Source organism: Acidisarcina polymorpha (assembly GCF_003330725.1).
Classification (GTDB): domain Bacteria; phylum Acidobacteriota; class Terriglobia; order Terriglobales; family Acidobacteriaceae; genus Acidisarcina; species Acidisarcina polymorpha.
On record NZ_CP030840.1, the window covers coordinates 4,950,231 to 5,065,573 of the forward strand.

Genomic DNA, 115,343 nt, shown 5'->3' on the forward strand with positions numbered 1-115,343 from the left:
CATCGGTCACCTACTCACATCTAACTCGCCAGAGGCCCAGCTTCCGCACGGCATGATGGTGGTTACGCCGTGGTTCGCTCGCGACGTGACCGATGTCTATCTCGCGACTCGAATGTACGGATTCACCGTTGGTGCCTCCGTCATCATGCCCGTAAGCGGAAAGATCACGGCTGCTCCGGACAGGATATTTTCTGAGTGGGACCCGGACAACGATGTTGTCACACCTTATTCTTCTCGCTATCTGCTCGAAGACTTCGAAACCGTCGTCGAGTATGCCGTAAGCGAGCGCGGGGCTCATTTCCGCTTTCATTTCCCGGACGGTAAACCCGCCAATATCTTCTTGAGGCCCCAGGAAACCGCGCAATACAAATTAAGCGGAAGCAAAACGATTCTGGGGACGGAGCAAAAACAGGGCGTGAACACCTATCTTTGTGTCGAGTTCTCGCGCTCTCCCGTTTCGCAGCGGAAAGTGACAGTGCCGGCCGGAGGCGCGGTGCTAGGCGACACAGATGCGCTCGTCCTTGACTTCGGCCAGGGAGTTGGAGTGGTCGAGGTCCGCGCCGCCATCTCCTACATCTCGAGGTCACAGGGGGCGCAGACATTGCGTGAACAATTAGCCGCGAAGAGCTTTGACGAGACGCGCTCCGCCGGGCGCGCAGCCTGGGAAAAAGCGCTGGAGGCGATTCATGTCGAAGGCGGCAGCGACGAGCAGCGCGCGATATTTTACACAGCGCTCTATCGTTTTTTTCAATATCCGAAAGATGTCACCGAAGATGGTCATTATTTCGGCCCGTACGACAGAAAGATTCGCGATGCGTCAGGCAATGACTTCTACATCGAGGACAATCTCTGGGATACGTACCGAACGCGCCACCCTCTTTCGGCGCTGATTGAGCCTAGGCGGCATCAGGACATGCTGCGTTCGTACGTCAGGCTCTTTGAAGAATCGGGATGGATGCCGCAGTTTCCTTTTATGGCCGGCGACCTGCCATTCATGGACGGCAACAATGCGGCATCGATGTTCCTGGACGCATACGGGAAGGGTCAGCGGGATTTCGACCTAGAGTTGGCATATCAAGGCATCCGCAAAGACGCGATGCAGGCAACGATGCTCCCATACCGCCGGGGGGCCCTCACTGATCTCGACCAGTTCTATCAGAAGCACGGCTATTTTCCTGCGCTACGCAAAGGTGAGAAGGAGACTGAACCCCGTGTCGATCCCGATATGCGGCGGCAGGCCGTTTCTGTCACACTTGATTCCGCGTACGACGATTGGTGCGTCGCCGAGGTTGCCAAGATACTGGGAAAGGCCGACGACACGGAGTATTTCGGTCGCAGGGCGCTGAATTATCGTAATCTCTATAATCCCGCGACCGGGTTTATGTCACCCAAAGGTGCGAACGGCGAATTTATCCCAGACTTCGATTCAAAATGGTCGGGCGGTCAGGCCGGCAGGGACTACTTCACCGAATGCAATGGTTGGGTCTACAGCTTCGACGTCCCGCATGACATTGGTGGCCTGATCGCGCTGATGGGCGGTCGTGATCGCTTCGTCGGCAGGCTAGATCAGCTCTTTGCAGAGGGGTACAACGGCAGGCTGAAATTCGAATTCCTTGCGCAATTTCCTGACTCCACCGCCCTGATCGGGCAATATCCGCAAGGCAATGAGCCCGCCCATCACATCGCTTATCTCTACAACTACGCCGGCGCTCCCTGGAAAACTCAGAAGCGTGTGCGCCAGATTATGCGCAACTGGTACGCGTCAAGACCGCTTGGGCTCCCGGGTGACGACGACAACGGCGCGATGTCGAGCTGGTATGTCTTCAGCGCGATGGGATTTTATCCGATATGTCCGGGGCGACCGATTTACACGATAGGCAGCCCACTCTTTAATAAGAGTTTGATTCAAGTCAGTGACGGCAAGATCTTCACCATCGTGGCGAACCGGACCTCTGTTGTAAACAAGTACATCCAATCGGCCCGATTGAACGGTTCTGACTTCAACCGGACATGGTTTGAGCACGCCGATGTGGTAAATGGCGGCACATTGGTTCTTGAGATGGGACCTGAGCCAAACAAATCGTGGGCCGCTGGGCTGGACGCGGCGCCCCCGTCTCTTTCACCGCAATTGAATTCATGAGGCTGAAGCGTGCCCGGACCAACTAAGTCTACGAATCCCTCCCGTCGCACCTTCCTAGGAAGCGAGCTGCCGGAACAATAGGCCTGGCCGCGTTTGACCAGGCGCTGCCTTCGCCTTCGCACGTGTGTAGCACGCCATGGAGGAGATGCCTTTGAGGTCTGGGGTAGGCGATGTCCTGTTTTCTTATTGAGATTTCGAGCGCCCTCTCGACGTCGACGTAGTGGGGTTGGTGCAGACACAGGAAAGAGATCGCGGCAAGACAACTCACTGATGGCGAAGCTACTAGCATTTACCTGCTGCTTCCGGCGAAGACCAAATGATGGCTTCACCCCTATTCGACACAAAATATGACTCGCGTTGAATTGACCGTCAAGAGCTGACGCAGAGGCCGGCGCGACGATGTTTTTGACAGAGATTATTCCGAGTTTCTTACAGAACAGATCGTCATACGGCACGTAGTCTTCGTGTCCAGTGGAAAGAGCGCCGTGCGATCTGCGCGAAAACTGCGCACTAGCCGGAGTTGTAGGCCACATGACGCTTTGGCTTTGAGTACCTGAATGGACTTTCCTGGAGGCAATATGTGTAAGCGGTTATTAGTAGCCTTAGTGATTTTCGTTGTGCTGGTCGTCGCCCCTGTACTTCTGGCTCAATCGGGCACCGGCAACATCACGGGGCGAGTGACCGATCCAACCGGAGCGGTTATTCCAGGAGCGAAGATCCTGGCTACTAATCTAGATACCGGCGTCGTCAAGGAAGCAACCACGAATAGCGCCGGTGTATATCTGCTTCAAGAGCTAAAGCCGGGCCACTACAGCCTGCAAGCCTCGGCTCCTAACTTCAAAACCCTGCTGCGTTCCGGTGTCACCTTGGACGTCGAGGATCAGCTGGGCGTGGATCTGGCGCTCGAAGTGGGCGCCGTTTCGGATACAGTCACAGTGAAGCAGGATACCTCTGGGCTGCGAACCGAGGATGCACAGACAGGCGAGGTGGTTACCAATGCATTGGTCGAGAACATACCAAACATCTCGACGGGCTCTATTCGCGACCCGTTTGCATTGATATCGATTGCCGGCAACGTTCAAGGGACCGGCGGTCGAGCGGGCTATGGGATTGGTCTCAACGGTATTAACTCTCCCTCTACGACACGCATCAACGGCGGACGCACCGAAGCCACAGAATACCTTGTCGACGGTATTCCCGTGACGTTTGGTTTTGTGCACAACGTCTCAAATGCCACACCTGCGACTGAAGACGTTGCTGAGTTTAAGGTCATCACGAACGGCTTGTCGGCCGAATATGGACGTCTCTCCGGCGGAGCTCTTAGTATTGCAACCCAGGCCGGGACGAACAATCTTCATGGTCAACTCTTCGAATATAACCAGAACGCCTTCCTGAACGCGAACAACTATCAAAACACCGCACAAACGCCAGTCGCGTCCAAGTCGAACTTCCGTCAAAATGATTTTGGGATCGCAATGGGTGGCCCCGTTATTTTGCCCCACTACAACGGCCACAATAAGACGTTCTGGTTTGCGAACTACGAGGGTCTGCGAAGCAGTCAATCGGGCAATGTGCAGCTCGCGCAGACGATCACCGATCAGGAGCGCACGGGAGATATGAGGGACATCGGAACTCCCGAAGGAGAAGCTTCAGGAAATGATCCTTATCCACAGGTTTGGAACCCTTACCAATACAATCCAAACCAGGTCGTTGACCCGAATACCGGAAATCTGACTTATGAAAAATACCTATCTCAGGATCCACGGTGCCCTGGTCAGAACGGCGAGTGTATTCCTCAGGGCGAGCTCAATCCGATCACCCAGGCATACATCGCCCTATTGCCCCATCCCAACCACGCGGTGATCGCGGGTTCTGGAACAGCCGGTAATTTCTCTATTCGTCAACCAGGTACGATCACTCAAAACAATTGGTCGGTTCGCATCGACCAAAATCTGAGCGAAAAAAGCAATATGTATGCCCGCTTTTCCTACAGCTCGGGTTCGACCTACACGGGTCCGCTCAACCCGGTTCTGGGCACTGCTTCCTATAACAATATTGATGGCGGTTACAGCGCGACCCTTCATTACAACCACGCGTTTTCTCCGACAACCCTTTTGGACGTTTACGTGGGTGGAAACTACAACCCTTTCAGCGGTGGCAACACTCTTCCTTCCAGCTACGACAACTCGAACCTTGGACTTAGTTCAAACGTTCTTGCACTGATCGGAACGAAGAACAATATCTTCAACGTGCATAACGGACCCTTTAGCGAAGCCATGAATTTTGGCGGAAATCTCCCCGGTGGCGGACAACTATGGCCCATGCTACAGGCCGCAGTCTACAACAAAATAGCCTCTACTTCGTACTCCTACGGGGGTTCGATGACGAAGATTCTCGGACGTCACTCGCTCAAGTTCGGTTATGAGGGTCGGCGCTACTTCGACAATCCGCTAACGTCTTCGCAGGCTGCCTCAAACAACGACGGCGACGGTCTGGCATTCACAGCTGACGCGGTCGTGAATCAATACCTGGATACGGGTTCCAACACGTGGGGCTCCCAAGCCAACTCAAGCGGCTTGGGACAATTTCTATTGGGTGTTGATACCTGGGCCCAGATCACCGCCCAGGTGGGCCGCTCGCTCGCCCAAAACTACTATGCGTCTTACGTGCAGGACGACTTCAAAGCCACTCCAAAACTCACGCTCAATCTCGGCCTTCGCTGGGAGATGGAAAGTCCGGTTACGGAGCGCCATAACAACCTGAGCCTTTGGGACCCGAATGCGGCGCCCCCATTTAGTATAGTTCCTGGATACAGCTTTAGTGCGGCGGTCGCAGCCGCCGGCCTCAATCCGGCCGACGTGCAAACGCCTCCCTGGATAAACGGCTATTTGCCAGGAAATCTAGTATTAGCCGGTACGCCGGAGCACCCTGCACGCACCGCGACCGGCTATTATCCTTGGAATTTTTCTCCACGACTTGGTTTCGCTTACCAAATCGATTCTAAGACAGTCGTACGCGGATCGTTCGCGTTCATGTACCTTCCGACCAGCGGTAACATCACGAGCTATGGGGACGCCCCGGGCGTTACATACAGCACCCAAGCCAGCAACAATCCCACGCAGATCGCGAATTATTCAGCCCTTCCCGGACAAGGCCTTAGCTCCGTGTCTGATCTATTTACACCCGCGCAAATCACCACTTTCGAGCACAACACTCACGCGGCTAACATCCAGACAACACAGACCATCGTGGGCACTGGCGGAGTCAACATTCATTCCCACATGCCGAGAGAATCCGACTGGGGTCTCAGTGTCCAGCGCCAGTTGCCCGGCGGCTGGCTAATGGAACTCATTTATTCGGCGAATTACAGTGACTCGCTGTTAGCGGAGGCGACGCCAAGCCGTTTCCCGGCCAATCTACATACGGGCGGTCCCAACGGCTCCAATGCCAGCATTTACACAACCCCGGTTGCGGCGCCGTTCGGTTCACAAATCCCGTGCATCAATCCCAACAGCTGCGGCATCATCGGGTCGACCATGAGCCTCGGAATACTCGAGTATCCGTATCCCTACTATGGTCCGACGCTTGTCGAGGACTCAAATATTGGGAAGTCGAACTATGAGAGTGGCAGTGTAAGAGTTGAGCACCGATACAATAGCGGGCTCTACCTCTTGTTCAATTACACCTACAGCAAATCCCTAGACGACGCTGGCGGCGCGGACAATAATCTGGGGGGGCCCGGCACGGGGACCGGCACCGGCGGCAAGCCATACCAAACCGTCTACACTATCGCCAGCTCGTACGGTCTGAGCTCGCTCGATGTGGCTAACAAGGCAAGCCTGACGTATATATATGATCTTCCATTCGGGCAAGGGCGCAAATGGGTGAACCAGACCCAAGGTGTAGGACACGCGATCCTGAACGGCGTCGCTGGCGGCTGGAGCTTTGCTGGGCTTTCGCAGTGGTACTCAGGCACGCCAATCTCCATAGCGCCTCAAGGGACACAGCAGGATTCGGTCACTGTCTACAACTTTTACACGGGTCTATCACTTCTTCCGGGGTACACCCTTTCAGACCTCTTCGCCAAGAATTTCAGGGGGAACGGTTCTGTGAAGGTTCCGTACGGTGGAACTCCCAAGAGCGGGGCCGTGGGGCGATTCAATTGCGCGGCAGCGGAAAGCTATGGGGGTACCCCGCAGTCGAATTGTTGGACGGTGACGCCGTTCACCAACGGGAACATCCCTTCCGTAGTTGGTGAAGCCCGCAACCCGGGGAACTGGATAACGAATCTTTCCTTCATGAAGAATTTTCCCGTCGGTTCTGACGGGTCGCGCTACTTCCAACTCCGGCTCGAGGCGACTAACGCATTTAACCATCCGGGGTATGGCAACTACGACAACAACCCGCAGGACAGTACGTTCGGATATGTTATCAACCCCGCAAATGCGGAGAGGCACATGCAGGTGGGTGGGCGATTTGTCTTCTGATCTACTCCGTTGGCGCCGTTTTTTTCTGGGGAGAGGCGCAGGCCTCTCCCCAGCTATACTCTTGTGGTGAAGGCCACGCCGCTGTGAGAACCCTTTTGCCGCATCATTTCCACTTCGCGCTACTTTTCGCAACTGGGGCCGCGTTCGTGGGTCTGGTTCTTGTTCCCTGCATTGCCGCTGAACAAGGCCCTCCGACCGCGAGAAAGGCGACCTCCAATAGCTCTGACGTCCATCTCTTGGTCGGCAAACAATTTGGCGCTCAAGGGAAATGGAAGGAAGCCGAGGTCGAGTTGCGGACATTCAAGAATGAATATCCGGACTCAGTCGAAGCGGTGGTTCTCCACGGCGAGGCTCTTGTAGAAATCAACCAGCCGTTCGACGCGGCCCTGGAACTTCAAGAGTTTCTGCAGCAAAACCCCGATTCTCTGCGCGCACATGAGCTCTATGCGGTGCTGGCTGCCGGTCCACTCCGCGATGTAAACCTTGCGATTCGCGAACTCGAGATCTGCGTAAAGCTTGCACCAAAAGACTTTCAGGCATGGGAATCGCTCGGGGACGCGTACCTGGATCAAGCGAAAACGGAACAGGCCGTACACGCCTACGGTGAAGCGGTTCGATTCCGACCCGATGATCCGATATCGTCGGCATCTCTGGCCCACGCCTACGCCGAGGGCGGCGACGTGACCAAGGCCGCCGAGGAATTCAGACGGGCCAATGCTCTCACCAACCATCCTGGCCGGCCGGCGAAGAGTATCGCTACCGTCGAGTACCTATGGGGAAAATATCTGGCGGAGCAGGGTGAGGGAGCTGAAGGCGTCGCCGAACTGACGAAGGCCCTAGAGTTTAACCCTAAATCGGCCGATGCTTACTATTGGCGTGCTCGCGCTTACGAGAAGATGAACGACCGCGACCATGCTATTGGTGATGCGCTAAAGGCGATTGAGCTGTCGCCGGGGAGCAAAGAGGCCGCGCTGTTCCTAATCACGCAGTATCGCAAAGCCGGCGATATGCAAAACGCTCAGAAATACGCAGACCTGGCTCAGAGAATCACCGACACCGAGCAGGCTCAACAGACCTTCGGACGAGGTTTACGAGACACGCTGGACAAGGCGGAGCCGTTGCTACGGCAGGGGGAGTTTGCCGAGGCTATTCCGCTGTACGAGTCAATCGCGCAGCACCTGCCGACGTTTTACGAGGCGTACTTCGACCTCGGCACTTGCTACGCACAAACAGGGCGACTGAACGATGCCGAGATTGCGCTTCGGAAATACCTATCGTTCCAGCCTGTTTCTGCCGACGGCCACGCGGCTCTGGGCTTAGTCCTGGCAGAGCAAATTAAGAATGAAGGGGCGATTGCGGAATTTTCTCAGGCGATCCAGATAGATCCGACGCTGGTGGAGGCTCGCAAGGCGCTTGCCAATGAATATTTGCAACAAGGCGATCCCAAGGCAGCGGTCGGAGTGTTGCTTGCCGTCAAGAACGTACCGGACGCCGAAGTCGAAACAATGCTCGCGATTGCGTTAGGGAAGACGGGAGACTACTCCTCCGCGCTGGTGGCAGTAAATCGTGCCTTAGCGATCGACCCTGCAAGCGCGCAGGTTCAGCAGTTGAAGCAAGAGTTGCTAAGCGAGAGTACCGGCGCGCGGCAGCACTAGACAGCAATGCGTTCTCTCAAGCGAATGCACCTCACTGAAGCGCGGACCGCGGCGAGTTGGTTACCCAGCGGCTTCCCTATGCTTCGAGGAGGAGTCATATTGGCCGGACTGCTGCTGGTGGCTGCGACAACACGATCGCAAGAGAAGAGAGCCGGCAAGGCGCAGTTCCTCAACGTGACGAAATCAGCCGGCATCACGTTTGTCCATACGAAAGGGAAGCCCGGTGCGCCGATGATTCTTGCGGAGATGGCTCCAGGGGTGTGTGTAGGCGACTTCGACGGGGACGGCTGGCCGGATTTTTACATCGTCAACGGCGGAGACCTGGGTGTTCGCGGATCGCGCGATAGCAACGCTCTCTACCATAACAACGGTGATGGGACTTTTACCGACCTGACTACCAAAGCCGGTGTCCCCGGAACCTCATACGGTCTGGGGTGCGTTTGGGGAGACTACGATAATGACGGTCATCCGGACCTTTATGTATCACAGTACGGTGAAGACATTCTTTACCACAATAACGGCAACGGTACCTTCACCGACGTCACGGTCAAAGCGGGAGTGGGAGCAACGGAACTGGGCACCTCGTTTCACTCGGGAGCGACTTTCTTCGACTACGACCGAGACGGCTTACTTGATCTTTACGTGGGTGGATATGTGACCTTCGGCACTGATAGCCCACAGTCGTGCATTATCTATGGAATTACCACCAGCTGTGCACCCAGTGCCTACAATGGGAGCGCGAACGCACTCTATCACAACAATGGCGACGGGACCTTCACCAACGTGACTAAAGAGTCTGGCCTATTTACCAGCAATGGGAAGAATCTTTCGGTTGGCGCAGCCGACTACGACAATGATGGCTGGCCCGATTTGTTTGTAGCCAATGACGGGCAGTCCGCCAACCTCTATCACAACGAACGCAACGGCAGCTTCAAGGACATCGGACTGCTCGCGGGGATGGCGGTCGGCGGCCAGGGCGGGATCATGGCCGGAATGTGTATTTCGCTGGGCGACTACGACAACGATGGGTGGCTCGATCTTTACATCTCCGACTGGCAGGGAAGTTCGGACCACCTCTGGAAAAATGACGGCAAGGGCGGCTTCGACGAAATGAGCCACGAAGCGGGAATCACTCGCGCTACTTTGGACCACCTGAGCTTCGGCGGAGGCTTCCTTGACTATGACAACGACGGCCTTCTCGATTTGTTCATTGCCAATGGTCATGTATTTCCCGGAATTGAGCGCTCCTTCCCAAGAATCCACTATAAGCAGACCAATACTTTGCTTCACAACGAGGGCAAGATGGGCTTCATCGACATGAGCAGTTCTCAGGGACAGGACTGGCAGATACCAAACTCTGGCCGAGGTGCGGCGTTCGCGGACTTCGATAACAGCGGGAACCTCAACATTCTTGTGGGCAACGGAGGCGCCGCGCCTTCCCTCTGGCGTAACCAGGGTCGAAATGGAAATCATTTCATCAACATCAAGCTGATCGGCACCAAGAGCAATCGCGATGCGATCGGCGCACGTGTGCGGATTGAGGTTGGCGGCGTATCGCTCATCCAGGAGGTAGAGGGAGGCGGAAGCTATCTATCTCAAAGCGATCTCCGTCTTCACTTTGGTCTGGGAGCCGCGCGTGAAGTCCAGGCGGTCCAGGTGATGTGGCCGAGTGGCGCGCACCAAGAGTTTAATCACATGACAGCGGACAAGTTCTATTTGATCGAGGAAGGCCAGGAAGAAGTTAAATTACAGTACTTCGCAGGTCACCACGACGGGACTGGATTCGAATCTTCGATTAGTCGTGACACGAAGTTTAAGAAGGTTCCATAGATGAAGTGTGAAAGGGAACCAGACAGGTCGCATTGGCAAAGACTCGAGGGGCTTGGTTGGCACTCGAGCCTGCTGATCAAAGTCTCCATATGCTGTTGGCTGTGCTGGAGGACAGCAGCTACCATGAGTGGCCAGCAATCTGTCGGGGGTGGATGGTTTCTTGACGTGGCCCCGCGTTCCACCTTCTCCTACAAAACCAACAATGACTACACAGGGCGGAAGTATTTCCCGCAGCCTATGTGCGGGGGGGTGGCGATTTTCGATTACGATAACGACGGTCGAATGGACATCTTTCTCACGAATGGGGCCAAGCTTCCCGAACTTCAAAAGGTTGGGACTACCTACGACAACGCTCTATTGCGCAACAACGGCGACGGGACCTTTGAGGATGTGACCGTCAAAGCGGGACTGAAAGGCGCGGAAACGGGCTATAGTTTCGGCGTAGCGGCCGGGGACTACGATAATGACGGCAGGGAGGATCTGTTTGTCGCCAGTGCGGGCCGCAATACGCTTTACCACAACAACGGCGACGGGACGTTTTCGGATGTGACCGCGAACTCAGGGCTGGATGATAAGAAGGCAGGGCTCCTCAGTGTAGGCGCGGCCTGGTTCGACTTTGATAATGATGGCCTGCTAGACCTGATCGTTTCCAATTACACGCTTTGGGACCCTCATTTGGACAAACCTTGCTTCCGTGTAGCTTCGGGGGACACCGCCGAGGCCAAAGCGGGCAGCAAGATCGTCGAGTCCTACTGCAGCCCTCGGGACGTGGTCAGTGTTTCGCCCAGTCTGTATCGCAATCTTGGCAACGGCCATTTTGAGAATGTCACGGAGACGTCTGGAATAGGGAGCGTGCTCGGAAAAGGTATGGGGATATCTATCGCCGATTTCAACGGAGACGGCCTGATGGATATCTTCATGGCAAACGATACGGAGAGGAATTTCCTCTTTATCAATCAAGGTGGAGGCAAATTTAGAGAACAAGCCCTTCTTTATGGCGTGGCATACAACGAGGGGGGGTCTTCCGTCTCCGGAATGGGAAGCGACGCAAAGGATTATGACAATGACGGGCTGCCGGACGTTGCATACAACGATCTCGCTGGCCAAATCTTCGGCCTCTTCAAAAACAACCAGGGTCACTATTTCGACGATTCGGCGCGAAAGTCCAATATTGAGAATTTGAGCCGACCCATCGCTGGATGGAGCATGGGTTTCATCGACTATGACAACGACGGCTGGAAGGACATTTATTCGGCGAATGGAGATGTGGACAATCTCGGACCCAACGCAAAGCAGCACGATTCAATGTTCAGGAACCTGAATGGCAAATACTTTGTAGATGCGACCACCGAGATGGGCCAGGATTTTCTTTTCACGGGCTTCCAGCGCGGTGCGGCCTTCGGTGATCTCAACAATGACGGGTACCCGGACATCGTGGTCACTTCGCTTGGACAAAAGCCGCGCATCCTGATCAACCGCGCTTTGAGCGGAAACCACTGGCTGCTCTTCGATTTGCGCGGGACCATTAGCAATCGTGACGCGATCGGTGCCCAGGTCAAAGTGACCACCGCAGCAGGGCAAAAGCTCTTCAACCATGTCGCGACCAGCGTAGGCTTTATGTCTTCGAGCGACCGCCGGGTGCCCTTTGGGCTGGGCAAAGAAACATCTGCCTCGTCGGTCGAAATACGCTGGCCGAGCGGTCTTGTTCAAAAGCTTGGGCCGACGGCGGCAGACCAGATCGTGAAGGTCATCGAGCCGATGCCAGAAGGGAAGCCGCATCCTTAGCATGGGGAAGATCGAGTTCGGGTTTTTTCAGGATAGGCTTTTCTCCAGACGGGACTTTCTTGCCCTGACCTCTGCGGCGATTGCCGATATCTCCTACTCGTATGCAGGGTCCGGTCTAAAGCCATCAGTTCTTGCCGCTCAAACCGTCGTGCCAATTGAATTCGAGAATGCCATCGCAACCTCGGGAATCAATTTCAAGGAAGACAATTCGTCGTCGCCCCATAAGTTTCAGATTGAGACGATGACTGGGGGCGTGGGGCTCTTCGACTACAACGGCGACGGACTGCTCGATATCTACTTCGCGAACGGAGCGCGTCTGCCCGATCTCGACAAGTCCGACCCCAGGTTCTTCAACCGCCTCTATCGCAATAATGGCGACGGCACCTTTACCGATGTCACCGAAACCGCGGGCGTACGGGGCGATTATTACGCGATGGGCGTTGCCGCTGCCGACTACGACAACGACGGCCATCAGGACCTTTTTGTCACCGGGGCTAACGGCTTCCAACTCTTCCACAACAACGGCGACGGCACCTTTACCGATGTGACGGCGAAAGCTGGTTTGCTCAAGGCGCACCCCGATCTAGTGCGAGGATTTTCCGTCGCAGCGGGATGGTTTGATTATGACAACGATGGCCATTTAGACCTGATCGTCATCAACTACCTCAAGTGGTCCATCGCCAAAGATGTGACATGCACTACCAAGGGCATTCGCGCTTATTGTTCGCCGAACAGTTATGCGGGGACGTCTAATCTGCTTTTTCACAACAATGGCGATGGCACCTTCACCGATGTCTCCGAGCCCTCCGGAATTCTGGGTTACACAGGGAAGGGAATGGGGGTGGCATTTGCCGATTACGATGGCGACGGCTTCGTGGATATCTTTGTCACCAATGACACCTTCCGCAATTTCCTCTTTCACAACAACGGCAATGGCACCTTCACCGAAGTCGGCATTCTTGACGGAGTTGCCTACAACGAAGACGGCAAGAGCATCGCGAGTATGGGTGTCGACTTCCGCGATATCGACAATGATGGCCGACCCGACGCCTTTATCACCGCGATGCGAGGCGACACCTTCCCTTTGTTTCGTAGTTCCAGCAAAGACTTCTTTGAGGACCGCACCATGGCGTCGAAGCTTGGCGCGTTGACGCGTAAGCTGACGGCCTGGGGAACCGGCGTCTTCGATTTCGATAATGACGGATGGAAGGATATCTTCATTGCGAACGCGGCAATTCTCGATAACTCCGAGATCATCGACAATCTTCCCTACAAGCTACCGAACACAATATTGCGGAACAATGGAGACGGGACATTCGCCGACGTTTCCGCTACAGCAGGCAAGGCATTTCAAATTGCGGCGGCGCATCGCGGCGCGGCCTTTGGCGATCTCAACAACGACGGCTTAGTCGACGCGGTGACGAACTGCCTCAATTCCCCCCCGGAGATTTGGATCAACCGCACCCGATCTGGCAATCATTGGCTGCTAATTGAACTGGTCGGCAGCAAGAGCAACCGCGATGGCCTCGGAGCGAAGATCAAAGTGATCTCGGCCGGCGGAACGCACTACAACCATGCCACCACCAGCGTCGGCTACGGCTCGGCCAGCGACAGGCGTGTGCACTTTGGGCTGGGTCCCGACAAGACCGTTCAACAAATTGAGATCGTGTGGCCTAGTGGGATCAGGCAAATTTTGACGGACGTGGCCGCCGACCAGGTGCTTACCATTCATGAAGCGGTCGGACACTGAGTCGAGCGTCCCGTCTTCGTAGGATAGTTTCATAAGATTGTTGTAGCCGATTCTCACATCCCAGACCGCGCTCACGCCTGTACCCTTTGGCCAACGATGCTGCGCCGAGTCTGGGCTTTTTCCTTAATCACGATTTTTTCTGTTTGTCTGGACTGTCAGGGGCAGATGGTGACTGGCTCTTCGATGCCGGGATTCGCCGAGGCTTTCAACCTCAGCAAGCAGGATCAAACCACGGATTATTCGGTCGAAGAGATTGCGGTCACGACCGTTGGCGCGTCCGGTACCAACATGGTCAACGTCCTTTGGCCCGGCGAAGAGGCCGACGTAACATTGCACTTCATCAACAAAACCTCTGTGAGGCTTTCGGCGACAGGTATCGCCGCAGTAGTGCGTTACGGCACCAGCGTTCCGGAGGGCGATGTATGGACGCCCCACATTTTCAAAATTTCAGATGAGCCTCCGTCGGCTATCAAAGTCGACGTTCCTGCGGGGGGCTCGCAGGATGTCATCGTTCATCCCGCGATCGGTATTCCTTTTGGCGGATACGCGCTGATTGTCCACCTTCCGCAGCATGGAGCGGTATTTGCCGGAACCTTCGTCCGGACGGTAAAGCCGGATATGGGTCGCGTCCAGTTCCCCACCTACGCCCTCGACACCACCTGGGATGAATTCATGAATGAGGGCGTCTTTACGCTCTTTGAGAAGCTGGGCATTAAAGGCATGCGGATGGGCGGTCCCTATCAATTGAAGACCGCTCCACATTACGCGCAGGACATGGATCGTCTCGATCGCTACATGCAATGGGCCAAACAACACGATGTGACCGTGATGTTAACCATTGGCGCTGGAGATGATATGCGCGACCAGCCTCTGAATCGCCCGCGGACGTGGCTCTCGCCCGAAAGCAAGATGCTCGACACTAAGGACGACCGCGCCTGGTCGCCCGAGTACGACGATGAGTTCCAGCAATGGACCCAAACCATCGCGGAAAAATATGGCTGGCCTGGCGGCAATCTCAACGCGGTCGAACTCTGGAACGAGCCATGGGAAGCAGTGTCCATTTCCGGCTGGGGCGCTGACATTCCGCGGTACCGCGACATCTTCACACACATGGCGCTTGGTGTCGAAGCCGCCCGTAAATCTTCCGGAGTCAAGGTTCTCATCGGAGGAACCTGTTCGTCGTCGAACACCCTTGACAAGCTATTTCCTGACGGTTCCGATCGTTTCCTGAAGTGGCTGGACTTTGCCAGCATCCACTATCAGGCCCTGGCTGCGCCGTCGCTCATCCGCGAGTGGACCACGCGGGAAGGCTCCTATGGCCCGGTCCGGATCTGGGACACGGAGAGCTGGATGGCCAACTCTGAGGACCGCGTCGCTGGCGTCATCGCCTCGATGCGCGCACAGGGACAGAGCCGAACCGCCGGCATCTTCGACGGGAATGTCTACGACAGTAAGAATGTGAAGATCGGAAGTAGCGTATATCCGATCGTGCAGGCGTGGTCTCCGGCTGCGGCGGTGGCCGCGACGCAGAAGTTTATTGGTCAGCGCGAGTTCCATCAACTCCTCTTTCAGAACGGATTGCCGTGGGTTTTTGTTTTTGACGGACTCCCGAAAGTCGACTCCGAAAAAAGCGATCGTGACGACGGGACCGTAGTGGTGATGGGCGACTTGACCAAGCTTTATGAGCCGGCCCGTACTCTCTTCCGTTCGGTCGCCTTACGGCCAGATGCCAAGCTCACGATTCAAAATCCCGGTAACGAGTTTGTGCTTTATGACTTTTACGGAAATCCCGTGCCGTTTACCGGAGGCGCAATCACTGTGCCGCTGAACGGTCTGGGATATTTCCTTCGTACCAATGGTGCGCCGGGTTCGTTTGATAATCTGCTGCGCGAACTGCGCACCGCGAAAGCCTCCGGGTACGATCCAGTGGAGATAGTCGCCCGCGACCTGACTCAGCCTGTCTCTCAGCACCCGGCCCTGCGGTTGTCGCTGACGAATGTCTTGAATCGCTCAGTGAAAGGACGTCTCACTGCGACTCTCGGAAGCTTGACTCTCAACCCCGCTTCAACGGCCGTCGAGTTGAAACCCAACGAGACCCGCGAAATCAGCCTTAATGTACTAGACGGTCAGCCGGATCCAACCAACCTTTATGCTCTCAAGGCGACTTTTGACGCCGGGGTCGATGGCAGCGTCACGCACTCCGAAACGATGCATGTAAACACGATCGTCCACCGCACGATCACCGTTGATGGTGATCTCTCCGATTGGGCCGGAGTATTGCCGGAGCAACTCCCCGCCCGCGATGTCGATGTGAGCCTGACGGAAAAGGCGTGGCTTCCTTTCAAAGACCGGGCTAATAAGTCTTCGAGCACTACAGCGGCCTCAGTTGCATACGTCGCCTATGATGAACGGTACTTTTATTTCGCTGCGGAGATTCCCGACACCACTCCCGACCCAGGCATGCTTCGATTTGCCACACGCGACGATGATTCCTATTTTTATCCTGACCGTGTGACCTCGCTCGATGGCAAGGAGTTCGAATGGCCTAAGAGCGTTCGTCACTACTCTTACCGTAAGAACTTCGATGTCCCCTCCGGTTCGAGCGAACACGACAACGTGCAGATCGCGTTCAACGTTCTCGACCGCAAGCCTTGGCTTTCGCATCCGCCAGGGGTAATGCCGCGCTTTATCACTTACTGGGATACCGACTATGAATATGCACTCAATCCCGTGGCTTCGGCCTATGGTGGCGGAACGGAAATTTGGCGTCTGCAAGCGCCGGGCATTCCCAGAAAGCATTTTTTTCCGCGTCAGCCGAAATCGCCGATCGATGGCGGCCCGGTGAAAAGCGGCAAACTAGTGGTGCGCCAAACCGCTGACGAACGCCAAGTGGAGGCTGCGATTCCTTGGAGCGAGATGCCGGATGTCAAGCGCCGATTCGATGCCGGTGAGACCGTAAAGTTCACGTGCCGGGTCAATGACAACAAGGCTCCGGCGCACGAACTGGCCGCCGGCCGTAGCGTCTCAAAGTACAACGGGATGACCTTTCACAATGATTGGGAAACGCACTGGGCCAATGAATTGGAGTTCGGAGTGGAGCGATAGTCGAAATACGCTGGGCAACCTTTCTGGCCGTTCACTACACGATCTGACCAAGAGAATTGGATGGAGGTGGACTCTATGTGGACTGAATACAAAGAGCAGGCAACTACGGAGTGCGTCGAAGAGGCGGCTGGCAAAACAGACCACAGACACCCGCTTGAACCCTTGTCGGCGGCTGAACTTAAGATCGCTGTGTCCGTGCTCCAGGCCGGCGGCGAATTCCTCGCAACCACTCGCATTATCAGTATCACCCTCAAAGAGCCGGGGAAGGCGCTCGTCTACCGGTGGCCCGACAACCCGCGAATTGATCGCCAAGCAACCGCAGTCACACTCGACAATGCCACGCGAGAAGTCAAGACCGTGGACCTCAATCTGACTCGGCAGGAAATCGTGCAGATCATCATTGCGCCTGAGGGCTCGCAGCCGACACTGACGGTCGACGAACAAGTCGAGTGCGAGCAGGCCGTGTTGAATAGCCCACTTTTCAAGGACGCACTGAAGCGCCAGTATGGGTTAAACGACACCTCTTTGGTCATGGTAGATATCTGGAGCGCGGGTAATTATGGGGCTGAGGAGGAGTCTACGCAACGTCTCACGAGGCCGCTGTGCTTCCTCCGCGCCGAGGCAAACGACAATGGCTATGCGCGTCCAATCGAAGGCCTTCGTCCAGTTGTGGATATCAACAAGATGGAGGTCATCCGAGTTGAGGAGTACGGCAAATGGGAGCTGCCTCCCAACGGGTGCAATTATGCTGCGGGGCAGATCCTCTTTCGCAATGAGCACTTGCGTCCTTTGCACATTTCCCAGCCTGAAGGCCCTGGATTCAGCCTCGTCAATCACTGTATTCGTTGGCAAGACTGGGAACTGGTGATCGGCTTCAGCGCACGCGAGGGCCTGACACTGCATAACATCTGTTATCAGGATGGTGCCAGGAAGCGCTCAATTCTTTATCGCGCCTCCATGGACGAAATGGTTGTGCCCTATGGTGACCCGGCTCCGACACAGGCGCGCAAGAATGCGTTCGACGTTGGAGAGTACGGCATGGGTGCTTGCGCCAACAGTCTGCGGCTCGGCTGTGACTGCCTCGGCCATATCGAATATCTCGACGCTCATCTTGCGAGTAGCCGCGGCGAGGTTTACACAATCCCCAATGCGATCTGTATCCACGAAGAGGACTTTGGAATTTTATGGAAGCACACGGACCGGCGTTTGGCCGACCGTCCAGAGGTGCGCCGCTCCCGCAGGCTTGTGATCTCTTCGATCTCGACAGTTGAGAACTATGAGTATGGCTTCTTCTGGTATTTCTATCTCGACGGCAATATCCAGTTCGAGATCAAGTTGACCGGAATCCTCTCTTTGGGAACGGTTCGGGAAGGCGAGTCGCCGAAGTATGGCACGATGATCGCCCCTTTGCTTTATGCTCCCAACCATCAGCACTTTTTCAACGCCCGCCTAGACTTCGACATCGATGGAGAGAGGAACACCGTTTACCAAGTAGATGTGATTGCCGGTGCCGGGGGCGACGACAATCCATTCCACAACGCGTTTTACGCGCAATCCAAAGCGCTGACACGGGAGAGCGAGGCCAAAGCGAATCTCGACATCACAGCCGCGCGTACGTGGAGGATCGTCAATCCCAACGTGAAGAACGCCACCGGCGAGCCAGTCGGATATAAGTTCTTTCCGGGCGACAATGCGGTGCCCTTTGCCTCGCCCGAGGCATGGTGGAGAAAGCGCGCCGGCTTTGTCGACCATCACGTCTGGGTGACACCTTTCTCTGAATCGGAACAGTTTGCTGCGGGTGACTTCCCCAACCAGAGCAGGGGTGGAGATGGGTTGCCAGCATGGACAGCGCGGGACCGCGGGATAGCCGATCAGGATGTAGTTTTCTGGTACACCTTCGGGCACACTCACCTCCCACGTCTCGAGGACTATCCGGTGATGCCGACGGCCTACATCGGGTTTCTTTTAAAGCCCAGCGGGTTTTTCGATCATAACCCTGCCAATGACCTGCCGCCGTCTTCTGTGGAAGGTGTTAACGGGTCGCAATCAAACGGTTGCTGCGCAGAGAGTAGTCATCAATTCAACGAGGGTGCGGACTGACAGCCTTCTCCAAGACGGAAGTGATTTATCAGAGGGAGCGAGAGGAAGTGATGCGAGCCACAGGCGGGGGTTATGTAGTCGCGGTCGGAGACTATTGCGTGGATCTGATCCTTACAGGCGACGTGCGCCCTCGTTTTGGCCAGGCAGAACAGATTCTGGATGACGGCTCGCTCGAGATCGGAGGGTCGGCAGGTATTTTCACCAGTCAGATGGCGAAGCTGGGCGCGCGTGTCAAGGCTTTGGGCGTAGTTGGCGATGATCCCTTCGGCAAGATGGTCATGGATGCGTTATCGGGAAGCGGAGTGGATGTTTCCTTGTTGAAGTTTCACGACACCTTGAAAACGGGCATCGGTATAGCGCTCTCAGAACCCGACGATCGCGCGATTCTCACATACTTGGGAACCATCGACGCGATGCGTCCGGACGATCTGGATGAAACGATGCTGCGGCTCTGTCGCCATTTTCATTTATGCAGCTACTACCTGCTGGACGCAATGCGTCCTTCTTGGCGGGAATGGCTGGCCTTGTGCCGCGATCGGGGAATCACTACATCGTTTGACACGAATTGGGACCCCGCGAACCAGTGGACGGGCGTCGATGAGCTTCTGATCAATGTCGATGTCTTTCTTCCCAACGATCGCGAAGCGCTTGCAATATCACGCCAGAGAAACGTCGACGATGCAGGCGAGATGCTTGCGCAGTATGGATCGTTGGTCGTCATTAAACGAGGGGCCGAAGGAGCGAGCGCATTTCACCGCGGAAAGAGATGGGATATCGCTCCGAATGCCGAACTGGGACTTCCGTCTCGGGTCGTAGATACGACTGGCGCGGGAGACAACTTCGACGCCGGCTTTCTCTGCGGATGGCTGACCGGTTGGGACATCCTCAGTTGCATGGAGCTCGGTCATCGATGCGCGGTGGGCAGTCTTGAGCAACGCGGTGGAGTACGCGGCCAGCGTATCGAGCGCATTGCGGAATTTCAGCTCGCTGAGGAAAGGCTATGACCAGGGTACTTGCCGATATCTTGAAGGAACCCGCGCAATTGTCGGCGTCACTTGCTCATGCGGTGTCGATCGGCGCGGTCGACATGAAGCGCGCGGCGTCTTTGTTGCGCGCCGCACGTTCAGTGCTCATTGTGGGCATTGGCGCCAGTTGGCATGCAGGCATGGCGATGCAGGCCATTTTACACGGGTACGGCGTCTCAGCGGTGCTCATGGACGCCTCGGAGCTTTTCTATTTTGGGGAGGTGTCGAAGGGCGCAGTTGTTGTGATGTTGTCAAGAAGCGGCCGAAGTATCGAGATCATCCGGCTGTTGGAGAAATGTAAAAACCAGAGCGTCGTAATCGTAGCGATCACCAATAATCCGGAGAGTTCGTTGGCATTGGAGGCCGACGTTTCCCTCTACACCAGTACCGATTTCGATCACAGCGTGTCGATCTCCACCTACTCGGCGATCGCGCTGACGGCGGCGCTCCTGGCGCTGAACACGGCGGGCCAACCCGTCGAATCCCTGGCCGGCGAGCTGCGGTTGGCCATCCATCAGACGGCGAACTCCATTGAGGGCTGGCGAGCCATTATCAAGACCTGCGGATGGCTCGATGGTAATGCCCCCACATATTTTCTTGCGAGAGGAACTAGCCTTGCCTCGGCTCACGAGGCAAGGCTTCTATGGGAGGAGACCGCCAAAGCGCCCGCAACTGCACTGACGACCGGCGGCTTCCGCCACGGTCCACAGGAGATCGTCAGGGAAGGGTTGCGCGTCGCCATGTGGATCGACGCCGAACGGTTGCGCGTGCAGGATCTCACCTTGGCGGCGGATCTGGAGAGACTCGGCGCACACGTGCTGCTGATTGGCCAGGATCTGGACTCCACCGCACCGCAATGCGTCATCAAGTTGCCCTCTGTGCCTGCGGCCCTGCAATTTGCCATCGACATCATTCCTGCCCAGATCGCGGCGGAGAGCCTCGCGGAGCTTCGCGGCGAGGACTGCGACAACTTCCGCCTCTGTTCTTACATTGTCGAGGACGAGGGGGGCCTAGGTGACTTAGAAGAGTCGCCCGCGGCAGCCGGGGAGCAGAACCGATGAGATTTCCTCGTTGGCTGCTTTGGTCCTTGGCCGTTCCCTTGCTTTGGGGACTATGGGGTGCGCTCACCGAGATTCCGGAGAAATGGCTAGATCCACCATTTCCGCCAACTCTGGGTTACGCTGTCTGGTCGTTGACGATGCTCCCTTTCTGCTTTATCGCGCTAAGCAAGATCGGGTGGAGACTGACGCCCTCCGCGCGCGCGATCGGATACGGGTGTGCCGTGGGCTTCTCCGGAGCGGCAGGACAGTTGCTTCTTTTTTGGGTGCTTAGAGACGGCCCGGCTTACCTCATCTTCCCGATCATCTGTCTCTCCCCAGCGGTGACGATCGTTCTCTCCTTCGTGCTTTTGAAAGAACGAACCTATCCGATGGCTCTGACCGGAATCCTTCTTTCATTGCCAGCGATTTTGCTCTTGGCCATCCAAGAGCCTACCACCGCTTCAGCGCACGGGTATTTCTGGCTGGTGCTGACGATCGCGATCTTCTTGATGTGGGGTCTGCAAGCATATTTCATGAAGTCTTCAGCCAACGCGATCAGCTCGGAGGAGCTGTTCTTCTACATGACCGTGACTGGTATCGCCCTCAGCCCCTTTGCAATCGCGATGAATGGCGGATTCCAAGGCAGCTCGATCAAAGGGGTCGGATGGACTGCGATCATCCAGACCCTGAATGCCGCTGGCTGTCTGTTGTTTGTTTACGCAGTACGTGAGGGGAAGGCCATCATCGTTGTTCCTACCGTGAACGGCCTCTTTCCACTGGTGACCATCGTAGTTTCTTTGCTTATCTATCGGAAATTGCCAGGCGGCTACAATCTCGCGGGAATCCTGCTGGCCCTTATAGCTGTTTTGCTGATGGCATTCGACGAGGTGAGGCACACGTCTGATGTTCGGGTTGAGTCTTCTACGCCAAATTTGCCTGTGAAGGCCGTGGATTAAGACCAAATTCCTGGCGTTGGCGGACTCACATTCAGTACGCCGGGGTCTCCTGAGGGTGGTTCTGCACCTTGCGCGACGCGATGTTCGCACTCGCGGGGTGGGTGCACCCGCCAAGCTTTACGTGCAGGGTATTAAGCTCGGCGGCGCCGGTGCACAGCTGGTGGATCGAGCGGGACGCTCTGGCGAGGGCCTCGGTGCTCGACTTGATCCTGAGCGTCGGGCCAATCACGAGGTAGGTACTGCTTCCCTCTTTCGCGCTCAGCGAAACGATCCACTCTTCACTTGGCCTGCACACTGTTTCTGTATTCGCGCGGAGAGACCTTGACTAACCGGCGAAAGACCAAACCGAAGTAACTTTGGTCCGCAAAGCCGACTTCCTGGCCAACTGCGGAGATGGCCATATTTGTAGTGGCTAGTAGAACCTGCGACTTGGCGATGCGGAAACGGTTCAGATACGTGTCGAACGACTGTCCGGTTGCCCGCTTGAACGACCGCATGAAGTGCGGTTTGCTCATGCCGGCGATCGCGCTCGCTGTTGAGAGTGGGATCGCGGTCCGGTACTTCTCCTCGATGAAATCGAAGAGGGGCCGCATTCGCTCCAAGCTCCTGTGGTTTCGATTCAGCGGAATGGAGAGACTGAGCTGCTCTTTGTCGTGATTCATCAGCAGCACTAAAACCATCTCAAGGTAGGTGCGCACCACTAGTTGCGCGTCGGCGTCCATGGCCGGGAGCAGGTTGCGGATCTTTACCATCAGACGCAGTACCTGCATCGGCACTCCGGTTTCCCCGGAGATCATATGGGGGAAACCTTCCCGCTGCAGGCGGAAAGAGCTCAGATAGAATTCATGGTCGCCTGAGTTGTCGTCGGCGCGGAGCACATCGGGCATAAAGTACAAAACCAGGGCTTTAAACGGCACCGCCACTACCTTGCTCAAGCGGTGATAAAGGGAATCGCTCACGATCATCAAGTCCAAAGGGCGGAGCTGGAACTGTTGGTCCTGTACCTCGTATAGCGCTTCGCCGGAACAAACGTAGAGCAGTTCGTAGTAATCGTGCCAGGTCGGTCGAACGCTGCGGTGCTCCCCAAATGAGAAAGCGCGTACATCGACGGGAAATGAGGGGATAAACGGCCAGTCATGAAAGCCGTCAGCCCGGATCTGCGACTCCACAACTGAATGAACGCTTTCCCAATGAGGGATAGTTCTGCTCACGTCCTCAACCGAGAGGGATTGCAGCATGTCGCACCGCCTCCTGAAGGGATGGCTCTTTTTTCATTAAAGTAGTAGCTGTAACATACGCAAATTAGAGGAGTCAAGACCGCCGCTCGCAGAAGGAGCCAGCCGACCTCACCGAATTCAATTAACGCCACAAGCTATTGATGATAATCATCTTAGTTTATTAGATCACGGGAATCCTTAGCAGCAAGAGGCGGAATGGCAGCGGATTGATCTCCAACCTGAGAATGAGGAATATCTAAACCCGGTGAGATACTATCGTCATAATTTCCGATCGCTTTGCAACAAGCAATTGTGATGGTCTTGGAGTACTCTCATGGGCGATGAGCTTTCGCACTACTGGCCGTCTGCTTCTGTTTCTGCTCGTGATTAATCGCTGTGCCGCAGCATCCCCCCGAAGAACCTGCGGCGAGAAGTTTACCGCCGGATCGCCAGCCCAACTCACCTATGTGAAGTGCAGCATTGCTAACACCAACTGGGGTGAGGCTGGGGAGCAACTTCGCTCTTATCGTGCTCTACATCCGAACTCTTTTGAGGCCGCTCTCGTCGATGCCGACCTGCTGATCGAGACCCATCGGCTCGAGGACGCGCAGCAGGTGCTCGATCCGCTACTGCAAGAGCATCCTCAATCGATTCCGGTTTTGACCCTCTACGCCGAGCTCTGCGAGAAACTCGGACAATGGGCCGACGCCGAGCCGTGGCTGCAGAAGGCGACCGAACTGGCCCCGAATGATCCCGAGGTTTGGAAGCGCCTCGCCGATTTGTATGTTGTCAAGCGCCCAAAAGACGCGGTCCGCTGTTTTCAAAAGGCAGTCGCTCTCTCTCCTAAGGATGCGATTGCGCTGGCTGGCCTTGCCGCCGCTTACAAACTCGACGAGCAGCCGGCTGAGGCTAAGAGCGCCTTTGCTCGTGCGATGGAGGTGAACCGCAAAGCCGAACCGCCCAGCGCCATTGCCGACTATCTCTACGGCCAATATCTTGCCGATGAGCAGCAATTCAAGCAAAGCGTTCGACAATATGACCTAGCGATTCAGGAAGATCCAAATCTTTCCGATGCATATTTTGCGCGCGCGCAGTCGCTAATGGGACTGCGCGAATGGGCGCGGGCAAAGAGCGATCTGGAGCGGACCATCTGGGTTCCCGGTCATGAGCTTCCATCGCTCTCGATGATGGTTCGCGTTTGCCGGGAATTGGGAGAGACCGACAAAGCGAAGGAGTGGTCGCAGCGCCTCGCCAAAGCCTCTCAGGAACGCGACGCTCAACGGGTCTCCGGCAATGAGATAGCCGGGCAGATGCAGAAGGCCACAGTCTCCATGGCGCAGCAGAAATTCGATGAGGCCGCCAAGGTCTACGAGCGGTTGGTCGCTGCTCATCCCGAGGCGGGTCACGCATGGCTGCAACTGGGCCGGTGTTACACGGCCCTTGGTAGACCCGCCGAGGCTGAAAACTCCTTCCGCAAAGCCATTGCCCTCGATAAAACCTCCTCGAGTGCCCGCGTTCTTTTGGGCCAAGCCCTGCTTCGTGAGGGTCGGACCGCCGACGCCCGCTTGGAATTCACTACGGCCCGGGAGATCGAGCCATTAAATCCCGACGCCAGTTTAGGATTGGCTGCGAGTCGCATTTTAGACAAGCAATATTCGGAGGCGATTCTGATATTGCAAACGGCGCAGCATCGAAGTCCCTCCAGCCCGGAATTGAATCTGATGCTGGCCGAGGCCTTTTACAAGAACAATCAATATGACGCGGCGGTGCGCGAAGTGAACCAACTACTCAAGTCCGATCCCCACAACCAGGCCGCAAATCAGATGCTGGCAGCCTTTGCTGAGCAGCGATCCAAGGACGAAAACTGAGCGGATTCCGGATCACTTGACATAGTCTGTAGCCTTAGGCGGATCGGTTGTCTTCTGGTAAGAAATCAATCCAGCAGCGTGCCCCGGTGATAGAAACGGTCGCTGTTCGCGACATCGTCGCCGTTGCCGGTGGCGCCGTTATAGTGCTCATGGACGTGCCCCTGCACCTTCCATGCCTGAGCAAAAAGCTCCAGAGATTTCCGCGCTAGCTCTCCGCGTGCCTGGGGAAGGTCGTGATTGCGCAACCCAGGTAAACGAGGTAGTTCATCAGTCTTTGTTGAGAAAGATTCCGGCTTTCTCATCCCATAAGGATTGAAGCGATTTCCGGTAGACTTCTGCGCGGTCCTCCAGTTCCTTTTGTTCCGCTGACCTTCCGAGGATCTTGGCAATTACTGCTAGCGCATCGCAGTCGGCGGCATACTCACTTATCAAGCCCACATCGGCGATCACCAGGTGGCCGCTTTTGTTGTCGTAGATTGGACCGTCGTGCATGGGGTTGTTGTCCAGGCCAGATTCGAAAACGCGTACCGCGTGAGCCGTCGTCTAGGTTGGAAGGCTTGGTATCGACGTCACTTCCCCACACCAAGTAATTGCCTCCGCTGCGACGCTCATTCCACCAGGGCTTCCAGTTGAGCAGCGGGGCGAAGGTGTCTTTCAGCAGCCAGCGTTCGCGCTAACGCCGGTAGAGGCCGAAAACAGTGATCGCGCCCACGAGAGGCTCGGAGCGATCGAAACTCTTCCAGTCGCCGGCACGGGCGAAGTTAGGAACAAATCCAGACGGAGCGGTGTGGCGCAAGATCTCCACGGTGTTGGCATAGGCGAGGTCTTTGTTGCCCACCGCAGCCAGTATTGCTGCGAAGAAAGTATCCCAGTCGAAAAGGACGTAACCTCCCCAGTTGTCGCCCCATACCCGGCTGACCGGCGAGACGACGCGCCGGCGTTCGGGTTCGTAGATCGTGTCACATGCGATGGTGGTTTCGATGGCGTCGAAGATTGCACAATGGCCAGCGGCTGTTATGGACTGCATATAGGCGGCGCGCTGCCGCTCGACAATCCGTGTAGTCTCGGCGAGACTGCGCTGCCTGCCGGTGCTGATTCCGGCGGGAGCATTGAGCGAAGCCGCGAAGTATGGGCCAATGACGGCGATATTGACGCCGGGCACTTCATAAACTATCGGATAGATCGACACCTTCAACTGCGGACCGTTGGCGTCAATCCTATCGCTAAGGCGGGAAATCGATCCCGGTCGGTTCCAACTGTAAGCTGCGGAGAAGACCACGATAGAAACTGGATGCCCGGTCGGGGCCTCTTGGAGCTGAGTGACCAGCATGACCAGGTCGTCCCCGTCATGCGCGCTCTGCACCCGCACTTTGACCCCATGCCAGTTCGGGCGAAGGTCGGTGTAACTTCCATCCCAGGAGTGTGGGCCGAGGAATACCTCTTCGGACTTCTGGCCACGCCGTCCGATGAGCGCATCTGCGAGGAAAACCTCCCCCGCCACTCCTTTGCTGTCCTGGATGCCAATGCGCAGCGACAACCCTGCCGGCAACAACATTTGGCTAAGAAACGCTGTGAGTGCCCCACGTGTTCCATCCCGGGCGAGGCGATGCTGCAGAGCTTGATACTCGACGGAACTAGAAGGTTTTTGGGCTTGTGCAAACGTCAAGAACATGCAGACGAGGAGAGGGAACAGTGCGCCCGATGGGCATCTGGAAACGCGCGGGAGTTGAAGTTTGGCAAGAGCTGGCCATTTCGAAACGAAGAAGCTTATCGGAGTCATTTTGGTTCGTGAATCGAAAGTCCACTTTAAAGGCGCTTCTTCTTGGCGGCAACGCATTCGGTTTGACCATGTTGCAGCGATGGTTTTGTCAGAATCCAAGGCAATAGGCTTACAGAACTTGGTCGCGGCCGTGAATAACCTACAGAGTTATGCTGAATGACCATGGCTAAGCTAGAACAGATTCGCAACGCCCAGGTTGTCACGATCGCTGACAGCTCAGATCGGAGCATTAAAACACGCGGGGCCGGCGCGCTATTGGGGTTGGTATATCTCATCTCTTTTTTTTGCGGGCTGGCGCAGAGCTTTGAGGGAGTCTTCCTTCCCGAGTTCAAAGAGTATTTTCATCTCTCTTACCAGCAACAGATGTATATCGTTTTCGCGAAAAATCTTCCATTTGTGGCCGCGCTAGCGGTGGGGTGGTTAGTTCGCCGCAAAGGCTATAAGAACACTCTCGCCGTTGCCATGTTTCTCTACGCGGCCGGAACGCTGTTGCTCGTGCCTGGCTTGCGGACGGAAAAGTACTGGATGGTCTTGTTGGGATTTATGACTATCGGTGGTGGCTTTACCTTTCAGATGGTGGCCGCTAATCCCCTGATGAGTGCTCTCGGACTGGCAGAAGGCGCGTCGAGCCGTCTTAATTTCGGCAACGCTCTGGGGGCGGTTGCCCAAATCATTGCGCCCGCAACTCTAACTGTCATCATTCCCGTTTCCGCAGTATTGGCTCGCGAGAAGATGACCTACATCGAGCAGTTGTTCCTGTCGCTCGGTATAGCCTTGATTGCTGTGGCGGCTGCGGTGGTCATCTTTCCCGATGTCACCGTCTCGCAAGTCGGGCCTAACGCAGCTTCAATCCGCAGTCAAACTTGCCATCAATCCATCTGGAGTCGCCGAAAAGCGATCTGGGACTTTATCGTCATCTTCTTACTGTTGGGAGTTGAAGCCTCACTCTTTTCTCTGTTCAGAAACTATCTTGAATCTCCGGATGTTGCGGCCCTGTCGGCACACTCGTCCCAGCGCCTTTTCACGGCATTTTTCGGCCTTTTTGCTTTGGGTAGATTGACGGCTTCATGGATTCAGCGGCACATCCGTCCCATCTTTCAGATGAACGCACATCTTTTGGCCTCGGCCTTCTGCGTCATGGCGCTGGTCTTCGCGAAGGGTGCGACAGCAATATCTGTCTTCCTGGCGCTCGGATTTCTAGTATCTATTTTTTTTCCAACATTTTACGGGATGAGTATCGAGAGGGCCGGGGACCTCGCTCCGCAGGCCTCAGGCTTGCTTACGGTCGGCTTTCTGGGTTGCGCCATCGTTCCCGTCGTTCAGGGGGGACTCGCTGACATGATCGGACTTCGCCATTCATTCTGGCTATGCGCTGGAGTCTATTTGCTAATCGTGGTTTATGTATCGCGTATGCACACACGGGAAAAATCGTCAGCGTCCGCTGACGCACACGCTATCTTCGTCAGAAACTAAAGTGGAATCGCTACAGAGCTCGCTTTAGCGTGTGATTAATCTACTCATTAAGCAACCCGAGGTTGCAGCCCTTTGACCCCACCGTTGGGCCTCCCATGAGATTTCGATGGCTTACCCCGAGTGCAGCCATCGAAATCTCATTCTTTTCTTAGGCCTCAATGAGGCGTAGTGGCGAAAACGTGGTTCATAGTGAATACCATTGACGTCGAGCGTGAAAGAGCAGTCGCTGAATTCTGCTGGAGAAATGAAATCAGAGTGCTCATCATTTTGATGGCTTGGATGACTGTAAACGCCGCGGCATTGGGTGGGGAGAGCAAGAGAGACGTGTCGACCGAACGATCACTTTACGATTTGAAAGTTTCACCCAATCATCATTTCTTAATTCACCCGGACGGAACTCCGTTCTTCTATTTGGGAGACACCGCGTGGGAGCTTTTTCACCGGTTGACACTTGAGGAATCGGAGCGCTATCTCGAAGACCGCCGAAGCAAAGATTTCAATGTGATTCAAGCGGTCGTGCTCGCGGAACCGGACGGTCTGAACGTGCCGAATGCAGACGGCGAGCGGCCCCTGATTGACAACGATCCGACAAAACCCAACGAAGCGTACTTCAACCACGTGGATGCCGTTGTGGATATGGCCGCAAAAAAGGGCCTCTATATCGGGATGCTTCCGACGTGGGGAGACAAGGTTGTCAAAGCATGGGGCACCGGGCCGGTCATCTTCAATGCGGACAATGCGCGCGCCTATGGGCGTTATCTCGGAAGCCGTTATCAGGATCGCTGGAACATCATTTGGACACTGGGTGGCGACCGAGATCCCGCAGGGCATGAACAGGTCTTTCGCGCAATGGCGGAAGGGCTCAGGGAAGGCGATGGGGGTCGGCATCTCATGACCTATCACCCGCCCGGGGAGCGCAGCTCTTCCGAATGGTTTGACCGCGACGATTGGCTTGACTTTAATATGGAACAGAGCGGCCACGGCCACAAGGACGGGGCCAATTACAAGATGATTGAAGCAGATTATGCGCTCACGCCTCTGAAGCCAGTGATCGACGGCGAGCCTCGTTATGAAGACCATCCCGTCGCGTGGAAGCCGGAACAATTCGGATGGTTTGATGACTACGATGTTCGCCAAGCAGCGTATTGGGCGGTCTTCGCAGGGGCGGCGGGCCACACCTACGGTTGCAACGACATCTGGCAGTTCAAGACGCCGACGCGGGAGCCGATCAGCCTCGCTCGAGGCGAATGGACCTCAAGCCTCAACCTTCGGGGGGCAGGCCAAATGAGATATTTGCGCGGGCTCTTGGAATCGAGGCCATATTTATCTAGAGTGCCTGATCAGTCGCTGTTGTCTGCTCCGCAGAGCGATGGTGCCGATCATATGCAGGCCACGCGCGGAGATGGATACGCCCTAGTCTATTTCCCCAGCGGAAAACCGGCCAGCATCGCCCTCGACGGCATCGCAAAGGGCCCGGTGCGGGCAGCCTGGTACGATCCTCGCACCGGCGCCGCTCATGAGATAGCTGTGATGGACGGCATAGGACATCGGACTTTCACTCCGCCGGGTTTGCCCGGACGCGGAAATGACTGGGTGCTCGTTCTCGATGCTGTGGCCAAGCACTTCGGGGCTCTCGGAGAGTCCACCGCTCAGAAGTAGGCGGGGGAATTCGTAATCCTCTGAGCTGGCGCATATGATGACGTTTAACCGTTTGATAATCAATAAAGCGGGCAATGATCGTGAGTCGCTACTTGACAGCCTTGGCCGCTCTTCCGTTGTTTACATACTGTACTCTGCTCCATTCTCAATCGAATTTAGGGAAGACCCGCGATGCGGTCTACGCGAACCCTCCAATGGGTTGGTCATCCTGGAACAGTTTTTCCAACCTCATAAATTCAGATATCGTGCGGGCTTAGACGCGAGCCGTGGTCGATTCGGGTCTGGCGCATGCCGGCTACTCCTACGTCAACATCGACGAAGGCTGGTGGCTGGGGACACCCGATACGGATGGCAACATCGTCGTAGAGGCAGAGACATGGCCGGCAATCGCTCCTGGCGAAGAGGCGGGAGATATGAGCAATATCGTGCGTTATATTCATGGCCTTGGTCTAAAGGCCGGAATATACACGGACGCTGGTGAGGCGGGCTGCAGCTTCTATGGACCTGATCTTGGGCCGCCGATACCGCATACCGGGAGTGAGGTTCACTACGCGAAGGATTTTCTCCAATTCGCGCGCTGGGGATTCGACTTTGTCAAGGTGGATTGGTGCGGTGGAGCGAAGGAGAACCTCGATCCCGCGGCGCAATACGCTGAGATCGCACATGCGATCCAAGAAGCCGAAGCTGCCACCGGTCGCACGCTATACTTCTCCATTTGCAACTGGGGAGAGCGCAGTCCCTGGACCTGGGCACCCGGTGTGGGTGGTTTACCTGCGGACATCTGGCGGACGGGCGGAGATATTGTTGCGCCCGTTGTCGCCGGTACCGCAAACGGTAGCCGCAAGGCTACTTTTGCCGAGATGCTGCGCAACTTTGACAATAATCTTCATCCCGAAGCGCAACACACCGGTTTCTACAACGACGCGGACATGATGGTCATTGGCATGCCCGGGCTGAGCGAAGCGCAGAATCGTCTCCACGTCGCGCTCTTTGGGCGATTTCAAGTTCACCAATGATCTTGGGCGCCGACCTCATGACGCTTACTCCGTCCACTGTTTCCATGCTCACAAACCCTGATGTGATTGCTCTCGATCAGGACCGTCTTGGTCTGCAACCTGTTCGCGTTACAGCTGAGGGAGCGACGGTGGAAATCTGGACAAAGATCCTTTCCGACTCTGAGGACGGACACGCACGGCGCGCAATCCTGCTGCTGAATCGCAATTGCTCCGATGCACAGTCGACACTTCCCTTTGAGCGCATGGGGCTGGTGTCTGAGAGTGTATCGGTGCGAGAAATAGGGCACCCAGGAAGTTTATCGGAAACGGGCAAGTCCGGCGTCTTCAGTGTGGCCGCAAGCGAAGGCCGCCTTTTGCTGGCCGAAGGAGATAGATCTTTAACTGGATACTTCGTTCCAGCCGTCAAAGCCGATCCTGCCGGCAAGGGAGCACAGTCGCGTGTCTGGTTATTCCCGAAAAGCGGGGGAATTCGCAATTCGCGTGGGCTAGGATCGCTTACGCGAATATGGGATGCGAACTCGCGCAAGTGACCCTGCGCGTGGATGGCGACCGGCAAAGCGCAGTGGCGTTGCCGCCTACTGGAGGGTTTCTTCCCCGCGCTGTGACAATCATCGTCAAGTTCCCTCAGGGGCGTAGGACCACGAGATCAGCTTGAGCAGCGCCGACGGTCGTCTTTTGTCGATTGAATCTCTTGAGTTGCTGGCCCCTGCGCGGTGATCTCGTCCTTCCTCAGGGCCGAAGTTCGAACGCTCGAAATTCCCATGGATCCAGACTCAACTCCGCTTTTCCGAACCGAACCGATATTGTCCTCTGATCACATCGGTCGAATAAGATGCCGGTCTGGACCGTTTGGGGGAAAGTCATTCGTGCGGTGATCGGTTTTTCCGTGGCATTAGCGACCGTCAGTACTCGCGGCAGTGACTCGAAGATCTGCGTCCACACCTCAACGCAAGCTGTATCGAAGGCCGAAACCTGAGCGTCGCAAATCTCTGGATACATATCGAAGTACTTTCGCACCATACGCCCAAGCGGAGCGAGTTGCTCTTGGCTTTCCAGTTCGGCGAAGACACGATACCCATTCACGGCATTCCAGAGCAAGGGCTTGGCCACTGGCCATAGGGGGGCGTTCCGGCCGTGCGGCTGCATGCCCCATGCCTCAAAGGTGCGCATCTGCGGATGAAGGAACCGCAGCAGTGGAACGGTAAAGTTCATGCGAGTCCAGGCATGGCCGTGCGAGAGGGTACCATCAATGAACTCACGGGCCATATCTCCGACGCCTTCGCAAAGCAGTATGGTGTTTGGATTGGCCTTGTCCACCTCTTCGCGCACGCGGCGCAGCACTTGCCGCAATCCCCAGTTCCAGATGTCGGGCTGCGGCGCATGAGAGTGTTTGGGATTGAAGCAGCGATGGTTGTCGGTAGCCAGCATCGAATCCATGAAAAAGCCGTCGACGCCAGTCTCGCGGACAACATCAGCGAGGGTCGTCGCGAACCAGTCCTGCCAGCCTTTCTCGGCCGGGCACATATCGAAGAAGCCCTTATAGTTTTCGGTGAGACTGCCGTCGGCGTTCATTAACGCCCAATCTCTGGCTTTGGAACGGCCGATTCGCGAACGCTTCCAGACAATCAGGCCCTCGACATAGAGCAGGATGTGGCCACCTTCGCGGTGGGCGGCCTCGACTCCGCGGCGCACCGCCTCCAGTCCGCCGAGGTTTTCCGCTGTATAGAAGTAGTCTCCGCGATTGAGCATGTTCTTCTGAGTGCCCATAATCTCTGGCTCGGAGAAGCCAGGCAGACTGAGCATGTCGCTGCCGACCTCTCGGCGCTCTCTCATGATCAATGGCAAGTCGTAAAGTCCACGGCCTGCCCGGAACAGACCGTCCGGAGACTCCTCGGCCAGGAGTGTTGTCTCGCGATACCACGAGGCTGGTGACGCTCGCATCGGGAGATGTTGTCTTCGCTCACGGAGCCATAGCGCGGCGACTTTCCATGGGCCATCATATAGATATGTGAAGACTGGACCAAGATCCACGCTGTCACCAAGCTTGATGATCGGAAGCGTGCCGTCCGATTCTGCCTTGTCGTATTCGGCCTGGCCGCCGAAGCGCGAAGTACCGAGCAGAAGGCGGCGGTGACGCCATCCAGCGAAGGGCCCTTGGCTTCCTCGAGGCAGCTCAAGAGCGACGTCCAGGTCGTCGACCAGCGGAAAGACATTGCCGATGACGGCGCTCCGTTGCCGGCAGCCGCCGGGGTCGGCGGCGAAGTCTGCCAGGCTGTCCTCGAGAAAGGCAAAACCGCAATCTCCGCCGTCGATCAGATATGCCGGCGTCGAAAGACCGCCTAGATAAGTTTGCGAAAAGTTCAAGTCTCCGAGCGGTCCACGTGCCGTTCCCGACAGCTCGCCGGCGACGAGCCGGTCGAGGTTAGGCCCGGAAAGCTTAATCCGCGCGAGCAGAGGGAAGTAGAAGTCCAGATCGACATCGTCGGCCCCGTTCCACGCCGCTTGGCCGCGCCACTCGATTACATCGCCTTCGACCGTGACCTCAATGCCTGACTGAAGTGGCAATGACGAGTGCTTGAAATAGGCAAGAACTCTTGATCCGCTCATTTGGATCCCGGTGATCTCGAAGCCGTCCATTCCATAAACGCCCTGATGCGGGCCGGACAGCACCACGACCGCCATAGGATTGCCAAGAGTGTCTGCGCCTGCTTGTTGAAGATACCGGTCAGCGTAGAGCAGGGGTGGACGACCGTCCCGTTGAATTTGTTTTAGGTGAAGCTGCAATCCCTTTCTCACGAACTCAACGCGTGTCATGCTTCCGGTGAGAACGATCTCCTCGGTTGTGGCCGCATCCACGGTGCGGAGAGCGTCGGCCGATGTGTCTGCGTCCGCGATGGACGGTAAACACGCGCCAATCGCGGCGGCGGCGCCAATGCGGAGCATGGACCTGCGGCTCAGAGAGGGGTTTTGGAAAAGGTTCATTTCGACCCAAGGTAGTACGCATACAACAGAGTTTCTATAAGAAGATGAATCGCTTTGTGATCAAGACGGCACATATCTGAGAAAACCTACGGCAATTATTACAGCCGCCCCTTTGAAAAAGGGCCCGCGGGCAAGGTAAACCATCAACTTGCCCTGCGATCCTGTTCCAAGGGTCACTTCGAGGATGCTCTCATCCATTTGTGCATGTGTGTCCGTGCCGCTCACTTAGTACTAACGGCACTGCCCTCGTGCTCCGCCTTCCAAGCATAGATCGCGCACTTGTAGACTCGCTAGTTGAAAGGCTACGGTGTTGGCATCGCAACCGATGTCAGAAATGGCGCAGGGTACGGACGAGAAGTCGGCCGGTCGAGGTCGCTGCTCAGCCCGCTTCAATCTGACCCTCTCGAAACCATATCTTCAGAATGTTTGAGCACCTCGTCATAGAATGTGCAATTCACGATTGAGTAATGTTCTCGCCAGTCAGGTGCGCCGTTGGCTTAACTATTCACAATCGAGTGCACGGCAGAGCGACGGTTATTGCGTATCTCCGAATCTGCCCGGAAGGGCTCACAGCATCTCCGCGAATCTCAATCGGGGTGATTGAGGTCGTTCAATCGCCTCTAAGAAATCCTGCAGGTTGAAGCGAAGGAGTTCCCTATGCTATTTCCAAGGTTTACGACATCGGTCTATGCGCTGATCGCGGCTCTGCTTGGAGTTGGCATAACGGGTCACGGACAGGTCGTGGGTTCACCTCCATCGGCACCTGCACTCAACTACACAACCAATTGGCTCGGCAACACACTCGGAGGTGCCAATATTAGCTCCTCGAATCAATTGGGACACATCCCCCTTGACATGCAGGGAATCTACGTCACCTCCAATGGCACCGTTTACACCAACAGCAACTGGGATGAAGGCGGTAGAGCAACTTCTATTTTCCAGAACGGGACAATCACCAGCGCCGACGCCAACGGCGGCGGCGGCCAAGCGATCGTTGTGAGTGGCAGCACGATCTATGAGTCGAACAGCTCCGGCGTCACCAACAACCCGCCCTGCGCGGCGGGGGGCTGCGGCATTCAACTGCTGAACGCGAGCACATTGGCAGCCCTCAGCACAACCATCTCCGGCGACTCGGCTGTGTCCAGCACAGGTTCGGCTGCGATTTATGGCTTGGCAATCGGCAATGGCAATCTTTACGCAGCGATCAACGACCAGAACAAGGTGGATGTAATCAGCCTCTCCAGCAACTCAGTCACGGCAACCTGGAATATTACCGCTCCAGGACTTATCGCCGTCGATAGCAGCGGCGGCGTCTGGATCAGCCACAAAACGAATACTGCGCTGCCCAACGTGAACGGGATCGTCAACGATGAATGGGGTGATTTCGGCACGGCTGTGATCGATCACTATAACAGCAGCGGGACGCACATCAATTCGATCACGCTACCCGACAGCGGCGAAGTACGCGCTCTCTGGATCGACAGCAATAACAATCTGTATGCGGGCGATGAGAATACGGATCAAAACATCAAGATATACAACAACATTCTTAGCAGCCCGACCCTTTCGGGAACCTTCGGGACCCAGGGCGGAGTTTATACATCCAGCACGCCGGGCGTTGTCGCTCCCGGTCGTTTCCGCTTTATCACCGGAATCGGAACCGATTCATCGGGCAATATTTACGTCAGCGATGATGACTATGGTCATGGAGTTCTCCTTTCCAGTTACACATCTAGCGGAAGTCTGAACTGGCAAGTCCAGGGGCTAGAGTTCGTTTCACTCGGAGCGGTTGATCCCAACTCGGAAACAGACTTCTATGATCCCTACCATCACTTCCACCTCAACTATTCAGACCAGAACAGCAATATTGGTACCTATTACTCGGACACCTTCGATCCGTATCAGTACACGACCGATGTGCGGGCAACAGGCAATCCGAACATCGCCGAGGTCCAGTACATTCAAGGAAGCAGGTTCCTGCTGCTCTCGGATCAGGCTGGAGGCTATTTGCAAATCAACCGCTTCCAGTCGGGTAGCGAGATTACGGTGCCCTGTGCAGCTTTGGATTACGGCGCTTTCCAGAATCAGTACCTGGATTTCTCGGTGCAGCCAACGAATGGAGAGTTCATCTGGACGGATGCAAACGGCGACGGCATCATACAATCGAGTGAAATTGCCCAGCCGACCAGCGCCGCTGCCCTCGCGCCCGCCGGGCAATTAGAGCACCGTGACGGCAACGACTTCTGGATGGATACGAACGGCAACCTGTGGCAGGTAAATTACTACTCGCCTGATGAGGGTTCCATTCACATCCGTGAATACCTCTTCCAAGGTTTCAATTCCCATGGATGCCCTCAGTACAATTTTAACAACCTGAATATTTACACGAACTCGACAGACTTCCCGCAAATCAGCGGTGTTTCTCAAGTGGTGTACCGGCCCGGCGATAGCGAGAAGGGAACCATTTACATCGCTGGCGGCGCTCCCAGCGCGGGCGCGTTCGACCAGATCACCAGGGTTGACAACTGGAGCAGCGGTAACCGCACACCTACCTGGACCAACAACATTGTGTGGAATCCGGGTACGGCCTCCGGTTCTACCCTGATCAATCCCGTGTCCTTCAGCATAGCCGGCAATTACATCTTTGTCGACTACAACGCGGTCCACTATGTTTTGGTCTATAGCACTGTAGATGGATCCTATGTGGGCGAGATCGATGCAGGAAGCGACGTTGGCGGCGACAGCAATATCGGCAACGACGACATGTGGCTGTCCACAACTGCCTTTGAGCGCTCCAATGGTCAGTATGTCATCACGAAGGAAGAGGACTACCAGGCCAAGAACCTTCTGTATGTCTGGACTCCTGCAGGCACTGAAAGCCAAACAGCAACCCCGGCCCTCTCTCCGGGCGGTGGAACGTACACGTCATCGCAATCAGTGACGATTTCTGATTCGACCACTGGCGCGATAATCTACTACACCACCAACGGGACTGCACCAACCACTTCGTCCACGAAGTACACTGGCTCAATTAGTGTCACCTCCACTGAAACCGTTCAGGCGATCGCGACAGCCAGCGGTTACTCCACCAGCAACGTGGGAAATGCCACTTACACTATCTCCAGCTGCTCACCCGCGGCGATCACTCCCTATATCTGGACATCAGCCGGTGGCTGGCAGCAGATTACCAGTATTTCCGTCGCCTCCGGCACTGCGGTCGACTTAGGGCCTCAACCCACCAGTGGAGGAAGCTGGAGTTGGACCGGGCCGGGCGGATTCACGTCAACCTCGCGAGAGATCGACAGTATTCCGCTAAGTGCCGGCACCAACACATTTGTGGCCACCTATACGAACAGTTGCGGAGCCAATAGCACCGAGACGTTTACGATTACCGTCACCGGCTCGGAAGGACCGTATGGTGGTACCGCAGCGGCAATCCCCGGTACAGTGCAGGCGTCGAATTACGACACCGGCGGCTCGGGTGTAGCCTACAACCAGACCACGAGCGGCGGCCAAACCGGCTATCGCACGGACAACAGCGGGGCCGTTGAAGCCGACTCTGGCGACAATAACTCTCCTGCCAACGGTTATGATCTGGGTTGGACTGGATCCGGGCAGTGGTACAAATACACAGTCAATGTGGCCACGGCGGGAACCTACACGGTGTCCTTCAGCGTAGCCTCGCCTAGTGGTCAAACCGATGGTTTCCATATGCAAAACTCATCGGGCACCAACCTCAGCGGCAATGTCAATGTGCCGAACACGGGCAGTTGGTATACCTGGCAGACTGTAACCGCATCTGTCACGCTTCCCGCCGGAACCCAGACGCTGGAGCTTGCCGAGGACAACTCCGGTTGGAATCTGGAGTACATGACGTTCGCGTCCAACTCCAGTGGTACCGAGGTATCTTTGAACTCGGCATTCAACATCACCGGCATTTACTCCAATGGCACAACCTTTAGCAGCAGCGGTGGCCTTGACGACGGTGGAGCAGCGTATTCCTCCAATCTTCTCGGCACGTCGTTGACCTACTCCGGAATTGTCTATGCCTTCGGAACGGCCAATCAGAATAATGCTGTACAGGGAACCGGCGCGCCGGTCGTGACCTTGACTTCAGGTAGCTACTCCACATTGAACTTCCTGGGAACCGCCAGTAGCGGAAATCAGGCTTCGCAGTTGTTCACTGTGACTTACACAGACGGCACGACAACGAACTTCACCCAGAGCATGAGCGACTGGTTTACACCGCAGAGTTATAGTGGAGAAACGACCGCTGTGGCCTGCTCTTATCGCAATCTCAGCAACGGTACCGAAGACAGCCGCACCTTCAATCTCTATCACTATTCATTTGCGCTGAACAGCGCAAAGACCGTGAAGAGCCTGACTCTGCCCAATAACAGCGATATCTCCGTGGCGGCGGTTACGTTGAAATAACTCCTCGCTCATTAACCCGGGTCAGAAGGGCCGCGGTTGACCAAGCAGAAGCCGAGATCGGCCTATACAAACTGACCGCACAGGCCCATCTCTTTATAGGCCGCATTTGGTCGCAGCCGGAGACTACCCAGATATGATCCATCCGGTGGGTGCATGAGGACTATGCAATTTTCTGACTAGATATTCCAGGAAAGAAAGATATCCGGAGGCAAAGGCGTCCTCATATCAACACATCGCCTGTCTTACCACCTCAGAAGGCTATGGTTGGACTTCGAAAGTGAGGGCCGTCAGCCGTGGTGGCCACATACAAGTATAGAGGTCTTGGCGGCGGTTAGAGCGGTGGCCGAGTGGAGGGACCGCGAGAAAGCGACGCAGGGGCTTGGGATAACTGTCTCGGCGCTCCAAAACAGGATTAAAGCCTGAGTCGCCGCTGCTTGGTGCGGATGAAGTTCGATCTGTCGATGACGGAGTCGAGCTGACGGAAGTGGGAGAGATCTGACGCCGAGCTCGCCTCGACTCGGCGGTGCTCGCCGAAGAACTACGGCACAGTAGTTTGTTGATACCCACCTGTTCGCACGCTTTCAGCTGAAATAGGATGAAACATCATTCGCACCATCGGGGCCAGTCAGATCCATAGAATCAGCTAATCAGCCAAGGCGGTTCTTATGCTCAGGGCGATATCGGAGGAGTACGGCGGTGAAGGCAAACTTGCGGGCCCGCCTGGGTGGTTGGCAAGAATATCACTTTTGTCCGTCGCGCCCGTCATGGTGTTGAGCCATTGTAAAGTATACGAGCCTTTCGGGAGAGTAATCTGTAGTGTCGTCTTGCTCCCGCCCCGGATATAGATCGCATACTGCCTTCCGGGTTCGGCGAGCACTCTGACCAAGCCGCCGTCCGGAACGCCCCCAGCTACCAATCCTTCTGCCGGGTTTAACTTCACAAGATCGAAGCTTTCCAGAAACGCCTTTAGATACGAAAGTTCCAAGCGCAGTTTGACGCTACCGCCCCCTGGCGTGCCTGGAGCTACCTGGGCCGAGCCGTTTTCGTGTCCCACCACGAAGGAGTAATCGAGATTGTCGTAGACTCCTCCACCCGCCAGCATGTACTGCCATGCCTGCACGTGATAGGGATGATCCGCGTTTCCATCGAAACCGGTCTCGTCATATGAGAGGACCTTACCCGCAGGGTAGTAATAGCTCATATTCTTCAGATCGCGCTCGTAGTGCATATTGAGCACGGAAATGTGCGCGTTGTCACGGGCATATCGTGCGCCAGCCTCAGTTGGTTTCGACGGCACATCGTGGGCGATCAGGTGACGCTTCGGAAGAGAATCCTCCGCGGTAGCCGCTACGTTAATCATGTGATCAATCCATTCGTTGGATATGTTGGTCCAGGGCTCGTTGACCAGTTCGTAATATAGGTTGTCAAATGCGTTGAGCTCTGTCATGAGCTGTCTAATGAAGAGTTCCTGTGCAGCCAAAAGGTTGCCATTGTCGAGCGTGAGCGCTTTTTCGCGTGGACAGATGCCGATGCCGTTAATATTGTTCGCGGCATTCATGGGAGAGTGGTCCCATTGGCCTTGTTGGTAAAAGACAGAGAACAACACCAGTTCGACAACGATCCCGCGCTCATCTGCTTTGGCGAGAAAATCTTTAAGTCGAGCTAGATATTTGGCATCCAGCGAGTTGAGATCGAATTTGTTGCCCCCGAGCACATACCCCGGTTGCAAGCTTCGTGCCCATGGCAGAAGTAACGCTGCGGGATCTGGAGCGAGGGTATTCTGAACAATCCCAAAATCCCCTGGACTTTCGAAATAGACTCCCGAAAATAACCGGGTATAGTTCAGCCTGTTGGCATGGAGTTCATCGAGATATCTAACGTAATCGAAGTCCCCGTTGAGGACCGCGCCATAGTGCTCCCCAGAGGTGACCAGTACCGTAGGCTTTCCCCGGAAGAGAAAATAATGGGGATTGTCAGGATTCTGCCTGATGGGTTCTGATGCGCATGCACTCTGAAAGATTATAAAAACGATAGCGACGACGTTCCAGAAAATAATCCTGGTCATCTTCAAGAATAGCCTCCGTGTGAGTTCGCAAATCTATTAAAAAGCGGTCTCTAAAGGGTTCGTTGAAAGACCTGGCGCAATGAACTTGCCCTTTTTCTTCGCAACTGCTGAAGCTCGCGCAACTCGCTCAGACCGAGTTCGGAATACTTCTTCCACAGGTAAAACTTTGCTAGCTCATGCCGTGCCTACGGCAAGCCTCGACCACCGTATTCGCTCACTCTGCCTCCCGCAATACTCGCAAAATCTCCTCTTAGCTGTGTCCACGCTTCGCCATCTTCCTGATTTTCCTCTCCGACTTCCAGAGAATCTAGAAGGCCTCGATCCCTCAGCTTCAGACCAGCTTAGCCTTTGGATTCTGGATCATTTCAAAGATGTCATTTGTTGGAATTTAGCTGCAGTACTTAACAACTTTCTATAACGAACCACGAGCGTCTTCTAAGAGTTTGACGGTGTGATGCGGCATTGCGTCCCTATTGAAGCAATATCCATTTGAATAACAAGTCATTTTGTGACAGAAAATGCTTTTTGTGCGACTTTACGATCAATAGGATCACGAACCGCGCTTTTCGAGCCATCGGTTGTTGACGAGCAGGATAGCTCGCTCTAGCAGGTCACTGTTTGGAGCAAGGCTTTGATGCATTGATTCCTCGGAACGCGAGGCAATTCCTCGTGGGACGAATGACGACCCTCCGTCCTCCTACCCAACCTTCAACTCGAAAGGGCGTCTAGCTATGGCTTACAAACAGTTACGGGTTTCTCGCTTTAGTATGATTGCTTTTACGCTCGCATCGTCATTCTCCTTGGTTCACGCCCAAGGATTATCTAACTCGTTGAATGTCGAGACCTCGTGGATCGGCAATAGCTTCGGCGGGGCAAACGCTCCCAGCGGCCTCTACCAGGTCCACGTTCCCGATGATATCGACACCATCTACGTCGATTCCGCAGGCAACGTTTATACCAATACTACCTATGACGAGGCAGGTGAAACGCAAGCCGTCTTCGACCCGAACGGGAATCTCGTTGCGGGCCCCTCTGACCAGGGGTACAACGAAAATGGTTATGCGATCACCGCTAACGATAATTTTATTTATTATGTCAACGGCGGTAAGGTGTTTGCAAGCGCAGCTCCAAAGGCTGGTGGCAGCTACGATCTCGCGCAAAGCAGATCGGGCTCCTTGGTTCAAACCGACGTGCGGGGTCTCGCCGCCACAGACGGTACGCTTTATGTATCCGACAACACAAACGGACAAATACTCATCTACAGCATCAACCAGGACGGGACGCTCGCCTCGAACCCTGCTTCGTTCAGCCTCAGCTACCCGCGCGGGTTGGCACTCGGCAGCGACGGTTCACTTTGGATCGTGGAAGCCAATGACAATAGCAGTAGCGGAGCCCAAGTGGTGCATTACGACGGCAGCGGAAACAATCTCGGGGATGTCATCAACTTTGATGGTAGTGTTGCCCTAACCGGAATAGCAGTAGACACTTCTCATATGCAGAGTCCCGATGACTTGGTACTGATTTCAGATAACGGACAGGATCAGGATATAAAGATCTACGACGTAGGCAATCTTACGGGTTCGCCGACGGGCTACAACTCCTTTGGTAATGTCGGGGGGGTCTACAGTAACACTAAAGGCCAGATAGCAGCGCTAAAATTTAAAGGGCTTACCGGCGTTGGAGTTGACGGAAGCGGCAACATCTATGTCAGCCAAAATGGTGGGCGTGATAGCGTGAATAATCTTGATGGAAACGCTTTCGGCGCCGAGCTAGAAAAGTATTCCCCGAGCGGAAATCAACAATGGTCGCGGCTTGGGCTGGAGTTTGTCACCCGGGCAGGCTTCGACCCCGGAGACGACGGACAGGATGTCTACGATACCTGGCACCACTTTAATCTCAACTGGCAAAACAACACGCCGGGTTCCGAATGGTCTTACACTGGCTTCACCTTGGATCGATTTGAGTTCCCTAGCGATAGCCGGCTGAGCGCTCCAAACTACACAACCTGGGTCAGAAGAATCAATGGGAATCGAATTTTGTTTACGACCGGACAGTATGCCGGCTACCTTAATATCTACAAAACCAACGTTGATGGGGATATCGCAACTGACAGCAGCACGTCTTATCCGGCCCAGGGCTATTACGCGATCTATCCCGATGCCAATGGCGGCATCTGGGAAGCGGGGACTGCGCAACCATCCGAATACATTATTTACACTCCGTCCACTGGCCTGGATGGGAATGGCAATCCCACTTATGGAAGCACTCAGTCTTTCAATCGGCCTGCACCTTTTTCTGGATCAGACGGTATAATCAGGCGGGCACAGTATGATGCGGGATCAGACACGCTCTATCTGGCCGGTTGGAACTCGAGCTATCCGCAACCGGGTCCGATCGGCGACGATGGTCCCGGACAAATCTATACTGCTTATCCAGGCTGGCTGGCAAATAATGGAAACGTCTCTCCCGCCTGGACGATCATCTCCGAGCAGGACACCAGCAACTATGACTGGCCGGAATCCTTCAGCGTGGCGGAGAAACCCGATGGGACTGAAGGGTATCTGTTCCTAACCTTTAGCGGGATACATAAAATACAGGTATTTAGTGTTATTGATGGGTCGGCCGTCGGTACAATCACCGCTGACCCGTCGCTCGTGGGTCCGTCAATCCAAACATCTGAGGGGCCCTCTTCCGGCGCGATCGGTAATGTCGACATGCCTTATGGAATCGACGCTTTCCGTCGGTCGAATGGCGAATATGTAATTCTCAACGAGGAAGACAACCAGGCAAAGAACCTGCTGTTCCGTTGGGTCCCGTAATAAGCAATGAAAGTTGCGAAGACAAGTGTTCTTGGGCATCAGGCGACTACCTCGCTGCCTGATGCCCATGCTGTTCAGCGAGAACGCGAGAAGAATAGCGTTGACAAATGATAACTCCAGTCAAGAATGCTTTTACCGTTTGCCCCTTGGGTTCTTCTCTCGTCTGCCAGTCCCAGGCTTCGGACGATCTCGCGTCTCGCGTAGATCCCTTTATTGGGACCTCGACCAACCCCATTCGTGACAACGGGAATACGATTCCCGGGGCTGCGACTCCCTTCGGAATGCTCTACTGGAGTCCAGACAATCCTGACGGTACGTTCTATCGGTATGGGGATACGACGACTCGCGGCTTCAGTCTGAACTACTTGAGCGGGGCCGGGTGCGGCACGAACGGTGAGATACCTATTTTGTCGATCCTGGGAATACCTCAAACACCACCTCCCCAATATCCTTTGACTTACAAAGGAGCTTATAAACCAGGTGATCAGAAAGCCGAGCCGGGCTATTATTCGGTTAAATTCGAATCCGGGATTAATGTTCGGCTTGCCGCAGCGCCTCGGTCCGGCATCGCCGAGTTGCTATATCCTGCCGGCGGGCAGGATCACACACTCCTCGTCGACCTCAGCCGCAATCTTTCTCGGGTCACCGACGCCCAAGTCAAGATACAAGGCAAAGAGATAACGGGGTCGGTCGATGGCGGCTGGTTCTGTTCGGCGGAAAATCATTACCGGATATTCTTTGTAATTGAAACCGAGCAGGTACCGGACGGCTTCGGTACCTTCGATGAAATAGCAGTGAAACCGAGCGTCCCCTTGGCCAAAGGTAGGAGCACAGGGGCATACATAACTTTTGTTTCCACCGTCCGAGCGTGCACGTCAAGGTTGGAATCTCTTACGTTAGCATCACAAACGCAAGACTAAATCTGCGCACCGAAATTCCCGGCTGAAATGTCCAGCAAGTTCGCAGCGACGCGCGAGCTGCGTGGAACAAGGTTCTGCAAAGGGTCAGAGTGGAGGGAGGAAACACATCGCAAGAAAACATCTTCTATACCGCGCTCTACCACTCACTGCTTTGACCGTCCATTTTTAGCGATGTCAATGGGGAATACATTGGATTTGACAAAAAAATACATCGCGCCGAGGGCCGCATTCAGTACGCTAACTTCTCGGGGTGGGATGTCTATCGCACCCAAACGCAACTGATCTCCATGCTCTTTCCTGGAATTGCGAGTGGCATGGCGGAGTCACTAGTGATCGACGCAAAGGAGGGAAAAGGACTGCCAATCTGGCCAGTCGCTAATGACGAAAGCACTGTGATGGTGGAGGATCCTTCAGACTTGATTATTGCCAACACCTATGCTTTTGGTGCTCAAGATTTCGATACCAAAGGGGCGCTTGCTACCATGCTTCACGGCGCGGACAATCCTGATACCCACATTCGCCTATATGCGGAACGTCCTGGTCTTCGCGATTATCTCAAGCGCGGATACATTCCTGAAGGGCCTCTCACGACGGGTTCTGCTTCTATCACCCTTGAGGACGCTAATGCCGACTTTGCCATTTCGCAATTTTGCCGAGCGCTGGGCCAGTCGGGATGCGCCGACAGGTTCCTCGCGCGCTCCGCGAATTGGCGAAAACTCTTTAACCCCAACACTAAGTACATCCGGGCGCGGGATCAAAGCGGCGTATTTCTCTCAGGCTTTTCTCCGGATAAGACGACGGGATTCGTTGAAGGCAATGCCGCGCAATACACCTGGATGGTCCCCTATGACTTACCCGCCGTCATCCAGAGTCTCGGAGGACCGGATGCTGCGAACGCGAGATTGGATGACTACTTCAGCAAATATGGGGAATGGACCGGCAGTGGTTATACTCCCCACTTCTTCATCAGCAATGAGCCCAGCTTTGGTAATCCATGGATCTACAATTGGACTGGTCACCCGTGGCAAACCCAGAAGGTAGTCCGAAAGACTCGGGACGAGTTGTTCACCGACACGGCCGGGGGATTGCCCGGTAACGACGATCTAGGAGCCACCTCAGCATGGGTTGTCTTCGGCTATCTGGGTATCTATCCAGCAATTCCGGGTGTAGGCGGATTCACGTTGAGCACGCCAATCTTTCCTACGGTGAACCTATCGCTAGGTGAACATGATCTACTCATCTCCGCGGATGTCGCTCCTAACAGGACATATATAGAAAGTGTGTGGCTTGACGGAGTGGCTATATCCAATTGGTGGGTAGGATGGGAACAGCTAAAACGTGCAAAGGAGTTGCACTATGGGTTGAGGGACGAGCCGAATAGCGATTCTGGTGAGCGGCCACCCTCCTTCCCTCCCCAGCCTCGCTAGGCGTCTAAGTCGTTTAGATTGCGAAGATGTAGAGGTTCAGATCAAAGTGTCCGGTTGGCAAGATACAGTTTATTAGAACGATCTTAGGACAGGAGAACTGCGAAGAAGGCGGATGGGCTGTCGCAGACTGTCCACCGATGATCAATTGGGATGACTCTTTAGATTAGGCGCCCCGCGACTCCAGACGAATGTGCAGGTTTGTGACAAGAATAGCGTAGCTCACCGGACCAGTAAGCCGCTGATGCCATGTCCGGGCGTAAAATGTTGCCGGAATTAAGCCTTACGTGAGCGGTAGGTTCCTCATAAAGAATCATCGCTATCTTTATAGACTCGAATTGGGTGTCCACCCTAAGGTTGAGGCGTTCTTGGAGCAGACCTTTCATTGTTCAGGATTCTCAGGAGGCTCAATTTGAGAGCGCAATATACCTTGATACCATTAACCGCGGCATTCTTGCTGTCATTCCAGATCACGGCAAATGCGCAGCAGAGATCAGCGGCCTCAGAGCAGAAAGCGCAAGCTGCTACCCAGGCAGCCGATGCCTCTGGCGACCCTAATACGCTTGATTACACGACAAGCTGGATCGGTAATACGTATCCGGGTAACGGCACGGAGCCAAACCACGCCTTGCAACACGTCCCTCTCGACGTGGACGGGATCTATGCCACTCCGGACGGCAAGATCTATAGCAACACTACCTGGGACGAAGGTGGCCGGCCGGTGAGCATTTTCAAGGAAGGGAAGCTGATCAGCCCTCTCAACGCGCTGAACAACAGCCCCAACTTTCAGAATGGCGGTGGCGACGCAGTTGCAGCTGACGAAAGGTATATCTACAAGGGCAATTCGGCGAACGGCACTGATGGCGGCCAAGGGATATCGGTCCTAAATGCCTCAGACCTGACCGGCGCATCGGTTTCGCTTACTGGCAGCAGCACCTTGCCAAAGAGCTATGAAGTGAACGGCATCACTATCGCGGACGGTAAGATTTATGTGGCCGAGGGCGACGAGAACGTGGTCGATGTCTTCGATCAAAAGACCTTGGGTTTGATTCGGAGCCTTTCCATCCTTGCTCCTGCCCGAATCGCCGTCGATCAACAGGGCGGTATTTGGGTAAGTGAAAATGACAATACTCCGTTACCTAATTTGGATGGCATCGTCTTCAACTACAACACAGATTATGGTCTCTCCACTATCAGGCATTTCGATTGCGCCGGCAAACTGATCAACACCATTACCTTACCTGAAGGAGGAGAAGTTTCTGCGCTCTGGATTGACAATCTCGGTTTCCTGCTCGTGGGCGATGAGGGGCCGGACCAAAACATCAAAGTATACGGAAATCTGCTTTCCGCACCTTTCCTCGTAAGAACGCTCGGAGTTAAAGGCGGCGTCTACGCCGGAAACAAGGACCAACGAGGCACGATCGGACCCTGGCGCTTCAGAGGTATCACTGGGATAGCGACCGATAGTCTTAACAACCTCTATGTAAGTCAGAATGGCTGGGGCTATGCCCATGGTAACGGGCACGGAACGCAGCTACAAAGCTATAATATCTTCGGAGAGACTAACTGGTCAGTCGACGGACTCGAATTTGTGACCACAATGGATATGGATCAGCATACACAACGTGACATTTACGATCCCTACCACCACTTTAAAGTCGACTTCAGTCGCCCCGCGGGACAGGAGGCCACCTACGTCGCCGATACTGTTGACCGCTTCCGCTACCCCGACGACGTACGCATCACAGGCATTTCTTCCACCACGCAAATCCAATACATTGAAGGGAAGAAATTCTTGCTGGTGGGGCCTCAGAGCGGCGGCTACATGGCTATTTATCGCTTTGACGATAGCGCCTCTGGTCCAGGGAAAGAGATTGCAATACCGTGCGCTGCATTCGATTACGGGGCGTTTCAGGGCAAGTATCAGGATTTTGACGTTCAGCCTGACAATGGAGAGTTTATCTGGAGAGATCTGAACGGAGATGGCAAACTGCAATTGGATGAATTCCTGGAACCTCCAAATGACCTTCATCGCGACGGTGGTACTTTCTGGATGGACTCCAACGGCGACGTCTGGCAGGTAAACTATCAGGCAGAATATCCCCCGTATGAGAATTCCATCCACCTCCGTCGATACCTTTTTCAAGGGTTTGATTCCTATGGCGCCCCAATTTACGACTTCAATCACATGGTCGTCTATGATGCTCCAAACGATTTCCAAGGTCTTACCAGTGTTGGAAGCGCTATCTTTGATCCTCAGGAGACCGACGGCGGAACTCTATATGTGTACGGGGGCACCAACCAAATTGCCCGATATGACCACTGGGACAAGGGCAACAGAACGCCCAAGTGGATACTCAACGTCCCGTTTGACCCGGATCCCAATAACACCTGGTCTCCTGAGTCCTTCACGCAGGATCGAAAATACGTGTTCGTTGATTTCAATACTCCCCATTACACACTCATCTATAGCACCACAGACGGTTCTTACGTCGGGAGGTTTACTCCAGGCACGGATGTAGGAGGTTTGCCAAACATCGGCAACGACGATGAATGGCAGTCCATTCGCGCACATCACTTAAAAAACGGCGAATACCTCTTATTGAAAGAAGAGGATTACCAAGCTAAGCAACTGCTATTTAAATGGACTCCGCCATCGACTCTCACTAAAATTTCAGCTCCGGCTCCGCCGACGTCAGTGACGGCCGTACCCGCTGACGAACAGGTCACCTTGTCGTGGACCGGCGGAGCAGGAGCGCTGGTCTACACCGTGTCGCGCAGTACCACAAAGGGCGGCCCATATACGGCCGTCGACAGTGGAATTTATCAGACCAACGTGACGGATCTCGGCCTGACCAATGGGACGACTTACTACTATGTCGTATCGTCACTCAGTGAGACCGGAACAAGCATCAACTCCCCCGAATTGGAAGTCACTCCGGTGGCTTACGGAAAAACGTATGAAGCTGAGGATTCTGTCATCAGTGGAGCAAACATCTATCCGTGCCCTCTGTGTTCGGGCGGCGCCTTAGTTGGCTACCTGGTTCCTGGAACGTCCATGACGTTTACGGTCACCGTTCCGGCCACAGGCGCGTATGCTATTCGCATCTATGATTGCAACGGTGATAGCACCACGCCGCCTGCAGACACCATAGGCATCAAGATTAATGACGGGGCCCAGGGTGTCTCGCCCGTGTTGCCATTTACAGGAACTTATTCCACACCCGGGTATGTCACTTTTAATGCGTCGCTCAGCCAAGGAAAGAATGCGATCGTGCTTGGAGACCCATCCACATTTACAAATGGCTCTCCGAATATCGACCGCATTGTGGTGCCTACAGCCCCAAGTCCATAGCCTGCAATCTACAATTCGACTAAGTATTCGGTGCTTGTCTGTTGCGTTAGGACAGGCACCGGAGCACCCCTAGATGAGCTCTTAGTGAGAGTATCTATTAGTATCAAGGGCCTGCACTAACCGTTTTAGTCGAATGATGAACGCGCCCGTTCTTTCAATTGGAAACGCGGGCCTCGCCGCTTAAACGTGGAAGTTGTCCTTTCTTTGCATTTTAACCATCTTTTCATCTCATCTTAGGTGTTTGGACTCAGAGTCCTCAGATGGATGGGGCGAAACGATGGGCAGCGGCTGCAAATAGAGAGCCCCGCGACGATTGATAGAGCATATTGTGGTAAAACGAATCGGCCACGGCAGACGCAAACTCCTCTAAGCCAAGCATGGGCATGTCCCGAATTTGATGCCGCACTACTAATCCTGTTGACCTGCCCCCATTCTTCGTCCAGTTTGGTGTACGAAATCATAACTCGGTAGTGTCCAGAGTTTTTCGCACTTTCGATCTTCGTTGGGACTTAGGAAGGTTGTTGGGTTGCGGTTGATTTACTCTGGCCCCCCATGGGGCCAGAGTAAAAGGTCATGCGATGGCGACGATTTCGGCGAGCCGGTTCATCTGTAGATAGCGTTTGGTTCCCCAGCGGGTTCCGGCGACGTGTCTGAGCCGGGCTGCCACTAACATCAACGCCGACTTGCCGTCCGCGACCCTCTCTATCCCTGAAGAACACAGTTCTGACCGTTCACCGCCCCCGAGGCGCTTGTCAGGCTAATACAGTGAAGGTTGTTCCACTTCCGCGATCAGCATTGTCGAGAAAGAAGGAGAGCAGATGCCCATCGCCCCGAAGAAGTCCCGATGCTGCCCGATAGCGAGGAGTCTGGCTGTCTTGTCCGAGAGGTGGAAGGCTATAGTCGTCTGGCATCTCCTGTCCGGTCGCAAACGCTACTCTGACCTGCTAAATCTCGCTGCGGTCGTACCGGAGCATATTCTCACACAAGTTTTACGTCCATTGGCCATCGACGGCGGTATTCAAAAGACAGATGCGCACTAAAAGCTAACGGATCTTGGCTCAGGGCTCATCCTGGCAATGGTTGGCAAGTTTCCGTTTTATTACATTGCCGGCTTCAGCTAGCCTCCCGCAACTCTGTTCCACTATCAAGGTTCTGCTTGCCAGAGCTACCGACAATGTATGGTCCGCCGCAGGACTGCAAGGGAACAGCTTCGGAGCGATAGACAAGTCTGCGGCAATGTATTCGGCCTTCGAGTGGAGACCTTCTCTCCTGGCCACGATGAGTTCCGCTGCGTGCCTGTCCTTACAAGTCGGTCGGTCGTTTGAAGTCCATTATCGGTATCAGGTTGAAGGCACGCCGTTGTGACTGTTCTTTCGTCGTTGCTGTTCCTGTGCAGACTTCGGTGGGTAAGCTTAAATCTGTTGATGTGGCGCTGTTAGTGGTGGCATAAGTTCAGGCCGCGCGGCACTTGCATATGGGCAGGTCGAAACCACCTCAGCCAGTCATTCCGCACGGAGGACTGTACGGCAAGCGGTCGAGAGAAGAAGCGATCGAACAATGCCGCCCAATGGCGTTATGTATATGACTCATCTCGCTATGCGGCTGAATTGCACGCGCTTCACTCTGAATCGTTGAGAGACGGTTCGTCCCTGTCTTCGGACCGTCGGTTTTCCGCCACCGACCTCAGCGGGCCCTTCCAAACCCCCACCCTGCAAGCGTCCGCTTCGCGGCTAAAACTTGGAGACCTGCGCAAATGGACTCCACCCCGACTGCGCGGCGACAATGGGCTTCCCCAATCATCGCGACTGAGCCGAGCCTCGGAGAGGCCTCCAGCGGGGAAGATGCGATTACAATACCGTGAGCTGCAGCCCTTACATCGTGCACATGGATCTTCTGTTGCCCTGCTATTGCCATGGGTCCTGGAGAGGACAATCGTTATACTGATCTCATTAGGAGTCGAACGGAGAATCTACTTTGGCGCTGGACGAGAGTGGCTGCAACATACATGACTTGAGTTTGCTGGACGCGGCAGCGGTACTCTTATTGAATAACAGGAATGCCAAAGAAACATCTGCTCTCGATCCCGCTGGTCTTACAAGACTGCTCAACATGGCTTTCTATGTGCGAGGCCTAGACCTTGGTGCAACGGCGTTCTTGATTGCGCTCGATCACAATGCTGCATACGTAAATCCAAACTTCTTATGGTTCAAGGCGTCTCTGACATCGTTTGTCTATATTGATCGCATCGTCGTCTCAAGTTTGGCTCGTGGATCTGGAATTGGTAGAGTTCTCTACGCGGATCTTTTTGCAGCCGCGAAACGATCCGGTCATGATCGCGTGGTCTGTGAGGTCAATGTCGAACCTCCGAACCTCGCATCGGAGGCTTTTCATCTCGCAATGGGCTTCGAGGAGATCGGCCAGGCCACGATTCACGACGGCACGAAAGTCGTGCGCTACTTCAAGAAGACCTTGGTCTAGGTTGGGCGGTGCGCGTGCAAATTAGGCGGCATGAGACAGGTCCATACATATGCTCCCTTTACCTCTCTAAGACGACCGGCCATCATGAAGTCATGGGCAAGATAAAGCCATCGCCAAGCCATTCTCGGTGCCGGTTTGAAGGCTTTTCACAGCAATGGCTACAACGCCAAGAAAGTACAGGACGTTGTGCTCTTGGCCGGTGTGACAAAGGATCGTTTTACAACCACTTTGCCAGCAAGAGACGCCCGGCAATCACCGCGTAACCCCAAAGATACGGATGCCTCTGTCGAATCGATTCAATGTCAGCCGGACACAATTGTGAAAAACAGGCCCAAGGTTCAAAAGTGAACGTCGCTCCACTCCACCATTCCGCTATCTTACATCGGTAAAGGTCGTTCTATACGTTTGGAAACACCGTCAGCTCGGACCGACCAACAGCAACCCGTCGAATCCCTATGCATTGAGCGGCATGACCAAATGAAGCTTCGAGATGAGGACAAGCCGGATGCTGACACACGGAACAGCTAACGAACAACTCAATTCCACTCCTCACATTGGGCATCGTTTCGAGACTACTCTGCTGACGATCAATCGTTTTCCCGCGCACCCCTATGAAGTGAACTTCAAGGCCGATCGGGATGTAGTTGCGATTGCTTCTGGCATATCAATCGGCCTGAAAGCTTATGACACCGATCGCAGAACTCGCTTACATGTACTGCCTGGAAGGGCAGATTTTCATCCAGTTGGTTCAGAGACCTACGTGCGAGCAGAGGAAACCAGCGGTTTAGTGGTATTTTCATTCGATCCGTCTCTCCGGCAAGAACTTCTTGCGGACGTAGCTGCAACACAGAGGGATTGCACCGTTGAGACGGTTGAGGACATTGTGTCGCACTATGCTAGCGCTGTTGCGCCTGTAATCAGCTCGCTTTTGGAAACAGGCCTCCGCAATGGATCGATTCAGGGAGAAACTCTGGCAGTTAATTTCTTCGACGCTGTCTTGCGCCGCGCCCTGAACGTCCACGGCAATCCGCGCCGCCCCGGACTAGACTCCAGACGCCTTCGAAGGGTGCTGGAGTATCTTGAAGAGAATTTGCATCGAGATATTTCTTTGAGGCAGCTTTCCAGTGTCGCATCGTTGCAACTAAACCACTTCATTCGTGCTTTCAAACAGGCCACCGGCATCGCCCCGCATCAGTATCTGCTGACGAGGCGTATCGAGCGTGCAAAGGATCTATTGCGCTCGACGGATCTGTGCATAGCCGAGATCTCCTATTTGCTGACGTTTTCCTCGCAAGCGCACTTCAGCAACGTCTTCAAAACCCTAACGAACATCACTCCTTTGGCGTACCAAAACCGAACGGTGATGATGCTGCAGGCCCAGCAAAGCAATACGGTCGGGTGATCTCTGCCCATTCCGTGTTGCGCGTTGAGGGTCTTGCCATCGCGAACGCCGTCTGCCGCCGGAGGATCTGGACTGCAGACGGTTCGCTGCCCTGCAACAGACCCGACCTTCCTGCCTTGAACGGAGTGGTATGTGCCAAAGATTGCTAATTTTCTGAAATACAAAATGGGAGCGATTGCGAGACGCTTGACTAGTTGAGCAGGGGCCGGGCGGCGGACGGATACGCTCCATCCGCTGTCCTACCAAAAGAATTTTGGTAGGTCGTGGCAGTCGTTCACCGGGTTCCTCTTGTGGAGACAGCCACCACAGAACGATCGCAGACAAAAGCGCCCACACTCCTCAGCGCACTGAAAAGAATTTGATGAGTTGTAAAGGAGATTAGCATGTCATCGCAAGGGCTTGAACAAACGGATACCGGTTTTTCGATCTACACGATTGAGAACGCACCCTCAGAAACGAAGCCGCTGCTTGAGGGCATCAAGAAAACATACGGGGGCTTTCTGCCAAACCTGATTGCCGTTTTAGGTGGCAGTGCACCATTACTTGCAGCCAACGTAGCTCTGTTTGAACAGGTTGAGAAGATCTCGCTTTCAGCCATCGAACAGCAGGTCGTCGAACTAGCAATCAGCAACCAAAATAATTGTGAGTACTGTGTTGCCGGCCACGTCTTTCTTTCGCGAAAGCTCCCGCAAGAACCTCTGATCGCGGCGCGCTCCGGTAAGTCTATCGCTGAGCCGAAGCTGGAGTCATTGCGGTCATTTGCGGTCGAGATGGTCCGCACCGCTGGTTCACCAGCAGCGGATGTGCGCGACAGCTTCTTCGCTCATTACAGTCGCCAACAGGCTTTGGAAGTGATCCTCCTCCTGACGCTTAAGACCCTTCACAACTACACGAACAACCTTGCAGAGACTCCGATTGACGAAATTTACAAGTAAGCGCTAAGCCTCGTCGGGATTAGCAAGCAACCATCAGCTCGCTCTCGTGAAGATGTCATGGCACAGATTGCATTGACGCCTTGTGCGATAAAACTTCATACCCCACACAACCCGAAAGGAATGATCCTCATGACACGTTTCCATAAACTGATAAGCACCGCATCCTTACTACTAGCCGCAACTCTCACCTCAGCACATGCTCAAGACGCCACACCTCTCCAAACAGGCGTTTTTCACGGTCAGGTCCACGCGACCAGCGGACGCGCATCGGTCTACAAGGGGACGGACGGTAAGTTGACCCTACGGCTCACGAACTTTAAGACTTCGAATGGGCCTGATGTGCATGTGCTGCTCATCGCGGCCGATGATGCGCAAGACAATGACAATTTCCTGAAAGGTAACGTCGAGCGTATCGAACTCGGCAAGCTCAAAGGTAACGAAGGCGACCAGAACTACGACATCCCTGCCGGAACTGACCTCGCGAAGTTTCATCGCATTGCGATCTATTGCGTGCGCTTCAATGCGAACTTCGGCACAGCGCCTCTTGAAAAATAAGAGATCGTCGGCAAGGACTGCTGTTAGAGGCTATGGCCGGTCACGCAGCCCTTTGTGACCGGGTTCTTCTTCACCCGCAATTGTGCATTAGGTAAATCAAATGGTTGGCTTTCTACGCAAGCACAAAGCGCTCTCTGGAATGGTATCCGCGATCATCTTGACCGCGCTATGGTATCTCTTCCGTCCCGAGAAGCTGTTCATCAATGAGCGCGTGAACGAAGCAGCTCCGGTTGCCGCAGTTGGCCAAGCACACCCAATCTACACCGGCCGACTCCATGGAGAATTGCATGAAGTCAGTGGGCGCGCCACGATCTTACGTCAAACCGACGGAACACTGATTCTGAGGTTAAGCGATTTTCATACAACGATTGATCCGGACCTACATGTAGTCCTTGCCCTTGCCGACGATCCGGCTCTAAAAAGCACCTCGCCAGGGAAGGGTTTAGCCTCGGTTGACGTGGGTGCCCTGAAAGGCAACGTAGACGATCAGAGCTATAGTATTCCCGCAAATACAGACCCCGCGCGGTACAACACCGTCGCCATTTACAGCGAACGATCACAGGCAGTGTTTGGAGCGGCAAGCTTGCAGCCGTTTTGAACTAGGTCGTGCTTACGTCAGTTTCCGGTGGAAGCAGGCTTAGCGATTGTTCCAACGAGAAGCCGGCCACCGCGCATACATAAAGAGAGATCGAAGGAGAAGAGAGATGAATGTCAACGATAAGACGCTACTCAAGGTTCCGGGTCTCAACCCTGAAGCGATCCGCGATTTCTTTCACAAAGCGGTTCCGCTTCGCACGATTGTGGTCATGTGCCCAGATCCGCGCGCAACCAGTATTCCAGAGGCGATTGCGAAGGAGTTCGGCCAGACATGGCCTGGCGAAGTAGTCCATGACGACAAAGGGGCAGCAGTAGGATCGACCACGAACATCCTGTTGAATGTCACAACCGGTGCACGTGCAGTTGACGCGCTGCGTTCGATCACCTCACTCAACTATCTGATCGGTGTCGAGAATGTCGTCCTTGTGCAGCACACGTTCTGCGGCACGACAGGGTGGACACCTGATGTGCTGATCGAGACCTACAAGCGCGAATTCGGGGCCGACATCTCTCGCCAGCACGTACTTGAAGACATCAGCATCCTGGACTTCGAGCAAACGCTTCGTTACGACGCCGCGCTCATCCGTAACTCCCCCGGCACGCCGAAGACCATAAACATCTTCGGCTATATCTTCGACATCGACACCAAAGAACTCAGCAAAGTCCTAGAGGATCGCGGCATCCCGATAAGATCGGCGGCGTCCCTCTCTGGGCAAGCCGCATGATACGTCAATACGCCTCGTGTCGTTAGTAAATGAGCTTCACTCGTTGTTCACAGCAGTTCTAACCCCTGCCGGTGAAGGTCGTTTCGGCCTGCCGACGATTCAGGAAGGAAATTATGCAAGAGTCATCAGCAGAAACGATCTCATCAGGCTTTGGGAAACCATTGGTACTCAACATCGAGGGGAGGCTACCGGCAGTCGGCACCGCAATCCTTCGATATGGAACCGTCTTCTTGCTGCTCCTTTGGGGATCGGCGAAGTGGACTCCTGATGAGGCCGCGGCGATTCAGCCGTGGATGTCGCATAGCCCATTGACCTCTTGGCTCTACCTTCTATTCAGTGTGCAGAGAGGAGCCATCGCCGTCGGCGTTGTGGAGATAACGATCGCAGTAATGATTGCGACCCGCCATTTTTTACCAAGAGTTTCTGCGCTGGGCAGCTTGATCTCCGTCTTCATGTTTCTTACTACGCTCAGCTTCCTCGTCACCACTCCACACCTCGACGCCGGCTCGCAAGGCTTCCTTATGAAAGATCTTATGTTTCTTGGCGCAGCAGTGTATACGGCAGGCGAAGCCTTCCAAGCGAGCCGTTCGCGGAGTCGCTGACGCAGGACGTATTCGATACCCGTTGCATTTCTCGGGCCCAGTGGCTTGGCTGCCGAATTCCTGCCGCAAGCGCGTATGAGTCCTCTAACCAAACCGCAAGATTATTGGAGAGTTTACATGTTTGAAACAACCGGGTACGCCCTTGAGAGCGCCACTGCGCCGCTTACGCCTCTCACCTTTAACCGTCGCGACCCTCGACCCGTAGATGTGGCCATGAAAATACTCTTCTGCGGAGTCTGTCATGCTGATGTCGGTCTTGCACATGGCGAGTGGGGTTTCGGCAATTATCCGTGCGTACCCGGTCACGAGATCGTCGGGCGAGTCACCGCCGTGGGCTCGAAAGTGTCGAAATATAAGGTAGGCGATCTGGTGGGCGTCGGCCCGCTGGTTGATAGCTGTCGCACCTGTGCTGCGTGCAAGGAAGGCCACGAGCAGCTTTGCGACACGGGCTTCACGCCAACGTACATGGGGCCAGATAAGGATTTCGGTCATACCTATGGCGGGTATTCGCACGACATCGTAGTGGATGAGAACTATGTGGTGCGCGTTCCGGGAACGATCAACGCCGCTGCCGCTGCTCCTTTGCTTTGCGCCGGCATCACTTCATACTCACCCTTGAAGCGCGCGAATGTTGGTCCTGGGATGACTGTCGGCGTGATCGGCATCGGCGGAGTCGGGCACATGGCCATCAAGTTTGCGAAGGCGATGGGAGCCAAAGTTGTAGCGCTAACGACCTCTGCTGGCAAGGCCGACGACGCGCGACGCCTCGGTGCCGATGACGTGCTCGTCACTACAGATGCCGATGCGATGACCAAGTCCAAGGAGCGTTTCGACGTCATCCTCGACACTGTAGCCGTATCACACAACCTGAACGGCTACCTTGGTCTAGTGAAGCGCGAAGGTGAACTCTGCTTGCTCGGTACGCCCCCGGAATTGACGGCTGCCGCGCTGGCATTGATATTCCGGAGCAAACGGCTCACCGGTTCCTTCTTCGGAGGCATCGCCGAGACGCAGGAGATGCTCGACTTCAGCGCCAAGCACGGCATCGCCGCCGACATCGAAATCGTGAGGCTGGATCAGATCAACGAGGCATGGAAGCGCATGATCGCCGCGGATGTCAGGTACCGCTTCGTGATCGAAATGGCACTGACCCAACCGGCTTAATCCCAACCGTTGTCGATGCCGCTGGGCTCGGACCTCCGGATTCCAGTAATCGCGGGTACGGGCCCGGAGGCCGATGGGGATAGGTGGTGCTGCCAGCCTGCGCATCGATTGCGAAGATCGGCAGGGCGTCTACTACAGCGACTTTATGAACCTGCTCAAGATCGACGGAGTTTGGAAGGTCGTCGGCAAAGTATTCGAGGCTCAAGAAGGCGCTAGTACACGACTTAGTTGAGAACGAATGAAAATGATGCTTTCCGGCACCCTAACCCCTTTCCACCTACCCGAAGGACGAGGAACCTTACGATGATAGCGACATACTACAACGAGCGCGCTGAAGTGCGGGTTGGCGATCTGCCCCAGCCCAAGCTGCTCAACCCAGGCGACGCCATCGTCCGGGTGACGCTTGCTGGAATTTGCGGCGCGGATCTGGAATTCACCCAGAACGGCCCAGAGGTTGGCTATAAGCCGGGAATGCGAACCGGCCATGAATTCGTCGGCGTTGTCGAGGAAGTCGGCAAGGACGTGACCGTCGTAAAACCGGGCGACCGTGTGGTCGCTTCGGCCGGGTTCGTCGACGGTGAATGTTTCTATTGCAAGCTCGGCCAGTACCCCGCGTGCGAGCACTTCGGCCTCTTCGGTTCGCCCATGTTCCTGGAGCACGGCGGAGAGGACGTTCAGGGAGGGCAATCGGAATTTGTCCGCGTCCCTTATGCCAACGGGACTCTGTTCAAGCTTCCCGAGAGCCTGAGCGGTGGCGCAGACGACACTCGCGTCCTGCCACTTGGCGATAACTTTTCGACCGGCTTCCACGGTGCCGTAAACGCCAGAATTCAGCCAGGCGAGACCGTTGTCGTCTTTGGCGACGGTGCGGTCGGCCTGTCTACGGTGATGGCGGCCACTCTCTTTGGTCCTGCCGCAATCGTCCTGATCGGACGCCATGACTGCCGGCTTGAACTTGGCAACAAAGCTGGCGCAACGCATGTCTTGAACGCGAACAACGCGGATGCGGTTGCCTACGTGAAGGAACAGACCGATGGCCGCGGTGCCGCATCGGTCATCGATACAATCGGTGGGAGGTCGTCCCTGACGCAGACGCTTGAGGTCGCGCGTGCCGGTGCTTCGATCAGCGTGACCGGCCTTGGGCATCTCTTCGCGCCGGTAGATGCGCCTTATTCGGCGGCCGCGTTTCGCAACCTGCACATCCACACGGGTATCGTCACCGTCAACACCTACGTCAACCGGCTGCTTCCGCTGGTGGAGAGCGGTCGCATTGATCCGAGCATCATCTTCACTGATATTCTTCCGCTCGCCGAGGCCGTGCGTGGCTACGCATTGATGCGGGATCGTTCGGCGGGAACCGTCAAGGTGGCGCTTCGTAACTGCTAAATGGACTACTCCGATGATCGGGGGAACTCCCAAGACTTTAGGCCATGCCACGTCGAGTCAAATGGAACGCGCGCCAAATATGAAGAACCCCTGGGCGCATCTGTTGCGGTCTGAAAGGGAATAATGTGATGAGGATCTTGGAGGGAGTCGGATCGACGCTCATCGTCATGCTCGCGCTCACACCATTGCATTCTCAGGAAGCAACTCTGCGCCCAAATGAAAGCCAGGCACAGTTGCTGGAACGAATAGAGCGGCTGGAGGAGCGGATCGCACTTCTCGAAGGCAAGGCCGCCCCGCAGACGCCTGCCTTGAACCTGAGCGTTCCAGACACCCTTGCAACCATGCCGACACCGCCGATCTCACCTTCAATTGCGGGCGAGCTTTCTAGAGCCAAGGACACAGTAGCGATAGAGCCGGATGCGTCGGCAATCGCGCCCGGCGAGATCACTTTCAATTTCAACTTTGAGGGGTACTACAGCTTTAATTCACTTCATCCCGCCAACCATCAAAACACATTGCGAGTCTACGATTCCCGAAGCAACACGCTCTCCCTGAGCGAGGTAGGCGTTGTTATCGAACGAACACCTGAGCCGGAACGCGGCGCGCGAGCGGGGTTTCGGTTGGATCTGCTCTTCGGACAACTCGACGATTTTCCCTTCGCACGGCCCATGCAGAACAAGAACGTATTGCAAGCCTACGGGTCATACGTTGCGCCGGTAGGCAAGGGACTGCAGGTGGATTTCGGCCAGTTCTTCAGTCCGGTCGGTCTCGAGAGCTTCTACACCGCTGACCAGATTGCACTGTCTCGGGGCTACATCCTTGATCTCGTACCGATCTACCACGTCGGTCTCAGGACGACATATCCGATGACAAAGTCTTTGAGCGTTCAATACTCGTTGGTGAACGGAATCAACGAAGGACCTGAAGGAAAAGGGCTCGGCTCGCATGTAGCTGCGGTCGCCCTACATCACCCGACCTGGATGACGCAATTCAACTACTACTATGGCCAGCCGGACTTCAGCACTTCCTCGACGGGAAGTTCTACTGGACACCCAATAAACCAGCTGGGGGCGAAAGCGCAGATCGCAAACGCCTACGGCGCGGTGACTCATGGAGCATATACATTAACCTCCGAGTTTTTCTTCTACACGGCGAAGCCCTCCACGGACGCCCGTGCCTTGCGGGCGACAGCCGGTTCGGTTTACCTCAGTCATCAAATATCAGGCCGCTGGATAGGAGCGCTGCGATTCGAACACTTTAATGATGCCGGGGGCATGATCAGTGGGTCACCAAGAACTCTGAATGGGATCTCTGCGGTCGCAACGTATGTCATTACCCACGGCTTCCAGACAAAGCTGGAATATCGCCACGATTGGGCAAGCACGCCTGTCTTCCAATCAGGGCCTCTGCTTGTTCCATCCAGCAACCTCGATACGGCGACTCTGGGGCTGAACTGGAGATTCGGAAAGAAACCGGCACCTTGGTAAGACAATCGTGGCCGCCTCAGTAGCTCGCTCTCCCCAAGTGGCTGAAAATCTGTAGGAACTGATCAAGTCGCATTCCGTCGGACGCAATTCAGGAAAGGAGCAAATCGCGATGAGATCGTTAGCTGATTTTCTTCAGTCCATGCACGTTAGGTGGACAAGCAGCACAAACGAGACTAAACATGCATCCCTTCCAGTTTCCAAATCAGATGACTCGGCTGGCATTCACCTTGAGCAAAAGCATCCATTGGCTATTCGATGGATGCATTGGATCAACTTCCCGGTGTTGTTCACGATGGTCTGGAGTGGGCTGCTCATCTATTGGAATGACTCTGATAATTCATACGAGCACCCGCACCGCATTTACCGTCTCGGTCTAGGAAAGGTCACAGTGTTCCGCTTTTTTCCAGACTGGTTCTATGCCAAATTGAATGTGCCCTACCACGTGACACAGGGGCTCGGGTACCACTTCTTTTTCATGTGGATCTTTGCGCTGAATGGACTGGCTTGGGTGGTGTACACATGGCTCTCGGGCGAGTGGCACTTTCTGCTGCCGCAACGAAAAAGCCTGCGTGAGGCGATTCAGGTGACACTGGTGGACATGCACCTGCGTAGGGGCCTGCCCCCACAGACCAAGTACAACGGTGCTCAAAGGATCGCATACACCTCTGTGATCCTTATGGGCGCTGGGATGCTCATTACCGGTTTGGCGATCTTCAAGCCAACGTCAGCGCATTGGCTGACCAGCTTGCTCGGGGGGTACGAAATGGCGCGTTGGTTGCACTTTTGGATCACATGGGCATTGCTCGGGTTCTTCGGTGTCCATGTAGCCCAGGTCATTGTGGCTGGATGGAATAACTTCCGCTCTATGGTGAGCGGACTCGAAGTGCAGGGAGAGGACTCACCTTCAATCGAGGCGGAAAGGAAGATGTGGCGATGAGGGACGACGAACATCAACATCAAGAGATTGCGCCATCGGACCAGCCGGCCACTGCAACTGAATCTACGCGAGTTGAAGCGCAGTCGACCGAATCGCGCCCAATAGCAGAGCAGCCAGTCGTCACCACAGCATTTGACTCAGCCACAGATCGAACGTCCCTACGCTTAGGCGAACCGGCCCCAGACAAAGCCATGGCGGTCGACTCAGTTAAGGACCAATTGGCGTTACCGGCTGAAGCGGAGGATATACAACTCCACAGGACTGCAGAGGAAGAGGCTCGCGCAGAAATTGAAACAGACACAACGAACATTGCCGCGGCCGCGAAAGTGCTCACTATGTCCAGACAGCATACGCGCCGCTCATTTCTGGTCGCAGGAGTGGGTACAGCTGCTGCGTACGGCCTTTATCGTTATCTGGACACAGACCTCAGCGCAGGGAGGCAACCGCCTCTGTTGCGGAGCGCGTACCAGTTCAATCAGTCACTGTCACGCAATCTCTTCCGAAATAGGGAGCTCGCACCGACTTATCCGGTTCACCTTGCGGAGAATCTCCGCGTGAATGGCGTCTTCGGATTGCGAATGGATCTTGAGCTCGAAAGCTGGCGCTTACAGTTGGTTGGAATGAACGGCGCATCGCAGCATCCGCTCTATGTAGAGGATGTTACTGCCTGGGATTATAGGTATAAGACTCCGTCAGAGCATGAAGACAAAGACCACGATACGAAGGTCGACCCGAAACTTTCGACCGCTAACAAGATGGCTCCGGAAGCGATGCAGGCCCAGGCGGAAGAGGACGAGAACCATACCGGCCGCATGGCGCGCGGGACGGAAGAGGCCGGCGAAAGCGGCTCGACACTACCCCCCAAGACCGCAGGACTGCTTCTGCCGATTGCGGAAGTTACCAAGCTGCCACGGCATGAACTGGTGACACAGTTCAAGTGTATCGAGGGCTGGAGCCAGATCGTGCATTGGGCCGGTGTTCGTATGGCGGACTTTCTGGAGACGTATCCGCCGGCGAAGATCAACGGCAAAGATCCGTTCTATGTCTACATGGAGACCCCGGACGGGAACTACTACACGGGCTACGATCTGGACGTGATGCGGCATCCTCAAACGATGCTGGTGACCGAGATGATGGAAGCTCCACTGACGCAGCTTCACGGGGCTCCGTTGCGGCTCCACATGCCCACGAAATACGGATATAAGCAAATCAAGCGCATCGGGCTCATTGCCTACACGAACGACAAGCCGGATGATTACTGGACGAAGTTGGGTTACGACTGGTACGCCGGTTTGTAGTTCATGGCCGCAAGACAGAGAAGCCAAAAGATCGTACTGTTTACGTTTGGGAGTACCCGTGAAAGCTTCACAAGGCGCAAAGAAACTGACCCTCCCGCTCTGTATCGGAATAACCCTCGTTCTGTGGGCATCATCCTTTCCCGCTATCCGCGCAGGTTTGTCAGGATACGCTCCGCAGCATCTTGTCTTATTGCGGCTGCTGACAGCATCAGGCGCTTTCATTCTCATCGCTCCATTCGCCAGGATCAGAGTTCCAAAGCCAAGGCATTTGCCCTCTCTCCTTCTCCTTGGCCTTATTGGAATTGGAGGTTACAACCTTGCTCTCAGCTATGGAGAAACCCATGTTCCCTCCGGAACAGCTAGCCTGCTGGTAAACTGCGCACCGGTGATAACGGCATTGCTCGCAATGTTCTTTCTGAAGGAGCGCATACGGCCAAGGGCGTGGCTCGGACTGATCGTTAGCCTGGGCGGGGTCGCCGTGGTCGTCACTACACTCAATAGTCGCGTAGCTCTCGACCCATGGGCGCTTTTGGTTGTGCTTGCTGCTGCGCTGCAAGCAGTTTTTTTCGTTCTGCAAAAGAGGCTCTTAGCTTCGTATCGGCCTCTGGAGCTAACTTGTTACTCCATGTGGAGTGGAACTCTCGCCAGCTTGTTCTTTCTACCTGGATTCGTGAACGCGTGCAGAACTTCTCCGCTTCACGCTACACTCTCAGTGGTGTATCTTGGCGTCTTTCCGGCGGCGTTCGCATACCTCACTTGGGCCGTTGTGCTGTCCCGTTTACCAGCTTCGAAAGCAGGTAGCCTTCTCTATATCGTGCCCCTACTGGCGTTTGTCATTGCTTGGTTCTGGCTCGGTGAACGTCCGCAGATTTCAACCCTCTGTGGAGGTGTTCTGGCTCTCGCCGGGGTCGTGCTTGTGACCACCGCGCGGGCGCTTCCCGTGGGCCCAGCTATGTCGAAGATCGTATAACTGGCGGCGTATCGAATTCAGTCGTGCAAGATCACGTTCAGGAGCGATTTGTGGACGCGAATTCGACCGTTGTACTCTATAAAACCAAGCTGACGAAACCGGTTCATGAAGAACGTCACTCTGGGTCGCGTCGTTCCAACAATTTCAGCCAAAGACTCATGCGTTATCTCGGGGATCAAGAGCTCAGGTTCGCCGGGCTGACCGTACTCCGCCATCAACAGCAGGATGCGTGCTAAACGTTTTTCGCTCGAATTGAAGAGTTGATCGACCAGATCCGCCTGTACCCTCATTCCACGCGCGATCAGGAACTTCAAGAAGAGGTCCGAGAAGGCGTGTTGCTCATGCAACGCTCGAACCATCTCCGTCCGTGAGATCTTCATAGCGACACAGGGAGTTAGCGCGGTTGCAGTCGCGAGACGCAAGCCAGGAATCTGCGCCAGAGATTCCTCCCCGACGAAATCTCCATCCGACGCTAGCGAAACCGTAGCTTCCTTACCTCGCTTCGAAATGACAGATACTTTCGCTCGACCGGACTTGAGATAGAAGACGCAGTCTGCAGGATCACCTTGCGCGAAGAAAGTCTTCTTTGGCTTCACACGAACGATTCGTCTCCCAAGCCCCACGTCTGAGAGGAAGGATTCCAAATCGAAGACCGGCGGTTTGCTATCGGCCATAAAGCTCTCTTCATCTACTCCGGCTGGCGTATGTTCAGAAAACGCTAGTGCTGCCTTCCTGGCTACTGGGGAATGACCTGAACATCGTCGAAGAGAATCCAGCTTCCGCTTGACTGCCCATTGTTGAAGCCGAAGTATACCTGCATCGTCGTCAAAGAGCCGGAGTTGAATGTCACTGTGTATTGTTGATATGAAGTCGGACTGCATGTGTCGCCCCAATTCAGCTCGGTTTTGTTATTACCGCTCGTGTCTGACACACCTAAATAAGCGTTCTTCCCGAAGTTCGCGGAGCATGTAAACCAGGCGGTGAGCTGGTAATTGGTGCTTGGCGTCACGTTAAAGTTCTGGCCGATTCCTGTCCAGCTCGAGGACGTGTCGTACGTCCAACCATTATTCAGGCCGGAATGTGCTTTACCTTGCTGTACATCGACGCCTGACGTTCCAGTAGGGCCGTAGTGGAACCATCCATTGCCAAGAACGTTTTGGCTGTCCCACTCGAACCCCCCATCATTGAGCAGATTTATCGGACCTGCATAGTTCGCAGACACTATGTTCGCCTGCACTGAGGCCATCGAGCTGCTGGAAGGAACGCCCGCCGTCATCGCTCCCTCGAAGAAGTAGCCCGACGCCCCATTACTGTTGTCCCCACCTATACCCAGAATGATTGCACCCTCTTGGTGCATTGGCTGATACTGAGAAGGAAGCGTAGTGAGCCCTGTCGTACTGAGTGCACCAGACTGTGCATTGCCTTGATAGATCTGGTAGGTCGTCTGGCCGTTATTTGAACCCATGTCCGTTACAAACTGCGTTCCCGAAGGTACCCCCAGAAATCCGACGATTCCATTCTCCACGTCAAGCCCTGCGGCGGGATTACATGGCGTTCCGGGGCAGATCATATTGAGTGCGTCCATGTGGCCTTCACCAGTGTCATTGTTTGATACCTCCGCGTTGCCGAAATCGAAACAGCACAGGGTATTAAGATTGAGCGCAGACGTCACCATGTAGACGCCCTCAGGACTGCCGTTCGTGGCGATGCCGTTGGTCCCATCGTTTCGATAGCCGATGCCTGGCTGTACATTCAAGCCATACACGTGATGACCGCCAGCCATCACAGGGAGTGCCGTTGCAAACGCCGGCAGATCGTAGCCGCTAGGCCCAGGCCCGCTCGCAGCTCCTCCCGGAGGTGCCGGTGTCAGGTGGTTGTCATTGCTCGTCTGATCGTAGATCTTCGTGATCGTGCACACGGTGCCGGCGCAAAACGAGTCTTGAGTCCCCGCGTTGGCAAAGCCGTCAGAAAGAAGTCCGATATCGCTTGTCCCATTATCGGATTTCCGGGTCACCTGATAGAGTGAACCATTGTAGGAGGAAAACAGAGCCCGAATTGTGCTATAAGCAGCGACGCACGGGGTGGAGCCGCTATAGACATCGCACGGCCCACTGGATCTCGACTGAGCCACGCTTGTGTTAGGAACCAACATGAACAGCGTCATTGTAAGCGAAATGGCTGCGAGAATGTTGGCGATGAGCCGCGTTCGTTTGATGAAGAGTCGCATTAATGCTCCTTTATGCACACGTACCTGAAAGTTGCTTTCATTGTCCGAGCCCTCACGTTCCGAGCGCGGCTTTCCACTTCGAAAGCCACGCTAGTCGATTGGTTCACTCTTGAACATGGGGCAGATGTACTAACCGAGGCCAGACTCGCTATCGACACCTTCTACGTGTCCTCCATCCATCTAAGAGGGGTAAACACGCAGCAACAGAGTCTGATGTGAATCTAGCGTCGCCGCCACACCAGAAGAGTGTGTAGTCAGGTATTTATGGGCCCAGAGATCACGTAGGTGAAGCGGAGCCTGCACAAGGCCAACGTCTTTCCAGGCAAGTTCCACCCGCTTTCGGCGCACATCGGCATTAACAATCCCTATGACTATTGATCCATCACCTAGAGGTTTAATCCAGATCTCAATGTTGTCCTTCCGTGAAAGCACCTTTCCGCGACCCTGACCGGGGTCCTGATCGATGGCGATCACCTCACGGTTCAGCAGTATCTTCCTTGTTGCGTCGTCCAGATCGCGCGGGTCATTCCCCAGAATAAGCGGCGCACCGAGCAAAGCCCACAAGCTCATATGAGTGCGGTATTCGGCGTCGGTCATACCGCCGTTGCCGACTTCCAGCATATCTGGATCATTCCAGACGCTATCATGCTCCTTGTGCGGTATCTCCTCATCGGCGAGGCTGTTGAGTCGCATGGAATCCCAAGTGTCCTGGATATCAGCGGAAATGCGCCAAAGGCTGCCGCCGGCCGCAGCTCCCCATCGTGCTACCTCCTCTTGCCCATATTGACAAATAGCGAATGCAATTGGGCGTCCAGTGCGCTGCAAGGCAGATCCCATCTTCTGATAAACAGACCTCATGGCCGATTGTGGATAGAGTTCTCCCGCGCTACACCAGTCATACTTCAGGTAATCAACTCCCCAAAGCGCAAAGGCTCTTGCGTCATCGTCTTCATGGCCGAAACTTGCGGTGTAAGCGCCGCACGTAAGCGGCCCCGGTGAAGAATAGATACCGAAGAGAAGTCCGCGAGAATGGACGTAATCTGCCAACGCCTTCATATCGGGAAATTTTGTGTTTCCGCGTAGGCGTCCGTCGATTCCGCGCGCGGCAGCCCAGCCCTCGTCAATAACGAGGTAGCGATAGCCTGCATCCCGCATACCCGTCTTGACCAGAGCGTCTGCAATACTTCGCACGGTAGTGTCATCGATGCGCTCTGCGAAGTGGTTCCAACTGTTCCATCCCATAGGCGGTGTCGCGAGTGCGACGCGACCCGCCGAGATGTCAGCAATGGCGGGAAGCGGCCGAGGGACCGGCAGCTCTGGAAACTGACGCACGGGATGCGCTTTGAAAGAAAAAGGGGAAGTTCGAGGATCGTAAATGACGATCAACAGTTCTTGGCCCAGTTGCTTGCAGACGACGTGGATTGGGATGGCATTCCGCAAGTAGAGGGTGAAAGTGTCTCCATTTACTATTGATCTGTCTATTTCTGTCCATCCCCAGGTCATATGGACGCGACCGCGAATGCTTTGAGTGTCCTCCTGAAGGTCAAGGTAGTAATCAACAGGAACACCACCGCTCATCGTCCCCGTTCCTTCCCATAAGCTAGGCGCGCTGGCGTTGGGTCTCTGAGCTTGGACGAGAGATCCAGACGGACTAAGACCAGTGAGAGCGATCAATGGTACTGCAGACAAAAGGCACGTCAACAAGCTAGACACCCTGAGACGTCCTTTGAACGAATGAAACCTCACGGTTGACCCTCGTTTTGTGAACCAAGAAGACGAGGAATGTAGAAGCGAAAAAACTGATCCGAATCTGAATCGAGACAGACTTGGGCGTTTGGGGGTCCGGCAGTTTCCCGTGTGAATCCCTTTGCATCCACGATCAGATGTAGGGGGGTCACAGGGCAGAGCTTTGGATCTATCGCGAAAGCAACGGCCATAGCGTCATACATGGTTGGTGTCTGCTGTTTGGTCGTATGCGACCATTGCTGGTAGTTAAGCGTTAAAGCGTCGGTGAGCGGCGTGGAATGCGTAAAAAGCAACTCCCGTTGCAACTCTCCAAGTTTGATCTGTGTTGAGTCGACCGGCATCACATACAGGGGAACCCCCGAACGGAAAACCTTCGCCGCCGATTCAGGATCCATGGCTATGTTGTACTCCGCATCGATGTGGTGAGAGTTCGTATAACCGAAGTCGCCATAGCCGCGCCGCACAGAACCTCCCATCAATACAATTCGCTTGAATTGCTTGAATGTCACAGGGTCGCGGTCGATTGCAGCACCGAGATTGCTCATGGGCCCGACGCTGATCAGCGTGATCTCATTCGGGTGAAGTTGCGCCTGCGTGAGAAGGAATTGCACAGCGTCATCGTGTGTGTGGGCGGGTCCGCGTTTCGCCCAACCTGATTGGGAGAAAGCCGCTTCTCCAGAATGATGCTTCTCCGGCCCTTTCAACACTGGGACGCCATTGAGGCCACACTCTAAGAAAAGCCGATCGACCATCCGGGCACGCAAGGCCGTGTCTCCCCAAGCAGTGGTGACACCTACCAGATGTAATTCTCGACTGGAGATTACAAGACCCAAAGCAAGAACATCATCGATGTCGTCCCCGATATCTGTGTCGAAGATTACAGGCTCTCCATGACCTGCAGGAGCGTGGATCGTTTCCTTGCTTGCCTGTGCCGCCGCACCGGTCGTGAGCAGGAAAAGGAGAGGTAGAATTATTCCAAGAGCCTGTGAAGCACAACTTATAAGGCGCACGGCAATTACCTCCCCAAAGTCTCGGAACAAGCAGGTTTACTTGCGAGGAACGATTCCACTTCCTCTCGATGGGGCATGGACGTCTGAGCCCCACGCCGTGTTACAGAGATAGCCGCAACAGCGCTGGCAAAGCTGGCGGCTTCGTAGGGAGTCATTCCTTGTGCAAGCCCAGTCGCAAACGATCCATTGAGGGCGTCGCCGGCCGCAGTTGTATCGACTGCGGTGACGTTATAGGCGGGGATGTTGAAGCGTTCCCCGGAACCTAATGCGACCGCAAGTCCATGCTCCCCGAGCTTCAGTAGAACATTCCTTGGTCCCAATGCCATGAGGCCGTCCAACATGCCCTCGATGTCCATCTGAGAGGCCGCGATTGTTGAGCGGCCCAGAATCTGACAAGCTTCGGTGAAGTTTGGGGTGAGCCACGTCACGTTCCGTAACAGCGTGGCGCTCATGGGACATACCGGCGCTGGATCGAGAACAACATTGACTCCAGCTGCAAATGCAATCTCGGCAGCGAACTCAACCGAACTGACTGGAATTTCTAATTGCAACAGCAGGACGCTTGCTTGTTCCAGTAGAGTCCGCCGCTCCTCTACAAACTTCCGATCTACCGCTGCGTTTGCTCCGGGCACAACAACAATACTGTTCTGGCCGGCGGCGTCAACCGTAATGAGGGCGACCCCCGACGAGCCGGCGGAGGAAACGAGATGATTGGTTTTTACACCTGACGCGGAGAGAGATTCTCGCATGATGGAAGCGAATGAATCCGTGCCAACCATGCCGGCAAAAACAACCTCTTCTCCGTTTAATCTTGCTGCGGCCACTGCCTGGTTTGCGCCTTTTCCGCCTGGGACCAAAGCGAAATCATGTCCGCTGATCGTTTCCCCGGCGGCAGGCATGCGTTCTGTGGTCACCACCATATCAAGATTAATGCTGCCCAACACAACAATGCTCATGATTCCCTCATCGGTATAGCGGGGCAATCGCCACCGCGGATAGGCCAAGCAGAAAAGCCAAAAACATTGGAGCAAGCAATCGCTTGGAGGCGGCAGGGGCATCTGCAAATTCTCTCCAAACAAATACTCCCCACATAGCAGATATCAGTGTCGCGCCTTGACCGATTGCATAGGAAACCGCCGGTCCGACGATGCGGGCTTGCGACGCAATAAAGTTGGCTTCAGCGCCAACGGCCCAAATCACGCCGCCGAGCAGACCGGCGAGGTGCCATCTCGACGGAGCACCAGTATAAGCAGACCACGGCACCGGCACAGAATCCGTCAGGGGGCGTCGCATTAGAAGGGCGTTCAAGGGCAACGCGCAAAGAAGTACACCGAGCGCGAAGAAGGTACTTACTGTATACGCGTCCAGAGGATGTGCACCACGAAGAGACCGAGCGACAAAAGGATAGAACAGTCCCATTAATAGGCCGGCGACGACACTGATCGCGATTCCCCGAGCAGAACTTTCAATAATGGTACTTCTCAGTCGATAGGCTTGCGCGCTGAGAAGAATCGCGGCGAGTACGAGACCGATCCCCAAGACCAGCAGAATAGGGTTACCCGAAGGCTCCTGAATGTAGTTCAGGATCACTCCAGTAACGAGCGCTAAGCCTATGCCAATTGGAAAGGCGACAGCCATACCAGCCATTTCGATTGCCGCTACAAGAAGGGAGTTCGCGATATTAAAAACGATGCCACCCGCTAGGGCGAGCGCGATGGACGGCGTTGCAGCTTGCATCAGCCGAAGGAAAAAGCCTCTTCCGCCACCAAGAAGTGTGCCGATGAGCAGGGTACTCGCAAGAATGCCTGCCACGTAGTCCCAGTAGAAGGCCTGGAATGACCAGCCTTTGGCTAGTTTAAGAGTATTTGCCCACGACCCCCAGCACAACATGCTCAGGAGCATCAGCATCATGGCGGCTACATAGAGTTGCGGTTGAAACATGACGGCTCCATTGGATATGCCCTGACTCGCCATAAGCGCGGACAGCAAAGTTGATCGCCACTTCACCTTGAAGAACTGAAGTGCTCCTGTAAATGGGGCGTTTGCCCCATTGTTAGGCGTGATGGCGGAAGGCTTTACTTAGCGGGGCTGATTCAACTGGAATGCCTCTGCCGATGGGGTTCAACGATGAAATTAACTAGGCGAGATTTTGCTCAGCTTCTGGCGATGAGCGGGCTGAATCTGGTCTCGTCCGGGGCTCGTGCTTCGGATCAGACCAGTGGCTCGAAGAGAAGCTACAATCCGCGCAGGATTGAGAACGTGTACGCCCTTCTGTCGGAGCAGGAAGCGAAGCTGTTGGCTGAAAAGGTGGGTGTCGCTCATGTTTCCGGCCAATCGTTGACGCTTCTCCTAGCCGGAAACTCACAAGTTTTACAGGTTGGCGAAAGCTTTAAAGGCTGGCTTCTGCTCGCTATTCTTGATGACCAAACAGCGGTTCTTGAATATCGCGTACGGCATCGCGGTATCCTCGTCTACCTGAACGAGTCTGGTGGCGAAGTACTCCGGCTCGACGAGTATCTGGGGACCATTCGAGAGATCAAGCCACGGCAAATTAACGCTGAGCCGGGTGTCGCCCTGGATCGAGAGGGGCAATTCCACGTCGGTCCTGATCGAGCATCGCAATACGTCCTGGGCTCTTCCGAAGATCCCTGCTTTGAGAATGTCGCCGCACTGGGAAGTGAATACATTGGATGGACATTCGTCGGACGCGATGGCGGTGGCCCCAAGGCTTCGATCTACCTGGACGAGGCCGGCAACACCCGACAGCGCAAAGATGACCCGGCCTGGGCGCCCGATCGGAACGGCCCTTTACTCGACATGGCTGACCATCTGCCGTTTTCATTTCCGGAAGGTTATAGTTACACGCCGGGGTACAGCAAACGGACACTCCTTGGCGGACACCTACCGGTAGCTCATATCGGAGTGTGGAATCCAAAGTTTAAACGTGGGTATGAAATGATGGCTCTCCAACCAGAGCAAGACGGAGCTCCCCCGATTGCGCGGATTCGTGTTCTGCTTGGCGCTTCCGAAAAGGAGCCGCCCGGGTCTGTTGTTTCAGCTCCTGACGAAGAGGGCATGCGTTTCTCCGAAGAATTCGTAGGAGGGACCAGGAAGGAGTTCTTCAACGCTCTTCGTAGCACGGCGATCTATTGGGAAAAATATTTCGAAGCCGGAGTCCGCATCGACATTCCAGACCAATGGCTTCTCCAAGCGGCAAAAGCGGGCCTAGTCATCAGCCGTTGCAGCTATCACGGGTTGGAACCGACGTATCAAGTTGGTGAAGGTGCGTACACGGTTGTACCGGAGAGAAGTCATGCTCTGTTTCCAGTCGCCAGTTACGAGTTCGTCTGGGCCCATCAATTATGGGGTCAAATCGCCAGCGCAGATAAATTCCTTGCCCACTACCTTACCAAGTACATTTTGCCGAATGGAGATTTTGCTTATAATTCACAGGATCAGGTAGAGGGACCACTCAATGTCGGATTCTTCCTGTCGAACTCCGCACGGTCGTTCCGGTACGGCCGCGATGTACAAGCTTTAGAAGAGCGCCTTCCCACCCTTCGCAGAATGACCGAATTTGTCGCTGAACGGATCTCGTACTCCCGTCGCACCTTTGACATTGAAGACCGTCGTTACGGGCTAATTTGGGGCTCGCCGGAAGCTGACTTGACCGCCCCCAACCACGACACACCGGATGCCAACCCCTACTATTTTCAGAACGCAGCTTGTGTTTGGCGTGGTCTTCGGGACCATGCGGACGCTCTCAGCGAAGCTGCCAAAGCGCAGCCAAGTGCTACCCTTGCGCAAGAAGCAGAATATTACGAAGGCTTGGCGAGTAAACTCCGCCAAGACCTCGCACGCTCCCTGGCAGCCACGCTGCAGGTGAGCAGCACTCGCGTTCGAAAAGCCAACATTACGCCCTTCCACCCGAACGACACGGATCGTGATCCGACCGAGCTCAGCAGTTACGAAAATCACCGATTCATGCAGGACTGGTTCCTATCTGATTTCGGTGTGCCATCGTTCGATCAAGGTCATCTCCACCATCGGGAACTGGCTGGTCAGCAGATTTGCGGACTCCACACTGATGGTAATGCCCCGAGGACCAGCAACTTCATGGAACACGGAACGCTGGCAGTGCGCATTCGCCAAGAGGATTACCGCCCCTTTTTGCTTACTCTTTATGCACTCGTGTGCTTCGCCGCCGACAGTGGCAATCGCTATGCACCGGAGGACGCCTACATCCCCGGAGGACATCCCGAACAGCAGAGTCGGTATGGATGGTCTGCAGTAGTGAACAGCACCTTGCAACCAACGATGGGGTTGCGTTGGCTTCTCTGTTACGAAGATTCAAACAGTCCGGTTTGTCACCTGCAGAAGGCGGCACCGAAGCACTGGTTTGAAAATGGATTGAAAATCGGTGTCAAAAACTGCCCGACCAGGTTTGGTATGGTCACATGGCAGACGGAAGCACTTTCCAATGGTCGGTGGAGAGTGAGCGGATTCGTAGCACCTAAGTTTAGCGCGGAGTTAGTCGTGCATATACACAGGCCAAATGGGCAACGCTGTCGAACCACAACTTCTGGCAAGATCCTAGGCAGTGCTGTCCAACTGAGTGTCGAGGAGCTCCAACTGAAGCCGGCCTTCGATTTCATAGTGTCCTAAAGCTTCTTCTAAGGAAGCCTAACCCAATTAATCCGGAAGTCTGATGAGACCCTGCTGTATGGCAGTTGTACTTGCCTCGGTTCGATCCGACACGTCAAGCTTACGGAGGATGCTATCTACATGGTTTCGGATCGTATGGACGCTCACCTCGAGAACTCTCGCGAGTTGTCGATTCGTCAGACCCTTGACCATAAGTTCGAGAACCTCCAACTCGCGCGCCGTGAGTTGTGTGCGCATCATGCGCTCCGCTAACTTTGCCGCTACGCGATCTGGAATATGCCGTTTTCCAGTGAGTACAATTCGAACTGCTTTGATGATTTCCTCATCAGGCGTGTTCTTGAGCAAATAGCCATCTGCCCCCGCGCTCACAGCTTGATAGATGTCTTCATCCAACTCAAAACTAGTCAGGATCAAGACGCGGACCTTGCTTTGTTGACTCTTCAGGGAGCGCAATACATCTAGGCCGCTTAGGCCCGGCATCCGGAGATCTAGGAGAACCACGTCGGTCGTATTAAGACGAAGAAACTCAAGAGCCTCTTCCCCGGAGGCTAGCGCATTAAGAACTTCGACCTCGGCGTAGCTCTCGAACATGCTTCGAAGTCCAGTCCGCACCACCGGATGATCATCTACAATGAGCAGCCGAATAGGGCCCTGGTGTTCTAACCCGAATTCTTCCTGTGAATGCTTATGCGTCGCCATCAATACTTCCCTTCGCGAATCTCCTTCGCATGCTCGTTACTAGCCACAATTGCCGCCGGGGCAGGGGGATGGACGCCCGGACACGGGTTCCTTTTTCTCCTGTTGCCTCAATTGAAAAGTGTCCCGAGAGACTTCGCGCTCGCTTCTCCATGCCGATAACGCCGAATCCGCGTGAGGGGAGGTCCTCACGGTAACCTATCCCATCGTCCTCAATCTGAAGCAGGATAGAAGATGTTCCGTATCCCACGTGAATTCCAACGGTGCTCGCGCGGGCATGGCGAACGCAGTTTGCGAGTGCTTCGTGGCCAATCCGGAACAAAGTGTCTTTCACTCTTAACGGGAGCTCACGTTCGACGCCGGTCACGTGAGTCAGCAATTGGATTGCTCCTCCGTCCACCATGCGCTCTGCGCTGCTTTCGAGGGCCGCGGACAAACTTACATTCTGAAGCGATTCCGGTCGCAGTGTCGCAATGTTGCGCCGGGCCTCATCGTGTATATGGCGAACCATCTCGGTTGCGACATTCAGCTGTCGTTGCAGCTTCGGAGCGTTTTCCGGAAGGTTTTTGCGGACGGCGCTTAGTTGATACCCTATGCCTGCAATGCTCTGCGCCAATGTGTCATGCATCTCATGCGCAAGCCGTTCGCGCTCATCCATAATCGCCTGCAGCTTTGCATGTCTGATTCGCAACCGAAGAGCGTAAACTCCTGCAACCGCAGTAATGAGGCCGCAGAATAGCAGTAGAATGTGAACCGGTGACCACCATGAGGGCCCAGCAAGAATTACGAGATCATCAGCAGATGTGATAGAGACGGCAAAAGGGAATTGGCCTTTCGTCGTCTTGAGGTCATTCCGACATACGCCTCGCACACGCAGTTTGCTTCCGGGACGCACCAGATTCACTGCGTCGCCTAAAACCGAGTCGGGCGAGAAGACACGGAAGGTTTGGAAACCGTTGACCATAGTGAGGCTGGCCACCCCCATTGACTTTTCCGGGCCTCCTACATCAAACCCTTCCACTTCCACATATCGAGAGTCGTAACGACCACTTGCTGCTTGTGCCACAGAGATTGCAAGCGGCGGCAGAGGATTCCCAGGCCATAGCGTCGTCACCTCAGCACTCCGAATTGTCACCGTTTGGTCAATAATGGCAAGATGCCCAGTTACTTCGACTTCGTCCCCAACTTTCAGTGGCGAAGGCACAGAGAACGACTCGATAGCCACTCCGCCCGTGGCATCTTGGACGAATAGCGTCGGGTCGCTTGCGATTACAGTTCCGCGAATACTGGCTTCGTCCGATCCCGAAGTGATCCACCGAAGCTGGTCGATTGGGGTTGTTGGGGATGTACGAACCGAAGTATGAGGTTGCGGTGTGATCTGCTTGCCAGCCCAAGCGTCAGTGGATAGGTCACCCGCGATAATGGGACCTGATGATTCTACCTGGGCGCTCGATGCCGTATTCGAACCTCTCGTGACAAGACTATTGGGAAGGACGGATACATTTCTCCAGCGACCACCTGAAGCGTAAGAGCGGAGACCAATTCGACCGCTCCGCTGACAATTTGGGTTTTCATGCGAAAGCGTGGCGATTGGACCATCTGGTAGCGCCTGAGAAGAACCTTGTATGCTGCAGCCCGAGAATCGCATAATGAGCCGATACCATCGAAAGGGCTGAACGCCACCAGGCATCGGCACGGTTGGGAACTCCAACCATGCGAAGTTGGATCTGCCCAGAATGAGCCGATTGTCCACTGTTCGTAGGCCTAAATAGTATCCGTCGTACGCGTCGACCCCCTCTTCTTCGTTTATGGACCTCGCGACCAAGCCCGCGTCCCCCTGCCCTAACAACTGCACGTCGGCGCTGAATGTGTAGTCCTGCCATTCAGTGGAACCACCGATCAGTTTTGCTCCACGTTCGTCGGAGGTGTTCTCAACCGTGCCACCATGGAAACTCCAAGTTCCCCCCAGTGACTTCCAGCCGTGCGGAATGCCGACTGCAAATATGTTTGCGTTCTTCGGCATGGAACCTCTTCTGCTGCTTAGGGAGAGCGTCAGGGTGAATGCCACAATAAGCAGGGACATTGAGGCGCCCGTCAGAAGCAATCGAGTTGTTCGATCGGTGTTCTTCACTCCTGTTTCCAGTAAAACGCTAACATCTGCTGTACATCTTTCTGATGAAGGTTATCTTTCGTTACGAGAAGTGGCTTCAACTCCACATCCGAATTGTTGGAGTCTCCCGGCTCCATAATCCATTGGATAGCTTGATATCCCATGCCAACCGTATCTTCGACAATAAGAGAGTCCATCTCCTTGGAAGTCACGGAGATCGCAAAGTCCTGTTCGCACCCGACAAGGATGAGGCCACTTCCGCTGTTTTGCACAGCGGCGAAAGACCCCTGCGTAGCTTCCGAGGTTAGAGCAAAAATCGCCTGAACTCTAGGTTGAGTCCTGATGATGTCGGCCGCGGTTTTTTCGACATGAGCCCGGTTGAATGCTCCAGCCTCCTCGTCAACAATGTGCACATCTGGCGAATTGCTGGCAAGTTCAAGGCGAAACGCACGTTCGCGTCGAACGAGCGAACTCAGATCGCCATCAACCCCTAAAACTGCGACCTCCCCGTGTCCGTGGAGTTGCGCTCCAATGCGTCGAGCTGCCAAACGACCGGATTCACTGTCGTCATTAACGATCTGTTTGAGCCCAGGATGAGCGGCGAGCGGCATGGGCGATCCCACGACCACCACTCGCAGACCATGCGCAAGAGCGCGGTTTACTGAAGACAGCAGCGACAGAGGTTGATCAGGCGAGAGCACGATTGCGTCGTAGCCCTGGTCGATAGCACGTTCGAACATCGCAATCTGTCGCTCGACATCATCCTCGCGGGTTGGTGCATTCCAGTAGAGCGTTACATTCCAACGCTTCGCGCCAGCTTCTACGCCCGCGTGTTCCGCTTCCCATAACTGTGTCCCCGTGGTTCTTGGGATCACGGCGATCCGCATCACATGACGTCCGGAACAGCCAAGGTGCGCGGAACAACCCAACATCGAACACATCAACAGGTTCGTCCACTTCCGTCGACTCCACATGGCTTCACGACTGTCCTTCACCGCGAAAGTCTAGGCTCGAACGCGCAGCATTTGCAAGCGCTGTCCATAGGCATGGGGCATGTGTACTAGACCCATGCCCCCACGGTGCCCTATGGCTTGTTGTGCTATGCGTTCAATACGATTCGTGCCGGTTGTGAATCGTCGAAGCGCACGTAGCGAATCAGAGATTGCGGCGTAGCTGAAGCTCCGGAGGCATCATGAAATTGAAAGCAGCATTGAAATACGGGACGTTCTCCTTTGTTTACACTTTTCTTTGCATCACGCAGGCTTTTGGTCAATTCGCCGGTTCCGTACAGGGCAGCGTACAAGATCCCACCGGTGCTCTGATTTCCCGCGCAACCGTCTCACTTGTAAACCTCGACACAGGTGTTTCGGCGACAGTTTCCGCTGACAGCAACGGAGTCTATAGGTTTCCCAGTTTGGGAGCAGGGCGATATGAAGTAACGGGCTCAGCGTCGGGGTACGCGATTGCCAAGGCTCAAATCATCCTCCAAACAGATGAGAACCGGGATGTGAAACTGGTGTTGGCTGTTGGATCTGTGACGCAATCAGTAGAAGTCACGAATCAGCAGCCGCTCTTGAACAGTTCGGAAACGCGTCTCCAACTGACTCTAGATACACAAGCATTTGATGACCTCCCTCTCAACGGACGAAATTTTGGGACGCTGATTGCACTTGCACCTGGCGTCACTGGACGGGGTAATGTAGGCAATTCGGGAAACGACAACTTCAACATCGAAACCAACAACGAAGTTGGGTCAAACGGGCGTGGGGAAAATGGAAATCTTTACGTTCTGGACGGCCTAGACATCACTAGCAACATCCGTCCTGGAGTCCTCAACTTGAGTCCAAACCCTGACGCGGTTGCGGAAGTGTCGATCCAACCTAATACCTTCACCGTTGACTATGGGCGGGCTAGTTCTATCCAAACTGCTATAACCACGCGAGGAGGTACCAATCAGTTCCATGGCTTTGCTAGCGATTATTTTACAAATCAGAATTTTCAAGCACTGACACACTTCACCCGCAAATACCTGCCTTATCACAGTGACAATATTTCGGCAGGGGTTGGTGGTCCGATTTTCAAGAACAAGACGTTCTTCTTCTTCTCGGTCGAGCCCCTCCGGTCGCTAGCTTCGAACGGCGGCGGCAGCGTGACGTTTGAAGATCCCGCGTTCGTTGCTTTCGCGAAGATGAATTTCCCAACCTCGATTGGAACTCAGCTGCTTTCTAAGTATGCTGTCAGCGGTGTCAGTCAGATTGCTCTTCAGCAGACCGCCGCTCAAGTCTTTCCTGTGACAACCACCGGAGCTACGACAACAGGATGCGGAACATCAAGCACCAGCTTCCTTCCGTGCGCGACGCCAGTCTTCGATTCAGGCGATTTCAATAGTTCCAGCTATCGCAATGGCTTGCAGATCGGCATACGGCTGGATCAGAACTTTAAGAACGATAGAGTTTATGGAACTTATTTTCGGACAACCACCAATTTTGGTAGTCCGTCGGTCAGACCTGCATTTACCAGTTCCAACAAGTACACCGGCGATGCTGTGCAAGCCAATGAAACGCATACCTTCTCGCCTAACACCCTGAACGAAGTCGCGGGCTCCTTCTTGAGGATCAACGGACTCCTTGACTCGACAGGGGACTTTAGCGTCCCCGTCGTCAATGTTGGTGGCGGTGAAGCTGGTTTTGGCGTTGGTTTCGCGCAAGGTGACTTTGAGCAGAAGAACTACCATTGGCGCGATGTGCTGACGCACATCATCGGTAATCACAGTATTCGCGTCGGATACGAAGGATCATACGGCCAGGATCTGGCGCTGTTCGCTCCGGTTTACGATCAGCCGAGCTTCTACTTCAACACTGTTATCGATCTTATCCACGATAGCCCGGCGGTACAGGACCAGTATGGATCGGGACTTGCCTACAACCCGGTAACGGGACAACCAACTGCGGGACAATATGAATACGGCCTTCTCACCTACGGCATTCTCGCCGAGGACACCTGGAAGGTATCGAAAAAGCTCACCGCAAATTACGGTATTCGCTTCGACAGCTTCGGCAATCCGCACCCACTTAGTGGAACCATCCTGGCAAACTTTCATCTTGGTGCGGGGTCAACCACCGCACAGCAGATTGCGGCGGGCTATCTGAAGACGCAGTCTCAGGGTTTTAACAGCAGTATCAAGGCACTAAGTCCCCGAGTGGGGGTCGCGTACGATCCGTTTGGGACGGGCAAGACGGTGCTCCATGCCGGTTTTGGGGTTTACCACGACGCACCGACCTTAGGAAATGACGAGAACGGTCTCCGAGGCAATCCTCCAAGTTTCACTGTTCCGACCTTCTACAATGATGGGACAACATCTGCGCCGATCTTCGCGCTCGGTACCAGCGCTTCGACACCGAGCGGCTTCCCATATCCAAAGTTTGGTGGCACCCCTCTCAATTCGCAAGGAGGATTTGTAGGCCAAGCTTTTGCGATAGGCGGCATAGATGTCAACTTGAAGAGCCCGTACACATTGAACTACATAGCGGTTGTAGAACAACAGCTTATCCCGTCGATTGTTGCGAAAATCGGTTACCAAGGCTCACATTCTGACAATCTACTGACGGCGGGTGGATCCACCTATGAGCAGAACACTACTGCCTATGGTCTCAACATAAACAAGTTCAGTGGAGATTTGTTTCAACAGGGATATAATCCTACGCCTGGTAACTCCAATGGTTATCGAACGAATCCCACGCGACTGAATCAGAGTTTTGGGTCCATTACATATGCTCAAAACGGAGCGCGCGCCAACTACGACGCACTTGTTACATCACTTCAGGGCCGGTGGGGAACAAGAGCATTCATGACCGCTTCCTACACCTGGGGACACGCGATGGACAACGAGCAGTCGTATCCAACTAATGACTTGGAACGATGGTACAGCCGATCCCCATATGACATCGCGAATGCCTTTTCATTCGGTGGCAGCTATCGGATTCCAGGTTTTAACAAGGGCTCAGGATTAATTGGCCGGGTTACAGACGGCTTTACACTTGCCGGCACGATCTTGCTACAGTCTGGAACTCCGTTCAGTGTTGCAACCTTCAATGGCTTCCAGCCGATCTTCCAATCCAACACTCCGGGATCGCCGATCATCGGGTTGCAGCCGTCGAGCGGTGATTATAACGGTGACGGCGACAACTTCGATTATCCAAATGTGAAGAGCTATGTCGCGTCGCACACTCGCAAAGCATTTCTCAATGGATTGTTCCCCAATTGTGCAGGAAGTTTGACATCAAGCTGCGCATCGTTCGCTCAGCCTGGGTTGGGTCAGGAAGGCAATGAGTCCCCGAACAGTTTCAGAAATCCAGGCTTTGCGCAAGCCGATCTAAACGTCAAAAAGATCACAAAGATCAATGAACGCTTGAGTATGGAGCTTCGGTTGGATATCTACAATGTTCTGAACCGAGTCAACCTTTACGGAGTAGACGGTAATCTCGGCGATTCAAATCTGGGCAGATCTACAAGCCAGTACACACCACGCAACATGGATATTGGTGGCAAGATCAGCTTCTAGGTATCACGGATAGGTTAATCTGCCTATCCGGCCAATCAGCGCAATAGCGAATCAATCCGCAATAACGTGAGGTCACGTTATGTCTAACCTTCTCCTAAGGAGGGCCGCAGTGATGCCCTCCTTTTTCCTTATATTTGTCGGCTCAATATTTCCGCTCGCCGCGCAATCGTCCCGTTCGACCTCAACATTGGATCAGATCGTCGGATTACTCCACGCGGGCCGCTATCAGGAGGTTGTTGCCCGATCAAAGGCTGCGTTAAAGAGAAATCCTACCGAGGCGCGCCTATGGACAACCCTTGGCGTTGCATATGCACAGCTTCAGGAGCCAGGTCCTGCTAAAGAAGCTTTTTATCAGGCAGGAAAACTAGATCCTTCTGATTTGACCGTCCTCGAAGACGCGGCGCAGGTCTCATATAAAGCCAGACTTGCTGGCGCAGAGCAAGATGTTTTGGCTCTCGTCGCTCGGGATCCAGATGATTCGAATGGGAACGCGATGATGGGAGTGTTCGCTGCGCGAAGAGGAGACTGTCAGCAGGCAGTGGCTGCATTTGAAAGGGGGCGGAGCGCAGTGGAGCATGACTCCGAAGCACTCGACAGATTCGGTCAGTGTCTCTTGATACAGGGCAACGCGAAGGAAGCTGCTGATATATACCGCAAAGAGCTTGAGCTATCGGACATTCGTCCCTCTACTCGCTACTACCTTGCACTGTCGCTCCTAGCTCTAAAGCGCTACGCAGAGGCGCTAGAAGTTGTGCAACCTCTAATCGCCCAAGATGACCAATCGGCTCTCCTGATCGAAGCAAAGATTGACGAAGCACAAGGCCACCTCACTTCAGCCGTCGAGATTCTTCGCCACGCTATCGCTCTCAACCCACATGAAGTCAAAAACTACCTCGAGATAGCCACCGTCTGTTTTGACACCCGATCGTATAGAGACGGTGTGAAGATGCTCGATTTCGCGATAAAAGAAAACCCTGATTCGGCCGCGCTTAGGACTGCCCGTGGAATCCTCCACGTGCAGCTTTCAGAGGAAGGCCTGGCAGCCGTTGATTTTGATGAGGCTGCACGAATGGACGCTCAGCAGACCTCACAGAAGGAAGCTCATGTATTGTTTGCGCTCCAGCGTAACGATCTGAGCACTGCGGAGACCCAGGTTGAGCAGGAACTGCGCGGCGCACCCCATGACAGCGCCTTGAACTATCTTGCCGCTCAAATAATCTACAAGCAAGGTACCGACAACAGGCCGGATCGACTGAACAGAGCAGTTCAATATGCTGAAGCTGCCGTTACGCTAGATCAGACAAATTTCGATGCGCGCGACCTTTTGGCCGAGCTCTACTTCGAACAACACGACTATCAAAAGTCCATCAAGCAAAGCAGGGCCGCTCTTAATATCAACCAGTTCGATCAAGCGGCAATGTATCGCCTACTGCTGAGCTTGAAGCGAAGCGGAGATCCGGAGCACGAGGCCGCAGAGTTGACACATCGCTTGGGGCAAATGCACTCAGAAAGTCATGAATTAGAGCAGACTGGGCAGGAAAAACTTCCGTAAGTCCCATGCTTTACAGGCGAGCAAATCAATCGAAGGCATCCGATGCAGAACTTCAGACATCTTCCGTCGGCATTTCCGTCTTCGGTCGCCGGCCGCTATCTTACGCATTCTCTATATAAACATCATCAGCACTGACCGTAAAGGACAAGTCCATGTCATCAAGTAGCTACAAACTATTTCGAAAGCCATTGATTGCCATTGGTTTTGTGTTCACTTTGTTTCTAAATCAGGCGTTCGCTCAAACCTGGGTCTCAGCTTGGGGAACGTCTATCACCGGCACATCATCGCTTTCTGCTTCGAACTTTAGTTGCCGCTGGATTGCTCGGGCCACCCTCGGCGGATCGGGCGTTCGGTTGCGCTTATCCAATGTTTTCGGTGACGCTCCGATCACCTTTGCTGCTGTTACCGTTGGTATTCGAACCAACAGCGCTAACGTAAACAGCACTAGCACCGTCACGTTCGCGGGATCCAACTCGGTGACTATTAACACTGGGCAGGAAATAAGCAGTGATTACATTGATCTTCCCATCTCAGCGCAAACTGATCTTGCAGTGACGCTTTATGTCCCCGGCTCCATCGATAGCTTCCCTTACCACACAGAGTTCACCAGTCAGTATTGCAGCACCTTCGACGGATCTGCGGGTGATCATACAGAGGATTCATCTGGGTCGGCCTTCACGAGTGTCGCAACGACAATCGGATGGTTAACTGCCATTGATGTTGTTGCACCAGATTCAACTTCCGCAGCTATTTCTGCCATAGGCGATTCCATCACTGATGGCTACAACGTAGCTACAGACAGCTACGGTGGTTGGACTGATGTCCTCTCCCAGCGACTCAATGGTGCATCCAGCGATAGATCTATCTTGAATGCCGGTATCTCCGGCAACACTGTGTTTCAGAACGGAGGTAACGGTGTTCCGGCCGTCTCTCGTTTCGGTCGCGACGTTCTGGAACAGTCAGGCCTTGCATACGTCATCCTGTTTGAGGGAACTAATGACATCAACCTCGGGGCGTCAGCAGCAGATCTGGAATCCAACCTGACATCTCTAGCTAATACCGCCCATGCCGAAGGGCTTGGAGTTATCGGTGCAACGATAACTCCGCGTCACAATGGGTGGTCCGGCGATCAGGACAGTAAAGACTCCATCAGAGATGCAGTAAATCAATGGATTCGAGCGACTTCTGTGTATGACAAATATATTGACTTTGATGCCGTGATTCGGGATCCGAACGCTCCAGAACAAATGAATTCTACCTACTTGAACGCAGCAATGGACTGGATACATCCGAACGTCCAAGGTTATGCGGCCATGGCAAACGCCATCGATTTGTCGATCTTTTCCGCAAACAAAATAATCGTGAGAGACCCGAGTTTTGAGCAGAGCTCCAGTGGGAGCTTCGCAAACGGCTGGTTCCATTACGGAGCGTCTGGATCAGGGGGTGTCGACGTAAATGCGAGCAAAGCTCACACTGGGAATAACGACGGCTGGATCTTCACGACCTCGCCGAACTGGACAGGAGCAGCTCAAAACGTCATGGTTACCGCGAACACGAACTACACTCTTTCAGCATGGTTCACCTGCTCGCAGAATTTCGGTAAGAATGCCTACTTGGGAATCTCCGACCAGAACGGCGGAAGCAAATCAGAAGTGAATTGGGGAGACGCATGCTCGTCCACCCAGTACAACCAATACTCCGTCCAGTTTAACTCGGGCTCCCTAACGCAGATGCAAGTGTACATGGGCTTCAACAATGGACAGAGTGGCGGTTCCTGGATCTTGATAGACGACGTGCAAGTTACACCTAGATAAGCAGGCCGCAAAACCTCGCGGTCCGTGTAGACACGCCCCCACGGTTCACCGGCGGTCACGAACCCTAACCGGTCCGGTAAACTCGCAGATTCAATGGTCGACGCCTGCCATTCAGAGGAGAAGAATGAAACGTCATTCTAGAGTTGCTGCGATGATCTGTTTTGGCCTGCTCTCTATCAGTGCTCAGTCACAAGAGCAGGGGCGATGGTCTGAACAGCGCGCGAACGAGTGGTATGCGAAGCAGCCCTGGCTGGTCGGCGCAAATTACATTCCGTCTAACGCGATTGACCTGACCCCCTGAATTCGTCCAGTTCGGAATACGATTTGGACGAAGGAAAGGGGAAGTGCGATGAGCAAGAGTCGTCATACGGAGGCGCAGATCATCACCGCGCTGAAGCAGGTTGAGGCGGGGCGCACCGCCGAGGATGTTGCGCGGGAACAAGGTGTGAGTAAGCACACGATCTATGCCTGGAAGGCCAAGTACGGGGGCATGGAGGTGAGCGAGGCGGAAGAGGTCAAGCACCTGCGCGATGAGAACTCGCGGTTGAAGAAGCTGGTCGCCGATCTCAGCCTCGACAAGGACATGCTGCAATCGGTGATAAGAAAAAACTCCCTGGGCTCGTAGAACGAAGGGCAGAAGTGAGGCGCTTGCTGGCAGAGTTCAAGGCCAGCGAGCGCCAGGTCTGCGAGCTGATGGCGGTGCCGAGATCGAGTGGCCGTTATCGAAGCCAGAGAGATGACAGCCCGCTTCAGGAACGGCTGCGGGAACTGGCGCGGGAGCATCCGCGCTTTGGCTACCGGCGTCTGCATTTGTACTTGCATGAGGAGATGGGCGTGAACCACAAGAAGGTGCAGCGCGTGTATCGCGAGCTGGGTCTTACCGTGAAGCGGACACGGCGCAAGCATCTGCGGCGGACGCTTCAGCCACGGCCCGTGCTGACGGTGCCCAACCAGGAGTGGGCTCTGGACTTTGCCAGCGACGTTACGGCGGCGGGCCAGCGCATCCGCGTCTTGGGTGTCCTCGACAGCTTCACCCGGCAGTGTCTGGCGTTGGAGGTCGCTACCAGCTTCCCCAGCCGGCGCGTCACCCGCGTGCTCGAACGGGCGATCGCGGCATACGGAAAGCCGCAATCGATTCGCAGTGACAATGGACCCGAACTAACCTCTCGCCACTACCTGGCGTGGGCCATCGAATGGAAGATCGATCTGCTGCACATCCAGCCGGGCAAGCCGACGCAGAACGGAGCCATGGAGAGCTTCAACGGAAAGCTGCGCGACGAATGCCTCAACACAAGCTGGTTCTGGAACCTGTTCGATGCCAGGAGGAAGATCACGGCTTGGAGGACGGAATATAACTCGCGCCGCCCCCACAGCTCGCTTGGCTACAGAACGCCGGACGAGTTCGCGCGGCAGTGGCAGGCTGCTTCGCTTTCAGAAGCAAAGAGTATGGCTGTGGACCAGCCGTATCAAGGCGACCCTGACGGGCTCCGCTTCGCTCCGGCCCTGACACGGCTGCTCCACAGCCAAGAGATCTCTACCTAAGAAAGAAAAGCAGAAAAATGTGAGTTATGATTTCGTACACCAAACTGGACGAAGAATGGGGGCAGGTCACAACGACTGCTTGAGTTCCTAAGGGAAAAGATCGATCCGACTGACAAGGATTGCAAGTTTCGGGCCTCGCTGGTCGAAATTTTAGCGCTTGCACCGCTTTCCAATGACGACTGGAAGGCAATTGACTTTAGCCGTCCGGCGATGGAATGGCCAAAATTCGTAGAGATAACCAAGAGTCTCATTCTCCAGTATGCGAGAGTGCTGGACATCGCGCCGGCGGGCGTAGAGGCTGACTATCTGGTCTGGGAAGCCATCGATGTGGCAAAAACCTACGGCGATCCCACGACGGAACCGGACATCGAACACCTTTGCATCGCCATCCTGATGATGGAGGGGCTGGCATCCGATATTGTAAGTGCAAACTGGGATGGTCTGGTCGAGAAAGCTGTTGAACAGCTGGCGGGCGGTCTGCCAGTCCTCCGTGTATGCGTCCTTGACGAAGACACCAGGACCGACGGACAAAGAGGGAACCTCTACAAATTCCATGGCTGCGCCGTGCTGGCCGCGCGAGACGAAGCGACGTATCGGCCGAAGCTTGTCGGACGCGCTTCACAGATCAATGGATGGGCGAACCAACGAAGTAATGAGGTCATGCTCTCCAAGCTGATCGAGATTGTCACAACTAAGCCTACATTGATGCTGGGCCTGTCGGCGCAAGACAGTAACATTCAAGGCGTCTTTGTGGCCGCCCAAAACCGAATGGCGTGGCCCTGGCCTTCTCATCCGCCAGCCTTCGTTTTTTCCAACGACAAACTCGGCCCAGACCATAAGACGCTGCTCCAGAACGTCTACAAAGACGCATATAGCGCCGCAAACCGTGAGCCAATCGAACTGTCAGCCCTGCTTCGAGCTTACGGAAAGTCCCTGCTACCAGCCCTCTGCCTTCATGTGGCCGCCACGAAGCTGTGCAGGCTCATCGATTTGCTCTTTGAGCACTTTTCCCAGCTGGAACGGGCGAAACTACATGCGGGAGTGACTGCCCTCCGCAACCAGGTTGCCGCAACCGCAGTGACCCTGGGCAAAGAGCCCTTTGTGCGCTCAATGATTAGCTTTTCCGGACGGACGATGTCACTGTTCCTTGCCGGAAAGGAGCCACATTCCGTCGGGCCGCAATATCGGCCGATCTCAGTGACCCCTGTGCAACACCTTAAAGCCGATCCATTTCTCACTATTTCAGGCACGAAAGAACTCTCGGTTGGCATTGGCCTTTTCGGTATCTGTGTCCTCGGCGCAGGCTGGACGGCAGAGGGACCTGCGGCCGGGACAGTCCGGCCTGGTGCGTTTCAAGTCCGGACAGGTACAACGGTTCTTCAAGTGTTTTTTGCTGCGAGTGCGCAAAGCGCCGAGCAACTCGTTGGCAACAGCTTGGTCGGTCTCACAGACGAGGCCATCGTTATCCATAGCCATGCAATACCCTCGCCGATGGCCCGCGCGGCCCGGCGGGCGCCGGGAAGGACGGGACTACCTGGTCTGCAGGAAGTGAGCATCGCCAAAGTATGTGAAGGCATCACCAATGCCGACGACTTGGTTCGAAGGTTTCGGGAAGAGGTAGCGCTATGACCGCCACAACTCCGGTAGAACGGGTCGCCGAGATCCTCGAAAACGTGAACTACAGACGAATACCAGTTCCTGTCACCATCGGCGGTATTGAATTTACATTTCCTGCTCTCTTCGTCGGGACTGGACTATCCCAGGACCTCATCGTGGTGGTCGACGGAACGGTCGAAAAAGAAGAACGGATACTGCAAAAGATCGAAGGCCTCGCTCGTGTATTGGATCGGTTGCGATCACGTCGTCCTTTGACAACGGTCGTTGTCGGTCGACGTCCTTCGAGTGCAACGATCGATGGAATGTTTCGGGTCAGCAGGGTCCTTCCGGTAGGAACAGCCAGCGATACTGCAAACCTTAGAGACTGGCTTTCTGTGTTGCTTCCACTGACCCTTCCCGATCCGAAAGACGCAGGCATAGCTATCAACCAGATGGATCGAGACGGCCAACCGGATCGAGACCCGATCGCAGAGCAATTACTGGCCTCAGCCCGCATCAGTGAAGAAGCCGCTCGTGAAGTCCTCCATCGGCTGCTTGCCGAACCTTTTAAGACAGTCAATGGCGAACCCACGGAGACCGTATGAGTTTTAGGCTGAAGACGCTTTCCGTAGAAGACTTTCGTAGTATCCGCGGACCGGTCTCGGTCTCTCTGGACGCCCCCGTGGTCTTGATCCACGGCCCAAATGGCACTGGGAAGACGAGCCTGCTCTCCGCGATTGAATTTGCCCTCACGGGTGCCGTGCCGTCTTTGCAACGCATGGACCCCAACTATATCCACTACCTTCCGCACAAAGACGCTACCAATGGGCGTGGAAAGATCCGTCTTGAGGTCTCGGGGCTTCCGGTAACGAATGAATGTGAGATCGTCGTCGACGGGAAGAACGTCCACCCTACCCCGTTGCTGTCTGCAGAGCTCGCCAAGTTCTTCAATGAGCGATGCTTCCTTCCTCAATCCACGCTTGGTCGACTCCTTGAGCTTTACCAACACCAGGAAAAGAAAGCCGATACGCCGTTGACATTGTTCGTAAAGGACCTGCTGGGATTGGACCACTTCGATGCTGTAATCCAGGGGTTGCACACAGCCGGTGATGTCCGCAGGACGCGCGAGACTGTGCCCGAATATTGGTTCGCAAGAGAAGAAATTCCGGAACTCGAGAAGACGGTCGCCGAAAGAGAAGAGCAAGAGAAGATCCTTGATACGGAGGTCACGAACTCAGAGCTGCGGGCAAACGAACTACTGGGTGTGTTGAGCCCACCCCAAACATTCGAGTCAGCCAACGTACAGGACCTTCGCAGCGCACTCAATTCATCCGAACTCAGTGCGCTGGCCCGGTCAAGAAGAGACCTGATTGCTCTTGACGAGCAGTGGCAAAAGTCCACGAGCGACCTCGAGACGATGAACATCGGAGAACTCGAACGGCAAGACCACACCGTCCAGGAAGCGCTCACTTCTTGGCGGTCGAGCGACGGGAAACTCCTGGCACAATATCTCCTCGAACTTCAATCATTCTTCCCCAGCCTTCCGGCGATCGAGGACGATGGTGTATTACCTGCACACAAACAAGCTTCGGACGCAGTATCACGCGAACTCAATCGCCTCAACGAAGTGTTCGACCGAGAAGATCTGGATGCCCAGCGAAGTGTGACTTTAGCTGAGTCGGTAGAACAAGGCAATCTGCGTCTCAAGCTCCTCGATACCGAGATTGCGCAGATCGCCCCCGCCAACGAGACTCTGGCGCAACTTCTCGCTCAAATCGTGCCTTTTGTCCAAAGCAATATTCAACGGCAACACTCAGACTTTGCAGATGGCCTCTGAGTTCGGTCAGCCGCGCGCGCCTGGTCTTGAGCTCATCGAGTTGGGGTGAAGGTAGCCGGCGAGCATTCAGCCCCTGTAATTCGCGCGTGGCCGTGCTGATCGCTGCTGTCGTCGTCGATTTATCGGCAACGATGGCTTGTAGTCGACCGGATGACTCGACAAGCACGGCGCCGACCTTGAACGACAGGCGGCAGCGGCTGCAAGACAACTGGGAAACTTCCGCAGCAAGGAACATATTGCGACAACCTTACGGACCAACTTGGACAATCTCGCTCTATCGCTGTCGCAACCTATGCTCGAAAAGTCTGAGCCAAGCAGTAGCGGCATTGAGAGATTGCGTAATTACATTGAAGCCAACGAACGTCGTCTATCGGCCCAGAACGCAAACCGCACCGAAGCGATCTCGGTGGTAGAACAGCTTACAGACCAGCGCAAAAGGCTAGGATTGGTCCATAGTGAACTCCAGACCAAACGGGCCAGGCTCTTGCTCCTTTATGTTGCGAAAGAAGAGGCAGACCGCAGGATGGGCATTGCGAAAGGCCTCATCGATGAGGCACGAGAGACCCGGGGCAAGATTGTGCGTAAGGTCTTCAACGAGGACCTGAACCGGGTCTGGCGTGACCTTTTCGTTCGTCTCGCGCCTGAAGAACCTTTCGTCCCGGCATTTGCATTGCCAGACTCTGCCAAAGCCAATGTCGAAGCTGTGCTGGAGACGTTGTACCGAGACGGTGGCAAAGGTGGAAACCCCAGAGCGATGTTGAGTGCTGGCAATCTCAATACGGCCGCACTCACACTGTTCCTCGCGCTCCACCTGTCGGTAAAACGCGAACTCCCTTGTCTGCTTATCGATGACCCCGTGCAGAGTATGGACGAAGTACACATCGCGCAGTTCGCGGCCCTCCTCCGGACCCTCTCGAAGCAGAAGGAGCGGCAAATCATCGTCGCGGTCCACGAAAAACAGCTCTTTGATTACCTGTCTCTTGAGCTCAGTCCGACCTACATGGACGACCGGCTGATCACCATCGAATTGCGAAAGACGCTTGAAGGCAGAACAACAGCCTCTTGGTTGCCTAAGGTATACGAGGTCGACCAAGCTATCGCGGTTTAGACCGACTGAGCATCATCTGGGGTGCTGACATCATCAGCTTCGTCGAGGTTCTCGATCTCGTATGAGAGCCCGCGGAACATCTCGTCCATATCAAAGGACTGGGACGGCTCCTGGTCCCAATCCTTTTCGGGCTCTGGCGTTTCCTCTTCCTCGGGGTCCATCAGCGTTGCCGTCTTCAGCATTTCTGTAGTAAACAATGAAGTCCGGTCTTCGACTTCGTAACGCTTTGCTGTGAACTCCAAGGAATGGGCCTGTGTCCGAATGTGGTCAGCATCGGTCTGAAGGAATATCTCATCAGCTTCCTTTTCACAGAAAGAGACAAATGAGTCTTTGAAGAAGCCGACCTCGTCAGGTGAAAAAAACGAGTTTCCGCGTTCCGTTAGGAGAAGCACAGCCTGATGACATATCATCTCCGACGCACGTTTTTCCAGGTGAGACTTCAGCGAACGCAGATACGACTCATCTACTTCATCTCGGATCTTTCTGTTCATCAGAGTCTCTCCAATCCGAGCATACGCAACGACGTCAAGGCGCAAACTCTCAAAATGCTTCTCGGTCTGCTGGAGTAGCTGCCTCGCAAATGTGCGTAGCTCAGGGCTGTCCAGTTGTTCAGTCAGTTGGACGACTGCTGACACTCGATCGATCGAATTTACCTCGTTGCGTGTCATTCCAACGAGGCCCGCGTCAGTGCTCCATTGTTGCAAGTGGGCGGACGATGATTGAAAGAGACGGCGGAGCGACCTTTCCATGTTCTGTTTCAGCTTCGCTGCCGATTTTGAAGGCTCTCCCTTCGGACCGTCGGCCAATGCTTCACACTGTTCGAAGAAGACCGCCGAATCCAGGAGATCCATGACGTCTTTTTCATTTGCATCCAGGTGATGCGCAAGGAAGTCGCCGACTGAGGGGTTGTGAAAACTGACAAGCCGGTCGTCTCCGACCATCGACGTCGAGATGAAGTTTCCGTCTAATTCTCTCAGGGCTTTCGAGAACTCGTGAGGCTGACGGGTGAAACCACCCCTCTTTGCTCGTAGCTTAAGGAAGCTCTCGAAGACGTCTTCCAAATCCTTCACGAGACAGTCAGTCGGCATAGAAGCAAGGGCGAGAAGCAAGTACTGCGCACCCTCAGTCAGTTGTTCTTCAAATGCGTGCTTCCAAATCCGGCTCGGATTATCGAGGGACGCGATGAAGTCTTGGGCGTACTCGCCAGCAACTACACTACGTAGATTGCGAGGGTCGGTCATATGCTCGACAATGCGTGGATTGTAGTTCCTGTGATTCGCTATCCGGCGATAGGTCCAATTCTTTAGAAGAGCAAGCTTGTGCTCCCTAGAAAGCCCCGAAAAGAAGATATGGTTGTAGAGGATAGCCGCACGTGCCGACTCGCTATAGTCATCAAGATCGAGCACGCATGTCTCAGCATCGAGGTTCGCATTCGCGAGCCTTTCAAGCCGCAGGCGCGCCTGGTTTAGGATGTACTCGCGTGTGGTCATAATGAAACGCCAACGGGGGTTGCGCGCGGCGTCTTCCATGAACTCGATGATGCGAGCATCTTCGTTCCGTAACAGCTTGTCGAACTTCGTCGTTCCAAGGAAGTCATCGAAATAAAAGACAAGTTTCTCTTGGTATCGGGCCGATTGCGTCACTTGAGAGAAATCGAAAGAGATACGAACAGGTTGGAAATCGTGTCGATCGACGTAGTGGACCATAAGCATTTCAGCCAAAGTCGTCTTGCCAATACCCGGAATACCGGCGATGACGCAGGAATGGTGCTCTTCCAAGATATCCAGAGCCTTTCGAAAAGCCGGAGTCTGGACGTATCGTTGATTCTTGGCCCGGGCACGTTCGACCGCCCGCTCGGAGTATTCGAGTAGACCTGCGAATACCAGCCTTCGGAGCACTACCTCGCTCGTTAGCCAAAGCTTGAAATTGTTCTCTTCAATGCGCGGGAAGGCAGTCAGAAGACGGTTCAGGTCGTCCCTGCCGTAAACATCTTCGTCCGTAATGCAATACGGGTCGAATATCCCCCGTATCTCAGACTTCCTGTTTGGAGTGAGCCCGAGAGAGGTACACAAAATGTATCGTTCCGGACTCAGTGCGGCTACCTTCGACACTTCCGACTTTGCAAGGACACTCTTAAGCTTCTCGTACCGAGAACCGGCGTAATGCTTACACTGGACAACGATGTCCGCGTCAAGGCAGCGTAGGTCAACACCCCCATCTGGCCCTGAGGTGAAGCTCTCGAATGTCTCTCTCAGCTCTGCCTGAAGGAGATCGCGGCACATTAGCTGGAAGTCATACGGCGATAAAGAACGGAAATCGTAATCAGGCATGAGGGATATTGTTGCTTACCAGGAGTCGAAGAGAGAAATCGCGGTACACAGGCAGGCACTCAAAGCCGGTGGGCAATCAAAGACCGAAGCGGTCTGTAAGTACCCTTTCTAGTATGCTAAGAACCATACCTTGTACGACCTCCTGAATCCTTTCAGCCCACGTCCCGGGCGTATCGACCATCTTAATGTCTTCCCAGTTACTAATCCGTGACCATCTCAGGTCTTAAGCGGGTACCTGATAGCTGTATCTGCCAGGGGCCAGGTAAGCGCGGACCATTCCATCTTTCGCGTCTAAGACGCCTACAGGATTCGGCATCTCACGAAGTCCACCAAATATCTCATCCTCTACGGGCACGGGCCATAGCGACCCTGGCTTGACAAACTGACTTTCATGTACGACGTTCACAAAAGCTTGCCGGTCGTAGCGAGTCGTGAGTAAGTAAACCATGTCTCGGGCCATAGGCATTTGAGGTGCAATATCGCTTATGATCCTTTCCGTCACGGAACGGCGAAGAGCTGCGTGCGCGCCAAGCAGTCCCGCAGCGTCGAGTTGTTCATATCGCTTCTTATGCAGATCGACAGCTGCTAGCAAGCCATCATCGAAAAGGTCCTCAGGCAGATCGATGTGCTTCCCCCACTCACGTTTCAGCTGCTTTGCCAATTCAACCGCGCGTTCAGGGTCACGAGTCTCCTGAATATCACATAGTTGACGATATGCATCTTCTAGCTGATACGACGCATCTTTGGCTCGTTCCCGAATGCGTTCGAATTCTGTTGGAATATCCGCCCATCGGTTATCGATCTTCTCCTCATACATCGCGAGGATCGGAGGTGCCTCATTCTTGACCGTTGGGAGCGCCCATGCGGCAAAGGCACGATTTGTGTCAAAATCTGCATCGTGAAGCGCACGCTCAATACGGTCTAGGACAGTTCCTCTGTCAAGGATCTGAAACCGATGCGTAAGGACCGCCCGGCCTGGCAGAACGAATCTGCCTGGCTTGCTGTGCTCCGACGATGTCAGTTTGAAGCGCTCGCAGATCTCCTCTGCGGACAATAGAAACGACTGCGCCCGGTCTTCTATTCCTGAATGGCAAATCACGAAGAACTCACTTCGGGGCCTGCCCTCGGGGCTTCTCACATACTCGCTGTGGACATAGTGGGTCGTAGTTGGATCAGCGTAGAACTTTGCCTGGATGAACCCAACCCGTGGTGGCGTCCGGTCTAAGAGTGACCGATGGGTCAGTCGGCGCTGAATAATCAGATCTGCACCGTCAATGTCCGCAGAGCGCTCCAATATCCAAAACCTGTCTAGCAAAATGGCGCGAGTTCGCGCTTCAGCAAGCGTTCCGTGTTCCTGTCGGATCAGCCAAAGAGGACGCGGTTCGCTCTTCATCTCTCCATAATATGCGGACGAGAAAGATGAGGCCCTATAGCTTTATCCATCTCGGGGACCGGTCACTTCCGATTATGGGCGAGGTTAAAAAGAAAGCGCGTGAAGCCGGAACAGGAAGAAACTGCTGGCCGTTGGTCAGCTTGATTTCTTTTTAGATCGCGATTCAGGGCTTGAACTGCAGAAGTCTCTCGGGACGATCTGCTGACCGGATCGGCTAAATCTCGATGGCATACCCCTCAACCTCGATGAAAGGAGCCTCGATCCCCGGCATGGGAATTTCCGCGACAGCCAGAACGGCAAACTCTTTCTGCGCGGCAAGGTCAGGCGACGCGGGGTGGTAACCGTCCGACGTGAACACGGTCAGCTCGTGGAGCTTTGCGGGAAGCTGGGAGAGGGCTTCGCGCTGCGCTGTTATCTGCTCGGCCTCGCCACTCAGGATGACGCGATCTACAGCCAGGCGTTTCGTCGATTCGATGGCATAGCCATACTCGACGTGCTGCGCCTGTTCGGGTGTGAGCTGCAGGCTGGCTCCCGAATCGACTTTGACGGAGAGGCCGCCGTCCTCGTGGATTTGCTCGATGGTGGCAAGATTGCCGACGCGGATACCTTGATCCCACTCGGAGCGGGTGAACTGGATGCGCTCCCCCTCTCCCAGCTCGCGCTCCTCGGGGCTGTAGACCGTCGCTTTAAGGCGCATCTGCCACTCGGTTGCAGGGTTGTAGACGCGGGGGCTGTCATCCGCTCCGGTGACGGTGATGAGGTTCTTTTCGGCGTCTACGCCGGTCACTGTTCGATAGGTGTTCGGGGAGATGCCCAGCTCATCGCTGCCCTTGCTGCCATAACGAATCACGTCGCCGACTTCATAGACCGCGGCGATCTTGGCATCTTTGTCTGACAGGAGTTTGTCGGTGAGGACGTTGGCGCTGAAGGTTTCGCCCAACCGTCCCTGCTCGTGAAGATCCGCACGGATGAGCCGTGTCAGCTCTTCACGCTCCGCCTTATCAGGAGCGAAGATGACGGCGCGATCTTCTCTGGAAACGTAATCCTGCACCACGGCAGCCAAGCGGTGTTCCGGGTCGCTGTAGACCTGGATACGATTGGTATCCCGCAGGAGCGCGGTTCCCGACTGTGGGTCATCGCGCCGGAAGCTGTCCACCGCCTGCCGCACATCGTTGAGGTCAAGGGCCGAGCTCTTCGAAACATCGGTTGCCAGCCGCTCGCTCAGGTTGGCGGCGTTATTTGTGTAAATACGGGCGTCGTAGGCGGCACGGGAGATGGCGACATAGGCTAGCCGGTCATTGATAAGGGAGCGGCTGGAATCGGTGTCGATATTGGCGATCACGCGATCGGCGGTGAGTCCCTGCGAGCTGTGGGACGTGACCGCGTAACCATGGTCGAGCTGCCGGAACTCGGTCGGGTCGAATGTTACTTCGCGCCCACTCTTGCCATCCATGCGGATGGTGATGGAGCGCTCCTCAAGTGCCGTGATGGTGCCAAGGTCGCGATTGGCGATGCCGAGATCGCGGTTTCCGGCGGTGAATTGAATGCGCTCGCCTAAGCTGAAATCCCGGCTGCGTTCTTCAAAGACGTTCACGCCATAGAGCCGCTTGGGGTCGTAGGAGATCTGCTCGCCGTCCTGCTTCTGAACGGTGAGGGCGTTGGTCCGGGCGTCCACATCGATCACACGGGCCTTGGAATTCCGCTCGAAGCCGAGAGCCTTGCTGCCGGACTCGTAGCGGATCACATCGCCGGGATTGTAGAGCGCCGCCCAGGTGCGGCCCGCGCCGGTGAGGTCGGAGCGATGCGCGAGTGTCTGGAACGCGCGACTATCCGGGGAAAGCTGGCCGGTGCTTCGCAGCTCGGCGCAAATGGCCTCGTTGATCTGCTGACGGCTGCGGTTGTCCGGGGAGACGACGATGGTGTTTTCCGGTTGGGCGGCATAGTCCCTGGCGATGGCCGCGATACGATCCACGCCGTTGTTTACCTCGATCACGCGGCGCTGCTGGGCCAGCAACTCGACGCCCTTCTCTGTCTCTCCGGTGGCAAGGTGCTGGACCGCCTTTAGCAGCTCCGCATCCTTCTGCCGCATGATCTGATCCAGTTGCGAGGTCTGCATCCCGGCCTGCTGCATCTGCTCGAAGGGCTTGCCGGCCTCCACGCCCTGATGCTGGCCGATGTCTCCGATGACCAAAACCCGGTCCTCGGGCAAGACCTTCTGAAGAAAATCCCGCATTTGCTTCGAAGAGGCGAGCGAGGCTTCGTCGAGCATGTAGAGATGTCGGTTGGTAGGTTTGGTTTCTGTTTTGCGGGCGAGAAAACTCTGTAAGGTGTTCGCCTCAATTCCGGCCTCGCGGAGCTGGGCAGCAGCGCGGGACGTGGGCGCCAAACCCTCCACCTTATATCCCTTCGCTTCCGCCCCTTCCCGGATGGTTTCAAGGCTCGCGGTCTTGCCTGAACCGGCTAACCCCTGAAGCCCATGAACGCGGTCCGTCGAGGTCAGTACCTCATGAACAACGCGCCGCTGGGAGTCATTGAGAAAGCTCCTCGTATCGGCCTGAGCGAAGGCTTCGCGCTCGGTCATCATGGGCGCAAGAGCATGTCTGCCTTCCCTGACCTGCTGGATATTGGCACGCTCGGCGGCCAAGGTTTCAGGCGTCGTAAACCGCTGCGCGGAGTCATAGGTCCGCTGGCCGAGAGTTTGAAACTGGCCTTGCTCACGGCGCGCCGAGAACTGGTCGCGGACCTCGGAAAAGGTCGCCTCGCCCATGCTGCGTCGAAGCGCGGCCGTCATGATCGCACGCTCGTCGGCAACAGCCTCGCGTTCGAAAAGATGGTCGCGAGCGAAGGTCATCGCCTCCTGTGCGCGGACAGGCGACGGTTGTCGTACACCCTGCTCGATGGATCGCTGCCGCGCCTCTGCAACGACCCGGCTGGCCTGGTTGCCGAACTCGGCGGCGACCTCCCGGTGCGCCTGCAGCACCTGCTCTTTGGTGAGGTCTTGTTTCTTTTCGCGCGTGGAGTGCGCGGCGATCTCCGCAGCCTCGGGTCCCTTAAATCCGTTCCGCTCCAGATGCTCCCGGATCTTCTCGGAACGTGGGCTGGACGCATCCAGATATTCCTGCGAAAAGCCTTTGATCGTCGGGGCGCCGGAACGCCCACGCTCTAACTCATAGCCCAGCTCGCGGAGCCTGTACATCAGGTGTGATTGGTACACCGCCGTCGCGTATCTCTGGCTTTCAAAGAACGCTCGCTCCTGGAGGGCACGGGGCGAGCCGTCCTCCCGTTCGGTCACGTTGAAGATAACGGCATGGGTGTGGAGCTGGGGAGCGGCGTATTCATCGACCGGGCGGGCAGTATCGTGTTCGAACTTGGCTGCGACAAACCGCCCGGTCTGCTCGCCAGGGTTGTTGCCGCCGATCCGTGCCTGTGTGTACTGTTCCAGTTCGGAGAGTGCAGCGGTCACCGCCTCCCGGTGAGCCAAGCGCACGCGCTCATCGCCGCCCACCAGAGCGGTCAGGGACACGGACTTGGGCGCGGAAAAGGTAGCATCCCAACCGGCCCGGTGCTCCACCGTCTTGGTGATGGAACCATCCGGGTTGGTCTGTTCGCTGGCGATGCGATGCTTCACCATCTGCTCGCCGGTTTGCGGGTTCTGACCATTGGCGAGAGCCATGAAGTCGGCTTTACTGACGGCTCCCGAGAGGCCGAACCTGTCGGCCAAGTCGCCCTGCCACTCGCCTAGCGGGGCGTCGTCTTTCGCGTAGTAGCTCTGTGTCTCGGACACAAAATCCTTGGTGTGATACGTCCCCGCCTGCGAGGAGTTGAGTGCCTTTGAAATCGTCAGCATCGGGGCTACTCCAGAGAGAGGCTGAACTGCTCATCGTCGTAAGGCGGCAGGATATGGGTTTGGTGCTGAGGATCATGAAGGGGGATAAGGTAAGGGTCTAAATCTGTGAGCATGATCGGGTCGGAAGTGGTCTGCTCCGGTTGCTCTTCGGCTCGGTTGACGATATCGGCCCATTCCTCTCTGACCGCCTTCAACTCGTCTTCCGAAACGTCGCGGCCCTGCTCCTCCAGTGATTCGCGGAACTGTTGCAGCTCCTGAAGAAACTCGGATGCGACGGCAGCAATGCCGCTGGGTTCCGGGGCTGACTGCCCAATTGTCTGCGCCTTGGCCTTTTCCGCGGGTCCATCCCCGGACATCGTAATAGCACGGCGGTGCTGCGCCCCTCCTTTTCGCTTAGGTACCTGCGGTTCTTTCGCTTCCGGTTTGGGCTCTGTCACCGACAGAGGCTGCGTCTGAGCTTCAGCACTGGCGGGCGCGGCTGGTGGGGCCAGCGGCTCAAGTGTGCGTCGATCAAACTTCAGCTTGTCGTCGGCGTTTTCGCGGGGAATAAACGCATCCGTCATCGTCGGCAGGCCGTGGTAGTCGAAATCGAAGCGGGCGATCCGATTGCCAAGTTTCAGATACGCGCGGCGGTCCTCCAGGCCAGAGATTTCAGACGCCATGACCAGAGGCTCAATCTGCCTGTCGATGGTGTAGTTCTTGCCCGCGCGGGAGCCGTCGAAGTGCGTCTCCTTCAGGCGCTCGATCTCGACCTTGCCGAGCGTATCCGAGATCCATTCGGCGGCTTTACCCTCCGTGGTTCTCATGAAGATTTTGGTGGCGGGCTGGCTCAACATGACCTCGGCGATCTTGCCGTAGATGTCCTCCAGTTGGGCGCGGCCCTGAAAGCCGACCACGAGCGGATTTTTCGACTTCCTGCTCTCTGTCATAGCGCTGTGGAGCTGTGGAAGTTTCTGCAGGCTGGCCAGTTCGTCAATCACAAACCAGACCTGCTTTTGCCCCGGCTTGGGAATCTCCATCAAGCGCATCACGAGGATGTCAATCCAGAGTGAGATGAGTGGGCGCAGCACCTCGCGCTGAGACTTCTTGGAAGTAATAAAGATCCAACCTTCGCGCTGCTTAGCCCAATCGGTGGCGTTCCACATCGACGTGGTTTCTTCCTTGCGCGGGAGCAACCGGAGACTCTGCGCGACTAGTCCGAGGCTGGCAAGAACGCCCGCCGCCTGAGGGCCAGCCTTGCGGTCGATGTAGAACGCCATCTCCGTCCCCTTGACCTTCTTTTGTAGGAGAGTTTCATCGGCCATCCATTCGGCCAGCGTGTGGGGCGTGGGTCCTTCGCGGAGCAGATGGGCGAAGATTTGGGCGGGCGTTCGGTAGAAGAACTCCTTGTTCGAACTGTTGGAGCTGCCGCCCGATGGTTGGTATAAGGATTCGGAAATCGTTGTGGCTTCCTGGTTGCTCTCGATCTCCATGGCGGGCGACCAGAACGGGCAACGCGCGTCGAGCGGATTGAGGATGATGTCGCCGCGTTTCTTATCGTAGAATCGCTGCACGAACTCCGAAGCCGGGTCATACACAATCGCCACATCTCCACGGTCCCGGATCTGTCGAAGTAGCTGCATGATGAGCGTCGTCTTGCCCGCGCCGGTGTCGCCCATCATCTGAAAGTGCTGGGACTCCTTGCCGGGCGGAATCCGCATCAGGCCGGTCATCTCCGTGGTCTTGAAACCAAGTCCCAGATGAGCTTGGTTGCCACCCTCCTTACTGGCTCTCCATGCACGGAACTCGCCCAGGGGATTACGCCAAAACTCACGCATGACGGCGCGGTGGAACTCGCGTGGGCTCATCATTTCGGGGCCACGGAGGACGCGGCCATACTTTAGAACTTTGAGCCGCTTGATGTCGGCTGGGACCGCAAACCAAAGCATGATGGCCAGCAGTACCCCAGCTTCGATGTAGGTCAGGAGAAACAGGTGCGGAAGGCTTTCGCCTTTGAAAAACGTGAGGCGAAGCCAGCCATATAGAGATGCGTCCTGTAACCTCTTCGGAAGACCCCGCCCAAACCACCGATAGCCCTGTGCCTGCGGAAGCGCAGTGAGCTGGATGGGTACGGTCTTCCCGTTCGGCAGCGTCGTTTGGCCATCCTCGAAATCAAATGGAAGGGCAAGACGCGGCTGTCTCTTCGTCGCACCGTAGAGATAGAACAGTCGGTACTCACCGGCTTGGTGGAAGGCCGAGCCAGCGGCTGCGCGGACGTATTCCGTCAAGTAGCTCCGTTGCATGATGGACATGGAAAACGCGACCCTCTGCCATGCAAAAAAGCATAGACACATGAGCGCTACTCCAATTGCCGTGAAGGTGTACACCGGCACGGTCGGCGGTGTGATAAGCGTCTCTTTTCTGCCCCAGGTCGATGCCATGGTTTAGCTCTCCTTTGTGCTGTTCAACCGTTCTGTTTGCTCTGCCAGCTCACGGGCGATCTTCCGCTTCACTTTCTGCACCTCCGTGTGAATTTTCGTGTACTCGGCCTCGGGGAGCGCGCGGGTCTGCCCGATCATCTTCAGCATGTTGACCAGCAACATGCGTGTAGCCACGAGTTCCACCAGAACCACGTCAGGACCGCTGCGCTGCGCTGCTTCGATCAGAATCTCGCGCGCCCATTCGCTCACAGCCTTGCCGTTGTGAGCGGCGGCGGATTCAAGCAGCCGCAACTCCGGTTCAGTCAGTTTGGAGTTGACGGAGAACACCCTGCCGCTACGCCCGCGCGAGCGGCGAAGCCGGGTGCCAAGGTCGAGATCATCGGGAGATGTTGTGCAGCTCATAGCTACCTCGGAAATGCTGGATTCCTATAGGAATCTGCGAGTTCCTATAGGAATCCAATGCCTGGTAAGTGATTCATTAGAAGGCGGATTCCTATAGGAATCCACTTTCGGCTGAGACGACATCCTTCGAGGGATGGAGTGTCAACCTTCTTCCGGTGCGCAGCACCGTAGTGGCTCTGCCACTGCATTAGCAGCGGGATCATGCTTTCGATCCCGCCACAAATGCCGCTGGTTGTGCGGGTGCATGTGCTGGCGATGAGGCAGCGGATACTGACTTCCTTGCTGGGGGCTCCGCGGCATCATTAGCTGGCGCTCTGCGAATGCGAAGCGTCGAAGAGGCCTGCTTCGCTTGTGGTGTCTTCAGAAAGTCCTGGAAGTCGCGATCTTTCAGGAACACATAAGCGAGCGCCTGTTCCACCACATCATCCGCCGATGCGTGGATGAAAGCGGCGTACTGATCGACCTGCGTAGCGGTTGAGTCAGTGAGCCGGATAGAGGCGCTGACCTGGCGGGTTTGAATGACTTCGAGTAATGGCATTGCTGTTCTCCTTTGGGTGATAAATTCAGGCGACTTTGTTGCGTGCAATCATGCGTTGCGCCGTGGCCGCAATCTCCCGCGCCCGAGCGGAGCAAAGTGCTGCGGGAATCTCAGGCTGTCTGCGGCTCTCAAGCATGGTGATTACGTCCGCGATGGATGTACCTTCCATCAGCCAGAGACGGGCCGAGGACATATCGACTGTGCGCTGGGCGTAGTAGGCGGGATTGGGCTTGTCGGAGCGCCGCGAAGCAAGCTCCAGAGTGAGCGTCACGGCATCTTTTCCGCGAGCAAGCTCGCGCGAGACCCAAGCCCAATCGTGCTCGGAGTTGGTCTGCATATCTCGGCGAATCGGCTGCTGCGGGATGGGCGGAATCACGCAGGCTTCGCGCAGGACATACAGGTGAAAGTCATCCGGCTGGTAGGTTGCATCGGAGAGGTATTCGACGGTGACGAACTGGGCGGGATCGTACTTGCAATTCTTGAATCCGGGGATACGAAGAACCCGGTTGCAGTCCGTGCAGGAGATGTCGCCGTGGAAGGCCATCGCGAGGAGCTTGAGCGTCATCTCCTGCGTGTAAAAGTCGAAATCCTCCACACGCCACAACACCTGGTATTTGCCGGCTGATGTGGAGACGATCACGTTCGGCTCCGGTACAAGCTCTGAGGCCCGGAGCGCAGCGAGCCGGGACTCTCCATTCACGTCGATGTCGATGTACAGGTGGCGAATCGAAGCGATGCAATCCTTGGTGCGCTTCCGGCTGCCGGAAAGCAGCGGATTGGCAGCCACATAGATATTCGCTCCATGGTGGTTTTCATGAGCGAGCCAGCCACGGTAACGGGGCGCGAGCGCACGTTCCAAAGGAACGATGCGTTGCTGTGTTTTTGCGGTGCTCTCGTTGCGAAGCAAGAGAGCGATCGTGTCGCCCGGAGCGAAGCAACGGGTAAGAAAGTCCTGGGCTGTTCCATTCATCTCGATACCTCCAATCCGACCTGCACTGCGAGCGCGATGCCACGGGCCTTTAGCAGCCGAAGAAGTCCGGCTCGATGCCGGACCCTTCGGACAGGAGGAAGGGCCTATGCGGCCTCTTCCTCGGTGGATTCATCCTCGTCTTCCGCCGCCGCTTTCTGAGCCCGATCCAGCTTGAGAATCGAGTTCACCCGGATCTCCCAGATGGTCTGCTCCGAGTTCGTCTTCTTGCTGTCATACTTCCGGCTGCGCAGCTCGCCCTCGACCTGGATATGAGCGCCCTTCTTGAGCGTGGCTGCAAACTCTCCGAGCTTGCCGAAGACCACGCAACGGTGCCATTCGGTGTGCTCGATGTACTTGCCGTCCTTCTTGTAGGAGGACTTGGTTGCCAGCGAGAGAGTGGTGAGGCTGCGGTCGTTGTTGGTGCGAACTTCTGCATCAGCGCCGGTGAATCCGATGAGGGTGACTTTGTTTGAGTACATGGTGGTGATCTCCGTTTCGTTGAATTTCCCGTATCCTGCTCGGGTCACACTTGGCAAAGCCAGCGAGTGGGCCCGGCTCCCAAGTGCCAAGGAGTGCTTTCTTGGTGGGGCCCGAAAGAAGTTTGAGCAGCGTTCGTTGCTGCGGCTTTCAAACTTCTTTTGGGAGGAACCGAGACCCCGCAGGGGCGACATAGTCGAAGCAGAACGACGCCGAGCCGCAGGGCGCCGGTTTGGCCCCGAAGCGTGACCCCGAGCAGAGGACGGGATACGAGGCGGAAGGCTCCCCGATGCACCTAGGTCAAACTCTCGATCTCGGCGCTGAATGTTCGCCCAGACCGCAGCTCCTCTCATCGCTCCAAAGGCTCCATAGAAGGGGGGCTCAGAGCACCCTCCGTTGCGTTCTCGGCTATGCCGAAATGCCACACTGGGCGCTTTTAGAGACGAGTTGGGCTGTGCAGCCGATTTGGCAGCATGACGGTACATCGAAGTGACCTCGATTCGGGTTCGGTTCTTTAGCTGTTTGCCCGATGCTCAGGCGGCGGGAGCACGATAGATGTCCTCCGTCTGGAAGCTCTGGTCCGCGTGGGTGTATCCGTTCACGGTAATCAGCTCGCGCACCCGGCGGCGGCCCGTGGCATCGCGCTCGCAGTACAGAACGAAGTCGATGGCCTCTGCTGTCTCCGAGCGTATGAATGCGTGGTTGAGATTGGCCCTGGCACTCAGGGCCAAATCAGAAAGCCTATTCAGGGCATCCCATGCGGACTTTGCATGGATGGTGGAGAGCGTTCCACCATGCCCGGTGTTCATGGCTTGCAGCAAGTCATAGCCGCACTCATCACGTATCTCACCCATGATGATGCGGTCGGGGCGATGACGCAGAGCGGCGGCGAGAAGCTGGCTCGGTGTGATGGCAACCTGGCCTGGAATCGCCTCCACAGCCTCCCAGCGGACGGCGTTGGGATGGGAAACCTTGAGCTCTGCCGGCTGCTCGATGACAACCAGGCGTTCATTCGCAGGAACGTGATCAAGGAGCGCTTTCATGAGCGTCGACTTACCCGAGCCAGTTCCCCCGCTGATCATGCCGTTTTTCTTATCGTTCATGAGGCCGACTACGGTGTCCCGCACGGTTCGTGGTAAGCTCCCAGACGCAATCAACTCGTCGGATGTGTACCAGCGGTTGAATTTGCGGATTGTCATCGTGATGCCATGGATCGAGGGAGGCGGTCCGACGACGGCGACCCGGGAGCCATCAGGGAGTCGCGTGTTGAGGATAGGGTTCTGATCGGACAGGTTCTGCCCCAGCTTTCGCGCGATCTGCTGGGTCGCTGCAAGCAGAGTCTCCGTCGTCAATCCACCGGTGAGCGGGATGTGCTCCATCAATCCATTCCGGTCGGCATAGACCCCAGTCGTTCCATTGATCATGAGGTCAGAGATCGAAGGGTCGAGGATGAGCGCCTGCATCTCTTCCGGAAAGAAGCCAAGCACGAGATCCCAACTCATCGGCTTACCCCTGTCGAGCGTGCAGCGGTAGGTGAAACTCCCATCGCCGGAGCCGTTGCGATCTGCGGAGAGGCCGCAGGATCGATCGGTTCTACCGACAGCCTGTTCTCATGGAACTCGGTAATCGTAAGGCCCAGCGGATTGATTGTCTCGAATTGAGGGAAGGTCTGCGCTGCAGCACTGACTTGGGAAGGATTGAGGTAGTACGTCACGGACAGCACCCAGTGCTCTTTGCGAGGTTGCCGTGAGTTGCGGGGAGAGTAGATTTTTGTAATGTTCACGAGGGCTGTACCACGCGCAATTGGAGAGTCCTTGACCGTCTCCTGAGACATCGACGTGATGGTGACCCCGTCGATCTCGACGTCGCTCTGCTCGATCTGGTTGCCCAAAACCTGCGAGACCAAATGGACCGCGTTGTCCTCAGCCATGTATTGATTTGCAAGCTGCGTCGACAGGAAGTAATAGTTCATCGGATACTTTTTCGAGATCGTCTCCCGATTGATGGTGTACCGGTAATTCGCCCAATCCGTTAGGTAGGTACGAACCTCGCCTTCGCGCGGGGAATACGCCAGGTCGGAATACTGGATCGCAGTTGCCTTACCCATTTCATCGATTCTTATGTAGCGCGTCAGAACCGGTCGGTGCGCAAGCGAAACGATGACGCCAAACGATCCGAGGAGCAGCAAGCTTCCGGCCGTGATAACCAGCCGACTCAGCTTGCGTTCGGCATAAAAGCCGACGTACTTCTCGTTTGCAATCTCGTCGACGAGCAAGACCTGGTTGGGACTTAGACTTTCAGTCTTCACGTACCCTCCTCAAAGTGACAACGTGATGCGGATGGTAGCGGATAGAGTCCGGCGACATCGGTGAGTGTGAGTCCCGACGGAAGAATCCGTCCGGGTGATCCGGCATCGTGATGAGTATCCGGTAGAACAGGAGGCACACCAGACCAAAGACGGCGATGACAAAGAGCATAGCGAGCCATCGAACGATGAACTTCAGGCCGCGAGGTACACAGAGGTAGGCATAGATCAGTGCAAGCATCAGGCCGCTCCTATCGCCGCCGCCCTGATGAGCAAGGCTTCGGCCACTTGCATCACTCTTCCGGCAGCACCCGATCCGCCGCCGAAGAGGGTTTGTGTGATTGTTGGCACCATCGTCATGTTGAGGATGAAGGCGATGAATACAGCGATCACTCCGTACAGGTTCGCGATCCACATCGGGAGCGAATAATCGCCGTTGAACGTTTGTTGAAGAAAGGCCACGATGAACCCCGACCAGACGAATATAAAGGCAGCCGCGACAGCCCGAATCATCGCGAAACTGAGCAGCACATCGACGAAGTTGTAGAACTTGCCCCGGAAGGTACGGGACATTAGAAGAGGTACGAAGATTGGTCCAAAGAGTGCCGCCACGCCATAAAAGATGAAGGACGAGCAGTTGATAAGAAAAAGGATTCCGCCGGCAAGTCCAACGAAGACATATACGAGCAGATAGGTCAGGATCTCCAAGGGCGCCAGGTAGCTGGGCTGAGGTGTGCTGTTGAGCGCATTGCTGAGCGCCTGCTGCAACTGATTCAGCGAGTTCTGATCGAGTGCCGCAACGATGACCTGCGCGAAGTACGAGAACAAGTGGTTGAAGCCGAAGCTCGCCCCTGGGAATGGTGTCGTCCAGTAGTTGATGATGAGCAGGCAGATGATGAGCTGAAGCAAGAATTCCACTAGATCGCCGATGCGAACAGGCTGGGCACTCATGCTGATTGTCATCGTCGAGGTGTTCCAGTGAATTACCATGCGAACGAGCTTCATGAGGCTCACAAAGGCTAAGAGAGACATACCTACAGAGGAAAGCGCGTCTCCATTTTGAGTGGTCAGATTTGTGAGGTTGTTGGTGAACTGGTATAGCCAGTCAACGCCCGGGGCGGTGCCGGTCTGCAAGAAAAAAGCAGAGGAGGCCATCGTCTGGAGGATCATTTGTGGTTACTCCTCTGTTCCAAGATGCGTAGCGATTAGTGATTCGGGGCCGTGGCCGCTTTCTGTGCATTGCGCTCACGGATCCGCTGAATGGCCGCTTTGTCGTCGCGATCGATCTGTGCTGCCTTCTCGCGTTCGGCTGCGGTCTTGGCTGTCGATGCGGCCGTCTCCTTGCTCACCTGAAGCTCATGGGCTAGAAGTGTGCCTATCGCTGTCAGAACTGCAAGGATGCCGATCAAGAGCTTTGTTCGAAGTGCTTGCTGCATGGCCCCTCCTTGTTAGGGCAGGTACGTGTCCCAAGTATGGGAGCTATTGGCTGGCGCCGAAGAGAAGACGGAACGCTGTTGTTGAACGAACGCAGCATTGTTGATCTCATCCGCTGCGGCTGTTCGCTGCGCCATGTTCTGCACCGCCGCCTGAGCGGCTTCGCAGGCATGGAGCGCACCTTGCGCTTGGGACTCATTGAGATGGTGAGCGTTCGCCATGTTCAGGAGATTGAGCTGTTCAAGCTCCGTCGTCGTGAAGGATGTGGTATCGAACTGCGACTGCGTAAGCGAACTCTGAGGCAGCAAGTTTCCATTACGCATCATGTTGTAATTGCCTACCGACCCAAGGCATTGGCTGGAGACCCCGTCCATGGCTTCCATTCGCGAGAGAGTTGCCAGAGCATGACTCGACCCGAGAACCTGTCCGCGAAGGAAGGACGACGAAGTCGAGTTCAGGCCAAGATTCATGAGCCGCCACACCAAACTCGACGTGCCCGGCGCTTGACCGTTCATGGCAGCCTGAAGTCCACTCGTCTCCCCGTACTGGTTGGCGAAGCTTGATAGAGTCAGCTGCGACTGGATGGTTTGCCAGATCGACTTGCTGCTGAAGTTTTTCAGGTTGCCATGGATCATGTTGTAGGTCGTGATGGCCTGCTGGTAGTCCTTGTCAGCCGTCGCCAGCAATTGAATCGTATTGGCGAGTTGCTGCTGCCACGTAACACTGTTCTGCACGTTCTGGTAGATCTGTTGCAGGGCATGGGCAGACTGCGTAGGGTCGAAGACAACGCCACCAAATTGCGCATGGCCGGGCAGTGCGGTAAGCGTGAGGAAGAGGGCCGCGAGGGCTCCGCTGCGGTACTTAGTCAGAAGTAGCTGCATGGTTAGCTCCTTTACGTCACATTGCTGGTTCCACGCGGTGTTCTGCGTAAGAGGGGATGAGGAGATCACGGCCGATGTAGACCCGAGCTCGGGAACCTTCCTTGAGGGTGATGATTGGAAGGCGATTGAGGAAGTGGTTGAGGATCTGTTCGGCTTCCTCGCTGGATTGTGAGGAGATTCCGTTCCGAATCTGAGCCGACGGATCGAGGATGTTGGTGTTGCCGACCTGGGCGAGGCCACCCAAACCGCCGATTGTGGCGGCGACGGCAAACGTTTGTAGATAACGATTATCTACCTTGGTCGCGAGGCCGGTTGTGCCAAGCGGGTCAAGACCAGCGAACTTGTCGAGGTCGATGGAGAACCCATCGGGGCATATTGCCCGGTGAAACGAGACCACCATCTTGCGCGCTTGGCTGCTGTTCACGGCCTGGACGCTTCCTACCAGTCGTGTCCCTTGTGGCAACAATAGCTGTTGGTGATCATGCGAATAGTAGTCGGTGGTGAGCATGAGGAGGATCGGCCCGGACAGGCCTCCGTCGATGTGGTTGGTGACGACGCCTTCGAAGACACTTCCTTCGAACACTCGATAGAGCTTGCCGTCGAAGGTATCGAAGTCGTATTTGCTGATCGCGGCGTCTTTCGGCTGCGGCTTGCCGTTTGCGGCGTCCTCGACTCCCTCAACTGTGCCGGGCTTCTCAAGATGCTCACTGAGCGCTGCCGAAGGCAACTGGGCTGAGGCAGGATGTGTCTGGGTCGGAGCATTCTCGGCTGCTGGCCGGGCGAAGTCAACGGCGACGGTGTCGCTGTCGAGCGCATCCTGGTGCTGCTTCTCACGGGCTAGTGCAGCTTGCTTCGCCTGGGCTTGACGCTCGGACATCTGCGAGGTCGCCTGTGGCGCGTTCGGGTTGTTCGGTCCGTAAAGGGCTGCTCGCTGTGCCGCGGTCATCGGCGGAGCATTCGGAGACTCCGGTCCGGGCGCCTCTGCACCCTGAATCTGTGCGAGCAGAGCGGCAGTTGCGAGACGCTGCTGCTGCTCTTCCTGATCCTTCTTTGCGGTTTGCTCCTGCTGGGTCTCAAAGCTATTCACTTGCTGCGGATTCGCGGCAGCCGGCCGAGCAGCCATCAGGCTCTTTGCCGGAGCAGCCCTCTTTCCAGCGTTTACGACGCTCGATACCACAAAGATCAGCAAGATGATGAACAACAGGATTAGCAAGGGCTGTTTCTTGTTGAGAGGAGTCCCGGCCTCTGGTTGCTCGGGGACGGTTGCAGGAGGACTAACAGGTGTCTCGGTCATGACTAGCTCCCCGCCTTGATCTGCCGAAAGTCGACGCGCTGCTTGCCAATGGAGAGGTATCCCTGAGCAACGGTCTTTGGAATCGTATAGAGGCCATTGGCGAAGTCGTAGTTGATGAGCGAGCCCTTGCCATCCTTTAGCTCATAGAGCGCAGGGGTCTCCTGAAACTTGCCTCGTAAATAGGTGAACTTGTCATCGCGCCATATCTGCTCGACGCCAAGTGCCGCGCCCTTCTTTTGGTCCCAGGTGTAGTCGAAGTGCAACGTGCCGGGATAGGTGGCCTTATAGCTCTCGGCTGCCGTCGCGACTGCCTTATGGTCGGCCTCCAAAGCCTTGCGGGCATCGTCAGCCTCCTTCTTCAGCTGTGCTTCCTTCGCGTCAGCCTCAGCGGCGGGTACGAAGACAGGTGACTTCGCTATATTCTCCGCGGCTCTTGGGTCGCTCGATGTGACGTAAACCTTCGAATCAAAATGAGGATTGTCTTTCTCGGTGGAGATCTCCTTCAGTTCGATCGTGTACTCATTGCCGTGATCAGAAACGATGTGGAGGTCCGTGGTGCTATCGGCAACCTTGGGCTTGATGGAGATATAACGACTGGCCACATGCCCGGCGTCGAAGACCCAACTGACCGTGTCGCCTCCGAAGACGGTCGCGACCTTCTCCTCGGCAGGCAATTCGATCAGTGTTGATTGGAGAAGGGCGGCGCGGACCACTGGGGGTGCGGCGGCATCCGCCGTGACGATAGTGCGAGGCGCACTTGGCTGAAGATGCGGAGTCTGTGCATTCCCCGCAGCGCCGATGGCGGCCGCGGTCACAAAGGTAAAGAGCTTTGAAGTCATAACGTCTCCTTTGAACGGGTTTGTGTTGCCTAGCCTGCTATGCCGACTCGCCCTGCGCAAAACGCTCAATGCCCTCATGAAGTCCGTACATCTCGATCAGCTTCGAACGCCGCACCTTGTCCTTCGGCTTCGTCGAAAACTTTGCGTAACTCCGGCTGTCGAGATTGAGGGTGATGACTTTGGTGATGCCGTCACGCCGGACGTAAAGCCCTTCGCGCGGACGCAGGCTCTCAAAGAGATCCAACTGCTGCTCGCTGAGCTTGAAGAGCTCGCCATAGAACTTGCGGTTGAAGGTCGCGTCGGGTAGGAACAGGAACGAAGTACACGAGTTCACGATGGAGTCAGCGTTCTCGCCTAAATCATTCGCAGACTGCCCGATCATGGTCACGCCACCGAGGTTCTTCCGCACCGTCTTGATGGAAGCAAGTGCCCCTTCAAGCAAATGCTTGTTCTTCATGTTGGAAAAGATCTCTTCAATGAGCACATGCTTGGGAACACCTAGGTTCCTCGGGTCGTAGAGAATATCGTCGATACGGCGCAAGATCCAGACCATCAACGGTTCGATGAGGTCGGCATACTGCTTGTTGTTGACACCTTGGAAGTCAAAGCACTGCAAACGCGCCATGCGCAGGCTATCCTCCGCGTTGTCAAAGACCGCGTGGTAAACGCCCTGATCCTTCCACTTCGCCATGTAACGATCGAGGTGTTTGGGCAGTGTCAGATTGGCGAGCCTACGCATGGCCTGCGGCAGGTTGTAAATGCCTCTTACTGATTTGAAGACATCGTCATCGTCCTCAGGGCCAAGCGTCGCCCCCGAGTTGGTGAGCAGCAACTTAACGAAGGAATGAAGGAACGCGATATTCGTTTCGGTTGGCTCAAGTGCAAACGGATTAATCCTTGGACCGTCTTTGCCGACCCGATCGATCCGACCTCCGTAGAGTTCGACCACGCTCTCGTAGCTGCCGCCGATATCAAAAATGAAGGTAAAGCCGCCATACTTTTGCTCCAGGCTGAGCATCTGGCAGGCATGGACGCTCTTGCCGGTTCCTGTTGGGCCGATGATGAGCTGAACGCGTACACCGTTCACATAGGTGTCCTGGAAAAAGGGTGTCCGGGTCCGGGTCTCGAAGATGTTCAGGTACTCAGCGTCGAGGTCATCAGAATGCGTGTGACCCAAGTGGGGCGCGAAAATGCTGGACAGCCGTGCGTGATGATCTTCCCGCAGCCAGAGTGGATACACGTTGAACTGCCGATTGCCCGGAAACATCGCGTAGAAGGCGGAGAGATTGCCGTAGGTCTCTTCCATGATGGGAGCACGGGCGTCCACGAAGAGCCGATGGACAGCAGGCGTTGCAGCGCGTAGCTCTGAGGCGGACCCCGCCGAAAGCAACAGCCGCAAGGCGTAATCGCCCTGACCAAGCTTGTCGAGCGATGAAACGACTTCGCTGAGGTTGTCGACATTGCTGGAAACAGCTTTCGCTGTAGCCGTGGTCTCGAGCGGGGCAGCATTTCTTCCGCTCATCAGACGTTGTAAAGGAGAAAGCTTGAAGAATTCTAGAAACTTCTCTTGGCTTGTCACTTCCTTACGTGTGGCACTGTCCGACTGGGGCCGCCACACAGAACATAGAATGCTGTCGCAATCGAGCTCCATGAGGCCCATAAACAGACAGGGACGAGAGATCTCCGGCGTACCGGTCAACGGGAACATCTGGACAAAGCGGCGTCCGATGCGGAGGTGCTCGCTGTGCCACTCAACTGGGGACCTCACGATCTGCCGGTCTGCACCAGCATCCGAGCGCAGATGGACATCGGATGCCCATTCTTCAAGGTTGAAGAGATAGCTGAAAAACTGAAAGGCTTGCTCCTTGCCAAGGAGCTTCAGGCCGACTGATTCGCTCAGGTGCGACTCAAGGATTGTTGCCGCTTTTTCGAGTTCAAAGAGCTGTCGGTCAGTCGCGATGCTTTGATCTTTCGGCTTGCGGCTTAGCGGGTTGCTGACATCAGGCTCGATTGTGAGGCACCAGTGCAAGTCGATCCGACGGAACCGGGCTGCCCGGTTCAGAAAGTTGATGCGGTCATCCGCGAATGCTTGGGTGACGGCGTCCGGATACTTTGTTTGCCGAGGGAGAGAGAAACCCGCCCGGACGCGAGTGTACTGATATAGGCAGGCTCCTTGAGGAAGCCCTCGGAGCGAACCTTCCACGCCGCGCACCCTGGCGTATAAGTCTTCATCCGTCCGGCTTTCCGCATCGATACCATCAAGCGAGAAAAGGCATCCGTAGCCTCCGGCTTTGAGCGCGAAAATGCTATTGCCGACAAAGTGCGAGATTGGCACAATGCTGCTCGCTGCGCCAGCCTTGGTAAACCACGGTGCGTTATTTGCGAGGGTCATAGTAGCTCCTCTGTTTTAGGCTCAGAGACCAAAGTTGAAACATCTTGGGGTGCTTGCGAACGATGAGCCACGCTCCAAGTAACAGCGCCGGAAAGCTGAAGATAGCGAGCCATTTGAAACCGGCGAGGAAAACCGTCACCGTGACGAAAACAATGGACATCCACGCTGACAGTTCGAGACCTAATTTGGTCCTGGGTCGATTCAGTGCGCCATTGATTGGTAACGGTTCTCCCCGCTTCGTAGTGTGCATGGCTACGTCACATCGATTGGCCGGTCAGTGAACCAATCCAGCCAGCACCCCATCCGAGTACGCCTGCACCGAATAGCGCACCGAATAAGCCTGGAATTGCATCTTGGAAACGTCCACTCAACATCCGGATTCCAGCGAAGATCAAACCGCCGAAACAGATGACGGCACCCGCATAAATCGCAAAAGTTTTGAACGTTCCCATGAGCGTCTGAGCACCTGAGAAGTCCATCGTTCCCTGAGCATGAGCTACGCTCGCGAATGTGAGCGCAAAGAGGGTCGGAGCCATCACGCGAGTGGCCTGGGCGAGGCGTGACTTGAAAGAGGGTTGGACCTGCCGGACGGCGGTCTGGCAAGACAACCGATTGGAACTCTTGGCCAATCGGACTCGACGGTGGGATTCGTTCACTTTGCACCTCCGCTGACTTGGCGTTCGTCAGCTATGGCGCAAAGTTAATTCCGTTTCAAACCGCCCGTCCAATTCCTTGGAGGATGAGCATTATTCCGTGGGGTTATACAGTCATCGTTGCGGAGGACTATCCGAAGTTAATCCAAGGGCAAACGATGGAGCACTTCTGGCTCTCCAGCGCCACCAAGAATCATCAGACTTGCCTCGGTTGTCTGGCGGCCGACAACACAGCACGAGAGGCTCGTGCCATCCTCGAAATCGATCTGGATTTCGGTGCCCTCCGTGGGGTCGCGAAAGATCCTTAGTGCCTGGATCGTCTTGCCAATGACTTGAGGACACTCGACAGGATCTCTATCTGAACTCATACCGCTTTCACCCCTCCGGCAACTACCACTTTGTCCCTTATTAGGGAAATCGTCAAGGCTTCCACAGACTTGAAGGGTGAGCAAGCCGAATCCTGCCGAAACCCGCAAATCACGGAAGGCCAGGACGGCTGCCCATCAAGAAACATACGACATTTTCCTACAGCGGCTCATTATAGCGAGAGAAGAATTGGGATTGAGTCAGCGTGACGTGTGTGAGCGCATGGGAATGCCGCACTCCTTTCTCTCGAAGTGTGAAATTGGCGATCGTCGGGTGGACGTAATGGAATTTTTACAGCTTGCCCAAATCTACGGCAAGCCTCTTCAATTCTTTCTGGATTGAAGGGGCTGCGAACTGCTTTCACACCAGCACAACGTCCAGACGATCCGCCAAATTCAAGACCTCCGGCCGGGCACTGCCGTCTGCTAACAGGAGTGATTCAGGTCCGCTGACCGGGATGAAGGACAATCCCTTGAGGCGCGGCTCGAATAGAACAACCGCCTGAGCCCGATCGTCCTGGCGTGATGTCCAAAGCAATCCATCCGCGTTTGAGTGGTCACCGTAGAAACGAGCTGCCCACTTCCTGGTGATCGGATACTCGGCAGCCTCGGTATCGATTAGATCGCACCGACGCACGCCAAGTTTCTTCAAAGCAATCGAAGTGAGGTCTATCAAACGGAGGTGCCGGGGAGAACGGATAGCCGAAGACACCTGGCCATCAACGTGGGAAACCTTCGACAGAGTCTTGAATCCGGCATGGAATGGAACATCATGGAAGACAGTCTCCATCAGAGCGCAGTCCAGAGTGGTTCCTGCATAGAGCGTAGGGACCAAAGTGCCGCTGTTATCCAATAGAGGACTGAAGCGGGCGTCGCCCGTATTGGAGGGATTGAACTGGTCTGGTTGATAGAGCGACGAATGAACCCGGTGGAGCGTCTGACCTTCGCCCCATTGGATCAGTGTCGTCCGAAGCGTTCCTGTGGAAGGAGGCTGAGCACCCTTAGCCATGCTGCAGACCAGTCGCCTCGGTCATCGCAGCCCTTAGAACAGCCTCTGGTTGGCTCCCAACAATCTCTTTCGGCGCGTGCCCACCCAGATAGCTGTTCACGCCGGCAAACCAAAACGCGATCTCCCATCCACTCCTCGCTTCAAGGACATGCAGTATTTCCGCGATAACAGGTAACGGTCGGACTGCGTCCCGTGTGCTTAGGGCGTACAACGGATAGAGGTCGATGCCCTTATTGGTAATGGCGAAGATCAGTCGCCCCTGTTTCCAACGATTCGGCTGGGAACTCGGATTCTTGACGCTGAATGAGCCTAATTCTGCGATAGCCGTCGCTGGCGCGAAGTCGCCGCTCTCAAGAACCATCGAGCGGGCTGCGCTCATCATTTTGGCTTCTCGGAGCTTTGTCGGGGAAAGTTCGAGTTCCGGCGTCAACGCCTCTACTACCGCGTTCCACTTTTCAGTTCGCCGCACGTCAATGAGATCGTCCATCAAGACCGCTACCTGTTTAAGCATTGCAAACTTCTTCTGTCTGGTTACGTCGTCTTCACCCGCGACGACGAAGGCAAGTACCTGGGCATGCTCGGTTTGGAGGCCCGATGCGATGTCAGCGGAACTTCCTTCTCTGACATCCCATGCCACGCTGCGCTTCTGCTGAACCATCATCAAGAACCTCTGCGATATACATTATCACGCATGCACTCTTGCGTATCGCATAATCAATGGGAAGTTTCGCTCGTCGGAACTCGCCGTCCGCTAGGAGGTCTCCAAAAAACGCACAACAGAGCATGTTAGCGAGGGTTTGGAGACCGGAGAGGCCTAAATCTGCCTTGTTTGAGCCTGAATCGTTTCCATTGGGTCTCCGATGAGGTCGATGTGCTCCCAAGCGAGCGAGGAAAGGCACCTCAACAGCGCAGGAGCGAGGATTAGTCCTTTTCGGGTGAGGCTTGGACCGCCCTCTCCATGTAGACGGTATTCCAGAGCGGGATCATGGCTGTGCCGAGAGCCAGGCCGCTTGCCCGGTATCGCTGCTGCTCGAAGCTGCGGTCTGATCTCTCCGAAAGCGGCAGAGGGAGATGGCTCTGGCGAGCGCGTTTTGGGCTTCCCCTTGTTGAGACCTGCGTGAACGCGGCGGCTCTAATTGCCTCGCGGACACGTTCGATTACGTAAAATTAGGAAAGAAGAATCACGTGTTGCCGCACTTTCTCGATCAGGCTGCTCACAAGCACAACGCCTTTGTCGGTCTGCATTGCGGTCCGTGTCGGCTCCTGGACAGCGTGCTTGTGGTGAGGAGTCGTGAAAAGCGCGAAGCCGAAGTCTGGCAGAGCCAATAAAGTCTCGCGTTCGGCGGGAGAAAAGATCGAAAGACGGGGCATGATGCTGCTCTTGCAAACGGATAATATGAAAACGACGGTTCGCTTGATTGGTACATCACCGGACCTGAGTTTTTTTCGTTCTCGCAAACAGTTCTCAAAGGGTATTCGCTATGCTCGGTTCCGAGAACACAGGAGAAGCCTTTCCATGCTAATCGGCTCCGCTCGGGTGTCCACCCAGGATCAGAACCTCGAACTCCAAACCGAAGCGCTCACCAGAGCTGGGGGCAGGAAGATCTTCTCCGATAAGCTCAGTGACAGTCGTGCCGAACAGCCCGGCCTGACCCAAGCGCAGGAAGTTTTACGGGAGGGCGACACCGTGGTCGTCTGGAAGCTCGGTCGGTTAGGCCGTAGCTTCAAGCATCTCGTGAACCTGGTTGGCGAAATTCACCATCTGGGCGTGCAGTTCAAAAGCCTCGCCGACGCACTCGAGACTGGAACACCCCAGGGACGCTTCTTCTTCCACGTGATTGCCAATCTTGCCGAGATGGAACGGGAAGTCACCGTTGAACGTACCCGCGCCGGTCTCGAAGTTGCTCGA

At 55.3% G+C, this 115,343-nt stretch carries 86 protein-coding genes and 3 pseudogenes (2 of these 89 cut by a window edge); 48 read left to right on the forward strand and 41 right to left on the reverse strand.

Going from position 1 to position 115,343, the window contains the following annotated elements; translation table 11 throughout:
- From ACPOL_RS20980 to ACPOL_RS21030, 11 genes are all read left to right on the forward strand, one after another.
- Nucleotides 1-2,140: the 3' portion of a GH92 family glycosyl hydrolase gene (locus ACPOL_RS20980; protein WP_161557479.1), read on the forward strand. 29 nt of this gene lie to the left of the window's left edge; only the last 2,140 of its 2,169 coding nucleotides appear in the window; the start codon falls outside the window, past its left edge; the stop codon is at nucleotides 2,138-2,140.
- 578 nt (nucleotides 2,141-2,718) lie between these two features.
- Nucleotides 2,719-6,627: an outer membrane beta-barrel protein gene (locus ACPOL_RS20985; RefSeq protein ID WP_161557480.1), complete on the forward strand. Its 3,909-nt coding sequence runs from the start codon at nucleotides 2,719-2,721 to the stop codon at nucleotides 6,625-6,627.
- Nucleotides 6,628-6,710: 83 nt separating this feature from the next.
- Complete coding sequence (locus tag ACPOL_RS20990) at nucleotides 6,711-8,282, forward strand: tetratricopeptide repeat protein (protein ID WP_114208786.1); 1,572 nt, start codon at nucleotides 6,711-6,713, stop codon at nucleotides 8,280-8,282.
- A 99-nt stretch (nucleotides 8,283-8,381) separates the two neighbouring features.
- Nucleotides 8,382-10,112 (forward strand): CRTAC1 family protein, encoded by a 1,731-nt coding sequence (locus tag ACPOL_RS20995; protein ID WP_161557481.1) that lies wholly within the window; start codon nucleotides 8,382-8,384, stop codon nucleotides 10,110-10,112.
- 123 nt (nucleotides 10,113-10,235) lie between these two features.
- The gene (locus ACPOL_RS21000; protein WP_161557482.1) at nucleotides 10,236-11,897 is read left to right on the forward strand and encodes a CRTAC1 family protein; all 1,662 of its coding nucleotides are present in this window, start codon (nucleotides 10,236-10,238) and stop codon (nucleotides 11,895-11,897) included.
- Nucleotide 11,898: 1 nt separating this feature from the next.
- Nucleotides 11,899-13,647: a CRTAC1 family protein gene (locus tag ACPOL_RS21005; protein WP_114208789.1), complete on the forward strand. Its 1,749-nt coding sequence runs from the start codon at nucleotides 11,899-11,901 to the stop codon at nucleotides 13,645-13,647.
- A 165-nt stretch (nucleotides 13,648-13,812) separates the two neighbouring features.
- The gene (locus ACPOL_RS21010; protein ID WP_114208790.1) at nucleotides 13,813-16,752 is read left to right on the forward strand and encodes a hypothetical protein; all 2,940 of its coding nucleotides are present in this window, start codon (nucleotides 13,813-13,815) and stop codon (nucleotides 16,750-16,752) included.
- Between the two features lie 75 nt (nucleotides 16,753-16,827).
- The gene (locus tag ACPOL_RS21015; protein WP_114208791.1) at nucleotides 16,828-18,852 is read left to right on the forward strand and encodes a primary-amine oxidase; all 2,025 of its coding nucleotides are present in this window, start codon (nucleotides 16,828-16,830) and stop codon (nucleotides 18,850-18,852) included.
- Between the two features lie 50 nt (nucleotides 18,853-18,902).
- Nucleotides 18,903-19,856 carry a carbohydrate kinase family protein gene (locus tag ACPOL_RS21020; RefSeq protein ID WP_114208792.1) on the forward strand — a complete coding sequence of 318 codons (954 nt, stop codon included), beginning with the start codon at nucleotides 18,903-18,905 and terminating at the stop codon, nucleotides 19,854-19,856.
- Nucleotides 19,853-20,938 (forward strand): SIS domain-containing protein, encoded by a 1,086-nt coding sequence (locus ACPOL_RS21025; protein ID WP_114208793.1) that lies wholly within the window; start codon nucleotides 19,853-19,855, stop codon nucleotides 20,936-20,938. The genes ACPOL_RS21020 and ACPOL_RS21025 overlap by 4 nt, the downstream gene beginning before the upstream one ends.
- Entirely contained in the window at nucleotides 20,935-21,873 is a 939-nt protein-coding gene (locus tag ACPOL_RS21030; RefSeq protein ID WP_114208794.1) for a DMT family transporter, read from the forward strand. The genes ACPOL_RS21025 and ACPOL_RS21030 overlap by 4 nt, the downstream gene beginning before the upstream one ends.
- 31 nt (nucleotides 21,874-21,904) lie before the next feature.
- Here ACPOL_RS21030 and ACPOL_RS21035 read toward each other — a convergent pair whose 3' ends face one another.
- Nucleotides 21,905-22,168 carry a hypothetical protein gene (locus ACPOL_RS21035; RefSeq protein WP_114208795.1) on the reverse strand — a complete coding sequence of 88 codons (264 nt, stop codon included), beginning with the start codon at nucleotides 22,166-22,168 and terminating at the stop codon, nucleotides 21,905-21,907.
- Nucleotides 22,152-23,111: an AraC family transcriptional regulator gene (locus tag ACPOL_RS21040; protein ID WP_114208796.1), complete on the reverse strand. Its 960-nt coding sequence runs from the start codon at nucleotides 23,109-23,111 to the stop codon at nucleotides 22,152-22,154. The genes ACPOL_RS21035 and ACPOL_RS21040 overlap by 17 nt, the downstream gene beginning before the upstream one ends.
- Before the next feature lie 320 nt (nucleotides 23,112-23,431).
- On the opposite strand from ACPOL_RS21040, the gene ACPOL_RS21045 reads away from it, so the two are divergent.
- Entirely contained in the window at nucleotides 23,432-24,958 is a 1,527-nt protein-coding gene (locus ACPOL_RS21045) for a tetratricopeptide repeat protein (RefSeq protein ID WP_114208797.1), read from the forward strand.
- Nucleotides 24,959-25,023: 65 nt separating this feature from the next.
- Here the strand turns inward: ACPOL_RS21045 and ACPOL_RS21050 are convergent, their stop codons facing one another.
- From ACPOL_RS21050 to ACPOL_RS21060, 3 genes are all read right to left on the reverse strand, one after another.
- Nucleotides 25,024-25,203 (reverse strand): hypothetical protein, encoded by a 180-nt coding sequence (locus tag ACPOL_RS21050; protein WP_114208798.1) that lies wholly within the window; start codon nucleotides 25,201-25,203, stop codon nucleotides 25,024-25,026.
- A gap of 22 nt (nucleotides 25,204-25,225) precedes the next feature.
- Nucleotides 25,226-25,450 carry an MGH1-like glycoside hydrolase domain-containing protein gene (locus ACPOL_RS21055; RefSeq protein ID WP_114208799.1) on the reverse strand — a complete coding sequence of 75 codons (225 nt, stop codon included), beginning with the start codon at nucleotides 25,448-25,450 and terminating at the stop codon, nucleotides 25,226-25,228.
- 181 nt (nucleotides 25,451-25,631) lie between these two features.
- Complete coding sequence (locus ACPOL_RS21060; protein WP_150133083.1) at nucleotides 25,632-26,624, reverse strand: hypothetical protein; 993 nt, start codon at nucleotides 26,622-26,624, stop codon at nucleotides 25,632-25,634.
- 276 nt (nucleotides 26,625-26,900) lie between these two features.
- Between ACPOL_RS21060 and ACPOL_RS21070 the strand changes: the two genes are divergently transcribed.
- The 4 genes from ACPOL_RS21070 to ACPOL_RS35540 all read left to right on the forward strand — a co-directional run bounded on the left by ACPOL_RS21070 (nucleotide 26,901) and on the right by ACPOL_RS35540 (nucleotide 31,416).
- Nucleotides 26,901-28,211, forward strand: coding sequence for an MFS transporter (locus ACPOL_RS21070; protein ID WP_161557484.1), 1,311 nt, complete (start codon nucleotides 26,901-26,903; stop codon nucleotides 28,209-28,211).
- Nucleotides 28,212-28,490: 279 nt separating this feature from the next.
- Nucleotides 28,491-29,870, forward strand: coding sequence for a glycoside hydrolase family 140 protein (locus tag ACPOL_RS21075; protein ID WP_114210956.1), 1,380 nt, complete (start codon nucleotides 28,491-28,493; stop codon nucleotides 29,868-29,870).
- Between the two features lie 266 nt (nucleotides 29,871-30,136).
- Nucleotides 30,137-30,886 (forward strand): glycoside hydrolase family 27 protein, encoded by a 750-nt coding sequence (locus ACPOL_RS35535; protein WP_114208803.1) that lies wholly within the window; start codon nucleotides 30,137-30,139, stop codon nucleotides 30,884-30,886.
- Nucleotides 30,883-31,416 carry an alpha-amylase family protein gene (locus ACPOL_RS35540; protein ID WP_114208804.1) on the forward strand — a complete coding sequence of 178 codons (534 nt, stop codon included), beginning with the start codon at nucleotides 30,883-30,885 and terminating at the stop codon, nucleotides 31,414-31,416. The genes ACPOL_RS35535 and ACPOL_RS35540 overlap by 4 nt, the downstream gene beginning before the upstream one ends.
- A 199-nt stretch (nucleotides 31,417-31,615) precedes the next feature.
- On the opposite strand, the gene ACPOL_RS21090 is transcribed toward ACPOL_RS35540, so the two are convergent.
- Nucleotides 31,616-33,829 carry a DUF6259 domain-containing protein gene (locus ACPOL_RS21090; RefSeq protein ID WP_161557485.1) on the reverse strand — a complete coding sequence of 738 codons (2,214 nt, stop codon included), beginning with the start codon at nucleotides 33,827-33,829 and terminating at the stop codon, nucleotides 31,616-31,618.
- A 696-nt stretch (nucleotides 33,830-34,525) separates the two neighbouring features.
- On the opposite strand from ACPOL_RS21090, the gene ACPOL_RS21095 reads away from it, so the two are divergent.
- Nucleotides 34,526-38,302, forward strand: a complete 3,777-nt coding sequence (locus tag ACPOL_RS21095) for a chitobiase/beta-hexosaminidase C-terminal domain-containing protein (RefSeq protein WP_114208806.1) — start codon at nucleotides 34,526-34,528, stop codon at nucleotides 38,300-38,302.
- Between the two features lie 643 nt (nucleotides 38,303-38,945).
- Here the strand turns inward: ACPOL_RS21095 and ACPOL_RS21100 are convergent.
- Nucleotides 38,946-40,367: a hypothetical protein gene (locus ACPOL_RS21100; protein WP_150133084.1), complete on the reverse strand. Its 1,422-nt coding sequence runs from the start codon at nucleotides 40,365-40,367 to the stop codon at nucleotides 38,946-38,948.
- Between the two features lie 830 nt (nucleotides 40,368-41,197).
- On the opposite strand from ACPOL_RS21100, the gene ACPOL_RS21105 reads away from it, so the two are divergent.
- From ACPOL_RS21105 to ACPOL_RS21205, 19 genes and pseudogenes are all read left to right on the forward strand, one after another.
- Nucleotides 41,198-43,186, forward strand: a complete 1,989-nt coding sequence (locus ACPOL_RS21105) for an NHL repeat-containing protein (protein ID WP_150133085.1) — start codon at nucleotides 41,198-41,200, stop codon at nucleotides 43,184-43,186.
- A 107-nt stretch (nucleotides 43,187-43,293) separates the two neighbouring features.
- On the forward strand, nucleotides 43,294-44,106 hold the full coding sequence (locus ACPOL_RS33670; protein ID WP_161557486.1) for a hypothetical protein: 813 nt from the start codon (nucleotides 43,294-43,296) through the stop codon (nucleotides 44,104-44,106).
- 41 nt (nucleotides 44,107-44,147) lie between these two features.
- Nucleotides 44,148-45,533 (forward strand): annotated as a pseudogene (locus ACPOL_RS21120) (GH92 family glycosyl hydrolase); the annotation flags it as partial.
- Nucleotides 45,534-45,942: 409 nt separating this feature from the next.
- Nucleotides 45,943-48,885: a hypothetical protein gene (locus ACPOL_RS21125; RefSeq protein ID WP_114208810.1), complete on the forward strand. Its 2,943-nt coding sequence runs from the start codon at nucleotides 45,943-45,945 to the stop codon at nucleotides 48,883-48,885.
- An 818-nt stretch (nucleotides 48,886-49,703) separates the two neighbouring features.
- Entirely contained in the window at nucleotides 49,704-49,925 is a 222-nt protein-coding gene (locus ACPOL_RS36455; protein ID WP_114208811.1) for a winged helix-turn-helix transcriptional regulator, read from the forward strand.
- Between the two features lie 934 nt (nucleotides 49,926-50,859).
- Nucleotides 50,860-51,363 carry a GNAT family N-acetyltransferase gene (locus ACPOL_RS21140; protein ID WP_114208813.1) on the forward strand — a complete coding sequence of 168 codons (504 nt, stop codon included), beginning with the start codon at nucleotides 50,860-50,862 and terminating at the stop codon, nucleotides 51,361-51,363.
- Between the two features lie 505 nt (nucleotides 51,364-51,868).
- Nucleotides 51,869-52,765, forward strand: a complete 897-nt coding sequence (locus ACPOL_RS21145) for an AraC family transcriptional regulator (protein WP_161557487.1) — start codon at nucleotides 51,869-51,871, stop codon at nucleotides 52,763-52,765.
- A 383-nt stretch (nucleotides 52,766-53,148) separates the two neighbouring features.
- On the forward strand, nucleotides 53,149-53,700 hold the full coding sequence (locus ACPOL_RS21150; protein ID WP_114208815.1) for a carboxymuconolactone decarboxylase family protein: 552 nt from the start codon (nucleotides 53,149-53,151) through the stop codon (nucleotides 53,698-53,700).
- Nucleotides 53,701-53,757: 57 nt separating this feature from the next.
- Nucleotides 53,758-54,255 (forward strand): DM13 domain-containing protein, encoded by a 498-nt coding sequence (locus ACPOL_RS21155; RefSeq protein WP_114208816.1) that lies wholly within the window; start codon nucleotides 53,758-53,760, stop codon nucleotides 54,253-54,255.
- A 100-nt stretch (nucleotides 54,256-54,355) separates the two neighbouring features.
- Entirely contained in the window at nucleotides 54,356-54,853 is a 498-nt protein-coding gene (locus ACPOL_RS21160; protein WP_114208817.1) for a DM13 domain-containing protein, read from the forward strand.
- 106 nt (nucleotides 54,854-54,959) lie between these two features.
- Nucleotides 54,960-55,577 carry a carbonic anhydrase gene (locus ACPOL_RS21165; protein WP_114208818.1) on the forward strand — a complete coding sequence of 206 codons (618 nt, stop codon included), beginning with the start codon at nucleotides 54,960-54,962 and terminating at the stop codon, nucleotides 55,575-55,577.
- Between the two features lie 113 nt (nucleotides 55,578-55,690).
- Nucleotides 55,691-56,179: a DUF417 family protein gene (locus ACPOL_RS21170; RefSeq protein WP_114208819.1), complete on the forward strand. Its 489-nt coding sequence runs from the start codon at nucleotides 55,691-55,693 to the stop codon at nucleotides 56,177-56,179.
- 117 nt (nucleotides 56,180-56,296) lie between these two features.
- Nucleotides 56,297-57,343 carry an NAD(P)-dependent alcohol dehydrogenase gene (locus tag ACPOL_RS21175; RefSeq protein WP_114208820.1) on the forward strand — a complete coding sequence of 349 codons (1,047 nt, stop codon included), beginning with the start codon at nucleotides 56,297-56,299 and terminating at the stop codon, nucleotides 57,341-57,343.
- Between the two features lie 73 nt (nucleotides 57,344-57,416).
- Nucleotides 57,417-57,575: a nuclear transport factor 2 family protein gene (locus ACPOL_RS21180; RefSeq protein WP_114208821.1), complete on the forward strand. Its 159-nt coding sequence runs from the start codon at nucleotides 57,417-57,419 to the stop codon at nucleotides 57,573-57,575.
- 71 nt (nucleotides 57,576-57,646) lie between these two features.
- Complete coding sequence (locus ACPOL_RS21185; RefSeq protein ID WP_114208822.1) at nucleotides 57,647-58,729, forward strand: alcohol dehydrogenase catalytic domain-containing protein; 1,083 nt, start codon at nucleotides 57,647-57,649, stop codon at nucleotides 58,727-58,729.
- Nucleotides 58,730-58,857: 128 nt separating this feature from the next.
- A complete protein-coding gene (locus ACPOL_RS21190) occupies nucleotides 58,858-60,216 on the forward strand; it encodes an outer membrane beta-barrel protein (protein ID WP_114208823.1) in 1,359 nt (452 codons plus the stop codon).
- 244 nt (nucleotides 60,217-60,460) lie between these two features.
- Complete coding sequence (locus ACPOL_RS21195) at nucleotides 60,461-61,153, forward strand: cytochrome b/b6 domain-containing protein (protein WP_338026689.1); 693 nt, start codon at nucleotides 60,461-60,463, stop codon at nucleotides 61,151-61,153.
- Nucleotides 61,150-62,451, forward strand: coding sequence for a molybdopterin-dependent oxidoreductase (locus ACPOL_RS21200; protein ID WP_236656930.1), 1,302 nt, complete (start codon nucleotides 61,150-61,152; stop codon nucleotides 62,449-62,451). Before ACPOL_RS21195 ends, ACPOL_RS21200 begins: the two co-directional genes overlap by 4 nt.
- Nucleotides 62,452-62,509: 58 nt before the next feature.
- Entirely contained in the window at nucleotides 62,510-63,421 is a 912-nt protein-coding gene (locus ACPOL_RS21205; protein ID WP_201758919.1) for a DMT family transporter, read from the forward strand.
- Between the two features lie 17 nt (nucleotides 63,422-63,438).
- On the opposite strand, the gene ACPOL_RS21210 is transcribed toward ACPOL_RS21205, so the two are convergent.
- The 6 genes from ACPOL_RS21210 to ACPOL_RS21235 form a co-directional block, all read right to left on the reverse strand.
- Nucleotides 63,439-64,095, reverse strand: coding sequence for a Crp/Fnr family transcriptional regulator (locus ACPOL_RS21210; protein WP_114208825.1), 657 nt, complete (start codon nucleotides 64,093-64,095; stop codon nucleotides 63,439-63,441).
- Nucleotides 64,096-64,157: 62 nt separating this feature from the next.
- Complete coding sequence (locus ACPOL_RS21215) at nucleotides 64,158-65,648, reverse strand: arabinofuranosidase catalytic domain-containing protein (RefSeq protein ID WP_114208826.1); 1,491 nt, start codon at nucleotides 65,646-65,648, stop codon at nucleotides 64,158-64,160.
- Nucleotides 65,649-65,828: 180 nt separating this feature from the next.
- Entirely contained in the window at nucleotides 65,829-67,226 is a 1,398-nt protein-coding gene (locus tag ACPOL_RS21220) for a glycoside hydrolase family 27 protein (protein ID WP_114208827.1), read from the reverse strand.
- Between the two features lie 164 nt (nucleotides 67,227-67,390).
- Nucleotides 67,391-68,404: a nucleoside hydrolase gene (locus ACPOL_RS21225; protein WP_161557489.1), complete on the reverse strand. Its 1,014-nt coding sequence runs from the start codon at nucleotides 68,402-68,404 to the stop codon at nucleotides 67,391-67,393.
- A 5-nt stretch (nucleotides 68,405-68,409) separates the two neighbouring features.
- Nucleotides 68,410-69,360 (reverse strand): ribokinase, encoded by a 951-nt coding sequence (gene rbsK, locus ACPOL_RS21230; RefSeq protein WP_161557490.1) that lies wholly within the window; start codon nucleotides 69,358-69,360, stop codon nucleotides 68,410-68,412.
- A 7-nt stretch (nucleotides 69,361-69,367) separates the two neighbouring features.
- Nucleotides 69,368-70,345, reverse strand: a complete 978-nt coding sequence (locus ACPOL_RS21235) for a GRP family sugar transporter (protein WP_114208830.1) — start codon at nucleotides 70,343-70,345, stop codon at nucleotides 69,368-69,370.
- Nucleotides 70,346-70,531: 186 nt separating this feature from the next.
- Between ACPOL_RS21235 and ACPOL_RS21240 the strand changes: the two genes are divergently transcribed.
- Nucleotides 70,532-73,069 carry a hypothetical protein gene (locus ACPOL_RS21240; RefSeq protein ID WP_150133086.1) on the forward strand — a complete coding sequence of 846 codons (2,538 nt, stop codon included), beginning with the start codon at nucleotides 70,532-70,534 and terminating at the stop codon, nucleotides 73,067-73,069.
- A 27-nt stretch (nucleotides 73,070-73,096) separates the two neighbouring features.
- Here ACPOL_RS21240 and ACPOL_RS21245 read toward each other — a convergent pair whose 3' ends face one another.
- The 3 genes from ACPOL_RS21245 to ACPOL_RS21255 all read right to left on the reverse strand — a co-directional run bounded on the left by ACPOL_RS21245 (nucleotide 73,097) and on the right by ACPOL_RS21255 (nucleotide 76,762).
- Nucleotides 73,097-73,768, reverse strand: coding sequence for a response regulator transcription factor (locus tag ACPOL_RS21245; protein ID WP_114208832.1), 672 nt, complete (start codon nucleotides 73,766-73,768; stop codon nucleotides 73,097-73,099).
- A complete protein-coding gene (locus ACPOL_RS21250) occupies nucleotides 73,755-75,788 on the reverse strand; it encodes a sensor histidine kinase (protein ID WP_161557491.1) in 2,034 nt (677 codons plus the stop codon). The genes ACPOL_RS21245 and ACPOL_RS21250 overlap by 14 nt, the downstream gene beginning before the upstream one ends.
- Nucleotides 75,789-75,892: 104 nt before the next feature.
- Nucleotides 75,893-76,762 (reverse strand): substrate-binding domain-containing protein, encoded by an 870-nt coding sequence (locus ACPOL_RS21255; protein ID WP_161557492.1) that lies wholly within the window; start codon nucleotides 76,760-76,762, stop codon nucleotides 75,893-75,895.
- A 305-nt stretch (nucleotides 76,763-77,067) separates the two neighbouring features.
- On the opposite strand from ACPOL_RS21255, the gene ACPOL_RS21260 reads away from it, so the two are divergent.
- From ACPOL_RS21260 to ACPOL_RS21300, 9 genes are all read left to right on the forward strand, one after another.
- A complete protein-coding gene (locus tag ACPOL_RS21260; RefSeq protein ID WP_114208835.1) occupies nucleotides 77,068-80,436 on the forward strand; it encodes an outer membrane beta-barrel protein in 3,369 nt (1,122 codons plus the stop codon).
- A 112-nt stretch (nucleotides 80,437-80,548) separates the two neighbouring features.
- Nucleotides 80,549-81,988 (forward strand): CDC27 family protein, encoded by a 1,440-nt coding sequence (locus tag ACPOL_RS21265; RefSeq protein WP_161557493.1) that lies wholly within the window; start codon nucleotides 80,549-80,551, stop codon nucleotides 81,986-81,988.
- A 152-nt stretch (nucleotides 81,989-82,140) separates the two neighbouring features.
- Nucleotides 82,141-83,802 (forward strand): GDSL-type esterase/lipase family protein, encoded by a 1,662-nt coding sequence (locus tag ACPOL_RS21270; protein ID WP_114208837.1) that lies wholly within the window; start codon nucleotides 82,141-82,143, stop codon nucleotides 83,800-83,802.
- A 124-nt stretch (nucleotides 83,803-83,926) separates the two neighbouring features.
- The gene (locus ACPOL_RS21275; RefSeq protein WP_201758921.1) at nucleotides 83,927-84,103 is read left to right on the forward strand and encodes a hypothetical protein; all 177 of its coding nucleotides are present in this window, start codon (nucleotides 83,927-83,929) and stop codon (nucleotides 84,101-84,103) included.
- 48 nt (nucleotides 84,104-84,151) lie between these two features.
- A protein-coding gene (locus tag ACPOL_RS21280; RefSeq protein ID WP_236656931.1) for an IS3 family transposase occupies nucleotides 84,152-85,344 on the forward strand; the annotation gives its coding sequence in 2 pieces (ribosomal slippage) (nucleotides 84,152-84,404 and nucleotides 84,404-85,344; 1,194 coding nt in all).
- 210 nt (nucleotides 85,345-85,554) lie between these two features.
- On the forward strand, nucleotides 85,555-86,973 hold the full coding sequence (locus ACPOL_RS21285; RefSeq protein WP_114208838.1) for an SIR2 family protein: 1,419 nt from the start codon (nucleotides 85,555-85,557) through the stop codon (nucleotides 86,971-86,973).
- Entirely contained in the window at nucleotides 86,970-87,545 is a 576-nt protein-coding gene (locus tag ACPOL_RS21290; RefSeq protein WP_114208839.1) for a hypothetical protein, read from the forward strand. The genes ACPOL_RS21285 and ACPOL_RS21290 overlap by 4 nt, the downstream gene beginning before the upstream one ends.
- Nucleotides 87,542-88,777, forward strand: a complete 1,236-nt coding sequence (locus ACPOL_RS21295; RefSeq protein ID WP_114208840.1) for an AAA family ATPase — start codon at nucleotides 87,542-87,544, stop codon at nucleotides 88,775-88,777. The genes ACPOL_RS21290 and ACPOL_RS21295 overlap by 4 nt, the downstream gene beginning before the upstream one ends.
- Before the next feature lie 334 nt (nucleotides 88,778-89,111).
- Nucleotides 89,112-89,885 carry a hypothetical protein gene (locus ACPOL_RS21300; RefSeq protein ID WP_150133087.1) on the forward strand — a complete coding sequence of 258 codons (774 nt, stop codon included), beginning with the start codon at nucleotides 89,112-89,114 and terminating at the stop codon, nucleotides 89,883-89,885.
- Here the strand turns inward: ACPOL_RS21300 and ACPOL_RS21305 are convergent.
- From ACPOL_RS21305 to ACPOL_RS33220, 21 genes and pseudogenes are all read right to left on the reverse strand, one after another.
- Nucleotides 89,882-91,957, reverse strand: a complete 2,076-nt coding sequence (locus tag ACPOL_RS21305) for an nSTAND3 domain-containing NTPase (RefSeq protein ID WP_236656932.1) — start codon at nucleotides 91,955-91,957, stop codon at nucleotides 89,882-89,884. The two genes, ACPOL_RS21300 and ACPOL_RS21305, sit on opposite strands and share 4 nt — an antisense overlap.
- A 90-nt stretch (nucleotides 91,958-92,047) precedes the next feature.
- Nucleotides 92,048-92,215 (reverse strand): annotated as a pseudogene (locus ACPOL_RS36460) (restriction endonuclease); the annotation flags it as partial.
- 223 nt (nucleotides 92,216-92,438) lie between these two features.
- On the reverse strand, nucleotides 92,439-93,608 hold the full coding sequence (locus ACPOL_RS21310) for a hypothetical protein (protein WP_114208843.1): 1,170 nt from the start codon (nucleotides 93,606-93,608) through the stop codon (nucleotides 92,439-92,441).
- 214 nt (nucleotides 93,609-93,822) lie between these two features.
- The gene (gene mobF, locus ACPOL_RS21315; RefSeq protein WP_114208844.1) at nucleotides 93,823-97,455 is read right to left on the reverse strand and encodes a MobF family relaxase; all 3,633 of its coding nucleotides are present in this window, start codon (nucleotides 97,453-97,455) and stop codon (nucleotides 93,823-93,825) included.
- 5 nt (nucleotides 97,456-97,460) lie between these two features.
- Nucleotides 97,461-99,875, reverse strand: coding sequence for a type IV secretion system DNA-binding domain-containing protein (locus ACPOL_RS21320; RefSeq protein ID WP_114208845.1), 2,415 nt, complete (start codon nucleotides 99,873-99,875; stop codon nucleotides 97,461-97,463).
- Nucleotides 99,876-99,878: 3 nt separating this feature from the next.
- Complete coding sequence (locus ACPOL_RS21325) at nucleotides 99,879-100,277, reverse strand: hypothetical protein (protein ID WP_114208846.1); 399 nt, start codon at nucleotides 100,275-100,277, stop codon at nucleotides 99,879-99,881.
- A gap of 199 nt (nucleotides 100,278-100,476) precedes the next feature.
- Entirely contained in the window at nucleotides 100,477-100,815 is a 339-nt protein-coding gene (locus tag ACPOL_RS21330) for a hypothetical protein (protein WP_114208847.1), read from the reverse strand.
- Nucleotides 100,816-100,840: 25 nt separating this feature from the next.
- Nucleotides 100,841-101,785, reverse strand: coding sequence for a DNA-primase RepB domain-containing protein (locus ACPOL_RS21335; RefSeq protein WP_114208848.1), 945 nt, complete (start codon nucleotides 101,783-101,785; stop codon nucleotides 100,841-100,843).
- 104 nt (nucleotides 101,786-101,889) lie between these two features.
- Entirely contained in the window at nucleotides 101,890-102,264 is a 375-nt protein-coding gene (locus ACPOL_RS21340) for a single-stranded DNA-binding protein (RefSeq protein WP_114208849.1), read from the reverse strand.
- Nucleotides 102,265-102,795: 531 nt separating this feature from the next.
- Nucleotides 102,796-103,764, reverse strand: coding sequence for a TadA family conjugal transfer-associated ATPase (locus ACPOL_RS21350; protein WP_114208851.1), 969 nt, complete (start codon nucleotides 103,762-103,764; stop codon nucleotides 102,796-102,798).
- Entirely contained in the window at nucleotides 103,761-104,570 is an 810-nt protein-coding gene (locus ACPOL_RS21355; protein ID WP_114208852.1) for a VirB8/TrbF family protein, read from the reverse strand. The genes ACPOL_RS21350 and ACPOL_RS21355 overlap by 4 nt, the downstream gene beginning before the upstream one ends.
- The gene (locus ACPOL_RS21360) at nucleotides 104,560-104,808 is read right to left on the reverse strand and encodes a hypothetical protein (RefSeq protein WP_114208853.1); all 249 of its coding nucleotides are present in this window, start codon (nucleotides 104,806-104,808) and stop codon (nucleotides 104,560-104,562) included. Before ACPOL_RS21360 ends, ACPOL_RS21355 begins: the two co-directional genes overlap by 11 nt.
- Nucleotides 104,808-105,737, reverse strand: a complete 930-nt coding sequence (locus tag ACPOL_RS21365) for a type IV secretion system protein (protein ID WP_114208854.1) — start codon at nucleotides 105,735-105,737, stop codon at nucleotides 104,808-104,810. Before ACPOL_RS21365 ends, ACPOL_RS21360 begins: the two co-directional genes overlap by 1 nt.
- 35 nt (nucleotides 105,738-105,772) lie before the next feature.
- A complete protein-coding gene (locus ACPOL_RS21370) occupies nucleotides 105,773-106,003 on the reverse strand; it encodes a hypothetical protein (RefSeq protein ID WP_114208855.1) in 231 nt (76 codons plus the stop codon).
- 12 nt (nucleotides 106,004-106,015) lie between these two features.
- The gene (locus tag ACPOL_RS21375) at nucleotides 106,016-106,882 is read right to left on the reverse strand and encodes a hypothetical protein (protein WP_114208856.1); all 867 of its coding nucleotides are present in this window, start codon (nucleotides 106,880-106,882) and stop codon (nucleotides 106,016-106,018) included.
- Between the two features lie 16 nt (nucleotides 106,883-106,898).
- Nucleotides 106,899-108,176: a TrbI/VirB10 family protein gene (locus ACPOL_RS21380; RefSeq protein WP_114208857.1), complete on the reverse strand. Its 1,278-nt coding sequence runs from the start codon at nucleotides 108,174-108,176 to the stop codon at nucleotides 106,899-106,901.
- Nucleotides 108,177-108,178: 2 nt separating this feature from the next.
- On the reverse strand, nucleotides 108,179-109,015 hold the full coding sequence (locus ACPOL_RS21385) for a TrbG/VirB9 family P-type conjugative transfer protein (RefSeq protein ID WP_114208858.1): 837 nt from the start codon (nucleotides 109,013-109,015) through the stop codon (nucleotides 108,179-108,181).
- A 37-nt stretch (nucleotides 109,016-109,052) separates the two neighbouring features.
- Entirely contained in the window at nucleotides 109,053-111,407 is a 2,355-nt protein-coding gene (locus ACPOL_RS21390) for a VirB4 family type IV secretion system protein (protein ID WP_114208859.1), read from the reverse strand.
- Nucleotides 111,391-111,657: a VirB3 family type IV secretion system protein gene (locus ACPOL_RS21395; protein WP_114208860.1), complete on the reverse strand. Its 267-nt coding sequence runs from the start codon at nucleotides 111,655-111,657 to the stop codon at nucleotides 111,391-111,393. Before ACPOL_RS21395 ends, ACPOL_RS21390 begins: the two co-directional genes overlap by 17 nt.
- Before the next feature lie 7 nt (nucleotides 111,658-111,664).
- On the reverse strand, nucleotides 111,665-111,943 hold the full coding sequence (locus ACPOL_RS21400) for a hypothetical protein (RefSeq protein ID WP_236657553.1): 279 nt from the start codon (nucleotides 111,941-111,943) through the stop codon (nucleotides 111,665-111,667).
- Between the two features lie 257 nt (nucleotides 111,944-112,200).
- Nucleotides 112,201-112,428 carry a hypothetical protein gene (locus tag ACPOL_RS33220; protein WP_150133088.1) on the reverse strand — a complete coding sequence of 76 codons (228 nt, stop codon included), beginning with the start codon at nucleotides 112,426-112,428 and terminating at the stop codon, nucleotides 112,201-112,203.
- Between the two features lie 76 nt (nucleotides 112,429-112,504).
- On the opposite strand from ACPOL_RS33220, the gene ACPOL_RS36465 reads away from it, so the two are divergent.
- Nucleotides 112,505-112,768: a helix-turn-helix domain-containing protein gene (locus tag ACPOL_RS36465; RefSeq protein WP_201758922.1), complete on the forward strand. Its 264-nt coding sequence runs from the start codon at nucleotides 112,505-112,507 to the stop codon at nucleotides 112,766-112,768.
- Between the two features lie 18 nt (nucleotides 112,769-112,786).
- Here ACPOL_RS36465 and ACPOL_RS21415 read toward each other — a convergent pair whose 3' ends face one another.
- The 4 genes and pseudogenes from ACPOL_RS21415 to ACPOL_RS21430 form a co-directional block, all read right to left on the reverse strand.
- Complete coding sequence (locus ACPOL_RS21415; protein ID WP_114208862.1) at nucleotides 112,787-113,434, reverse strand: RES family NAD+ phosphorylase; 648 nt, start codon at nucleotides 113,432-113,434, stop codon at nucleotides 112,787-112,789.
- Nucleotides 113,427-114,095 (reverse strand): hypothetical protein, encoded by a 669-nt coding sequence (locus ACPOL_RS21420; RefSeq protein WP_114208863.1) that lies wholly within the window; start codon nucleotides 114,093-114,095, stop codon nucleotides 113,427-113,429. The genes ACPOL_RS21415 and ACPOL_RS21420 overlap by 8 nt, the downstream gene beginning before the upstream one ends.
- Nucleotides 114,096-114,220: 125 nt before the next feature.
- A pseudogene (locus tag ACPOL_RS34960) lies at nucleotides 114,221-114,563 on the reverse strand (Tn3 family transposase); the annotation flags it as partial.
- A 38-nt stretch (nucleotides 114,564-114,601) separates the two neighbouring features.
- On the reverse strand, nucleotides 114,602-114,805 hold the full coding sequence (locus ACPOL_RS21430; protein WP_114208864.1) for a DUF4158 domain-containing protein: 204 nt from the start codon (nucleotides 114,803-114,805) through the stop codon (nucleotides 114,602-114,604).
- Nucleotides 114,806-114,950: 145 nt separating this feature from the next.
- Between ACPOL_RS21430 and ACPOL_RS35885 the strand changes: the two genes are divergently transcribed.
- Nucleotides 114,951-115,343, forward strand: partial view of a recombinase family protein gene (locus tag ACPOL_RS35885; RefSeq protein ID WP_479686121.1) — the 5' portion only. It continues 171 nt past the right edge of the window; the window shows 393 of its 564 coding nt (coding positions 1-393); its start codon is at nucleotides 114,951-114,953; the stop codon falls past the right edge of the window.

Coding starts and splice junctions, on each gene's coding strand:
- ACPOL_RS20985 (WP_161557480.1), top strand. CDS start 2,719: ATGTGTAAGCGGTTATTAGTAGCCTTAGTGATTTTCGTTGTGCTGGTC.
- ACPOL_RS21000 (WP_161557482.1), top strand. CDS start 10,236: ATGAGTGGCCAGCAATCTGTCGGGGGTGGATGGTTTCTTGACGTGGCC.
- ACPOL_RS21005 (WP_114208789.1), top strand. CDS start 11,899: ATGGGGAAGATCGAGTTCGGGTTTTTTCAGGATAGGCTTTTCTCCAGA.
- ACPOL_RS21010 (WP_114208790.1), top strand. CDS start 13,813: ATGGTGACTGGCTCTTCGATGCCGGGATTCGCCGAGGCTTTCAACCTC.
- ACPOL_RS21015 (WP_114208791.1), top strand. CDS start 16,828: ATGTGGACTGAATACAAAGAGCAGGCAACTACGGAGTGCGTCGAAGAG.
- ACPOL_RS21020 (WP_114208792.1), top strand. CDS start 18,903: ATGCGAGCCACAGGCGGGGGTTATGTAGTCGCGGTCGGAGACTATTGC.
- ACPOL_RS21025 (WP_114208793.1), top strand. CDS start 19,853: ATGACCAGGGTACTTGCCGATATCTTGAAGGAACCCGCGCAATTGTCG.
- ACPOL_RS21030 (WP_114208794.1), top strand. CDS start 20,935: ATGAGATTTCCTCGTTGGCTGCTTTGGTCCTTGGCCGTTCCCTTGCTT.
- ACPOL_RS21040 (WP_114208796.1), bottom strand. CDS start 23,111: ATGCTGCAATCCCTCTCGGTTGAGGACGTGAGCAGAACTATCCCTCAT.
- ACPOL_RS21045 (WP_114208797.1), top strand. CDS start 23,432: ATGAGCTTTCGCACTACTGGCCGTCTGCTTCTGTTTCTGCTCGTGATT.
- ACPOL_RS21055 (WP_114208799.1), bottom strand. CDS start 25,450: ATGCACGACGGTCCAATCTACGACAACAAAAGCGGCCACCTGGTGATC.
- ACPOL_RS21070 (WP_161557484.1), top strand. CDS start 26,901: ATGGCTAAGCTAGAACAGATTCGCAACGCCCAGGTTGTCACGATCGCT.
- ACPOL_RS21075 (WP_114210956.1), top strand. CDS start 28,491: ATGACTGTAAACGCCGCGGCATTGGGTGGGGAGAGCAAGAGAGACGTG.
- ACPOL_RS35540 (WP_114208804.1), top strand. CDS start 30,883: ATGATCTTGGGCGCCGACCTCATGACGCTTACTCCGTCCACTGTTTCC.
- ACPOL_RS21090 (WP_161557485.1), bottom strand. CDS start 33,829: ATGCTCCGCATTGGCGCCGCCGCCGCGATTGGCGCGTGTTTACCGTCC.
- ACPOL_RS21095 (WP_114208806.1), top strand. CDS start 34,526: ATGCTATTTCCAAGGTTTACGACATCGGTCTATGCGCTGATCGCGGCT.
- ACPOL_RS21100 (WP_150133084.1), bottom strand. CDS start 40,367: ATGACCAGGATTATTTTCTGGAACGTCGTCGCTATCGTTTTTATAATC.
- ACPOL_RS33670 (WP_161557486.1), top strand. CDS start 43,294: ATGATAACTCCAGTCAAGAATGCTTTTACCGTTTGCCCCTTGGGTTCT.
- ACPOL_RS36455 (WP_114208811.1), top strand. CDS start 49,704: ATGCCCATCGCCCCGAAGAAGTCCCGATGCTGCCCGATAGCGAGGAGT.
- ACPOL_RS21145 (WP_161557487.1), top strand. CDS start 51,869: ATGCTGACACACGGAACAGCTAACGAACAACTCAATTCCACTCCTCAC.
- ACPOL_RS21150 (WP_114208815.1), top strand. CDS start 53,149: ATGTCATCGCAAGGGCTTGAACAAACGGATACCGGTTTTTCGATCTAC.
- ACPOL_RS21155 (WP_114208816.1), top strand. CDS start 53,758: ATGGCACAGATTGCATTGACGCCTTGTGCGATAAAACTTCATACCCCA.
- ACPOL_RS21160 (WP_114208817.1), top strand. CDS start 54,356: ATGGTTGGCTTTCTACGCAAGCACAAAGCGCTCTCTGGAATGGTATCC.
- ACPOL_RS21165 (WP_114208818.1), top strand. CDS start 54,960: ATGAATGTCAACGATAAGACGCTACTCAAGGTTCCGGGTCTCAACCCT.
- ACPOL_RS21170 (WP_114208819.1), top strand. CDS start 55,691: ATGCAAGAGTCATCAGCAGAAACGATCTCATCAGGCTTTGGGAAACCA.
- ACPOL_RS21175 (WP_114208820.1), top strand. CDS start 56,297: ATGTTTGAAACAACCGGGTACGCCCTTGAGAGCGCCACTGCGCCGCTT.
- ACPOL_RS21180 (WP_114208821.1), top strand. CDS start 57,417: ATGGGGATAGGTGGTGCTGCCAGCCTGCGCATCGATTGCGAAGATCGG.
- ACPOL_RS21185 (WP_114208822.1), top strand. CDS start 57,647: ATGATAGCGACATACTACAACGAGCGCGCTGAAGTGCGGGTTGGCGAT.
- ACPOL_RS21190 (WP_114208823.1), top strand. CDS start 58,858: ATGAGGATCTTGGAGGGAGTCGGATCGACGCTCATCGTCATGCTCGCG.
- ACPOL_RS21200 (WP_236656930.1), top strand. CDS start 61,150: ATGAGGGACGACGAACATCAACATCAAGAGATTGCGCCATCGGACCAG.
- ACPOL_RS21210 (WP_114208825.1), bottom strand. CDS start 64,095: ATGGCCGATAGCAAACCGCCGGTCTTCGATTTGGAATCCTTCCTCTCA.
- ACPOL_RS21215 (WP_114208826.1), bottom strand. CDS start 65,648: ATGCGACTCTTCATCAAACGAACGCGGCTCATCGCCAACATTCTCGCA.
- ACPOL_RS21220 (WP_114208827.1), bottom strand. CDS start 67,226: ATGAGCGGTGGTGTTCCTGTTGATTACTACCTTGACCTTCAGGAGGAC.
- rbsK (WP_161557490.1), bottom strand. CDS start 69,360: ATGAGCATTGTTGTGTTGGGCAGCATTAATCTTGATATGGTGGTGACC.
- ACPOL_RS21235 (WP_114208830.1), bottom strand. CDS start 70,345: ATGTTTCAACCGCAACTCTATGTAGCCGCCATGATGCTGATGCTCCTG.
- ACPOL_RS21240 (WP_150133086.1), top strand. CDS start 70,532: ATGAAATTAACTAGGCGAGATTTTGCTCAGCTTCTGGCGATGAGCGGG.
- ACPOL_RS21245 (WP_114208832.1), bottom strand. CDS start 73,768: ATGGCGACGCATAAGCATTCACAGGAAGAATTCGGGTTAGAACACCAG.
- ACPOL_RS21250 (WP_161557491.1), bottom strand. CDS start 75,788: ATGCCGAAGAACGCAAACATATTTGCAGTCGGCATTCCGCACGGCTGG.
- ACPOL_RS21255 (WP_161557492.1), bottom strand. CDS start 76,762: ATGCGGATCGCCGTGATCCCAAGAACCACGGGGACACAGTTATGGGAA.
- ACPOL_RS21260 (WP_114208835.1), top strand. CDS start 77,068: ATGAAATTGAAAGCAGCATTGAAATACGGGACGTTCTCCTTTGTTTAC.
- ACPOL_RS21265 (WP_161557493.1), top strand. CDS start 80,549: ATGCCCTCCTTTTTCCTTATATTTGTCGGCTCAATATTTCCGCTCGCC.
- ACPOL_RS21270 (WP_114208837.1), top strand. CDS start 82,141: ATGTCATCAAGTAGCTACAAACTATTTCGAAAGCCATTGATTGCCATT.
- ACPOL_RS21275 (WP_201758921.1), top strand. CDS start 83,927: ATGAAACGTCATTCTAGAGTTGCTGCGATGATCTGTTTTGGCCTGCTC.
- ACPOL_RS21285 (WP_114208838.1), top strand. CDS start 85,555: ATGGAATGGCCAAAATTCGTAGAGATAACCAAGAGTCTCATTCTCCAG.
- ACPOL_RS21290 (WP_114208839.1), top strand. CDS start 86,970: ATGACCGCCACAACTCCGGTAGAACGGGTCGCCGAGATCCTCGAAAAC.
- ACPOL_RS21295 (WP_114208840.1), top strand. CDS start 87,542: ATGAGTTTTAGGCTGAAGACGCTTTCCGTAGAAGACTTTCGTAGTATC.
- ACPOL_RS21310 (WP_114208843.1), bottom strand. CDS start 93,608: ATGAAGAGCGAACCGCGTCCTCTTTGGCTGATCCGACAGGAACACGGA.
- mobF (WP_114208844.1), bottom strand. CDS start 97,455: ATGCTGACGATTTCAAAGGCACTCAACTCCTCGCAGGCGGGGACGTAT.
- ACPOL_RS21320 (WP_114208845.1), bottom strand. CDS start 99,875: ATGGCATCGACCTGGGGCAGAAAAGAGACGCTTATCACACCGCCGACC.
- ACPOL_RS21325 (WP_114208846.1), bottom strand. CDS start 100,277: ATGAGCTGCACAACATCTCCCGATGATCTCGACCTTGGCACCCGGCTT.
- ACPOL_RS21330 (WP_114208847.1), bottom strand. CDS start 100,815: ATGCCATTACTCGAAGTCATTCAAACCCGCCAGGTCAGCGCCTCTATC.
- ACPOL_RS21335 (WP_114208848.1), bottom strand. CDS start 101,785: ATGAATGGAACAGCCCAGGACTTTCTTACCCGTTGCTTCGCTCCGGGC.
- ACPOL_RS21340 (WP_114208849.1), bottom strand. CDS start 102,264: ATGTACTCAAACAAAGTCACCCTCATCGGATTCACCGGCGCTGATGCA.
- ACPOL_RS21350 (WP_114208851.1), bottom strand. CDS start 103,764: ATGAGTTGGGATCTCGTGCTTGGCTTCTTTCCGGAAGAGATGCAGGCG.
- ACPOL_RS21360 (WP_114208853.1), bottom strand. CDS start 104,808: ATGCTTGCACTGATCTATGCCTACCTCTGTGTACCTCGCGGCCTGAAG.
- ACPOL_RS21365 (WP_114208854.1), bottom strand. CDS start 105,737: ATGATCCTCCAGACGATGGCCTCCTCTGCTTTTTTCTTGCAGACCGGC.
- ACPOL_RS21370 (WP_114208855.1), bottom strand. CDS start 106,003: ATGCAGCAAGCACTTCGAACAAAGCTCTTGATCGGCATCCTTGCAGTT.
- ACPOL_RS21375 (WP_114208856.1), bottom strand. CDS start 106,882: ATGCAGCTACTTCTGACTAAGTACCGCAGCGGAGCCCTCGCGGCCCTC.
- ACPOL_RS21380 (WP_114208857.1), bottom strand. CDS start 108,176: ATGACCGAGACACCTGTTAGTCCTCCTGCAACCGTCCCCGAGCAACCA.
- ACPOL_RS21385 (WP_114208858.1), bottom strand. CDS start 109,015: ATGACTTCAAAGCTCTTTACCTTTGTGACCGCGGCCGCCATCGGCGCT.
- ACPOL_RS21390 (WP_114208859.1), bottom strand. CDS start 111,407: ATGACCCTCGCAAATAACGCACCGTGGTTTACCAAGGCTGGCGCAGCG.
- ACPOL_RS21395 (WP_114208860.1), bottom strand. CDS start 111,657: ATGCACACTACGAAGCGGGGAGAACCGTTACCAATCAATGGCGCACTG.
- ACPOL_RS21400 (WP_236657553.1), bottom strand. CDS start 111,943: ATGGCTCCGACCCTCTTTGCGCTCACATTCGCGAGCGTAGCTCATGCT.
- ACPOL_RS33220 (WP_150133088.1), bottom strand. CDS start 112,428: ATGAGTTCAGATAGAGATCCTGTCGAGTGTCCTCAAGTCATTGGCAAG.
- ACPOL_RS21415 (WP_114208862.1), bottom strand. CDS start 113,434: ATGGCTAAGGGTGCTCAGCCTCCTTCCACAGGAACGCTTCGGACGACA.
- ACPOL_RS21420 (WP_114208863.1), bottom strand. CDS start 114,095: ATGATGGTTCAGCAGAAGCGCAGCGTGGCATGGGATGTCAGAGAAGGA.
- ACPOL_RS21430 (WP_114208864.1), bottom strand. CDS start 114,805: ATGCCCCGTCTTTCGATCTTTTCTCCCGCCGAACGCGAGACTTTATTG.